The organism is Corynebacterium sp. LaCa_205 (assembly GCF_057458085.1).
Map to the genome: position 1 here is coordinate 1,246,057 of NZ_CP190931.1, position 115,343 is coordinate 1,361,399.

General features: G+C 57.8%; 105 protein-coding genes and 1 tRNA gene (2 of these 106 only partly in view). 32 read left to right on the forward strand and 74 right to left on the reverse strand.

Features of this window, described 5'->3' with window-relative positions:
• Together ACP8J1_RS06070 and ACP8J1_RS06075 are read left to right on the forward strand one after the other, a co-directional pair.
• A protein-coding gene (locus tag ACP8J1_RS06070; RefSeq protein ID WP_023021539.1) for an NHL repeat-containing protein crosses the window boundary here: on the forward strand, positions 1-179 show its 3' portion. 868 nt of this gene lie to the left of the window's left edge; 179 of the gene's 1,047 nt are visible here — the last part of the coding sequence; its start codon lies off the left edge, out of view; it ends in the stop codon at positions 177-179.
• A gap of 4 nt (positions 180-183) precedes the next feature.
• On the forward strand, positions 184-1,299 hold the full coding sequence (locus ACP8J1_RS06075; RefSeq protein WP_486696399.1) for a quinone-dependent dihydroorotate dehydrogenase: 1,116 nt from the start codon (positions 184-186) through the stop codon (positions 1,297-1,299).
• Between the two features lie 98 nt (positions 1,300-1,397).
• On the opposite strand, the gene ACP8J1_RS06080 is transcribed toward ACP8J1_RS06075, so the two are convergent.
• Positions 1,398-1,724 (reverse strand): hypothetical protein, encoded by a 327-nt coding sequence (locus tag ACP8J1_RS06080; RefSeq protein WP_302518275.1) that lies wholly within the window; start codon positions 1,722-1,724, stop codon positions 1,398-1,400.
• A 65-nt stretch (positions 1,725-1,789) separates the two neighbouring features.
• Positions 1,790-2,329, reverse strand: coding sequence for a YbhB/YbcL family Raf kinase inhibitor-like protein (locus tag ACP8J1_RS06085; RefSeq protein ID WP_023021536.1), 540 nt, complete (start codon positions 2,327-2,329; stop codon positions 1,790-1,792).
• A 227-nt stretch (positions 2,330-2,556) separates the two neighbouring features.
• On the opposite strand from ACP8J1_RS06085, the gene ACP8J1_RS06090 reads away from it, so the two are divergent.
• From ACP8J1_RS06090 to ACP8J1_RS06100, 3 genes are all read left to right on the forward strand, one after another.
• Positions 2,557-2,642 (forward strand) — tRNA-Leu (locus ACP8J1_RS06090).
• 76 nt (positions 2,643-2,718) lie between these two features.
• The gene (locus tag ACP8J1_RS06095) at positions 2,719-3,435 is read left to right on the forward strand and encodes a TVP38/TMEM64 family protein (protein WP_023021535.1); all 717 of its coding nucleotides are present in this window, start codon (positions 2,719-2,721) and stop codon (positions 3,433-3,435) included.
• 54 nt (positions 3,436-3,489) lie between these two features.
• Positions 3,490-4,068 carry a hypothetical protein gene (locus tag ACP8J1_RS06100; protein ID WP_023021534.1) on the forward strand — a complete coding sequence of 193 codons (579 nt, stop codon included), beginning with the start codon at positions 3,490-3,492 and terminating at the stop codon, positions 4,066-4,068.
• On the opposite strand, the gene ACP8J1_RS06105 is transcribed toward ACP8J1_RS06100, so the two are convergent.
• The gene (locus tag ACP8J1_RS06105) at positions 4,065-4,904 is read right to left on the reverse strand and encodes a DUF3097 domain-containing protein (RefSeq protein ID WP_034655356.1); all 840 of its coding nucleotides are present in this window, start codon (positions 4,902-4,904) and stop codon (positions 4,065-4,067) included. The two genes, ACP8J1_RS06100 and ACP8J1_RS06105, sit on opposite strands and share 4 nt — an antisense overlap.
• A 33-nt stretch (positions 4,905-4,937) precedes the next feature.
• Here ACP8J1_RS06105 and ACP8J1_RS06110 point away from each other — a divergent pair, with 33 nt between their 5' ends.
• Positions 4,938-5,711, forward strand: coding sequence for a hypothetical protein (locus ACP8J1_RS06110; RefSeq protein ID WP_023021532.1), 774 nt, complete (start codon positions 4,938-4,940; stop codon positions 5,709-5,711).
• On the opposite strand, the gene ACP8J1_RS06115 is transcribed toward ACP8J1_RS06110, so the two are convergent.
• The 3 genes from ACP8J1_RS06115 to ACP8J1_RS06125 all read right to left on the reverse strand — a co-directional run bounded on the left by ACP8J1_RS06115 (position 5,708) and on the right by ACP8J1_RS06125 (position 10,459).
• Entirely contained in the window at positions 5,708-6,781 is a 1,074-nt protein-coding gene (locus ACP8J1_RS06115; RefSeq protein ID WP_023021531.1) for a ferrochelatase, read from the reverse strand. The two genes, ACP8J1_RS06110 and ACP8J1_RS06115, sit on opposite strands and share 4 nt — an antisense overlap.
• Positions 6,782-6,812: 31 nt before the next feature.
• Positions 6,813-8,267 carry an NlpC/P60 family protein gene (locus ACP8J1_RS06120; protein ID WP_023021530.1) on the reverse strand — a complete coding sequence of 485 codons (1,455 nt, stop codon included), beginning with the start codon at positions 8,265-8,267 and terminating at the stop codon, positions 6,813-6,815.
• Positions 8,268-9,985: 1,718 nt separating this feature from the next.
• The gene (locus tag ACP8J1_RS06125; RefSeq protein WP_023021529.1) at positions 9,986-10,459 is read right to left on the reverse strand and encodes an Rv1476 family membrane protein; all 474 of its coding nucleotides are present in this window, start codon (positions 10,457-10,459) and stop codon (positions 9,986-9,988) included.
• A 327-nt stretch (positions 10,460-10,786) separates the two neighbouring features.
• Here ACP8J1_RS06125 and can point away from each other — a divergent pair, with 327 nt between their 5' ends.
• Positions 10,787-13,600, forward strand: a complete 2,814-nt coding sequence (gene can, locus ACP8J1_RS06130; protein WP_023021527.1) for an aconitate hydratase — start codon at positions 10,787-10,789, stop codon at positions 13,598-13,600.
• A gap of 190 nt (positions 13,601-13,790) precedes the next feature.
• Positions 13,791-14,366, forward strand: coding sequence for a TetR/AcrR family transcriptional regulator (locus tag ACP8J1_RS06135; protein WP_023021526.1), 576 nt, complete (start codon positions 13,791-13,793; stop codon positions 14,364-14,366).
• A gap of 74 nt (positions 14,367-14,440) precedes the next feature.
• On the opposite strand, the gene ACP8J1_RS06140 is transcribed toward ACP8J1_RS06135, so the two are convergent.
• The 5 genes from ACP8J1_RS06140 to ACP8J1_RS06160 all read right to left on the reverse strand — a co-directional run bounded on the left by ACP8J1_RS06140 (position 14,441) and on the right by ACP8J1_RS06160 (position 18,813).
• Positions 14,441-15,577 carry a hypothetical protein gene (locus ACP8J1_RS06140; RefSeq protein ID WP_023021525.1) on the reverse strand — a complete coding sequence of 379 codons (1,137 nt, stop codon included), beginning with the start codon at positions 15,575-15,577 and terminating at the stop codon, positions 14,441-14,443.
• On the reverse strand, positions 15,568-16,260 hold the full coding sequence (locus ACP8J1_RS06145) for an energy-coupling factor transporter transmembrane component T family protein (RefSeq protein ID WP_023021524.1): 693 nt from the start codon (positions 16,258-16,260) through the stop codon (positions 15,568-15,570). Before ACP8J1_RS06145 ends, ACP8J1_RS06140 begins: the two co-directional genes overlap by 10 nt.
• A complete protein-coding gene (locus ACP8J1_RS06150) occupies positions 16,260-16,970 on the reverse strand; it encodes an ECF transporter S component (RefSeq protein WP_198010473.1) in 711 nt (236 codons plus the stop codon). Before ACP8J1_RS06150 ends, ACP8J1_RS06145 begins: the two co-directional genes overlap by 1 nt.
• 181 nt (positions 16,971-17,151) lie before the next feature.
• On the reverse strand, positions 17,152-18,117 hold the full coding sequence (locus ACP8J1_RS06155; RefSeq protein WP_023021522.1) for a nucleoside hydrolase: 966 nt from the start codon (positions 18,115-18,117) through the stop codon (positions 17,152-17,154).
• Positions 18,118-18,138: 21 nt separating this feature from the next.
• Positions 18,139-18,813, reverse strand: coding sequence for an NAD(P)H-binding protein (locus ACP8J1_RS06160; protein WP_023021521.1), 675 nt, complete (start codon positions 18,811-18,813; stop codon positions 18,139-18,141).
• 103 nt (positions 18,814-18,916) lie between these two features.
• Here ACP8J1_RS06160 and ACP8J1_RS06165 point away from each other — a divergent pair, with 103 nt between their 5' ends.
• Positions 18,917-19,186, forward strand: coding sequence for an ACT domain-containing protein (locus ACP8J1_RS06165; RefSeq protein WP_023021520.1), 270 nt, complete (start codon positions 18,917-18,919; stop codon positions 19,184-19,186).
• Complete coding sequence (locus ACP8J1_RS06170) at positions 19,187-20,551, forward strand: PFL family protein (RefSeq protein WP_023021519.1); 1,365 nt, start codon at positions 19,187-19,189, stop codon at positions 20,549-20,551.
• A 24-nt stretch (positions 20,552-20,575) separates the two neighbouring features.
• Here the strand turns inward: ACP8J1_RS06170 and ACP8J1_RS06175 are convergent, their stop codons facing one another.
• The 9 genes from ACP8J1_RS06175 to ACP8J1_RS06215 form a co-directional block, all read right to left on the reverse strand.
• Positions 20,576-21,898 carry a DUF2254 domain-containing protein gene (locus ACP8J1_RS06175; RefSeq protein WP_486696407.1) on the reverse strand — a complete coding sequence of 441 codons (1,323 nt, stop codon included), beginning with the start codon at positions 21,896-21,898 and terminating at the stop codon, positions 20,576-20,578.
• Positions 21,899-21,904: 6 nt separating this feature from the next.
• Positions 21,905-23,536 carry an ABC-F family ATP-binding cassette domain-containing protein gene (locus ACP8J1_RS06180; RefSeq protein WP_023021517.1) on the reverse strand — a complete coding sequence of 544 codons (1,632 nt, stop codon included), beginning with the start codon at positions 23,534-23,536 and terminating at the stop codon, positions 21,905-21,907.
• A gap of 113 nt (positions 23,537-23,649) precedes the next feature.
• A complete protein-coding gene (locus ACP8J1_RS06185; protein WP_023021516.1) occupies positions 23,650-24,057 on the reverse strand; it encodes a metal-sulfur cluster assembly factor in 408 nt (135 codons plus the stop codon).
• Positions 24,058-24,510, reverse strand: a complete 453-nt coding sequence (gene sufU, locus ACP8J1_RS06190) for a Fe-S cluster assembly sulfur transfer protein SufU (RefSeq protein WP_023021515.1) — start codon at positions 24,508-24,510, stop codon at positions 24,058-24,060.
• The gene (locus ACP8J1_RS06195) at positions 24,507-25,754 is read right to left on the reverse strand and encodes a cysteine desulfurase (RefSeq protein WP_023021514.1); all 1,248 of its coding nucleotides are present in this window, start codon (positions 25,752-25,754) and stop codon (positions 24,507-24,509) included. Before ACP8J1_RS06195 ends, sufU begins: the two co-directional genes overlap by 4 nt.
• A gap of 45 nt (positions 25,755-25,799) precedes the next feature.
• Complete coding sequence (gene sufC, locus ACP8J1_RS06200; protein ID WP_023021513.1) at positions 25,800-26,558, reverse strand: Fe-S cluster assembly ATPase SufC; 759 nt, start codon at positions 26,556-26,558, stop codon at positions 25,800-25,802.
• Positions 26,559-26,587: 29 nt separating this feature from the next.
• Positions 26,588-27,742, reverse strand: coding sequence for a Fe-S cluster assembly protein SufD (gene sufD, locus ACP8J1_RS06205; protein WP_023021512.1), 1,155 nt, complete (start codon positions 27,740-27,742; stop codon positions 26,588-26,590).
• 5 nt (positions 27,743-27,747) lie between these two features.
• Positions 27,748-29,187 carry a Fe-S cluster assembly protein SufB gene (gene sufB / locus ACP8J1_RS06210; protein WP_023021511.1) on the reverse strand — a complete coding sequence of 480 codons (1,440 nt, stop codon included), beginning with the start codon at positions 29,185-29,187 and terminating at the stop codon, positions 27,748-27,750.
• A complete protein-coding gene (locus ACP8J1_RS06215) occupies positions 29,184-29,921 on the reverse strand; it encodes a helix-turn-helix transcriptional regulator (protein ID WP_023021510.1) in 738 nt (245 codons plus the stop codon). The genes sufB and ACP8J1_RS06215 overlap by 4 nt, the downstream gene beginning before the upstream one ends.
• Before the next feature lie 268 nt (positions 29,922-30,189).
• Between ACP8J1_RS06215 and mptB the strand changes: the two genes are divergently transcribed.
• From mptB to ACP8J1_RS06240, 5 genes are all read left to right on the forward strand, one after another.
• Positions 30,190-31,914: a polyprenol phosphomannose-dependent alpha 1,6 mannosyltransferase MptB gene (gene mptB, locus ACP8J1_RS06220; protein ID WP_034655360.1), complete on the forward strand. Its 1,725-nt coding sequence runs from the start codon at positions 30,190-30,192 to the stop codon at positions 31,912-31,914.
• A gap of 6 nt (positions 31,915-31,920) precedes the next feature.
• A complete protein-coding gene (locus ACP8J1_RS06225) occupies positions 31,921-32,850 on the forward strand; it encodes an ABC transporter ATP-binding protein (protein ID WP_023021508.1) in 930 nt (309 codons plus the stop codon).
• Positions 32,851-32,907: 57 nt separating this feature from the next.
• The gene (locus tag ACP8J1_RS06230) at positions 32,908-33,672 is read left to right on the forward strand and encodes an ABC transporter permease (RefSeq protein WP_023021507.1); all 765 of its coding nucleotides are present in this window, start codon (positions 32,908-32,910) and stop codon (positions 33,670-33,672) included.
• Between the two features lie 69 nt (positions 33,673-33,741).
• The gene (locus ACP8J1_RS06235) at positions 33,742-34,770 is read left to right on the forward strand and encodes a COX15/CtaA family protein (protein ID WP_034655361.1); all 1,029 of its coding nucleotides are present in this window, start codon (positions 33,742-33,744) and stop codon (positions 34,768-34,770) included.
• Between the two features lie 64 nt (positions 34,771-34,834).
• A complete protein-coding gene (locus ACP8J1_RS06240) occupies positions 34,835-35,818 on the forward strand; it encodes a quinone oxidoreductase family protein (RefSeq protein WP_023021505.1) in 984 nt (327 codons plus the stop codon).
• 83 nt (positions 35,819-35,901) lie between these two features.
• Here the strand turns inward: ACP8J1_RS06240 and ACP8J1_RS06245 are convergent, their stop codons facing one another.
• The gene (locus ACP8J1_RS06245; RefSeq protein ID WP_023021504.1) at positions 35,902-36,846 is read right to left on the reverse strand and encodes a heme o synthase; all 945 of its coding nucleotides are present in this window, start codon (positions 36,844-36,846) and stop codon (positions 35,902-35,904) included.
• Between the two features lie 347 nt (positions 36,847-37,193).
• Here ACP8J1_RS06245 and tkt point away from each other — a divergent pair, with 347 nt between their 5' ends.
• The 5 genes from tkt (at position 37,194) to pgl (ending at position 43,766) form a co-directional block, all read left to right on the forward strand.
• Positions 37,194-39,266, forward strand: a complete 2,073-nt coding sequence (tkt, locus tag ACP8J1_RS06250; RefSeq protein ID WP_198010472.1) for a transketolase — start codon at positions 37,194-37,196, stop codon at positions 39,264-39,266.
• A 29-nt stretch (positions 39,267-39,295) separates the two neighbouring features.
• On the forward strand, positions 39,296-40,381 hold the full coding sequence (gene tal, locus ACP8J1_RS06255; RefSeq protein WP_023021502.1) for a transaldolase: 1,086 nt from the start codon (positions 39,296-39,298) through the stop codon (positions 40,379-40,381).
• Positions 40,382-40,480: 99 nt separating this feature from the next.
• Entirely contained in the window at positions 40,481-42,013 is a 1,533-nt protein-coding gene (zwf, locus tag ACP8J1_RS06260) for a glucose-6-phosphate dehydrogenase (protein ID WP_023021501.1), read from the forward strand.
• 14 nt (positions 42,014-42,027) lie between these two features.
• Positions 42,028-42,963 carry a glucose-6-phosphate dehydrogenase assembly protein OpcA gene (locus tag ACP8J1_RS06265; RefSeq protein ID WP_023021500.1) on the forward strand — a complete coding sequence of 312 codons (936 nt, stop codon included), beginning with the start codon at positions 42,028-42,030 and terminating at the stop codon, positions 42,961-42,963.
• A 41-nt stretch (positions 42,964-43,004) separates the two neighbouring features.
• Positions 43,005-43,766, forward strand: a complete 762-nt coding sequence (gene pgl / locus ACP8J1_RS06270; RefSeq protein WP_023021499.1) for a 6-phosphogluconolactonase — start codon at positions 43,005-43,007, stop codon at positions 43,764-43,766.
• A gap of 151 nt (positions 43,767-43,917) precedes the next feature.
• Here the strand turns inward: pgl and secG are convergent, their stop codons facing one another.
• The 4 genes from secG to gap form a co-directional block, all read right to left on the reverse strand.
• Positions 43,918-44,151 (reverse strand): preprotein translocase subunit SecG, encoded by a 234-nt coding sequence (gene secG / locus ACP8J1_RS06275; protein ID WP_005324856.1) that lies wholly within the window; start codon positions 44,149-44,151, stop codon positions 43,918-43,920.
• A 183-nt stretch (positions 44,152-44,334) separates the two neighbouring features.
• Positions 44,335-45,117: a triose-phosphate isomerase gene (gene tpiA, locus ACP8J1_RS06280; protein ID WP_023021498.1), complete on the reverse strand. Its 783-nt coding sequence runs from the start codon at positions 45,115-45,117 to the stop codon at positions 44,335-44,337.
• 37 nt (positions 45,118-45,154) lie between these two features.
• Positions 45,155-46,372, reverse strand: coding sequence for a phosphoglycerate kinase (locus ACP8J1_RS06285; RefSeq protein WP_023021497.1), 1,218 nt, complete (start codon positions 46,370-46,372; stop codon positions 45,155-45,157).
• 130 nt (positions 46,373-46,502) lie between these two features.
• A complete protein-coding gene (gap, locus tag ACP8J1_RS06290) occupies positions 46,503-47,510 on the reverse strand; it encodes a type I glyceraldehyde-3-phosphate dehydrogenase (RefSeq protein ID WP_023021496.1) in 1,008 nt (335 codons plus the stop codon).
• A gap of 541 nt (positions 47,511-48,051) precedes the next feature.
• Here gap and ACP8J1_RS06295 point away from each other — a divergent pair.
• Entirely contained in the window at positions 48,052-49,698 is a 1,647-nt protein-coding gene (locus ACP8J1_RS06295; RefSeq protein WP_023027856.1) for an L-lactate permease, read from the forward strand.
• Positions 49,699-49,828: 130 nt separating this feature from the next.
• On the opposite strand, the gene whiA is transcribed toward ACP8J1_RS06295, so the two are convergent.
• The 25 genes from whiA to pyrR all read right to left on the reverse strand — a co-directional run bounded on the left by whiA (position 49,829) and on the right by pyrR (position 77,583).
• The gene (whiA, locus tag ACP8J1_RS06300) at positions 49,829-50,818 is read right to left on the reverse strand and encodes a DNA-binding protein WhiA (protein WP_023021494.1); all 990 of its coding nucleotides are present in this window, start codon (positions 50,816-50,818) and stop codon (positions 49,829-49,831) included.
• A gap of 171 nt (positions 50,819-50,989) precedes the next feature.
• Positions 50,990-51,985, reverse strand: coding sequence for a gluconeogenesis factor YvcK family protein (locus ACP8J1_RS06305; RefSeq protein ID WP_023021493.1), 996 nt, complete (start codon positions 51,983-51,985; stop codon positions 50,990-50,992).
• Positions 51,986-52,008: 23 nt separating this feature from the next.
• The gene (gene rapZ / locus ACP8J1_RS06310; RefSeq protein WP_198010471.1) at positions 52,009-52,890 is read right to left on the reverse strand and encodes an RNase adapter RapZ; all 882 of its coding nucleotides are present in this window, start codon (positions 52,888-52,890) and stop codon (positions 52,009-52,011) included.
• A gap of 40 nt (positions 52,891-52,930) precedes the next feature.
• Positions 52,931-55,006 (reverse strand): excinuclease ABC subunit UvrC, encoded by a 2,076-nt coding sequence (gene uvrC / locus ACP8J1_RS06315; RefSeq protein ID WP_023021491.1) that lies wholly within the window; start codon positions 55,004-55,006, stop codon positions 52,931-52,933.
• Positions 55,007-55,009: 3 nt separating this feature from the next.
• Positions 55,010-55,558: a PH domain-containing protein gene (locus ACP8J1_RS06320; RefSeq protein WP_023021490.1), complete on the reverse strand. Its 549-nt coding sequence runs from the start codon at positions 55,556-55,558 to the stop codon at positions 55,010-55,012.
• A 73-nt stretch (positions 55,559-55,631) separates the two neighbouring features.
• Entirely contained in the window at positions 55,632-56,111 is a 480-nt protein-coding gene (gene ribH / locus ACP8J1_RS06325; protein WP_023021489.1) for a 6,7-dimethyl-8-ribityllumazine synthase, read from the reverse strand.
• A 40-nt stretch (positions 56,112-56,151) separates the two neighbouring features.
• Complete coding sequence (locus ACP8J1_RS06330; protein WP_023021488.1) at positions 56,152-57,414, reverse strand: bifunctional 3,4-dihydroxy-2-butanone-4-phosphate synthase/GTP cyclohydrolase II; 1,263 nt, start codon at positions 57,412-57,414, stop codon at positions 56,152-56,154.
• Positions 57,415-57,425: 11 nt separating this feature from the next.
• A complete protein-coding gene (locus ACP8J1_RS06335) occupies positions 57,426-58,040 on the reverse strand; it encodes a riboflavin synthase (RefSeq protein WP_023021487.1) in 615 nt (204 codons plus the stop codon).
• A 35-nt stretch (positions 58,041-58,075) separates the two neighbouring features.
• On the reverse strand, positions 58,076-59,098 hold the full coding sequence (gene ribD / locus ACP8J1_RS06340) for a bifunctional diaminohydroxyphosphoribosylaminopyrimidine deaminase/5-amino-6-(5-phosphoribosylamino)uracil reductase RibD (RefSeq protein WP_023021486.1): 1,023 nt from the start codon (positions 59,096-59,098) through the stop codon (positions 58,076-58,078).
• On the reverse strand, positions 59,098-59,766 hold the full coding sequence (gene rpe / locus ACP8J1_RS06345; RefSeq protein WP_034655367.1) for a ribulose-phosphate 3-epimerase: 669 nt from the start codon (positions 59,764-59,766) through the stop codon (positions 59,098-59,100). Before rpe ends, ribD begins: the two co-directional genes overlap by 1 nt.
• A 19-nt stretch (positions 59,767-59,785) precedes the next feature.
• Positions 59,786-61,339 (reverse strand): RsmB/NOP family class I SAM-dependent RNA methyltransferase, encoded by a 1,554-nt coding sequence (locus ACP8J1_RS06350; protein WP_023021484.1) that lies wholly within the window; start codon positions 61,337-61,339, stop codon positions 59,786-59,788.
• Positions 61,336-62,286 carry a methionyl-tRNA formyltransferase gene (gene fmt / locus ACP8J1_RS06355; protein ID WP_023021483.1) on the reverse strand — a complete coding sequence of 317 codons (951 nt, stop codon included), beginning with the start codon at positions 62,284-62,286 and terminating at the stop codon, positions 61,336-61,338. Before fmt ends, ACP8J1_RS06350 begins: the two co-directional genes overlap by 4 nt.
• 76 nt (positions 62,287-62,362) lie before the next feature.
• Positions 62,363-62,875, reverse strand: coding sequence for a peptide deformylase (def, locus tag ACP8J1_RS06360; protein WP_023021482.1), 513 nt, complete (start codon positions 62,873-62,875; stop codon positions 62,363-62,365).
• 98 nt (positions 62,876-62,973) lie between these two features.
• Positions 62,974-65,016 (reverse strand): primosomal protein N', encoded by a 2,043-nt coding sequence (locus ACP8J1_RS06365; protein WP_023021481.1) that lies wholly within the window; start codon positions 65,014-65,016, stop codon positions 62,974-62,976.
• 11 nt (positions 65,017-65,027) lie between these two features.
• Positions 65,028-66,260 (reverse strand): methionine adenosyltransferase, encoded by a 1,233-nt coding sequence (gene metK / locus ACP8J1_RS06370; protein ID WP_023021480.1) that lies wholly within the window; start codon positions 66,258-66,260, stop codon positions 65,028-65,030.
• 109 nt (positions 66,261-66,369) lie between these two features.
• Positions 66,370-67,617 carry a bifunctional phosphopantothenoylcysteine decarboxylase/phosphopantothenate--cysteine ligase CoaBC gene (gene coaBC / locus ACP8J1_RS06375; RefSeq protein ID WP_023021479.1) on the reverse strand — a complete coding sequence of 416 codons (1,248 nt, stop codon included), beginning with the start codon at positions 67,615-67,617 and terminating at the stop codon, positions 66,370-66,372.
• Positions 67,618-67,747: 130 nt separating this feature from the next.
• A complete protein-coding gene (rpoZ, locus tag ACP8J1_RS06380) occupies positions 67,748-68,050 on the reverse strand; it encodes a DNA-directed RNA polymerase subunit omega (RefSeq protein ID WP_005324891.1) in 303 nt (100 codons plus the stop codon).
• Between the two features lie 40 nt (positions 68,051-68,090).
• Positions 68,091-68,660 carry a guanylate kinase gene (gene gmk / locus ACP8J1_RS06385; protein WP_411703342.1) on the reverse strand — a complete coding sequence of 190 codons (570 nt, stop codon included), beginning with the start codon at positions 68,658-68,660 and terminating at the stop codon, positions 68,091-68,093.
• An 8-nt stretch (positions 68,661-68,668) separates the two neighbouring features.
• Entirely contained in the window at positions 68,669-68,989 is a 321-nt protein-coding gene (mihF, locus tag ACP8J1_RS06390; RefSeq protein WP_005328460.1) for an integration host factor, actinobacterial type, read from the reverse strand.
• Between the two features lie 259 nt (positions 68,990-69,248).
• Positions 69,249-70,088, reverse strand: coding sequence for an orotidine-5'-phosphate decarboxylase (gene pyrF, locus ACP8J1_RS06395; RefSeq protein WP_023021477.1), 840 nt, complete (start codon positions 70,086-70,088; stop codon positions 69,249-69,251).
• Positions 70,072-73,413, reverse strand: a complete 3,342-nt coding sequence (gene carB, locus ACP8J1_RS06400; protein WP_023021476.1) for a carbamoyl-phosphate synthase large subunit — start codon at positions 73,411-73,413, stop codon at positions 70,072-70,074. The genes pyrF and carB overlap by 17 nt, the downstream gene beginning before the upstream one ends.
• 25 nt (positions 73,414-73,438) lie before the next feature.
• Complete coding sequence (gene carA / locus ACP8J1_RS06405; RefSeq protein WP_023021475.1) at positions 73,439-74,620, reverse strand: glutamine-hydrolyzing carbamoyl-phosphate synthase small subunit; 1,182 nt, start codon at positions 74,618-74,620, stop codon at positions 73,439-73,441.
• A gap of 23 nt (positions 74,621-74,643) precedes the next feature.
• Positions 74,644-75,981 carry a dihydroorotase gene (locus ACP8J1_RS06410; RefSeq protein WP_023021474.1) on the reverse strand — a complete coding sequence of 446 codons (1,338 nt, stop codon included), beginning with the start codon at positions 75,979-75,981 and terminating at the stop codon, positions 74,644-74,646.
• Positions 75,982-76,015: 34 nt separating this feature from the next.
• Positions 76,016-76,972: an aspartate carbamoyltransferase catalytic subunit gene (locus ACP8J1_RS06415; RefSeq protein WP_023021473.1), complete on the reverse strand. Its 957-nt coding sequence runs from the start codon at positions 76,970-76,972 to the stop codon at positions 76,016-76,018.
• A 2-nt stretch (positions 76,973-76,974) separates the two neighbouring features.
• Positions 76,975-77,583, reverse strand: a complete 609-nt coding sequence (gene pyrR, locus ACP8J1_RS06420; RefSeq protein ID WP_023021472.1) for a bifunctional pyr operon transcriptional regulator/uracil phosphoribosyltransferase PyrR — start codon at positions 77,581-77,583, stop codon at positions 76,975-76,977.
• Between the two features lie 142 nt (positions 77,584-77,725).
• Here pyrR and ACP8J1_RS06425 point away from each other — a divergent pair, with 142 nt between their 5' ends.
• The 3 genes from ACP8J1_RS06425 to ACP8J1_RS06435 all read left to right on the forward strand — a co-directional run bounded on the left by ACP8J1_RS06425 (position 77,726) and on the right by ACP8J1_RS06435 (position 80,331).
• Positions 77,726-79,069 carry a TIGR01777 family oxidoreductase gene (locus ACP8J1_RS06425; RefSeq protein WP_023021471.1) on the forward strand — a complete coding sequence of 448 codons (1,344 nt, stop codon included), beginning with the start codon at positions 77,726-77,728 and terminating at the stop codon, positions 79,067-79,069.
• Between the two features lie 265 nt (positions 79,070-79,334).
• On the forward strand, positions 79,335-79,826 hold the full coding sequence (locus ACP8J1_RS06430) for a YbjN domain-containing protein (RefSeq protein WP_023021470.1): 492 nt from the start codon (positions 79,335-79,337) through the stop codon (positions 79,824-79,826).
• On the forward strand, positions 79,819-80,331 hold the full coding sequence (locus tag ACP8J1_RS06435) for a YbjN domain-containing protein (RefSeq protein ID WP_023021469.1): 513 nt from the start codon (positions 79,819-79,821) through the stop codon (positions 80,329-80,331). Before ACP8J1_RS06430 ends, ACP8J1_RS06435 begins: the two co-directional genes overlap by 8 nt.
• A gap of 86 nt (positions 80,332-80,417) precedes the next feature.
• On the opposite strand, the gene ACP8J1_RS06440 is transcribed toward ACP8J1_RS06435, so the two are convergent.
• The 3 genes from ACP8J1_RS06440 to efp all read right to left on the reverse strand — a co-directional run bounded on the left by ACP8J1_RS06440 (position 80,418) and on the right by efp (position 82,586).
• Positions 80,418-81,272, reverse strand: a complete 855-nt coding sequence (locus ACP8J1_RS06440) for a PPK2 family polyphosphate kinase (RefSeq protein ID WP_486696434.1) — start codon at positions 81,270-81,272, stop codon at positions 80,418-80,420.
• Positions 81,273-81,381: 109 nt separating this feature from the next.
• On the reverse strand, positions 81,382-82,011 hold the full coding sequence (gene nusB / locus ACP8J1_RS06445; protein ID WP_023027857.1) for a transcription antitermination factor NusB: 630 nt from the start codon (positions 82,009-82,011) through the stop codon (positions 81,382-81,384).
• An 11-nt stretch (positions 82,012-82,022) separates the two neighbouring features.
• Positions 82,023-82,586, reverse strand: coding sequence for an elongation factor P (gene efp, locus ACP8J1_RS06450; protein ID WP_023021466.1), 564 nt, complete (start codon positions 82,584-82,586; stop codon positions 82,023-82,025).
• Between the two features lie 263 nt (positions 82,587-82,849).
• Between efp and ACP8J1_RS06455 the strand changes: the two genes are divergently transcribed.
• Positions 82,850-83,746 (forward strand): GDSL-type esterase/lipase family protein, encoded by an 897-nt coding sequence (locus ACP8J1_RS06455; protein ID WP_023021465.1) that lies wholly within the window; start codon positions 82,850-82,852, stop codon positions 83,744-83,746.
• Here ACP8J1_RS06455 and ACP8J1_RS06460 read toward each other — a convergent pair.
• The 13 genes from ACP8J1_RS06460 to aspS form a co-directional block, all read right to left on the reverse strand.
• Positions 83,743-84,849, reverse strand: a complete 1,107-nt coding sequence (locus ACP8J1_RS06460; RefSeq protein ID WP_023021464.1) for a M24 family metallopeptidase — start codon at positions 84,847-84,849, stop codon at positions 83,743-83,745. The genes ACP8J1_RS06455 and ACP8J1_RS06460 overlap by 4 nt on opposite strands.
• 119 nt (positions 84,850-84,968) lie before the next feature.
• Entirely contained in the window at positions 84,969-85,397 is a 429-nt protein-coding gene (gene aroQ, locus ACP8J1_RS06465) for a type II 3-dehydroquinate dehydratase (protein WP_023021463.1), read from the reverse strand.
• Between the two features lie 3 nt (positions 85,398-85,400).
• The gene (aroB, locus tag ACP8J1_RS06470; protein ID WP_023021462.1) at positions 85,401-86,471 is read right to left on the reverse strand and encodes a 3-dehydroquinate synthase; all 1,071 of its coding nucleotides are present in this window, start codon (positions 86,469-86,471) and stop codon (positions 85,401-85,403) included.
• A 64-nt stretch (positions 86,472-86,535) separates the two neighbouring features.
• Positions 86,536-87,072: a shikimate kinase gene (locus tag ACP8J1_RS06475; protein WP_023021461.1), complete on the reverse strand. Its 537-nt coding sequence runs from the start codon at positions 87,070-87,072 to the stop codon at positions 86,536-86,538.
• 3 nt (positions 87,073-87,075) lie between these two features.
• Positions 87,076-88,287 (reverse strand): chorismate synthase, encoded by a 1,212-nt coding sequence (gene aroC, locus ACP8J1_RS06480; protein ID WP_034655830.1) that lies wholly within the window; start codon positions 88,285-88,287, stop codon positions 87,076-87,078.
• 68 nt (positions 88,288-88,355) lie between these two features.
• A complete protein-coding gene (locus ACP8J1_RS06485) occupies positions 88,356-88,748 on the reverse strand; it encodes a prepilin peptidase (protein ID WP_051138333.1) in 393 nt (130 codons plus the stop codon).
• A gap of 113 nt (positions 88,749-88,861) precedes the next feature.
• Positions 88,862-89,689 carry a shikimate dehydrogenase gene (locus ACP8J1_RS06490; RefSeq protein ID WP_023021459.1) on the reverse strand — a complete coding sequence of 276 codons (828 nt, stop codon included), beginning with the start codon at positions 89,687-89,689 and terminating at the stop codon, positions 88,862-88,864.
• Between the two features lie 31 nt (positions 89,690-89,720).
• Positions 89,721-90,914, reverse strand: a complete 1,194-nt coding sequence (gene mltG / locus ACP8J1_RS06495) for an endolytic transglycosylase MltG (RefSeq protein ID WP_034655375.1) — start codon at positions 90,912-90,914, stop codon at positions 89,721-89,723.
• Positions 90,915-90,952: 38 nt separating this feature from the next.
• A complete protein-coding gene (ruvX, locus tag ACP8J1_RS06500; RefSeq protein WP_023021457.1) occupies positions 90,953-91,504 on the reverse strand; it encodes a Holliday junction resolvase RuvX in 552 nt (183 codons plus the stop codon).
• Positions 91,505-91,514: 10 nt separating this feature from the next.
• Complete coding sequence (gene alaS / locus ACP8J1_RS06505) at positions 91,515-94,199, reverse strand: alanine--tRNA ligase (RefSeq protein WP_023021456.1); 2,685 nt, start codon at positions 94,197-94,199, stop codon at positions 91,515-91,517.
• A 101-nt stretch (positions 94,200-94,300) separates the two neighbouring features.
• Positions 94,301-95,692 carry a replication-associated recombination protein A gene (locus ACP8J1_RS06510; protein WP_023021455.1) on the reverse strand — a complete coding sequence of 464 codons (1,392 nt, stop codon included), beginning with the start codon at positions 95,690-95,692 and terminating at the stop codon, positions 94,301-94,303.
• A 43-nt stretch (positions 95,693-95,735) separates the two neighbouring features.
• Positions 95,736-96,950: a protein kinase family protein gene (locus tag ACP8J1_RS06515; protein ID WP_023021454.1), complete on the reverse strand. Its 1,215-nt coding sequence runs from the start codon at positions 96,948-96,950 to the stop codon at positions 95,736-95,738.
• 124 nt (positions 96,951-97,074) lie between these two features.
• Positions 97,075-98,907, reverse strand: coding sequence for an aspartate--tRNA ligase (gene aspS, locus ACP8J1_RS06520; RefSeq protein WP_023021453.1), 1,833 nt, complete (start codon positions 98,905-98,907; stop codon positions 97,075-97,077).
• Positions 98,908-99,156: 249 nt separating this feature from the next.
• On the opposite strand from aspS, the gene ypfJ reads away from it, so the two are divergent.
• The 5 genes from ypfJ (at position 99,157) to ACP8J1_RS06545 (ending at position 104,699) form a co-directional block, all read left to right on the forward strand.
• The gene (gene ypfJ / locus ACP8J1_RS06525) at positions 99,157-100,035 is read left to right on the forward strand and encodes a KPN_02809 family neutral zinc metallopeptidase (protein WP_034655834.1); all 879 of its coding nucleotides are present in this window, start codon (positions 99,157-99,159) and stop codon (positions 100,033-100,035) included.
• A 716-nt stretch (positions 100,036-100,751) separates the two neighbouring features.
• A complete protein-coding gene (locus ACP8J1_RS06530; protein WP_023021450.1) occupies positions 100,752-101,864 on the forward strand; it encodes an LLM class flavin-dependent oxidoreductase in 1,113 nt (370 codons plus the stop codon).
• Positions 101,865-101,866: 2 nt separating this feature from the next.
• A complete protein-coding gene (locus tag ACP8J1_RS06535; protein WP_023021449.1) occupies positions 101,867-102,526 on the forward strand; it encodes an FMN reductase in 660 nt (219 codons plus the stop codon).
• A gap of 177 nt (positions 102,527-102,703) precedes the next feature.
• Positions 102,704-104,113 carry an L-serine ammonia-lyase gene (locus ACP8J1_RS06540; RefSeq protein ID WP_023027859.1) on the forward strand — a complete coding sequence of 470 codons (1,410 nt, stop codon included), beginning with the start codon at positions 102,704-102,706 and terminating at the stop codon, positions 104,111-104,113.
• A gap of 10 nt (positions 104,114-104,123) precedes the next feature.
• Complete coding sequence (locus ACP8J1_RS06545) at positions 104,124-104,699, forward strand: TetR/AcrR family transcriptional regulator (protein ID WP_023021447.1); 576 nt, start codon at positions 104,124-104,126, stop codon at positions 104,697-104,699.
• 26 nt (positions 104,700-104,725) lie between these two features.
• On the opposite strand, the gene hisS is transcribed toward ACP8J1_RS06545, so the two are convergent.
• The 3 genes from hisS to tpx all read right to left on the reverse strand — a co-directional run bounded on the left by hisS (position 104,726) and on the right by tpx (position 107,238).
• A complete protein-coding gene (gene hisS, locus ACP8J1_RS06550) occupies positions 104,726-106,015 on the reverse strand; it encodes a histidine--tRNA ligase (RefSeq protein WP_023021446.1) in 1,290 nt (429 codons plus the stop codon).
• Between the two features lie 5 nt (positions 106,016-106,020).
• Positions 106,021-106,656 (reverse strand): MBL fold metallo-hydrolase, encoded by a 636-nt coding sequence (locus tag ACP8J1_RS06555; protein ID WP_023021445.1) that lies wholly within the window; start codon positions 106,654-106,656, stop codon positions 106,021-106,023.
• Between the two features lie 84 nt (positions 106,657-106,740).
• The gene (tpx, locus tag ACP8J1_RS06560; RefSeq protein WP_034655835.1) at positions 106,741-107,238 is read right to left on the reverse strand and encodes a thiol peroxidase; all 498 of its coding nucleotides are present in this window, start codon (positions 107,236-107,238) and stop codon (positions 106,741-106,743) included.
• A gap of 142 nt (positions 107,239-107,380) precedes the next feature.
• On the opposite strand from tpx, the gene ACP8J1_RS06565 reads away from it, so the two are divergent.
• Positions 107,381-108,241, forward strand: a complete 861-nt coding sequence (locus ACP8J1_RS06565) for a peptidylprolyl isomerase (RefSeq protein ID WP_023021443.1) — start codon at positions 107,381-107,383, stop codon at positions 108,239-108,241.
• A 352-nt stretch (positions 108,242-108,593) separates the two neighbouring features.
• Positions 108,594-108,944 carry a hypothetical protein gene (locus tag ACP8J1_RS06570; protein ID WP_023021442.1) on the forward strand — a complete coding sequence of 117 codons (351 nt, stop codon included), beginning with the start codon at positions 108,594-108,596 and terminating at the stop codon, positions 108,942-108,944.
• Between the two features lie 126 nt (positions 108,945-109,070).
• Here ACP8J1_RS06570 and ACP8J1_RS06575 read toward each other — a convergent pair whose 3' ends face one another.
• The 5 genes from ACP8J1_RS06575 to ACP8J1_RS06595 all read right to left on the reverse strand — a co-directional run.
• A complete protein-coding gene (locus tag ACP8J1_RS06575) occupies positions 109,071-109,643 on the reverse strand; it encodes a DUF421 domain-containing protein (protein WP_023021441.1) in 573 nt (190 codons plus the stop codon).
• A gap of 97 nt (positions 109,644-109,740) precedes the next feature.
• Complete coding sequence (locus ACP8J1_RS06580) at positions 109,741-111,813, reverse strand: bifunctional metallophosphatase/5'-nucleotidase (protein WP_023021440.1); 2,073 nt, start codon at positions 111,811-111,813, stop codon at positions 109,741-109,743.
• Between the two features lie 188 nt (positions 111,814-112,001).
• Entirely contained in the window at positions 112,002-114,290 is a 2,289-nt protein-coding gene (locus ACP8J1_RS06585) for a RelA/SpoT family protein (protein WP_156900699.1), read from the reverse strand.
• 87 nt (positions 114,291-114,377) lie between these two features.
• Positions 114,378-114,923, reverse strand: a complete 546-nt coding sequence (locus tag ACP8J1_RS06590; protein ID WP_023021438.1) for an adenine phosphoribosyltransferase — start codon at positions 114,921-114,923, stop codon at positions 114,378-114,380.
• 54 nt (positions 114,924-114,977) lie between these two features.
• A protein-coding gene (locus ACP8J1_RS06595) for an ABC transporter substrate-binding protein (protein ID WP_023021437.1) crosses the window boundary here: on the reverse strand, positions 114,978-115,343 show its 3' end. 1,302 nt of this gene lie beyond the right edge of the window; only the last 366 of its 1,668 coding nucleotides appear in the window; the start codon falls outside the window, past its right edge; it ends in the stop codon at positions 114,978-114,980.

Here is a 115,343-nt window from a genome sequence, read left to right on the forward strand (position 1 = left end):
CGAACAAGGCTCATGCCTATGAGATAAATAAAGGCGTTCCGGAACTGCGCGGAGATATCTCTACCGTGCCAGATGCACAAAACATTGCCGTGCTTGCCGATGGCACCTTTGTCGCCGCCTCCACCACCGGCCACGGCCTCCAGTTCGTGGACACCCCGCACCTGAAGAAGGAGTCTTAACACCATGACCAGCACAATCGATCGACTGCGCGCGCAGGCCTACCAAGTGGCATTGCGAGGCATGTTTCAGCTCAGCCCGGAGCGAATCCACGGAATTATCAACACCGCACTGAGTGGACTCCAGGCGGCTGGTCCGGCCAACCGGGCCTTGGCAAAGGTGCTGCCGGTCAACGATCCGGTGCTCCGCCAAGAGGTCTTTGGCGTAGAGTTTCCCCGCCCACTGGGACTAGCTGCAGGGTTTGATAAAAATGCCGCCGCTGCTGATACCTGGTCCCCGATTGGTTTCGGCTTCGCGGAGTTGGGCACCGTCACCGCCCAAGCACAGCCGGGAAATCCTGCGCCGCGACTTTTTCGCCTAAAGGCCGATAAGGCCATCTTGAACCGCATGGGCTTTAACAATGAAGGCGCAGCGGCCGCTGCAGAAAACCTCCGCAAGCGCCGCTACCGCGATGTTATCGGCATCAATATTGGCAAGACTAAAGTCACCCCTGCCGAGCACGCTGTGGAAGATTACCGCCGCTCTGCTTCCGTATTGGGCGACTTGGCTGACTTCCTTGTAGTCAACGTTTCCTCGCCGAATACCCCGGGCCTGCGCGACCTACAAGCAGTGGAGTCGCTGCGACCCATTCTTTCTGCCGTGCAAGAGTGCACCGCCGTTCCAGTGTTGGTCAAAATCGCTCCCGATCTTTCGGATTCCGAGGTAGATGCAGTGGCAGACCTAGCCCTTGAACTCGGTCTCGACGGTATCGTAGCGACCAATACCACCATTTCCCGCGAGGGGCTCAAGACCCCTCCTGCCGAGGTAGCGGAAATGGGGGCCGGTGGCGTATCTGGTCCCCCGGTAGCCGAGCGCTCTCTGGAGGTGCTGCGCCGTCTCAATGAGCGTGTCGGCGGCCAGCTCACCCTCATCTCCGTCGGGGGCATCTCCACGCCGGAGCAGGCGTGGGAACGCATCACTTCCGGCGCTTCCTTGTTGCAGGGCTACACCGGCCTCATCTATGGCGGTCCAGATTGGATCCGCGATATCCACCGTGGCATTGCCGCCCAAATCCGCGCCCACGGCTTGCGCAATATTTCCCAAGCGGTTGGCTCTGGCCTGCCATGGAAACCCGTGGATTAATCCCTATAGAGACTCTTGGTTGAACAAGAAAGTCCGCCCCCACCTGCTCTACCCTAAGCAGCTGGGGGCGGACTTTCATTGATTAAACACGGTACTGGCTAGGCTTGCGCCATAGCGCTGCGCCTGAGAATAAGTGCGCACAGGACTGCGAAGCCGGCGTAGAACACCACCCAAAACTGCGCTTGGGTGAATAAAATCCCGCCGGATAAGAAGCGGCTCGCCGCAATGACTACGATCGCAACCACTAATGCCACAACCTGGGCGCGGCTTCCCGCCTGGCTTCTACTCATGGTACTAAAGGCCCCGACGAGGAACGCGGCGGCAACAATAGCCACCTTCGAATACGTCCATGCGAAGTCGGCTCCCCAGCCATCCGAAAAGACAGAGATTAGCGCGAAGAGAGCCAGCACGAATGCGACCACCATGAAGGTGCCGCCGACCCGCAGGGTCGCCGAAGGGCTAGCCTGCGATGCACTAGAGCTACTTGCCGTTACTTTGCCTCGTACCAGCCCCACAAAATGGAACGGCCGAGCGCGTGGAAATGCAGGTTGAAACCGAGCACAGTCGGGGTTGCATCTGGGTCGATATCGAGCTTCTCCACGTCTACTGCATGGACTGCGTACAGATAGCGGTGAGGTGCGTGACCGGCAGGCGGGTTGGCACCATAGTAGGTGCGCTCGCCCGAATCGTTGCGCAAGCTAATAACACCGTCAATGCCCAGGTCTTCTGCAGCACCAGCATTGGTAGGCAACTCGCTTACCTCAACGGGGATATTGAAGGCCGCCCAGTGCCAGAAACCAGAAGCGGTGGGTGCATCCGGGTCGAAACAGGTCACAGCCAGGGACTTAGTGCCTTCAGGCAAACCGGCCCACGCAAGCTGAGGGGAAACGCTTTCCGGAGCGCGAAGCTTTTCTTGCAGCTCATCGCCTTCGACCACGTCGGTGGAAGAAAGAACAAAGGAAGGAACATCACGCAGCGGTGCGTAGGGATCTGGTCCAGGGAAACGGGAGTCATCTGCATAAGAAGTCATAGACCCATTTGTACCCCACCTCACAAGTCGATGTCGATGTGGTGTAACCGCACGCCATGGTCACACTACAGTCGTACCCCAGTACGACGCCTAGGCCGGATTACACCCATGTATTTCACCACCCTTCACGCATGGACTTTTCGGCGCCCTACGCTGGCGATTTGTAAAGCACACCCCACGCAAGATACAGTATCGGAGTGCCCAGCCGAGAGGCTGACAAACACCCTGCCCGGGTGGCGGAATGGCAGACGCGCTAGCTTGAGGTGCTAGTGTCCTATTAACGGACGTGGGGGTTCAAGTCCCCCCTCGGGCACAGACTTCCGGCGGCTACCACGAGGTAGCCGCCGGATTTTTCTATCCTGCACTCCCTCAAGGACTACGATTTCCCCATGACCACATTTCTGAGTTGGGTGCGCAATTTCGGCCACTTCCTGCTTTCGCTCGCTCGGTCCGCTTGGCGCTCAATCCAGCGGTGGACCGTGCAGCGGTGGATAGCCGTTCTCGCTGCAGTAATCGCCCTCCTCGCCGTGCTTTATTTCTACGATCTGCCGGATGTGGCTCACCTGCGTGATGCCTCCACCCGATTTGGCGCATGGTCCCCTTTCATCTTCACCCTAGGTTATGTCATATTTACCCAGTTTCCCTTTCCTCGAACGTTCTGGACGGTAGCCGCAGGACTCTTATTTGGCCCGTGGAAGGGACTCGCGCTTTCCCTGTGCGCCTTGACGGTATCAGCGGCTTTGTCCTTTCTTATCGTCCGCAAGCTCCTCGGAGCCTGGATCCGCCCGCACCTGACCCATCCCGCAGTGTTCACAATCAACGCGCATCTCGAGCGGCGCGGGTGGCTGGCCATCGCTTCCCTCCGGATGGTAGCCTGCGTCCCGTTTAGCCTCCTGAACTACGTTGCTGCCCTTACTCCGGTAAAGCTCAGCCACTTCACCTTGGCCACCCTTGTCGGTTCTATTCCTACTACGGCTTTGGGCGTGTTCTTCGGCGATACCCTCACCGGACATACCTCTCCCGGCATCGTCCTCGCTATGGTGGTTTTCGCTGCGATTGGAGCGAGCGGGCTTTATATGGATTCGCGGCTTCCCACTCGCCCTTAAGTCAAGTTCGAGCGGTAGACTATTTCGCATTAGGTTCTTAGAGGGAGGTTTTCCATGCTTGCTGTCCACGCCCGCTACCGTGGCCGTTCCGTGCGTCGTGCAGAGTTGGTCCAGCGTTCTGCGTCGGCCCTATCAACTCTTTCTGGCGTTGGAGAGTTCCATGTGCTTGGCGTGGAAGATATTTGCGCCGTAGTTGATTCAGCAACGGCCGTCTGCGACGTCGTCATGGCCTTGCTTGCCGACGGCGACTGGGCCATCGGCATCGGTATAAGCCCCGGCAACCAAGAAGATGAGGAGGGGGCACGCCAAATAGCTACCGCCGCGTTGCGGAAGTCTGCCCGTATGGGCCAGGTCTACGCCAAGATCAACAAGCGTGGCCGCGCTTCCGAGGCAAGCGATATCGCGGCCACCTTTGCCCTGCTGGGATATGTTTTGCACAAGCGCACCATCGAGGGGCGCGAGGCTACCTCACTCGTGCGTGCTGGGCTGAACCAAAATGAGGCCGCCGAAGAGCTAGGGATTTCTAAACAAGCCATGTCGCAGCGCCTCCAGGCGGCCGGCTGGAGCGCGGAGTTGGCTGGATGGCAGTTGGCCGTCAACCTGATTGAACGCGCGAATCTTACCCAGCCTTAGAGCAAATCAGACTTGCTCAGTTCGGGCGTCGTAACGAAGTCCACGAGCCGCTCCACCGCGCCAATCAGACTGGAATCTAAGTCACGGAAAGAATGCACGGCGTTATACACATGACGCCAACCGTCCTTAGGGTCGCTCCACCCCACGCGCCTGCACATTCCGGTCTTCCAGTCCTCGCCATAAGGTACTTCTGGCCATGCACGCAATCCCACGCGCTGCGGCTTCACCGCTGCCCAAATATCGATGAATGGATGACCAGTGACTAGGACATGCTCTCCCACGGTTTCCGTTAACCGGGTTTCCTTGGAACCTTGAACGAGGTGGTCAGCCAACACACCTACCCTGCGGCCGGGTCCGGGCTGAAATTCCGCCAAGCGGTCTTCCAAATTGTCCAGGCCTTCAAGGTATTCCACCACTACGCCTTCCACGCGTAGGTCGTGGCCCCACACCTTTTCCACAATAGCGGCGTCGTGGACACCTTCCACCCAAATGCGCGAGGGCGCGGCGACCTTAGCCTCCACGTTTTCTACGCGGCGGGAACCGGAGTTGGACTTGCGGGGTGCCTGCTTTTCGACGTACCGGGTAAGCGTAACCGGCTTACCCTCCACTAGGAACCCGCCTTTGACCAAATTAAAAACGCGTTCCACACCGTGGCGATCCTCAAGGCGAACTACCTCACCGAAAACGGTCTTATCCACCCCCATGACAGCACCCACAAATTCGTCACCACGTACTTCCACTACCATTCCGGGCTCAGCTGGCACCTCAGGATATTGACGCGGCTTCGACCGCGAGTGGCCAGCAAATATGTCTCCGCCATAAGGATCAAAACTCATGGCCCGTTAGTCTATCTATTAGACTGGCTCGTCATGGATATGCGCGCCGAAGTATGGTCACCTTTACAAAACACCGCTGTCTGGCTGGGCTCGTGGCTGTGGGGACACGAAACCACCGATGATTTGCTAGATGCTCTTAAAGAACTGGGCGGGCGTCCGGAGAGTGTGGATGAAGCACCGTTCGTCGATGTGCTAGCGATGCTGCGCGCAGAGACCGCTGAACTTACCGCGAAGCGCGGTGAGCGCGCGGAACCCGTTGTACGCCTCGCGCTTTCCGGGCCGGGAGAGCCCCCTGCCCTACCCGCAGGATCGGAGTCCTATCACGCAGCTATCCAAAGTTCCGCCGGAGCAATCATAGTTCGCACCAATAATCCCACGCGCAACTTAGTCCTCATACCTCATATCCACCACAGCCACACCGCGTGGCAGGTGATCGTCGAAAAGCAACAGCTCCCCGCCCCCGCCTGGCTGAGCCCTGGGGAAGCCGACGCACTGCTTGCTCAAGCAACCAATGAATCCGCTGACCTTATCGCCGCAACTGGGTATAGCACTGAAGCGCTGCCCACCCCCCGCCTCACCGTGGGAACTTTAAGCGACTTTTATGACACCCCCGGCCTTCCCCAATCAACGCCGGCCCGAGCAGCCAAACTCTTCACCCGCGCCGACCGAGTGGCCGCGATCATCGAAACGGTTACCGACCGCATCAACGATCACAGCCTTGACCCGCAGTTACTCCGCTTGTGGCGCCACATCCGGCAGGCCCGCATGACGGGCGTTGCCTATGCACTCGGGGAGTTCGCGCGTTAAAGAGACCAAATATCGCAACATCCCGCGGCACACGGCGCACCATTGAGCGTGCACCCTTGCACGGTCACCTGCCCGCTGGTTTCCTTCTCGCGGCCATGCTCCAGCTCTTCTATAAGGTCAACCACCATTTCTGCAAACCGAGGGGTCGGGCCTGCAGTACGGGTACGCACGACCCTGACCCCCATATCCTCGGCCGCCTTCTGCAGCTCGGAATCGAGATCCCAAATAACCTCCATATGGTCGGAGATGAAACCAATTGGGCAAACCACAACCGTGTCGACGCCTTCGTTGTGGTGAATCTCAGTGGTGTGATCAACAATGTCGGGCTCTAGCCACGGAGTGCGTGGATTGCCTGAGCGTGACTGCCATACAAGGTCATAATCGGAAATACCGGCCTGCAACGCCACCAACCGCGCCGCCTCGGCCACCTGGCGGGAGTAGAGGTTTTTATCGCCTTCCGCGCCGCCAACGTTATCGTGCGCAACCGGGACAGAATGCGCGGTGAACAAAAGCCGGGTAGTCCGCTTCTTATCAGCTGAAACTTGTTCCCAGACCTCCGTTACGGCAGTGGCCATTTCGGCCACAAATTTCGGATGATCAAAGAATTGACGAATCTTCGTAAATTCAATCTCCGGCAGGCCTTGCTGCGCGAGATGTTCGCGCATGCGCTGAATATCTTCGTCATATTGCCGGCACGCGGAGTACCCACCCCATGCGGAGGTGGCAAACACAGCTACTTTACGGATACCGTCCCGAGACATCTGTTCTGCGGTCTCGTTGGCAAAGGGATGCCAATTCCGGTTGCCGAAATAAACCGGTAGATTATGTCCGCGTTTTTTCAGCTCACCTTGGACATGTTCGATAATTTCACGGTTGAGCGCATTGAGCGGACTTACGCCTCCGAAGTGATAATAGTGCTCACCCACTACTTCAAGCCGTTCGCGAGGAATGCCTCGACCACGGGTAACGTTCTCCAAAAACGGAACGACCTCCTCGTTTCCTTCCGGGCCACCGAAAGAAAGGACGAGGAGGGCGTCGAAGTTTTGGGCATTCTGTTGTGCGTCAGTCATGCCCTAAACAATACCAACCAAAAGTTGGAGATTAGAGAAGGCGCACGACGTCGGGAGTAGCGCCACCCCAGCGAACTGGAACTACTGAAACAGTCTGACCAGACTGTGGCGCCTCAATCATTTGGCCGTCACCTAGGTAGATAGCTACGTGCTGGTTGCCACCAGGACCGTAGAAGATAAGGTCACCGCGCTTCGCGTTGTCGCGAGGAACCTTCTTGCCCTGCTGGTACTGTGCGCCAGTGTAGTGAGGCAGGTCCAGGCCAGCTGCCGCGTAGGCGTACTTTACGAGGCCAGAGCAATCGAAGCCCGACTGGTTGAAATCACCGAAAGAGTCAGCCACTCCGCCATCTCGGAGCCCACCGGTAGGACCATTGTTATCGCCGCCGCCCCAAACATAAGGCACACCAACCTGAGATTCAGCACGGGAAATGACGGCCTCAATCTGAGCATCACGCCCAGCATCTGCGCCCGCAATAGCATCGTCAGACTCCGTCACCTCGTCCACCTCAGGCGCATCAGCGCTAGCAGCGGGTGCAGTGTTCGGGCTTCCCAATCCAAGCAAGTCAGATGAGCCCTGCATGAGGGTGCGCACATCGTCCTCATCAACTGCAGCAGCGATATCATTCGCAAGTCCGAGCGCATCATCTACAGAGGACCCAGTTGCGAAGTCGACGTTCTGAAACCTCGGGGTAGCACCCTGATTGAGGGCGTTTCCAAATTCAGCTTCCGGAGCGGTACCACCCTGGTTGATAGCGCCTCGCTCTTCCGAATTATTGGACGCGTTCGGGCCAGCAGAAACCTGCGGGACCCCCTCCCCAACAACCTCATCGGTAAAGTTTTCTGACTTGATTTCTTCTGTCAAGTTTTCAGGGTTGACCGTCGCGGCGTCGGAAGCCTTTTGATTGTCAAGCTCATTAACTGGATTTAGGCCGGTATCAAGCGTGTCCTGCTGAGAGAGCTGAAGACCGCTTTCGTTTGCCTCCTGGGATTCCGCTCCCTGCTGGCGAGCAAAAGTTGCCTCCGCAAACCGTTGGGTAGCGTTCAGTCGAGCCTCATCTTGTGCTAACTCTCGACGCTCTTGCACCACACGATTCTCGGCGTCTCGCTTGTCTTTGTCTGCCTGATCCAACTCGCCCTGCAGGCTAGCAAGGTACTCTTCATTCGCCCCTGGATCGTCGCTAACTTGTTCCATTTGGCTCTGGATCCGAGCGATACGATCCTCGGCTGCAGCGACATCAGCTTCCGCTCGACTTAGCTCTGCACGCGAAGCCTCAACAGCCCCCTGCAAAGAGTCTGCGTTGTTAACCGCGCGGTCAATTGCCGCACGCTCTGAGTCGTGTGCTTGGATTACACCAGCATTGTCCGCCGGTGAATCATCGGCGCCTGCTGGCGCTACGGTAGAAAGAGTTGATACGGCTGCGGTACCTACTACCGCAGCAAGGAAAGCGCGAACATGTCGAATGCGCGGAAGGCGAATGGTGGCCACTGAAATACTCCTAGATTGGACCCACACAGTTCCTTTAAGAAGTGCCCATCACCGCTTCCGGGCATAGGAATGCCCGGGCTCCCCGCCTGCCTATTTCGCACAAACGCAGGCGTTATCGCATGTCTAACCGGGGTAACTAGAAAATCGCCTCGAGACGATAAAGATAGGTACGCGAAGCTATTCTCAAGCGCCCGTAGACACTAGAGGGGTAAATGGTTATGGACTGCCTCAATTGGCTGAGACTTCACTCCGGGCGTGTTGTTTCTATGGACCACCCAACAGTCCAGGGACTTTTCGTGCTGTAACTGGAAAACCTGACCATTATCGCTTTCCAGCCGACTGCCTTAAATCGCTACTGTTTCCCCACAACAGCGAAAATCAGACACCTTTGGATCCGGCTGAATTGATTAAAAGCCTACTCGCCCAAAATCAACAGGCTGGCGCAAAAGGTCTACACATATCCTTTGTTCACATGTTCACAGCAGAAATTCCCATGACTGCGAAGTCCACATTCTCGTTCGCGATATTTGCGACATACGTTCCAGGATGCGTTTTACAACCCAAGATTCCGCATGCCCCGATCACGTTCTATTGCACTGAGCGCCGTGAGAACTGCTCTACGGGTTCTGGCATGACTCGCCGCGGCGCCGGCTGACTTTGTTAAAAGGTCTAGCCCCTTAACAATCCTGAGCCGTCGAGGGCAAGCAGCCACAAACCATGAACAGGCCACACGAAGCTGGCCCTGGCGGAGTGAACAGGAGTTCCTAGACCCAAAACCCTATGGACCTATCCGTGCACCCCTTTCGTGGCTCTGAGCTTCGCGCTCTGCCCTATCGAAAGATTCGCACCAAAAGTTCCACACGGTGGAGTTCTAATGAACCCGTCTCACCTCATAAACGGAAGGTGGGTTGATGTTTAATTTTTTCGAACATTGCAATCGCTCAAGTTTTTAACTTGCATCCCCAACCTCTTTCGATGGAGCCCGGTTCATTGACTTCCAAGAACGGCCACTCGATGTTCCATCATTCGCTCGAGGCGTGCTTCCCCACATACCCGTGCGAGTTCTCTCGTGACAGTCAAGGCTAAGCCCATGAACCCAGGAAGCAAGAAATGTCCCCTGAGTCGACATCCGAACCTTACGTCACGACACGCCCGCTTCGCACAATTTTCCCGCAATTCACGTGAGTCAAGTTAATTCACATGACTCAACATGAGCACCTAACCTGCAATGATTTTGTTACCATCCCGTTATTGTGATTTTAATCACACGGCACCTGGATGGACACACGCTTCAAACCGGCCCCTGTGGACAGCATGGAAGCAAACCGACCACTCCCCTACCCCGAGTCAACCCCTAAGGGTTTACTTTGCCCCTCCCCTGCCCTTCCCGTACCTTTCACCGACACCCCTAATCGTTTTGTCATCGGATACGGGCCCTGCTTCGGCACCCAATTTTAGACGCCTTCAGCACTCCTACGGATAAACGAGACAGCAACTTGTTCATCGCCGCCCGGCACCTCTACCCCACCCCCTGGTGGTCTTTACGTAAATTACTTTCCTCCTAAAACGGTTCGCAAAAGTTTCAGCTACTTATCTAAAACTTTTTCGAACAAACCTATTTTCCTACAGTCTCCACCTTGTTCAAGAGGCGTTACTTGGAATCTCGGATCCAGCGCTCAATGTCGAGGCGCCCTGCCTTTCATACCCCTGGGGTCCGCTTACAGCCCTTCAGACTTGCGTCGGCTTGCCACCATAAAAGAGCTAACCAAGACAAGCACAGCAATCACAGCAACCGCTCCCACGACTGTTGCCACCGGGAAGCTGATTTGGTCTAGTCCTCCGTAGTACTTAGTCAGAAGGTCCACCTGGTCAAGCCCGGGCGGCAGTTGCGCCTGTACTGACTCAATATCGGCTCGACTATAAGTATCACTAACCGAAGAGACATGTTGTGGGGTCTGGACAATGACCGTGTTCAACCCCGTGGCATCTTGAAGCTCTTGGGCAATGTCGCGGACGTCGGGGGTCCGAACATCGATTACATCAACTACGGCCACGCCGTCGCCGTCCCGCAACCCCTTGCTCACATCCGCATTGAGTGTGGCATTGTGACTAAGCGCCGCGGCCGTATAGGCCACCCCATCCTCTTTGAGCTGATTCGCCAAGTCAGATATATCTACCCCTGCGGGAACCATGCGAATCCCTTCCTTATATATAGGGCCCCTAAACTACTTCTCCCCCAAGATACGGGCAGCTAGAAGCGACCCAACTCCTCAACTCGCCGGTTTTCCCGAAAAGGTGAAACAGAACGCTTGTACTGTTACAATGGCAGCGACCGAAGGTTTTAGCCTCTACAATATCTAGGTGAACCATCGCGTTCTTTGTCGCCTTCAGCACTGCGGGCCCCATGGTCGCGTCCTGTCACATTAGTGACCGAAGACGCAGAGCACCGCCCCGCGGTAACGACAGACGACGAGTACCAAACAGAACACACTGTTTATCAACAAGGAATGGAGCTCCCTGTGACTGAAAGCTTGAACTCCTTCGAGGCCAAGAAGACCCTTGACGTCAACGGCAAGTCTTATGACTACTTTGACATCAACACCGTCTCCGGCTTGGAGAAGTTGCCTTACTCCCTCAAGGTGCTAGCAGAGAACCTGCTGCGCAATGAGGACGGCAAGAACGTAACCAAGGACCACATCAACGCCCTGGCAAACTGGGACCCGGAAGCGGAGCCAGACACCGAAATCCAGTTCACCCCAGCACGCGTGCTCATGCAGGACTTCACCGGCGTTCCTTGCGTTGTTGACCTTGCCACCATGCGTGAGGCGGTCTCTGCCTTGGGTGGTACCCCGGATCAGGTCAACCCGCTCAACCCAGCCGAGATGGTTATTGACCACTCCGTCATCGTTGAGGCCTTTGGCTCCACCGATGCACTGGAAAAGAACGTCGAAATTGAGTACCAGCGCAACGAAGAGCGCTACCAGTTCCTTCGCTGGGGTGCTGAGAACTTCTCCAACTTCCGCGTTGTACCTCCAGGAACCGGCATCGTCCACCAGGTAAATATCGAGTACCTGTCCCGCGTTGTATTCGACAACGAGGGCCTTGCTTACCCTGATACCTGTATCGGTACCGACTCCCACACCACCATGGAAAACGGCCTAGGTATTCTTGGCTGGGGCGTCGGCGGCATCGAGGCAGAGGCTGCGATGCTCGGCCAGCCGGTATCCATGCTCATCCCGAAGGTCGTTGGCTTCAAGCTGACCGGCGAGATTCCAACCGGTGTTACCGCAACCGACGTTGTACTTACCATCACTGAGATGCTGCGCGAGCACGGCGTTGTCCAGAAGTTCGTAGAGTTCTACGGCAACGGCGTCAAGTCCGTTCCGCTGGCTAACCGCGCCACCATCGGCAACATGTCCCCTGAGTTCGGTTCCACCGCGGCGATCTTCCCAATTGATGAGGAGACCACCAAGTACCTCGAGCTCACCGGCCGCCCACAGGAGCAGATCGACCGCGTTGAAGCATACGCCAAGGCGCAGGGAATGTGGCTGGAAGAGGATGCCCCGGAGGCAAAGTACTCCGAGTACCTCGAGCTGGACCTGTCCACCGTTGTTCCTTCCATTGCTGGTCCAAAGCGCCCGCAGGACCGTATCCTGCTGACCGAGGCCAAGGAGCAGTTCCGCAAGGATTTGGCTAACTACACCACCGACGAGGTTTGCGTCGATGAAACCTCTGTTGAGGCAAAGCGCATGTCCGCAGAAGGCGGCGCTCCGGAATTGGAGGACGTCACCGGCGGTTTGAATAAGGCCCGCGAGGGCCACGGCGAGTCCTCCGCTATTGGTGCAAAGGGCCGTCACTCCAACCCGATTACCGTTGAGTCCCAGAATGGTGGCGAGTTCACCTTGGACCACGGCATGGTCGCTATCGCCTCCATCACCTCCTGCACGAACACCTCCAACCCATCCGTGATGGTGGGCGCAGGTCTTATTGCCCGCAAGGCAGCAGAAAAGGGCCTCCAGTCCAAGCCGTGGGTTAAGACCATCTGTGCCCCTGGTTCCCAGGTTGTTGATGGTTACTTCCAGCGTGCAGACCTCTGGAAGGACCTCGAGGCAATGGGCTTCTACCTCTCCGGCTTCGGTTGCACCACCTGTATCGGTAACTCCGGCCCATTGCCGGATGAGGTATCTGCAGCCATCAATGAGAATGACCTAGCTGCCACCGCGGTTCTTTCCGGTAACCGCAACTTCGAGGGTCGTATCTCCCCAGACGTCAAGATGAACTACTTGGCCTCCCCAATCATGGTCATCGCCTACGCCATTGCCGGCACCATGGACTTTGACTTTGATGCACAGCCACTGGGTCAGGATATGGAAGGCAACGATGTCTACCTGAAGGACATCTGGCCATCCCCGCAGGAGATTGAGGACACCATTCAGTCCGCTATCTCCCGCGAGATGTACGAGGCTGACTACGCCGACGTCTTTAAGGGCGACGAGGCTTGGCGCAACTTGGACGTGCCGGAAGGTGAGACCTTCAAGTGGGATGAGGATTCCACCTACATCCGCAAGGCTCCTTACTTCGATGGCATGCCTACCGAGCCAAACCCGGTTGAGGACATCAAGGGCGCTCGCGTTCTTGCGAAGCTGGGTGACTCCGTCACCACCGACCACATCTCCCCTGCTTCCGCTATTAAGCCGGGCACCCCGGCTGCGCAGTACCTTGATGAAAACGGCGTTGCACGCAAGGACTACAACTCCCTGGGCTCTCGCCGTGGTAACCACGAGGTCATGATGCGCGGTACCTTTGCGAATATTCGCCTGGCTAACCAGCTGGTCGATGTCACTGGTGGCTACACCCGTGACTTTACCCAGGAAGGCGGCCCACAGGCCTTCATCTTCGATGCTTGCCAGAACTACAAGGAAGCCGGCATTCCACTGGTAGTCATCGCTGGTAAGGAGTACGGCACTGGTTCCTCCCGTGACTGGGCTGCAAAGGGCACCAACCTGCTTGGCGTAAAGGCTGTAATCACTGAGTCCTTCGAGCGCATCCACCGTTCCAACCTGATCGGCATGGGCGTTATCCCACTGCAGTTCCCACAGGGCGAGTCCCACGAGTCCTTGGGGCTGGATGGCACTGAAACCTTCGATATTGAGGGCATCACCGCCTTCAATGAAGGCTCCATCCCGAAGACCGTCCACGTCACCGCCACTAAGGAGTCCGGCGACACCGTCGAGTTTGACGCTGACGTCCGCATTGACACCCCGGGTGAGGCTGACTACTTCCGCCACGGCGGCATCCTGCAGTACGTCCTGCGCCAGATGGTCAAGAGCTAGGCGCTTTTCGCACAATCCTTAAGCCCCTGAAGGGGCTAAGGGCCTAGGTTCGGTCGATAACGCGGGGTTGCACCGCCCTCCCCAGTAGAGGGCGCTGCGGCCCCGCGTTTCGTCGCATAGATTTTATTCTTATTCAAAATTACTGATTTATTATTCTTTAGACGTTCCCCATTAAGGAGAGTTGCCTACTATGCCAATCGTCAGCGAATCTGAACTCAGCCGCCGTCGGCACGACATTCTCGTAGGCGCTCGCCGGTGTTTTGCAGAGCACGGGTACGAGGGAGCTACAGTTCGTCTACTAGAACAGGCAACGGGCAAGTCCCGCGGCGCAATCTTTCACCACTTCGGTGACAAAGAGTCTCTCTTTCTTGCATTGGCGCAAGAAGATGCCGCCCGTCAGGCCGAGGTCGTAGCCCACAATGGCTTGGTTGAGGTTATGCGTGAGATGCTCCAGCATCCTGAGCGTCACGATTGGCTAGCCACTCGCTTGGAAATCACATCCCTCCTCCGCACTGATCCTTCCTTCGCCGCTAGGTGGAAGGAAAACCAGTCGGTTCGTGGCGAGGCCGTGCGCGCACGCTTGGCGTCCAATGCGGACAAGGGCCGCCTGCGCGATGATGTTAATATCGACACCTTGGCTATCTATCTAGAGGTGTTTATGGATGGGTTCATCAACCGGCTCGCCTTGGGCGAAACCGCAGAGCTGGAAAAAGTCCTTGACTTAGTAGAGCAATCTATCCGTGGCGGTCAGGCGGATCTGTCTTAATCCCGTCTGAACAGTCCTGCTCCCGGCTGCTTGTTACTTGAAACGCGCAATAGCCGGGAGCTTTTCGCATGTGCTCAGCGGTGCGGTGACGGTAATTTCTTTTCCGTGACTTGGGCGTAGGTCGATATTTCCGCCACAAACTGCGGATCATGGCAAGTAACCACTAAGGCACTGCCGGACTGTAATCCGTAGTGGATTAGTTGGTGCATAAGCCATCGGTCCGCGGCGGAAAGCAAGGTATCTGGCTCGTCGAGCAGCACCTTCTGGCGGTGCTGCCCAATAACGTGGGCCACTTGCGCAAGCCGCAGGCGTGATGATGACAAATCTAAGGGATGATCAGCAGGATTTAATCCCAGCAGGTTGCGCAAAGCTTCATTGGGTACAAATTCCTCCACTGTGGAAAATGCCGCCTGGTCAAACGGCGACTGCATAGCAAGGGCGGGAAGATTTCGTACAACTCCCCCGCCATCAAGCCCGGCGGCGGCGCGCAAGAGCGACGTTTTACCGCTACCATTATTGCCGCGCAACCATGTCACCCCGGCTTCCACGGTGGGGATTTCTACGGGGCCGACGCTAAAAGTTGTTCCGGTGGGCTGGGAAAATTGCCACCACCTTTTCTTCTTTGGTCCTCGCTGGGCAATTAGCGGGCCTATGCTCCCCTGCCGCCCGCGCGCATATACCCGCGGCAGGTTGAGGGGTGCTACGAGTGGTTCTGTTCCTATGATTTCTCCGCCTAGCTCTGGCCAGGTAGTACTCGAGACGGCAATAACGCAGGTATGCGGCATTGCCTGCAGAAGGTTAATCACTTGTGCGCGCGACTCTGAATCGAGGCCAGCTGCGGGTTCACAAATGATCATGATCGCAGGCTCGCGGATGGCCACACAGGCTGCGGCTAATCTGCGAGTTTGGCCGCCAGACAGCTGCGCGGGGTCATGTTCACAGTAGGCCGAAAGGCCCACTGCGCTAAGCATATGGTCCCCGCGGACTTGCATCTCCTCCGCAGGCACACCCGCGTTTTCCAGGCCTAGTACTACTTCTTCAATGCAGGACTCGCGCAGGAAACTAATTTGTGCGGAAGCATCCGTGCCGATGATTGCTGCGGTGGACAGAGATTCCGCTAGCTGCGCCGCAACATCTTCCACTGCTTTATCAGGATCGACGAGAACCTGAACGATGGTCCCAGGGGTGGGGCGAAGGTGGGCTAGATCCATCTAGCAATCACCACCGCAAGGCACACTAGCGGGATAAGGAAGCGTAAGACTCGGGACAACCTGGAATCGGCAACGGGCCGCAATAAGCTGCGTTTCCCTTCCTGGTCGAACCCGATGGCGGCCAGGGCTTGGCCGCGTTGAGTTCCTTGGATGAGGAGGCGAGCGATGACAGGAATAATGACGCGAGAGATGGTATTGCGCCAGGTTATGGTGATTCCGGCTAATTGGTTGGCTTCACGGACGCATCGCCAGGCATGCGCACCTTGGGGCAAGGTCTGTAGGGAGGAACCAACCACATACGCCACCTTGTGTCCGACGCGGGAGACTTGCAGCCATTTGGCGATATCCGCGATGCGCAGCGCCGCCATTGCCGCGATGAAGCAGGCCATGAGCGCACAGAAGCGGAGGCTGAGGCTACCGGCGAGTATTAGGCCGTCGGCAGTAAGCAGAGGCGCAACTGGGGTGTCACCGTAGGGAGCATGAATGACCAGCATGGAAAGGGCCGCGGGCACGCTCAGTGCAATCGTAGTCAAAATCACGGAGGCGTTGCGGGTAGATACAGTACCGCAGGCAAGGGCAACGAGCATGACGCTTGCCGACGCCACTGGGGTGTTTAGCGCCAAGGTAAGAAGCCAGCCGCAGGCCGCAATGGTGACGACGGTGGCAGGATGGAGGCGGCTCATCAGCGTGGTTGCAGCGATTCACGGGTGCGTTGCGGCAAAGCTTTTACCGCTGCCCAGACGATGAGGAAAACCAGCGTTTTATCCAGGGGATCTGAGATGAAGGACTGCAGGGTAACCGAGGCGATAAGGGAATTGCCCAGCTCGCGAAAGAGCGAGACAACCGCGCCCGTACCAAGACCCGCAGTACCGCCATAAACAAAGGCAGCGACAGGGGCGGCGAGCATGCCGGAGACAATGCCAATGACGGCGCCACTGAGAATGACCCACCATACCTTGGTAAATGCGCCCTTCTTGATGACGAATCCGGATAGGAATCCCGTGGCGGCGGACACTGCAGCGAAAGGCAAAGCAGCGGGGTTGAGCAAGCCCCAGACGACAGAAGACAGCGTGCCGGTAGCCAAGCCAGCAATGGGACCGGCAAGCGCGGCTACCAGGATAGTTCCCACGGAATCGATATAGAGAGGTATGCCGATTGAACCAATGATTTCACCAACGACAATATTAAGGACGAGCGCCACCGGGATGATGGCGATGGTTCGCGCTGGTAAAGCCGGCACGGTGCCGGCAAGCAGGAGCGCGGCGCCGATAAGATAGCCGCTCAGGGTAACGAGCGCTTCAGTCGAACCAGCAACAGAATGCCAGTCCGTGGGGCGCAAAAGCACCAGGTAGATCCAAGTCGCGGCTACGACTAATGCACCCGCGATGACCATGGCCTTGCGGGCGGGGGTGAGAGAAAGCTGTGACACAATAAAAGTCCAAATCCATATACAGAAAAAAGGCATAGAAAACGCCGACCGCGGATAGTGCTGCTTTCCTATGTCACCTCGGAAAGCGATCCCGCACAGCACGTGCGCCGCGGATAATAGTAGAGGTTCTGCTCTTTAAAAGCCACTAGCGTGAAGCCAATAGTGTAAACCCCCGCAGACATTCTTGATGCGCGGCTTCCATATCTGCGCTCGTAACCAGTCGTGCGTTGCGGGCCCGGCCCCAGTGATTTCGCAAGTCCGCAACGCTCGTCCCCCGCAATAGCGGCGATTCCGCTTCGACATCAACAGTAGTCTCTACAACCTCAAAGTCGATCTGCCCCAAGGCGATCATGCACGTCAAAAGGTCGTGGATTTGGGCCTGATAGCCTTCCCCCTGCGCCTGGTGGAATTCAAAATAGTAGCGCAACACATCCGGCAGGATGTGCGCCATAGGGTGTCCGTGCAACAATTCCATGACCGCTTCTAGGCGCTGTGGGGTAATGAGAAACTGCTCTGTTAGCTCAAGCGAACATAGTGTGGTGGGAACGCGCGGGGCAGATGAATGAAAGTGCTGGGCGGCGGCGTGCGGATCAACCCAAAAGTTCCATTCCGCGGTCGGGGTGGTATTTCCCCGGTAGTTAACCGCGCCACCCATGATGGTAATGGCGCCAAACTGCGCGACGGCTTCACTATGGGCTTTTTCAAATGCTGCAAGATTGGTGACCGGCCCGGTAACAATCAACTGCAGATCGTGATGAGCGGCTAGTGCTTCTTTCCATAGACGCTGCCAATCGCTGTGGTGCAGCGTGGTAGTAGGTGCAGTGGCATAGCCCAATCCCGTCGGACCATGGGTCTCAGGGGTTGTCGTGAGACCCACCTTTAAGGGGTGCGGCAAGCCGGGGGCTACGGGGACATCGGCAAGCGAGCACAAATCCAGAATCCAGCGGGCATTGGCCGCAGTCTGATAGGCCTCGACGTTGCCGGCTGTGGTGGTAACTCCCACCAGCTCAATATCCCCGGCATGATGAAGGCCCGCCAAATACATCAGGGCGAGGCAATCATCTATGCCGGGGTCACAATCAATTAAAATAGCTGGAGGCGTGGCAATCATAGTGCCAGCCAGTCTAACGCCTTACTTGATGGAGCTCACTGGATTATCGCCATCTACAAAGGCGAGCGGGGATTCCGGCAGGGTTTCGCGGCCGAGGGCCTCGACGATGACATCGGCGACCAGCTCGCGCGAAGAAGTCATGGACTCCTGTAGCGCCTTATCCTCGATCTGCTCCAGCCCCTGTGCTGGTTCCTCGGTCAGCATTGCTGGCTTGAGGATAAGGTGCGGAAACTCTGCCTGAGCAAGGCGATTGTCCACTTCCTTCTTGGACTCAACGTAGGCATACCACTTCTCGTCGGCGGGATCCGTGGTGGCTTCCTGGGAACCGACATAGGAAATCATGAGGTAGGCAGGCAGGTTCTTTCCCTCCTGCTGCAGCGTCTCCATAGCATCGAGGGTGGCGAGGGCACCATCGCGGTCAACGGCCCACGTAAGGTCTGCCCCACCGCGGCCGCCGTTGCCAGCGCCCCACACTACGGCGTCATAAGCGGCGAAAAGCTCCGCCCACTGCGCAACGGTCTGCTCAGTAATATCGGCCAATACTGGGGTCGCGCCGAGCTTTTCAATCTCAGACTTCTGCTCAGGGTTGCGGATAAGGGAGTGGACCTCGTGTCCGGCCTCCACCAGCTTTGGGGCGGCCAACAGGCCGACCTTGCCATGTCCACCGATGTACAGAATCTTCTTTTTATCAGTCATACCTCCCCACCGTAACAACGACGCCTCTTGCCCGCAGCGACCCCGGCCAGTACCGGTGGCAAAATGGCGGCGGTGGCTGCAGCGAGCAGATAGAATTGCTTGCATGTATGCCATTATGACCGTCACCGGAGCCGATAGCACCGGCATTATCGCCGCGGTGACCACTACCCTTGCCCAACTCGATATCAACGTCATTGACGTGTCCCAAACACTCATGGGCGGTTACTTCACCATGATCCTCCGCGTCGAATTTGATGCGGATAAGGTCTCCATCCAGACCATCAAGGAGCATATGCGCCCCGTGGCGGAAGAAAAGCACCAGTCCATCCGCATTCAGTCCGAAGACCTCTTCACCGCCATGAATGAGATTTAAATGAGCACGCGTTTTAATACCACTAATATCTTGGACACCATCGAGATGATTGAGAACTATCGTCTCGATATCCGCACCGTAACCATGGGCATCTCCCTCCTTGGATGCACCCGATCCACCATGGACGCTACCTGCCAGGCCATCTATGACCGCGTCACGCAGCAGGCCGGGCGCCTAGTGGAGGTATGCGAAGGCATCGAAGGCGAGCTGGGTATCCCCATCGTAAATAAGCGTATCTCCGTGACCCCAATATCCTTGGTGGTAGCCGGTGTAGAAGGAAACCCCGTCGACGCCGCAAAGGCACTGGACAAGGCAGCCAAAGAGGTAGGAGTCAACTTCGTGGGCGGCTATTCCGCTCTGGTCGAAAAGGGCGCTACCACCGCGGAACAAAAGCTCATAAGTTCCATTCCAGAAGCGCTGGCTACGACTGACGTCGTGTGTTCCTCCGTCAATATCGCCAGTTCCCGCGCCGGTATCAACATGGATGCGGCAAGGAAGATGGGCGAGGTTATCAAGGAAGCTGCCGAGCTGACCAAGGACAATTCCGCCATTGCCTGCGCCAAGCTGGTGGTCTTTGCTAACTCTGTGGGTGACAACCCATTTATGGCCGGCGCGTTCCACGGCATCGAAGAACCCGATTGCGTAGTCTCCGTCGGCGTTTCTGGCCCAGGTGTTGTCGACCGCGCCTTGGGATCACTTGAAGGGGCAAGCCTGGACCAGGTAGCGGAAGAAGTGAAGAAGGCCGCTTTCAAGATCACCCGCGCCGGGCAACTGGTGGGCACCATGGCCTCCGAGCGCCTTGGCGTGCCCTTCGGAATCATCGACCTTTCGCTTGCCCCTACTGCCGAATTGGGAGATTCGGTGGCCCACATCCTTGAGCACATGGGCCTAGACCAGGTAGGCACGCACGGTACAACCGCTGCTTTGGCTCTGCTTAACGACGCCGTAAAGAAGGGCGGCATGATGGCCTGCTCCCGCGTCGGCGGTCTGTCTGGATCCTTCATCCCAGTCTCCGAGGATAAGGGCATGATCGATGCGGTTAAGTCCGGCTCTATCTCCATGGACAAGCTGGAGGCCATGACCGCCATTTGCTCGGTGGGTTTTGACATGATTGCGCTGCCGGGCGATACCTCGGCCGCGACCATTTCGGGCATGATTGCTGACGAGGCCGCCATCGGCGTGATGAATCATAAGACCACGGCGGTACGCGTGATCCCGGTTCCTGGCGCCCAGGTGGGCGACGAGGTGAGCTTCGGCGGCCTCCTGGGCTACGCACCGGTAATCCCGGTCAATAAAGTGGGTAATGCGCAGTTCATTAACCGCGGCGGCTTCATCCCCGCCCCAGTGCATGGATTCCGCAACTAAGGAGAGCGGCAACCGCGCCGCGGCCTAGTCCGCGGCGTGCTCTTCGCCAGGTTTTTCCGACTCCGCCCTTTCGGCGAGGTTGTCCTGGAAATGCTGGTAGGAAGATTCCAGCTGTTTTAATTCCACCTCGCCGCCAACTTGGCGGCGGGCATCAGAGTAGATGGCCCGGGCGGCGTCGGCAAGCACGCCCCGGCGCTCAGCAGTACGCAACAGGGCCACGACCTTGGCCAAGTTATCCAGCAGGCTGAGGTAGATTTCTGCATTATCTGCCGCATCGCGCCGAATCTGCGCGAACATCGCCTCAACAATTTCCTCGTAGCTAAAGGTTTGATAATCGAGCCGGAATTGCCCAGCCACGTGCACAATGCCCTGCGGCAACCGCTTATCCCCAATCACGGTAAGAATCTGGGTAAAGCGGTCAATGATGTCTATGACCGTATAGGGGTCATTGACGCCGGTGCTCAAAGCGCGGGCGGCGATCTCCGCGAGGTGCCGGGCGGTAAAACGAGGGTCGTGAGCTGAGGCATGCTCCCTGTACTGGGTGAGCACGATATGGCGCTCAACATTTTCCGGCAGGCGCGACACACCGTGCGCGATAACCTCGCCTTCCAGTATCAAGTCACCCGGCGCCACGCCGAGGTGCACCGCGCAATTCTCCCGTGCCGCTGCCTGCGCAATGGCGTCATAGTCGACGAACTTGAGGTAGCCAGTTCCACTGCTGCGCCGCTTTTCCGCATCCACGTAAAATTCTGGCCCAGGAGCCTTGGCCACTTTTTCCTCTTCGCCCCGCCGGATGAGCCGGCGCATGTGGTCCTCTACGTCTTCGGCCACCACGTGAACTACGTGGGACATACTGATCGATTGGGCAATATGGACGATGAAATAAATGAGGAAGATTACGCAGGCGATGGCCAACAGCACCGTTACTGCTACGTTCAAGGAAGGAACATATTCTTCTTTCCCATTACCGCCCGTTTGCACCGCACGTAAAGAAAGAAGGGCAAAAATGAAGGTTGCAAGATAGATCGCCAGGGTCGATTGTATAGAGCGATCTTTTAGAAACTCATGCAGCAGGCGCGGCCCCATTACTGTGACAACACCAGAAAGTGCGGTCAGCGTGATGAAGAAAAGGGTGCCAGCAAGGGACAGCGACGAGGTAGCTACGGCGCTCAAAATGCCCTGCGCGCTATCAGCGCTGCCATCATAGAAAGGCGTGGCTGCCACATCGAAAGTGCTACCAATCGCAATAAGCAGCTCCGCACCCACTGCGGCGATCGCCACCGCCACAGCCGGGATAAGCCAAAATTTCTCCCGCCAGGCGGGCATCCTCTCCAGCAGCGTCTTCATATGCTCCTACGCTAGCTCCACAATTTCCATATAGTCATCGGACCACAAATCTTCGTCACCATCGGGCATGATGATGACGCGTTCTGGGTCCAAGGCCTTAACCGCACCCGGGTCGTGTGTTACCAGCACCACAGCACCGGTGTAGGTCTTGAGCGCATCAAGCACCTGCTCGCGCGAGATTGGATCCAGGTTATTGGTCGGCTCATCCAGCAACAGCACATTCGCGCGGCTGGAGACTAGGGCGGCGAGTGCCAGGCGCGTTTTCTCACCGCCGGATAGAGTGCCCGCGGGTTGTTCCAATTTCTCGCCGGAGAACATGAAGGCGCCAAGCAGACTACGCAGTTCCTGCTGATCCGCGTCTGGGCAGGCGTCAATGGTGTTCTGCCATACAGACTTATCCGGATCGATGGTGTCGTGTTCCTGCGCAAAATAGCCGATCCGCAAGCCGTGGCCGCTGACGATGCCACCTTCACCGTCGGTGCGCTCCACTCCGGCTAGCAATTTCAACAGCGTGGTCTTACCCGCGCCGTTATAGCCCAGCACCACTACTCTTGACCCTTTATCGATGGCCAAATCCACCCCGGCGAAGACCTCTAGGGAGCCGTACATCTTGGTCAGCCCCTTGGCATTCATGGGTGTCTTACCGCACGGTGCCGGCTCGGGGAACTTAATATTGGCCACCTTATCGGCCACCCGAACCTCATCGAGCTGGCTCATCATGCGCTCAGCGCGGTGGAGCATTTGCTTGGCCGCAGCGGCCTTCGTTGCCTTAGCACCCAACTTAGCAGCCTGCTTTTGCAGGGCGGATGCCTTCTTTTCCGCATTGGCCCGCTCTCGGCGACGGCGCGCTTCATCGGTAGCACGAGCATCGAGGTACTTCTTATACCCCATGTTGTACACATCGGCCTCGCCGCGAACCGCATCGAGGAACCACACCTTATTACACACGGCCTCAAGCAGCTCGACGTCGTGAGAAATCATAATGAGCCCGCCCTCATGCTTGGACAGGAATTGGCGGAGCCACGTAATAGAATCCGCGTCCAAGTGGTTCGTCGGCTCATCGAGGAGCAGGGTGGTCTGGGATTTTCCGGACCCCTCGGTAGCGGCAAAGAGAATTTGCGCTAGCTCCACGCGGCGGCGCTGACCACCCGAGAGAGTTTTGAGTTGCTGGTCTAGGACGCGCTGCGGCAGACCCAAATTATCGCATATTTGCGCGCACTCGGAGTCGGCTTCATAGCCGCCAAGCGACTCGAATTGCTCCTCCAAGCGGGAGTATTTCCGGATGGCCTTATCCCGGAACTTATCGTCAGTGGCCGATTCCATAAGCTCTTGTTGCTTGGCCATGCGGCGCTTGAGATCATCCAAACCGCGGGCGGAGAGAACGCGCTCTCGCGCGGTCTGTTCAATATTTCCTTCGCGGGAATCCTGGGGCAAATAACCAATGGGGCCCGAACGAGTAACTGAGCCGCCATAGGGCTCGGTCTCCCCTGCCAAAATGCGCATAGTCGTCGTCTTGCCCGCGCCGTTGCGGCCGATAAGCCCGATGCGGTCACCGGGTTGCACACGCAAGTGCTGCCCTGGGGCTTCGAGAAGCGTGCGCGCTCCTACCCTGACTTCGAAATCATTGGTTACAATCACGAAGAAACAGTCTAGCAATTGACGCTGCCGACGCTAAGACGCGCTAACGCCCCCAACAACTGTCTCCCTAGACCGGGAAATGCGCTGCTGGAGGCGTGTGCGTAGGACGCGATTTAAACCGCGAAGCCGAGGGCCTGAAGTTGCTCGCGGCCCTCTTCCGTAATCATCTGCGGACCCCATGGTGGCATCCATACCCAGTTGATACGGACGGCATCGGCCAATTTATTGGCCTTGACGATGTCTTCCACCTGCTCAGCAATGACATCGGTCAGTGGGCAGGCCGGCGAGGTCAACGTCATATTGATCATGACGATTTCCTTGCCATTGTCCTCTTCGAACCACAGATCATAGACAAGGCCCAAGTCAACAACGTTGATCCCGAGCTCAGGGTCAATGACGTCTCGCATAAATTCGGTGACGTCAAATGCCTTGGAAATCTGCTCTTCGGTTTGCTCCGGTCGCTCGCCGCTGCCGGAGAAAGAGGAATTCTCGTTCTGATAAGGATCTACGGGATCGGTCATCTAGCTCTCCACTTCTGTTAGTGCATCGGCGGAAGCAGCCTGGAAGGCCTTCCATCCGAGGAGCGCACACTTTACGCGCGCTGGGTACTGGGACACTCCGGCGAAGGCTACGCCATCACCGATGAGGTCTTCATCGCCCTCGTCCTGGCCGCGAGAGGTGATCATCTTTTCAAACTCGGCCAGCTTCTCATTGGCTTGCGCGAGCGGTAGCCCAACGATTTCTTCAGCCATAACCGAGGTAGAAGCCTGCGAGATGGAACAGCCTTCCGCGTCATAGGAGACGTCCTCAACGGTCTTGCCGTCATCGGAAAGGCGCACGCGCAGGGTCAGCTCATCTCCGCAGGACGGGTTCACATGGTGAACCTCAGCCTGATAAGGCTCCCTCAGTCCGGCGTGCTGCGGGTTCTTGTAGTGGTCCAGGATGACGTCCTGGTACATGGAATCTAGGTTCATGAGGCAACTCCAAAGAATTCGCGGGCGGCCTTGATTGCTTCCACCAGCTTATCTACTTCTTCCTCGGTGTTATAGAGGTAGAAGCTGGCGCGAGCAGTGGATTGTGCCCCGCAGGCACGGTGCAGTGGCCACGCGCAGTGGTGGCCAACGCGAATGGACACGCCGTGGTCATCGAGGACCTGGCCCAAGTCATGCGGGTGAACGCCGTCCACGGTGAAAGAAATGGCACCGCCGCGGCTTTCAGTGGTTTCCGGGCCGATGATGCGCAGGCCCGGGATTTCTTTCAGCTGGCGTAGTGCGCACTCGGTAAGGTTTTTTTCGTGCGCGTGGATATTATCCATGCCCACTTCTTCCAAAAACTTCACCGCGGCGCCGAGGCCTACTACCTGGCTGGTCATCTGCGTGCCTGCCTCAAAGCGCGTCGGCGGCTCGGCAAAGGTTGTCTCTTCCATCTTGACAATCTCAATCATGGAGCCACCGGTCAAGAAAGGCGGCAGCTTCTTGAGCAGCTCCTCCTTGCCGTAGAGCACACCAACGCCGCTGGGGCCACACATCTTATGACCGGAAAACGCCGCGAAGTCCACATCCAAGGCGTGGAAATCTACCGCCATGTGCGGTACGGATTGGCAAGCGTCGAGTACAACCATGGCGTCAACCGCGCGGGCGCGGCGTACCAGCTCATCCACATCCGCCACAGCACCGGTCACATTGGACTGATGGGTAAACGCAACGACCTTGACGGATTCATCGAGTTCGAGCGAATCGAGATCGATGCGGCCGTCTTCGGTCATGGAGTACCACTTCAACGTAGCGCCGGTACGAGCGCAAAGCTCCTGCCACGGCACCAAGTTAGCGTGGTGCTCCAGTTCGGTGATCACAACGGTATCGCCCTCGCCTACGTAGAGGTCCCCCGCGCGTTCGTCGCTAAGCACATAAGCAACCTCGTTCAGGGCCTCGGTGGCGTTTTTGCTAAAGGCGATTTCATCGCGGTCCGCGCCTACGAACGCGGCGATAGCCTGTCGCGCGGACTCATAGGCATCATCGGCTTCTTCCGCCAACTGGTAGGAACCGCGGTGAACAGGGGCGTTCGTGTGCAACACAAACTCCTCTTCCGCCTTCCATACCGGCAGCGGGCGCTGGGAGGTAGCACCTGAATCCAGGTACACCAGTGGCTTATCGCCACGCACCGTGCGCTGGAGAATCGGGAACTGCTCCCTAATTGCGTTTACATCAAATCCAGACATGAATCTTCTTTGGATAGTCGCGGTTGACCGGCCCGTGGTCGGTCCTTACTTGAGGAACTGGTCGTAGCCGTCAGACTCGAGTTGATCCGCCAATTCAGCGCCACCGGTCTTGATGACGTGGCCATCAGCGAAGACGTGGACAAAGTCCGGCTTCACGTAGTTCAGGATGCGCTTATAGTGGGTAATCATCAAAATGCCACCATTGGTTTCCTTCTGGTAGCTGTTGATGCCCTCAGAAACGATGCGCAAGGCGTCAACGTCCAAGCCGGAGTCCGTCTCATCCATCACCGCGAACTTTGGCTTGAGGATATCCAGCTGCATAACCTCATGGCGCTTCTTCTCGCCACCGGAAAATCCCTCGTTAACGGAGCGGGAGATGAAGGACTTATCGATCTTCAGGTTCTCGCGGGCCTGGGTAAGCTCCTTATTCCATTCACGCAGCTTCGGTGCCTCACCACGGATGGAGGTGACGGCGGAACGCATGAACTGGGAGACCTTTACGCCTGGGACCTCAGTGGGGTACTGCATGGCCAGGAAAAGGCCGGCACGAGCGCGCTCATCGACGGGCATGTCCAGTAGGTTTTCGCCGTCAAGCAGCACCTCGCCCTCGGTAACCTCATACTTTGGGTGGCCGGCGATGGTGTAGGACAAGGTGGACTTGCCGGAGCCGTTCGGGCCCATGATGGCGTGGATCTCGCCAGAGTTGATGGTCAGGTTGACGCCCTTGAGAATTTCCTTCGGCTCGCCGCCTTCTTCCGTCGGCAGCACCTGGGCGTGGAGGTTCTTAATTTCCAGAGTAGACATAATGTGTGTGGTTTCCTTCTATGAAAGCTTTAGGCGGAGATCTTTTCCAGTTCTTCGGAAATGCGGTCTTCCAATTCCTCAGACAGGGACTGCACCGGGATGCGGTGGATGACCTCATTGAAGAAGCCACGGATGATGAGGCGGCGGGCTTCAGCCTCTGGAATGCCGCGAGACATCAGGTAGAACAACTCGATGTCATCGAAGCGACCAACGGTGGCTGCGTGGCCAGCGCCGGTAATTTCACCAGTCTCAATCTCCAGGTTAGGGATTGCATCCGCGCGAGCGCCCTCGGTCAGGATCAGATTGTTATTGGTCTCGTAGGTATCGGTGCCCTGTGCATTGGAACGAATGAGAACATCGCCCACCCAGCAGGTGCGGGCCTCATTTTGCTTAGTACCCTGCAGCGCGCCCTTATAAAGAACGTGGGAGCGGCAGTTAGGAACGGAGTGATCCACGAGCATGCGGTTTTCAAAGTACTGGCCTTCGTCCGCGAAGTACACGCCCAATAGCTCTGCGTCGCCACCTTGCTCGGTGAAGTTCACGCGCGGCACGATGCGTACCACTTCGCCGCCAAAAATGGCAGAGTTATGGCGTAGCACGGAATCGCGGCCGAGCTGGGCAACGTGGTTGGACAGGTGAACCGCATCGTCTTCCCAGTCAACGTCAACGACAACGGTCAAGTGAGCACCATCGCCCACGATGAACTCGACGTTATCCGCGTGGGTGCCGGAGCCGACATACTTCAAAATGACGGTAGCTTCAGCGTGGTGGCCTACCTCGATGGAGGTGGCGCCAAAGGACGTTACGCCCTCGCCCTTGCCGGTATAGGTAATGACGACGGGTTCTTCGACCTGAGCCTCTGCATCGATGGTGACAACCTGGCCTTCTGGCATGGAGGTCCATGCCTGTGCCGCGACACGATCAGACGGGGTACCTACACGGCCCAATCGTTCATCATCACGAGCGACGGTCTCGGAGCTTACGCCCGGGTGCTCACTCACGGTGACATCCTGGGCTACAGCCTCAGCAAACTCGCCATTATGCAGGCCACGGAGCTTGCGCAGGGAAACAAAGCGCCAGACCTCGTCACGGCCGTGAGGCACCGGGAAGTCCTCCACGTTGGTGGAGGTAAAGACATCACCCTTGGTGATCTTATCCGGATTGAATTCGTTCGAAGCGACCATTTTCTTTAGCCGACCGATCCTTCCATTTGCAGTTCGATGAGGCGGTTGAGCTCGAGGGCGTACTCCATCGGCAGCTCCTTAGCAATCGGCTCAACGAAGCCACGCACGATCATCGCCATTGCTTCTTCTTCCGCAATGCCACGGGACATCAAGTAGAACAACTGCTCCTCAGAAACCTGGGAAACGGTTGCCTCATGGCCCAGCGTGACGTGGTCATTGCGGATGTCGTTATACGGGTATGTATCCGAACGCGAGATATTGTCGACCAACAGTGCATCGCATTCGACATTCGACGTGGAATGGTGCGCGTTCTGATTGACCTGCACCAAGCCGCGGTAAGCGGCGCGACCGCCGGCACGAGCCACCGACTTGGAAACGATATTGGAAGAGGTGTGCGGGGCCATGTGGGTCATCTTGGCACCGGTGTCTTGGAACTGGTCCTCACCAGCAAAGGCAACGGAGAGGACCTCGCCCTTTGCATATGGTCCGGTCATCCACACTGCCGGGTACTTCATCGTGACCTTGGAACCAATATTGCCGTCGACCCATTCCATGGTGCCACCCTCTTCTACCTTGGTGCGCTTGGTCACCAAGTTGTAGACGTTGCTGGACCAGTTCTGAATGGTGGTGTAGCGGCAACGGCCGCCCTTCTTCACGATGATCTCTACTACTGCAGAGTGCAAAGAGTCGGATTTATAGATAGGTGCGGTACAGCCCTCGACGTAGTGCACATAGGCGTCCTCGTCAACGATGATGAGGGTGCGCTCAAACTGACCCATGTTTTCCGTGTTGATGCGGAAATAAGCCTGCAGCGGAATATCCACGTGCACTCCCTTTGGCACGTAAATGAAGGAGCCACCCGACCACACGGCGGAGTTCAGCGCGGAGAACTTATTATCGCCCGCGGGAATGACGGTACCGAAATACTCCTTGAAGAGCTCTGGGTAATCACGCAGCGCGGTGTCGGTATCGACGAAGATAACGCCCTGGCTTTCTAGGTCCTCACGAATCTGGTGGTAGACAACCTCAGACTCGTACTGGGCTGCCACACCTGCAACGAGGCGCTGCTTTTCGGCCTCTGGAATGCCCAACTTATCGTAGGTGGCCTTAATGTCATCCGGGAGGTCTTCCCACGTCTGGGCCTGCTCCTCGGTGGACTTCACGTAGTACTTGATCTGGTCAAAGTCGATGCCAGATAGGTCCGCACCCCACGTGGGGATGGGCTTTTTATCAAAGATATTGAGAGCCTTTAGGCGCTGGTTAAGCATCCATTCTGGCTCGCCCTTCTTGGCGGAAATATCGCGTACTACATCTTCGTTTAAGCCGCGGCGAGCAGAAGCACCAGCCGCGTCCGAGTCGTGCCAGCCGTACTCATATGCACCAATGGAATCAATGATTTCATCATCGGTCATCTTGTTATCGGGTGCCGATTGTGCCTGGGTCATGACTCGCTCCTTTCAGTATTTGTATTAACGGGTGTCAAGGGGATGTTAGTGGTACAGATTCCGTGACCTCCAGCAATGGAAGCCAAAGGCTGTACGTGTTTGCCTAATAAAGCAGAAAAGACTTCCTGTTCCGCCTCACACAGCTCTGGATGCTCGGCCGCCACGTGGGAGACCGGACAATGGTGCTGACAGATCTGCACTCCCTGGCCGGCGCGGTCCACCGTGGCGGCATACCCGTGCTCATCCAGCACCTCGGCCAGCTTGCGAGCCACGTCTTCAACAGACTCGCCCTCTTCTATCAGAGGCCGAACATCTGCCACGAGGCGCTCAAAGCGGACTTTGGCAAAGTGTTTGACGGCCTCAGACCCGCCGACCGCGCGTAAAGCTGTCAGGGCCTCTGAGGCCAGATCATCATAAGCGTGACCGAATTGTGCGCGGCCACGATCGGTGAGGCGGAAGTATTTGGCTGGTCGCCCGCGACCAGACCCGCTGCCCGCAGAGCCGCGGGTAGCGGGTCGGCGGCGCACGACCTCCGTCAGTTCCTCTTCCACCAAGTTGTCTAAGTGCCGGCGAATTCCGGCAGCAGAAAGGCCAAGGCGTTCACCCAAGTGGGAAGCGGTAACGGGCCCGTCTTTCAACAGCAACAGCATAACTTGACGGCGGGTATCACCATCCGTGGTGCGGGATTCCTTCGCCGGCTTCGGCGTAGCCACACTACGTTGCGGACTGCTCATGCTGGGACCTCCCTTCGCGCTTCAGACACTTACTGCCGCCCCGCAACGTCCTCCCGTAGCTCCGGGATGCTCGCCGCAGTTCAACAGCGCCTTCAATATTAGACAACACTAGTGTTCCTTAATTCATTCCGGAATGCCACCATTGGCCAAACTTCGGCGTGGCACGGGGGTGGCAACACTCCCCTAACGGCCCGACTCGACCGTGCTGCCCACGATGTGGGCGGGCCCGCTGGGGTTTAAGCAATTGATTCGCGTAAAGTCATATGCCATGACAGGCAAAATCCGCGGCTTATTTTCTGGCGTGAAGGCAGAGCTGCCGCAGCTGGGTACCGCTGGTTCCCGGTCGGCACGGTTACACGCCGAAGACACGGGGGCCGCCGAACCCGATTCTCGGTTTGATTTTGTCCCCGCCAATGCGGATGGCCTCAAGCGCACCACCACAGCACAGTGGCGGACATTTTTCGTTCTGCGCTGGGTAGGCACGGTAGGCTCCCTGCTCATTGCGTTCGGCGCCCTAGGCGCCGGCGCACTCCCCGTGGTGGGCAATCCCTACGACAACGTGCCCTTCGGCTCCTTGATGTCCCGCATGCTGCAAACTTCCTCCGCCATAGTAATGGTGGGAGTAGGCCTATTGGTCTCCGCTTGGGTGTTCCTCGCCCCCTTTGTCGGAACCCCCTTGCGCCAACCTCAGGACAAGGCCACCGCCCCAGCGGGTGCTCGCCGTCTGGTGACCACGCATCAACTGTGGCAAACCTGGGCGGGGTGGGTCATCCCGTTGATTTTTACCGCCCCGCTATTCACCCAAGATATCTACTCCTACTTGGCTAATGGTTCCATCGTGGCACAGGGCATGGATCCATATTCTGCCGGGCCCGTTCAATTGCTAGGGGCAGGTAATAAGCTCGCCCGCTCCGTGCCGTTTATCTGGGCTAATTCCCCTTCCCCTTATGGCCCGGTAGCACTCGGCCTCGCAGCTGTGGTCAGCGCGGTTACTTCTAACTCCATCCTCTTGGGCGTTATCACCCATCGCCTATTGTCCATCGCCGGGATTATTGTTGCTGGTTGGGCCATAAGCTGTCTCGCGCAGCGCTGCCGGGTATCTCCAGAATCTGCACTGTGGCTCGGCATCCTCAACCCGCTGACCATCTTGCATCTAGTGGGCGGAATCCATAATGAGTCCATCATGTTGGGTTTGCTATTGGTGGGCATGGAACTGGGTCTCCGCGGCGTCGACAAGCTGGATGCCTCCCGACGCAGTGCCTACCTAGCCCTGGTAGCTTCCGGTTTTTGCCTTTCCTGTGCCGGAATGGTCAAGGTTACTGGCTTTATTGGGCTGGGCTTTGTGGGCATGGCCTACGCTCGCCGCCTCATCAACGCACACGGTACGGCACGCTGGAAGGCCCTGGCCTACGCCATCGCTTTGCAAATAATCGTTTTAGTAGCAACCGTTGCTCTTATTAGCGTCTGCACCGGCATTAGCTTGGGGTGGATTACCGGGCAAGGCGGGGCGGCGTCCATTCGCTCGTGGCTTTCTACGTCCACCGCCGTAGGCGTAGGTACCGGTTTTATCGGAATGCTCCTAGGCCTTGGCGACCACACCGAAGCCATTCTCACAGTCACCCGCACCTTTGGTGTTCTCGTGGCGGTAGCCTTCATGGCCCGCATGCTCTTTGCCACCTTGCGCGGCCACATCCACCCCGTGGGAGGACTCGGCATCGCCTCTTTAGTACTGGTTATCTTTTTCCCCGTCGTCCATCCGTGGTACATCCTATGGGCCGTACTACCTTTGGCCGCGTGGGCTAATAGGCTCATTTTCCGCTTCAGCGTCGTAGCCTATTCCGCAGCGATGAGCTTCTTTGTGCTGCCGCGCGGTCTCGGCCTTCCCCCCAGCACCATCATTGTGGTCTACGTGTCAGCCGCCTGTGCCTTCACTGCTATCGCCACCCTGTGGTGGGTTGCAGTGCGGCGCAGCGGAATCCGTGTCCTAAACTAATGCCACGTGAATTCCATTTCAGCCGACCGCCCAGCCCTAACCTTGGACAACGTGGTGAAGAAGTTTGGCTCCACCACTGCCGTAAATGGCCTTAGCCTCAGCGTTGCCCAGGGCGAGGTCTTTTGTCTCCTTGGCCCCAATGGTGCCGGAAAGTCCACGACGATTGAAATGTCAGAGGGCTTTCTCCATCCCACCAGCGGCACCATCGACGTCCTAGGGCTAAACCCAAGTACCGAACCAGATAGGGTGCGAGAAAAGGTCGGTATCATGCTCCAAGGCGGCGGTTCCTATTCCGGCATCCGCGTGCTAGAAATGCTGGAGCTTTCTGCCCGATACAGCGCCCGGCCTCTCTCCCCGCAGTGGCTACTAGAAACGTTGGGGCTTGAGGGGGTGGCTCGCACCCCTTATCGCAGGCTATCTGGAGGACAACAGCAACGCCTGTCCCTCGCCTTGGCTATCATCGGACGACCCGAGTTGGTTTTTCTGGATGAACCTACGGCAGGCATGGATGCACAATCCCGGTTGGCGGTCTGGGACCTAGTCCGAGCCCTGCAGCGGGATGGCGTAACCATCGTTCTAACCACCCACCTGATGGATGAGGCGGAGTCGCTGGCAGACCGCTTGGCCATCATGGATCATGGTCAGCTGGTAGCTCACGGCACCCCCGCAGAACTTACCGCCCAGACGGAATCGGCAGGGCTTAATTTCAGCACCGACATCGACGTAGATATGGAGGCCCTAGCTGCGGCGGGGATTAATGCCACCAAATCCCGTCCCCTGCATTACCGCTTGAGCCAAGCCGGCACTCCCGAGACCATCGCCACGCTCAGCGCTGAGCTCGCCCGCCAAGGAGTCTTACTGCGGTACTTAGATGCGGCCCACCGCAATCTGGAAGAGGTATTCCTTGACCTCACGGGCCGCCACTTGCGCAGCTAGCTGCAATCCCATCTTGGGAAAATATTCAATTTATTGTGTCGAGGAAAGAAGCCATTTATGAGCACCACCTTTAAACCCGGGACCTTTACTCCCGCCCCCAAGCGGACCAGCGCCGGCGCTATGCTGCTCGCGCAAGGCACGATGGAAGCTAAGCTCATGCTGCGCCACGGCGAGCAGCAACTGCTCAGCGTCATCATTCCACTGGCCATCCTCATTGGTGCGGCCCACTTGGAGTCCGTTACCAAGCACGGCCTGCACGAGGTTTTCCCCATGGTGCTTGCAGTTGCGGCCACCTCTGCGGGCTTTACCGGTCAAGCTATTTCACTTGCCTTTGACCGACGATACGGGGCCCTCAAGCGCACCGGGGCATCCGGGGTGCCGGCGTGGGCCATTATCGGCGGCAAAATCCTCGGCGTGCTCACGATGGTGGTATTCCAAATCCTTGTCTTGGGTATAGCCGCCTTCATTTTGGGTCTGCGTATCAGCGCGGGTGGGGTGTTGCTCATGCTCCTCTCCCTTTTCTTTGGCGTCGCGGCTTTTACCGCCATGGGGCTACTGCTTGGCGGCACGCTTAGTTCAGAGATGGTGCTCGCGCTGGCCAACCTCATCTGGTTCCTGCTCCTCGGCGTGGTCGGGTGGACCCTATACTCCCAGGGATTGGGCGATAATGGCATCCTCAACGTGGTCCCCACCGTCGCTCTGGCAGGCGCACTTACCGACGCCTCCAATTCCGCCTTCCCCGGCCTCGAACTTATTTCCTTGGTAGCTTGGCTCGCCGTGGCGTCGTTCGCAGCGGTCCGTTGGTTCCGCTTCGAGGGCTAAATGTGACTTTTGTCCGGTTCCGCCCGAAACAAGAGGAATTTTTATGCCCAAAATCTCCCGACTAGTAGGATGCTATGCGTGAATTACTGGACAAAAATCAAGCGCTTCTTTAAAGAAGCCGCCCCTACGCTGCAGCAACAGCGCCTCATCGCGCTCATCCTTCTCTTATGCCAGGGTGGCATTACCGTGTCTGGGTCCATTGTCCGCGTGACCGGCTCGGGACTCGGCTGCCCTACCTGGCCCGAGTGCCAGCCTGGCTCCCTTGTCCCCATGGAAGGCGCCGCTCCTGCACTGCACCAGGCCATCGAGTTTGGTAACCGCCTGCTCACGTTCGTCGTCACCGCTGCGGCGGTAGCCGCCGTCATCGCCATGCGCATGGCACGTCGGCGCACAGAGCTTAAGGTGTATGCATGGCTCAATGTCGCTGGCATTGTGCTGCAGGCGGTCATTGGCGGAATTTCTGTCCATCTCGACCTGCGCTGGTGGTCTGTAGCACTGCACTTCCTGCCATCAATGCTCTTGGTATGGCTGGCGGCAATGCTCTATTCCCGCATCTTGGAACCCGATGACGGAACGCCACGAGCACGATTCCCCCAGGCGATTCGCTTGCTCGCTGCAGTCGCAACAATTGCCCTCAGCATTGTTCTTATCACCGGCACTATGGTTACCGGTTCGGGCGTCCACTCTGGCGATTCCGGGGTCGGAATGGAAGGCCGCTTGCAGGTGGATACCGAAGCCATGGCCGTCACCCACGCCATGTGCATGTACGTCTACCTGACGCTTACCGTTATTACCATCTTCCTGCTCTATAAGAACCGTGCCCCACAGGACGCGAAGAAGGCGGGCTGGGTCCTCATCGCCTGCATCCTTATCCAGTGGGCCGTAGGCGTCTACCAGTTCTATATGAGCATTCCGCGCTGGACTGTTCCTTTCCACATTGGGCTATCCTCCTTTGTCACGGCCTATACCGCACTACTGTGGGCACACGGCGTACGCCGTACCGATGGCACCGCGGATCTCATCACCGGCTCCCCTAGCGGCGATGAAAAGTACGCCGCACGCCAAGCCTCGCTAGAAGCAGCACGCGCGACGGCTTAACACGCAGCGCAACCAGCCGGCCGAAGTCCTGCACTCGGCCGGCTTTTTGCGCTAGCCTGGCTATATGCACGCAATTCAGGTCACAGAAACCGGCGGACCAGAAGTACTTCGCTATACCGAAGTTCCCGCCCCCACCCCGAATGACGATGAGGTCTTGGTAGACGTCATCATGGCCGGCGTCAACTACATCGATACCTATTACCGTGAGGGTATCTATAATGCGACCGCCCCTTTCATTCCCGGATTCGAAGGTACTGGGCGAGTCGTCCACGACCCAAAGGGAGAAATTGCGGAAGGCACAATGGTGGCGTGGAACCAGGCCTTCGGCTCCTACGCCGAGAAGGTCTGCGTCCCGCGCGAGGGACTGGTGGCAGTCCCAGACGATTTCCAACCTGAGGTTGCAGCATCCATGTTGCTCCAAGGCATTACCGCGCACTATCTGGCGCACGGGGTCTATCAATTGGGCGAAGGTGCTTCTTGCCTGATTACCGCCGGTGCCGGCGGCGTGGGGCAAATCCTCACCCAGATGGCATCGTCGCTAGGCGCTACCGTTTATACCGTCGTGTCCACGGACGAAAAGGAAGAACTATCCTACGCGGCCGGGGCGGATAAGGTTTTTCGCTACGGCGAGGGACTCGCCGAGCAAGTTCGCCGCTACAACAGTGACAAGGGCGTCGACGTAGTTTATGACGGCGTCGGCAAAGCTACCTTCCAGGAATCGCTAGAGGCAGTACGTCCACGCGGCACCGTCGCGCTTTTTGGTGCCGCCTCTGGTCCGGTTGAGCCTATCGACCCACAGCTGCTGAACAAGCATGGGTCCATCTTCCTGACGCGGCCTTCCATCGGCGCATGGACGGCACAAGAGGGCGAGTTTCAAATGCGCGCCCAAGCAGTCGTCCAAGCTGTCATGGACGGCGACCTACGCTTTAACGTCACGGCCTCCTATCCTTTGGCAGAAGCCGCTGCGGCTCACCGCGACTTGCAGGATCGCAAGACTACCGGCTCCATCGTTCTGCGCGTCCAAGACGCCGACGGAGACGAGGACTAGCCCCACCTACACCTAGAGCGCGGGAGAAAAGCAGCATTGCTTCTCCCGCGCTCTTTTTGCCCTGCTCTTGGAATGGGGCGCAGTTAGAATAACGTGGCCGACCAACCCAGCATCCGGCCTAAGGGCTCCCAGCCTAAGACTGCGTCGATGGACAAACCGATAAAGAGCACCGAAAGGTAGTTATTGGAGTAGATGAACAAGCGCATCGGCTTAACCTTGGCGCCGTTTTTCACTCCCTTATGCAAACGGATAGCCATCCACAGAAATACCGCGCCCGAAGCAACCGCTGCGACCAAGTAGATCCACGAAGCTGCGGGGACGATGAGTAGGGTCACGATAACCGTTCCAACGGTGTACCACACGATCTGGCGAGTGACTTCTGCTTCGCCCGCCACCACAGGCAGCATCGGCACGCCGGCTTTTCGGTAGTCTTCTTTGTACTTCATGGCCAGCGCCCACGTGTGCGGCGGGGTCCAGAAGAAGATGATGAGGAAGAGCACCACTGCCTGCCACCAGCGGTCAGGCTCTCCGGCTGGGGCATTATCCCGAATTACGGCCCAGCCAACCATGGCCGGCATACAGCCTGCGAGGCCGCCCCAGACGATGTTTTGCGCATTGCGCATCTTCAAAAACTTGGTGTAGACGAAGACATAGAAGAAGTTCGTCAACACGACGAAGAAAGCTGCGAGCCAAGAATGGGCAAGGAGGCCCAGCCACAGCACGGAAATAATAAGCATTACCCAGGCAAAAATGGCTGCGTTCCGCTTCGAAATCTTCGCTCTTACGAGCGGACGAGCCCTCGTGCGCTGCATCTTTTGATCCAACTCGTAGTCCACGACGTTATTGAACGTGTGGGCGGCGCCAGCGCCCAACCAGCCGCCGAAAATGGTCGACACGATGAGCCAAATATTGTCTGACACAGCCTCCACGCCGCGCTGCGCTTGGAGCATCGCCGGGATTGCGGCCACGAGGAGGAGCTCAATGATCCTCGGTTTCGTTAGCGCAAAATAGGCCTTGATGGTCTCCAAGGAATTCCTCCACTATCTGAACGTTGGTGAACTGTCCCTCGCGCATCTCCTGCGCGCGGTCACCCCTAGCGGTCGCACATGCCCGTGAAAAAGTTCCAGTTCTCTCACTCACATTTTTCGGCGCAGGCGCGAGAGGTTACAGACCCATGTCCGCTAGATTTGGCACACGCTTTTGCGTGCTCGCGTGCACCGCTTAGCCATGCCAGCATACCGGTTATGCCTGGCTTTCTATAATTGCGCACCGCCGGCTAAAAAATTACTAGACTTAATAAAGTTAAGTACTTTTTGCCTAGACGTAAGCGAGGCTTTTCGTGTCGAAAGATAAGTTGTCCCCAGAGCTCCAAACTATGGTTGAGCGCCGTTATCCGGAGGATTGGTCGGAGCTTGACACCCGCGCTATCGACACCGTGCGAGTACTAGCCGCCGACGCGGTACAAAAGTGCGGTTCCGGTCACCCCGGCACGGCAATGTCACTCGCTCCCCTCGCCTACACGCTCTACCAGCGGGTCATTAATCACGATCCCGCTGACGTGCACTGGGCCGGCCGTGACCGCTTCGTACTTTCGGTTGGCCACTCTTCCCTTACCCAGTACATCCAGCTCTACTTGGGCGGCTTTGGCTTGGAAATGGAAGACCTCGAGCAGCTGCGCACGTGGGGGTCACGCACCCCAGGCCACCCCGAGGTCCACCACACCGACGGTGTTGAAATCACCACTGGCCCCCTCGGCCAAGGTCTAGCGTCCTCCGTTGGAATGGCCATGGCGGCGCGTAAGGAGCGCGGCCTTTTCGATCCAGAAGCCCCTGCTGGTGAATCCCCCTTCGATCACTACATCTACACCATCGCCTCCGATGGCGACCTACAAGAAGGCGTTACCGCGGAGGCTTCTTCTCTGGCTGGCACGCAAAAGCTGGGCAACTTGATCGTCTTCTGGGACGATAACCGAATCTCTATTGAAGACGATACAAATATTGCCTTCAATGAAGATGTGGTGGCCCGATATGAGGCCTACGGCTGGCACGTCCAAACGGTGCAATCTGGAGAAGATGTCGTAGCCATTGAGGCTGCTGTCAAGGCTGCTCAAGCAGAAACCGATCGTCCGTCCTTCATCCGCGTAAAGACGGTTATCGGCTACCCTGCCCCGAATAAGATGAATACCGGCGGTGTCCACGGTGCTGCGTTGGGCGATGACGAGGTAGCTGCCACCAAGGAAGTCTTGGGCTTTGATCCGGAGCGCAGCTTCCACATCGATGATGAGGTCATTGCGCACACCCGCATGTTGCGCGAGCGCGGCGCAGAAAAACACTCTGCGTGGCAAGAAAAGTTCGACGCATGGGCTGCAGCTAATCCGGAGAATAAGGCACTTTTTGACCGCATGAATGCGCGCGAATTGCCGCAAGACTTCAGTGCTGATCTACCGGAATGGGAACCAGGCGAAACTTTGGCCACCCGCAAGGCTTCTGAAGCCGCCATCCAGGCCTTGGCTGCTTCTCTGCCGGAGATGTGGGGCGGTTCTGCCGACCTTGCCGGTTCTAATAACACCGTGATCAAGGGCGCGGATTCCTTCGGCCCCGCGGCCATTACTACCGATATGTGGTCGGCTCAACCCTATGGCCGCAACCTGCACTTCGGTATTCGCGAGCACGCAATGTCTGCGATTATGAACGGTATTGCTCTGCACGGTAATACCCGCGTCTACGGCGGCACCTTCCTTATCTTCTCCGAGTACCAGTACCCGGCTGTGCGCTTGGGTTCCCTGATGTCGACCGATACCTACTACGTGTGGACCCATGACTCCATCGGTTTGGGCGAAGATGGCCCTACCCACCAGCCAGTAGAGACTCTTTCTGCCCTGCGTGCCATTCCCAACCTGTCCGTTATCCGCCCTGCGGATGCCAACGAGACTGCACAGGCATGGGCGGCAGCCCTTGAGTACAAGGCCGCGCCTAAGGGCCTGGCGCTGAGCCGCCAGGGACTACCAGTGCTGGAAGGCACCAAGGAAAAGGCGCATGACGGCGTCCGCCGCGGTGCCTATGTTCTGGTGGAAAAGTCCAAGGAGACACCAGAGGTCATCCTTCTTGCTACAGGCTCTGAGGTGCAGCTCGCTGTCGCTGCCGCGAAGGAGCTAGAGGCAGCTGGAACGGCGACCCGCGTTGTGTCCGCACCCTGCCTCGAGTGGTTTGATGAGCAGGATGACGCTTACCGCGAATCTGTGCTCCCCAGCAAGGTGCAGGCGCGCGTTTCTATTGAGGCCGGTATTGCAATGCCATGGCATAAGTACACCGGTTCCTTTGGCCGCAGCATCTCCATTGAGCACTACGGCGCATCTGCTCCTGCAGGCGAGCTCTTTGAAAAGTTTGGATTCACCACTGCAGCGGTAGTTGAGGCGGCACAGGAGTCCCTAGCCGCCGCGAATAAGTAACCCCTAACAGGACTGGATAAGGATAAAGCATGAACCATATCTCGGAACTTGCCCAGCTGGGAACCTCGACCTGGCTTGATGATCTTTCTCGCGAGCGTCTCGTTTCCGGCAACCTCAAGGAAATCATTTCGACCAAGTCCATTGTGGGCGTGACCACCAACCCAGCGATTTTCGCTGCGGCGATGACCAATGGCACCGCTTACGACGCCGAGCTGGCAACGCTAAAGGAGTCAAAGGCCAGCGCCGATGAAGCGGTATACGCCCTTGCCATTGAAGACGTTCAAAATGCGTGTGACCTCTTTGCGGATATTTACTCCTCCACTGATGGGGCAGATGGCCGTGTATCCATTGAGGTCGATCCGCGAATTTCGGATGACCCTACCGCCACACTCGAACAGGCCCGTGAGCTGTGGTCGAAGGTCGATCGCCCTAATGTCATGATCAAGATTCCAGCCACCACCGGCTCCCTCCCAGCAATTGAGGATGCCTTGGCGGAAGGTATCAGTGTCAATGTCACCCTCATTTTCTCTGTGGAACGCTACCGCGCTGTCATCGAGTCCTTCCGTACCGGTCTCAAGCGTGCCGCCGAGTCCGGAAAGGACGTCGCAACTATCCACTCCGTAGCGTCCTTCTTCGTTTCCCGTTTGGATACCGAAGTAGACAAGCGCTTGGAGGCCATTGGCAGCGAGCAAGCTCTAGCACTGCGGGGCAAGGCGGGCGTCGCCAATGCACAGCGCGCCTATGCCCTCTTCCAGGACACTTTGCTTGACGACGCCGACTTGCCAGAAGGCTCCCACCTTCAGCGTCCATTGTGGGCTTCGACCGGTGTGAAAAATCCCGATTACCCAGCCACCTTGTACGTATCTGAGCTAGCCGGTCCGCATACGGTCAACACCATGCCGGAAAAGACCATCGATTCGGTTCTCGACCAAGGCAATCTTCACGGAGATGCCCTATCGGACAGCCGCGAGACGGCAGAAGGCGTCTTTGCCCAGCTAAACGAGGTTGGCATTGATTTCGACGATGTCTTTGCCGTGCTAGAGCGCGAGGGAGTAGAAAAGTTTGTTGCCGCTTGGAATGAACTACTTGCTTCCATCGAGGAACGACTCGCGTAAACTAGCCGTGTGACTTGTGCCCCGCCGAAGATTCGGCGGGGCATTCTGCCGCTAGAATATTAGCGAGCTAAAGGCCCATAAACTCAGGAAGGATTCTTCGTGACCGACTCAGCCGCTTGGGTCAACCCCTTGCGCAATGCCAGCGACAAGCGATTGCCGCGAATCGCAGGACCCGCGGGCATGGTCATCTTCGGCGTTACCGGTGACCTAGCATATAAAAAGCTTCTGCCCGCAATCTACGACCTAGCGAGCCGAGGTCTCTTGCCCGCTGGTTTTACCCTGGTGGGTTATGGTCGCCGTGACTGGGACAAGGTCGCATTTTGTGACTACGTTCGGTCAGCTGTAGTGGCGGGCTCGCGCACCGAATTTAATGAAGATGTCTGGCAGCACCTGTCGCAGGGCATCGAATTTGTCCAAGGTTCCTTCGATGATGCCGGCTTCGATCGCCTCTCCGCCCGCTTGGGCGAGCTAGACCGAGAGCGAGGAACCGGCAGCAACTGGGCATATTACCTTTCCGTTCCACCGGAGTTTTTCTCCAATATCTGCCACCAGCTGGAGCGGGTGGGCATGGCCAACTCCGTTGCAGACTCATGGCGCCGCGTCATCATTGAAAAGCCTTTCGGCCATGACCAGGAATCTGCACGCAAGCTCAATGAGATTGTCAACGCTGTCTTTCCTGAGTCCGCGGTGTTCCGCATCGACCACTATCTGGGCAAAGAAACGGTACAAAATATCTTGGCTTTGCGCTTTGCAAATCAGATTTTTGAGCCTATGTGGAATGCCCACTATATCGATCACGTCCAAATCACCATGGCTGAAGACATCGGCCTAGGCGGTCGCGCTGGCTACTATGATGGCATCGGCGCAGCTCGAGACGTCATCCAAAACCATCTTTTGCAGCTCTTGGCCCTCGTCGCGATGGAAGAACCGTCGTCCTTCGAGCCGGAAGAATTGCGGGCTGAAAAGGTAAAGGTCTTGCGCGCTACCCATGCCGTTCACCCTCTGAATAAGACCACTGCTCGCGGCCAATATTCCGCGGGGTGGCAAGGCTCCGAGTTTGTCAAGGGGTTGCGCGAGGAAGAAGGCTTCGATCCGGAATCCACAACGGAGACCTACGCTGCCTGTACCTTGGAAGTCAACTCCCGCCGCTGGGGAGGAGTACCTTTCTACCTGCGGACGGGCAAGCGCTTGGGCCGCAGAGTGACCGAGATTGCGCTAGTTTTCAAGGCGGCTCCTAACCAGCCATTCGTCGATGGTCAAACCGATGCGCTGGGCAGAAACGCGGTCGTTATCCGCGTGCAGCCGGATGAGGGTGTCACCATGCGCTTTGGTTCCAAGGTGCCCGGCTCCACTATGGAGGTGCGCGACGTCAATATGGACTTTGCCTACGCTGAGGCCTTTACCGAGGAATCCCCGGAGGCCTATGAGCGATTGATCTTGGATGCCCTCTTGGACGAGTCTTCGCTATTCCCCACCAATGAAGAGGTAGAACTTTCCTGGTCGATTTTGGACCCCATCATCGACTACTGGGCCGAAGCAGGACAGCCCGAGGAGTACCGCGCTGGCACCTGGGGACCAGAATCCGCCGATAAAATACTGCGTCGCCGGGGTCACTCCTGGCGCCGCCCATAGGAGGGACGCAGACAATGATTATTCCATTGCCCAATACCACTACGCGTGAAATCTCCAAGAAGTTAGTAGAGGCGCAAGAACATTACACCCTGACTACCGGCCGAGTGCTCACTCTAATCGTGGCGGCCCGTGAGGATGATGACCTTGAAAGCATTCTCGCTTCCGTGCGCGATGCCTCCCACGAGCACCCGTCACGTGTGTTGGTCGTAGTAACGGGAGACCCGCAGGTCGAAACCCACCTTGATGCGCAGCTACGCGTGGGCGGCGAAGCAGGTGCCTCCGAGATGGTCATCATGAAGTTGCACGGTGCTTTGGCAAACCAAGACGAAGCAGTAGTCACGCCGCTGCTACTACCTGATACCCCGCTGGTCGCTTGGTGGCCTACTCTGTGCCCACCGGACCCTGCCTCCAGCTCGGTGGGAAAGTTGGCGCAGCGCCGCATAACTAACGTTGCCTTTGACGGACGCGTGACCGGCGAAGATCTTCGCACCCTATCTGCCGGGTACACGCCGGGTGATTCCGATATGTCTTGGGCTGCCATCACCTTGTGGCGCGGTGTCGTTGCCTCCGCCTTGGACCGTCATCCCCACGAGCCGGTGAAGTCGGTAGAGGTAGCAGGTCCGGCCGGCCACCCAGCCCCGGATTTCGCCGCTGGATGGTTGCTCGACCGCCTGGCAGTTCCCGTACATCGCACAGTGGCCGACTCCGAGGAGGACCACTTCCCAGTGACTCATTTGCGGTTCAATCGGGAGACAACCCACGTAGACGTCGATGTCATTGACGAGCGCACGGTGCGTGTGTGTGTTCCGGGTTCGCCGGAATCCTTGGTGAGCCTCAATAAGCGCTCACAAGCTGAGGTGCTTTCTGAAGAACTGCGCCATTTGGATGCCGATAAAACCTATGCACAAGCGCTCCGTGCACTAGCCCAGGTAGACTACAGTAATCAGTAAACGGCTTTAATCTGAATCTTTGTAAAGGATAGCGATACGTAATGGTAACTCTTCACCGCGTGAGCGATGTGGATGACCTTATCTCCCAGGCCGCACTGAAATTCGTGGATACCGTAGCGCGTATCCAAGCATCGGGTGGCGGCCTCCACGACGATGGTGTCGCGCGTGTTGTCCTCACTGGCGGCGGAGCCGGAATTGGCGTTCTCCACGAGTTGGCCCGTTTGGATTTCGCCGCACAGCAGCAAGGTGAAAATTTTCCTGCTCAGCGCATCGATTGGTCGCGTGTTCACGTTTTCTTCGGCGACGAACGCAATGTACCCGTTTCCGACGCAGATTCTAATGAGGGCCAGGCGCGCAATGCGTTGCTCAACCACGTAGATATCCCAAACCAAAATATTCACGGTTTTGATCTGGGCGCGGTGTCTATGGAAGCAGCGGCAAGCGCATACGAACCAGAGTTGAAGGAATTTGCCCCTCATGGTTTCGACCTACACCTACTAGGCATGGGTGAGGAGGGCCATATTAATTCCTTGTTCCCGCATTCCTCCGCTATTCGGGAGCAAGAAGAACTAGCTGTTCCCGTCCACGATTCCCCAAAGCCGCCCAGCGAGCGCATTACCCTCACCCTTCCGGCGGTCAATAAATCCGATCGCATTTGGCTCCTTGTGGCCGGCGAAGCCAAGTCGGAAGCGGCCAAGCACGTGGTAGAGGGCGCTGCGGCCGAGGAATGGCCGGCAGCCGGCGTACACGGTAGGAAGGAAACCGTTCTCTTCCTTGCCGATGACGCTGCTTCCGAGATATAAGCAGGCAATCCGCAGTGTGCGTTCGGGCACATTGCTTTTAGCGCCTGACGCCAATCGAAAAGCGCCGGCACCGCTTCCCCACTTTCAGATCCCCTAGGAAAATTAGTGGTAGGAAGCTAGTGCCGGCGCTTTCGCTATCCTGGCTTTTCGCTTAAGCGAAGGCTTGGATCAGGTTTAGGCCCACAATGCAGGCCAGCCAGATGATAACCATCACCACGGTGTAGCGATCCAAGTTCTTTTCCACGACGGTCGAGCCGGAAAGGTTCGACTGCACGCCACCGCCGAAGAGGCTGGACAGGCCGCCGCCTTTACCTTTGTGCAGCAGCACGAAGATGGACATCAAAATAGCTGCGATGACCAAGATGATTTCCAGTGCCAAGACCATGAGGATAATCCTTATTTCTAACATGCGCCTTGTGGTTGACTCTTGCCACCCACTAGCGCGGAATCGTACTTTTAGGCTTTGCGTCCAGCAAAGCAGTCACACCGGCCCACTGTACACGATGGCGCGGGCCGGAACCATTCCAACCCGCGCCGAACGCGAACCTGTGACAGGTGATATCTCCTGTTAGTTCAGGGCATTAGCTGCGTTGGCAGCCAACTTGGCAAACTCTTCGCCCACCAGGGAGGCGCCACCGATGAGGCCGCCGTCTACGTCTGGCTTGCTGACGATCTCCGCAACGGAATCAACCTTGACGGAACCGCCGTAGAGAATACGAATGCCTTCCGCTACCTCGTCACCGGCGAGCTCTTTCACGAGCTCGCGGATGGCGGCACAAACCTCTTGTGCGTCGTCTGCGGAGGCTACCTTGCCGGTACCAATGGCCCAGACCGGCTCATAAGCAATGACGGTCTTGGCAAGCTGCTCAGCGCTAAGGCCAGCCAAAGAATTACGGGTCTGGTTAACCACGTAGTCCACGTGAGTACCGGCCTCGCGAACGGCCAGTGGCTCGCCTACGCACACGATGGGGCTAATGTCATTATCCAAGGCTGCGGCGGCCTTTTCTGCGACGAGCTTATCGGTCTCGCCATGATACTGACGGCGCTCCGAGTGTCCCACGACTACCCAGCTGCAGCCGAGCTTGGCTAGCATTTGACCAGATACCTCGCCGGTGAAGGCGCCAGACTCATGCTTAGAGATGTCCTGCGCGCCGTAGGTGATCTGCAACTTGTCGCCTTCTACCAGCGTCTGGATGGTGCGAATATCGGTAAACGGGACCATATAGGCCACGTCGACCTTTTCGTAGTAGTCCTTAGGCAGGGAGAACGCAAACTTTTGAACGGAACCGATAGCCTCGACGTGGTCGAGGTTCATCTTCCAGTTACCTGCGATAAGTGGCGTACGTGCCATGATTTTTCCTCTCTTTTAGCAAGTGACTCAGCAGATTTTAGGCTTCAAGGACGGAGACGCCCGGAAGCTCCTTGCCCTCTAGGTACTCAAGGGAGGCGCCGCCACCGGTGGAGATGTGGCTAAAGCCATCCTCGTCCAGGCCGAGCATGCGCACGGAGGCCGCGGAATCGCCGCCACCGACAACCGAGAAGGAGCCGTTGTTTTCGGTGGCGTCGATAATAGCCTGCGCGACGCCCGCAGTACCCTTGGAGAAGGCCTCCATTTCGAAGACACCCATCGGACCGTTCCAGAAGACGGTCTTGGAAGAAGCAAGCACCTCTGCGAAGTGCTCCACAGACTTTGGCCCGATGTCTAGGGACATCCAGCCCTCTGGGATGCCGTCGAGCTCGACAACCTGGTGTTCCGCATCCGCTGCGAACTTGCTTGCGGCAATGAGATCCACAGGAAGGACCAGCTTGTCACCGAAGCGTTCGAGCAGCTCCTTGCAGTTATCAATCTGGTCTTCTTGCAGGAGGGACTCCTGGACGTTGTAGCCCTTGGCGGCCAGAAGGGTGTAGCACATGCCGCCACCGATAATGACCTTGTCTGCCTTATCTGCTAACGCCTCAATTACGCCGAGCTTATCCGAGACCTTGGCGCCGCCAAGTACTACTACGTATGGGTGCTCCGGCTTCTGGGCCACGGTGGAAAGGACGGAGAGTTCCTTTTCTACGAGCTTGCCTGCGTAAGCCGGCAGGCGCTTTGCGACGTCATACACAGATGCCTGGGCACGGTGGACAACGCCAAAGCCATCGGAGACGAAAGCGCCATTATCGGCTGCCAAAGCAACGAGCTCATCAGCAAATGCGCCGCGCTCCGCTTCATCCTTGGAGGTCTCGCGAGAGTCGAAGCGGACATTTTCCACCAACATGACATCGCCATCGTTGAGCCCGTTCGCACGCTCATGAGCGTCCTCGCCGGTGACATCGCCGGCCAAGGCAACGTACTGGCCAAGAGCCTCGGACAGAGCTTCAGCGACTGGGGCCAAGGAGTACTTAGCGTTTACCTCTCCCTTGGGGCGGCCAAGGTGCGCGGACAGAATGACCTTAGCGCCGCCTTCCACCAAAGCCTTGATGGTGGGAAGAGAAGCGTTAATGCGACCCGGGTCAGTAATGTTTCCTTCTTCATCAAGGGGAACATTGAAATCAGAACGAACAAGGACGTGACGAGATTCGACGCCTTCCTTGAGAAGATCATCCAGAGTCTGGAAAGCCATTATTTTCTCCTTCTTAAATTCGGATTGTTCACAAGGCTGTAGATATAAGAATACCGACCGCGACACAATGCCGTTTAGGCTTGCATCGGGGCCGGACTCTCATTATTAAAGCTCTATTAAAGCTCTAAGTTTAGAGCTTGTCTGCCACCAGGCAAGTCATACGTACAAGCTGGGAGGTGTATCCCCACTCATTGTCGTACCAGCCCAGAACCTTAACGAGGTTGCCGTTGGAGACCTTGGTCATGCCGGAGTCAAAAATGCAGCCGTGCGGGGAGGTTACGATATCGGTGGAAACCAGCGGGTCCTCGGTATAAGCGAGGGTGTCCTTGAGCTCGCCTTCAGCAGCTTCCTTCAGGGCGGCGTTAATCTCTTCAACGGTTACGTCGCGGGAAGCGGTAAACGTCAGGTCGGTAGCAGAGCCGGTGATAACTGGAACACGCATGGCGTAGCCATCCAGCTTGCCTTCCAGCTCAGGCAGTACCAGGGAGACAGCCTTAGCTGCGCCGGTGGAGGTAGGCACCATATTTACAGCAGCGGCGCGGGCGCGGCGCGGATCCTTGTGCGGTGCGTCTTGGATGCGCTGGTCGCCGGTGTAGGCGTGGACGGTGGTCATCAAGCCCTTTTCGATGCCGAACTTGTCATTGAGGACCTTTGCCATCGGCGCCAGGCAGTTGGTGGTGCAGGATGCTGCGGAAATAACATTGTGGTTTGCCGGATCGTAGGTGTCAGAGTTAACGCCATAGACGAAGGTTGCGTCTACTTCCTTGCCCGGAGCAGAGATGATGACCTTCTTAGCACCAGCCTCGAGGTGAGCCTTGGCGTCATTGCCATTGGTGAAACGGCCGGTGGACTCGATCACGAGGTCTACGTCGTATTCGCCCCACTTGAGCTGCTTCGGGTCCTTCTCCGCGGTGACCACGATGCGGTGACCATTAACCGTAATGGATTCATCATCATGGGTAATCTCGCCATCGAAGCGGCCCAGTACGGAGTCGTACTTGAGCAGGTTAGCCAACGTACCGTTATCGGTCAGGTCGTTTACTGCAACAACTTCGAGGTTGTTGTCGCCCTGAGCGACTGCACGGAAAAAGTTGCGGCCGATACGGCCAAAGCCATTGATACCTACGCGGATAGTCACTGTATTTCTCCTCAAAGAGTCGAGTAAATGTGCGTATGGGTATGTGCGCGGGCCCTTCGATATATTCGGTGCTTGAGAAGCGCCCGAGCGTTTTCCCTTACAGTGCCGATACTACCGAGCGTTTTTTAACAGTGCAGTGCCCTAGCAGCCTTGAGAACTATCGGATGACAGATTATCCAAAAGAGCGTACACTTTGCCGATCCTTTTTATTTCTCCGCCATAAACCCGCTGGATACGCCCGAACGCGTGGGTTTATGTGGCCTTGACGCTGTTAACGTGAAATATATCACTGTATAGCTTCCAGGGTTACGCCCGCCTCTGTCCGGTCGGACATTTCCGAGCCTCAGTCCTGATGGCAATCAAGTCGACCGAATTGTTTTCGCCTCGACCATCACACGATATGCTTTCAATACTCACTGGCTCACATTCGCGTTTCAGTCCACTACATCTGTTCCAGCGCAATCGTTGGTCACCGTGAGAATGCTTCAGGTGCTCGTTATTCTTCAACGGGCAGGACCACCGTAGAACCCAAGGACGTCTCTTGTTCGAAATTAATACCTCTGCTGTGGGTGACAGCCTCGGGCTTACCGCCCTGGTGGCGATTCTCCCTCTCATCGCATTCTTTATCATGCTGCTCGGCGTCAAAGCGCGCGCACACACTTCTGGCGCCGTCGCCCTCGCAGTATCCCTTCTTATCGCCATCGTCGGCTTTTCTATGCCGGTAGATATGGCCTTTTCCTCCGCCGTGCGCGGCGGCCTTTTCGGACTACTTCCCATTGTCTGGGTAATCATTACCGCAATCTGGTTTTATGAAATCACCGTCGCTTCAGAACGCTTCGAGGACCTTCGTAAAACCTTCGACCTTCTAGGCGATGGCGATATTCGCATCCAAGCAATTCTTATCGCCTTTTGCTTTGGCGGCTTGCTAGAGGCCCTCGCCGGCTTCGGCGCACCCGTAGCCATTACCGCGACCATGATTATGGCACTCGGTGTAAAGCCCCTACGCGCAGCAATCGTAGTGCTCATTGCTAATACGGCCCCGGTTGCTTTCGGCGCGGTGGGCATCCCAGTGACCACCGCTGGCGAGGTCGCTGGACGCAGCGCTGAACAAACCCATGATATTGCCGCACTTATCTCTTTGCAGGTGCTCATCATCGCCGCCGTCGTGCCTTTCTTGATCGCCTTTATTTTGGACGGTGTCCGCGGCGTCAAGGAAACTGCGCCGGCAGCCGCAGTGATTGGCGTTTCCTTTGCCTTGGCACAGTGGCTGGCCGCAACGTTCTTTGCTTACCAGCTCACCAATGTTATCGCCTGCATCGTTTCCCTGGGCTGTGCCTTTGCCTTCCTCCGAGTGTGGAAGCCTAAGGGTGTTAAGGAGCTGCGCGAGCGCCTCGAGCTGCCCGCCGCTGAGTCGACCACTGACCTGAATGGTCGCCGCATTTGGATGGCGCTACTTCCCTACGCTGTAGTAACTATTGTTTTTGCTGTTGCTACTGCGGCCCCAGCCATCTTTGGTTTCCTCAAGCTCCACTTTGCTTGGCCTTTGCTGGATGACGCGATTATCGACGCCGACGGCAACCTTATGGACACTAGCTTCAGCTTCAATGTCTTTGGTAACCCAGGTACGCTCCTGCTGCTCTCGGGCATTATCGTTGCGGTTGTCTACCACTTCTTTAATGAAAATGGCCGCTACAGTCTCAGCTTCGGGCAGCCGGTCAGCGCTTTTGGGGACGTCGCCAGCCGCATGAAGTTCTCGGCCCTCACCATCATTCTGGTGCTGGCATTGGCTTATACGATGAACTACTCCGGCCAAACGATTGCTATTGGTGAGTTCGTCTCTTCTGCGGGCGGCATCTTCGCACTCTTCGCTCCGGTACTGGGCTGGATTGGTACAGCGGTCACCGGCTCCGATACCTCCGCCAATGCCCTCTTCGCCAACCTGCAGGTAGCAGCGGCCGAGCGTATCAGCGTGAACCCGGACCTCATGCTGGCCGCTAATACCGCAGGCGGCGTTGTGGGCAAGATGATCTCCCCGCAGTCCCTCGCTATTGCGGCCACCGCTGTAAAGATGGAAGGCAAGGAGTCTGTCATCCTGAAAAACGTAGTGGGCTACTCCGTGGTCTTCTTGGCCGTTGTGTGCATCATCGTATTCTTGATGACCAACGCCCTAGGATTCCTCGTTCCCTAGGCATCTAGCTCTCCCTGGCTAGCTGGTTTCCCCACCAGCTAGCTATCACAGAGAAAACTCCCCACAGTGACGGCTACCGCTCAGGTATCCGCGCTGCGGGGAGTTGTGTATGTGCCGGTGATTGCGGCGTTTAGGACTCTTTGAAGAGGTCGTCGGTGATCGCTTGGTTAGTATCGGGGATATCAAGCTCTTCCGCTCGCTTATCGGCCATAGAAAGCAAGCGGCGAATACGCCCGGCTACCGCATCTTTAGTCATGGGAGGCTCAGCCAAGCGGCCCAATTCTTCCAGCGAGGCCTCACGGTGCTGCACGCGCAGGCGTCCTGCATCAGCAAGGTGCTCGGGGACGTCATCACCAAGGATCTCCATCGCTCGGTCAACGCGGGCCGCCGCGGTGACTGCAGCACGAGCCGAGCGACGGAGATTTGCATCATCGAAATTGTCCAAGCGCCGGGACGTATCGTGCGCCTCTCGCTTGACGCGCTTCTTTTCCCAGCTTAATCGCGTTTCTTGCGCGCCCATACGGGTCAACAGTGCCCCAATGGCATCGCCATCGCGGACAACGACGCGGTCTTCCCCGCGGGTCTCCTTAGTTTTGGCAGAAATGCCCAAGCGGCGGGCGCAACCCACTAGGGCCAATGCCGCCTCCTGGCACGGGCACGTAACTTCAAGCGCAGAAGAACGACCCGGCTCCGTGAGGCTGCCATGGGCTAGGAAGGCTCCGCGCCACGCTGCTTCGCTATCAGCGACGGTGCCGGAAATAACCTGCGGAGGAAGCCCCACTACCGCATGGCCGGAGCGGGTAATAAGGCCGAGACGGCGCGTAAGTTCCTTCGCCCCGGTGGAAATGCGCACCGTAACTCGGGATTTCTTCGTGGTTCCTGCTGGGCCCGCTACGTGACTATCAGCGGAAATCCCATAAAGCTCATCGAGTGCAGCGATCACGCGCCGCGCAATAGCGTGGCTTTCTAATTCCAACTCATAGGCCATGTTGTCGCCGGAAATATCTAGCTCGCCGGCGAATCGCAGCATCGCGGCTAGTTCGGCAGCGCGAGCGGACTGGCGTGGCACAACGACAGCCGTCAATTCTTCTTTGACCTGGTCGGTCAATGGTGTGGTCACCTAGTTCGCCCCATTTCTTTTCTCACAGTCACAAGATATACACACAGGCCAGAGCCGTTAAGCAAGGCCCGGTGCGGTGAAAGGATTTCTGCCATCATACCGCGCGCGCTCAGGCACCGCGCAGTCGGCCGAACCCGAACGACCCGAGCGATAGGACTTTGCCGAGATGTATCAGCTCCGGTTGGGATCGCCAGTGTTGCGATAGTCCGAATATAGGTCGAGGAGTGCCGCAGACAGCTTCTCCGGATCGTGTTTATTGATGCTCCGGCCATTGTCATCAACTTCGCTCACATCCGCGAACGTGGCACGGGCACCAAGGGACTGGGCGGCGCGCTGGATATACACGCGCTCACTATCAGTAGGCAAAGCCGCCCCGTCCACCAGAATGCGATCAATGCGCAAATCCGGAGCGTGCTGAGAAAGCACATGCAAATGGCGCTCTGCGGAAAAACCATGCGTTTCGCCCGGCTCGGCGGAAAGGTTTAAAACAACTACGCGCAGCGCATCAGACGCAGAAATGGCTTCCACGACCTCAGGCACGAGAGTATGTGGCAATACCGAACTAAACCAAGAACCCGGGCCAATAGTAATTAGGTCCGCGCGCTCAATGGCATCGAGGACATCCGGATTTGCTTTGGGGTTTTCCGGCACGATGCGCACACGCCGGACTTGCCCCGGTGTGGAGGCAACCGCGACCTGCCCCCGGACTTGGCGCATGAAACGGGGGTCGTCGTCAAGCCCGGCTACTTCCGCCTCAATCTCTAAGGCTTGGTTGACCACAGGGAATACCCGGCCCTGGGAATTAGTAAGCTCTGCGATGGTATCTAACGCGGCCTGGTAATCACCGAGCACCTCGGTCAACCCTGCAATCATTAGATTGCCCACCGCATGCCCCGCCATTGCACCGGTGCCTCTAAAACGGTGCTGCAAGGTACGCGCCCAGAGGTCACCCACCGGATCACTATTAGCCAACGCAGCTAGCGCCATGCGCAGATCTCCAGGCGGGATTATTTCTAGCTCGCGGCGCAATCGGCCGGAGGAGCCACCATCATCTGCAACAGTAACAATGGCGGAAATGTCGCCTGCTCCGCTCAATCGGGCGGACAAAAGAGTCTGATAAAGTCCATGGCCGCCTCCTAGGCAGACCATGTGTGAAGGATTGGTCATAAAAGCGTTAAAACTCCTGCGCTCTAGCCTCGAGCAATATCCCTGTGCAAGGTGCTGACGTCCAAAATGTCATTGTCCCGCAACCGTGCCGCAATAGCCTCTGCTACGGCAACGGAGCGGTGATGGCCACCCGTACAGCCCACGCCTAAAGTTATGAAATTCTTCCCTTCGTGCCGGTAACCATCCAGCATGGTGGAAAACATCCTTATGAAATTATCCACGAATTCCTGTGCCGCTGGCTGTGAGAGCACATACTGAGCAACCGGCTCATCCGTGCCACGGTATCTACGCAGCTCTGGTACCCAATAGGGATTGGGTAGGAAACGCACATCAACCACCAAGTCTGCATCGCGGGGTGAACCATTTTTAAAACCAAAGGATTCAACGGTCACATGCTGCTTTTCATTTTGCATCTCACCAAACGCCGCCTCAATAGCACGCCGGAGATCATGAATGGATAGGTTGGTGGTGTCAATAATGATGTCTGCATGAGCTCGCACGTCTGCTACTGCTTGACGCTCGCGTTGAATGCCTACCTTGAGGGTGTCGCCCTCCTGCAATGGGTGGGTGCGCCGTACTGAATCAAAACGACGAATGAGCACATCATCACGCGCATCCAAAAAGAGCACAGTGGGCTTCATATGCAATTCTGTGAGCTCTTCCATAATCTCTAGCAGAGACCCTGGAAACATGCGCGAGCGCACATCCGTTACGGCAGCAACCTTGCCCACCGGAGTTTCTTCCTGGTTGCACAGCTTAAGCAGATCCACAATGGCGCGAGGCGGAATATTATGGGCCACATAGTAGCCCTTATCCTCAAATACTTTGGCAGCGGAACTCAACCCGCCGCCGGACATGCCGGTTATCAAAATGGGTGGAGTTTCGAAATGCGTCATGCCCCTCAGTCTAGCGCTTTAAGATTCGCCGCTCCTAGGAGAATGCCCCTTATTTACCCGTAGAATCGTGCAAATTCTCGTACACGGTCTGGGCTAGCTTTGGCCCAAAGCCATCTACCTCACAGATCTCTTCCACCGTGGCGGCCTTGAGCTTTTTCACCGAGCCAAAATACTTCACCAGATCGGTGCGCCGCTGCGGACCTAGGCCCGGAACGGAGTCGAGTACTGAAGAGCGCATTCGCTTAGAGCGCTGTTGCCGATGATAAGTGATGGCAAAGCGGTGCGCTTCATCGCGAATTTGCTGCAGGAGAAAAAGAGCTTGCGAGTTTCGCGGCAAAATGACCGGCTCATCATCACCGGGAACCCAAATTTCCTCGAGGCGCTTGGCCAGGCCCACCAAGGTCACATCCACAATGCCCAACTCATCGAATACCTCTTGAGCTGCGGCAACCTGGGGTGCGCCGCCATCCACAATGAAAAGCTGCGGTGGATACGCAAAGCGTCGGCCTGCCTCGGCAGATTCTTCCGCCACTTTTTCTTCCGCGAAAGAAGACTCTTCTACTTCCTCATCCGGTTGGGCCAGCTTGTCTTCCTTATAACGCTTAAACCGACGGCGAGTGACTTCTGCGATAGATCCGACGTCATCAGAGCGGCCATCGCCCGCTGCCTCTTTAATGCGGTAGCGCCTATAGTCCGACTTTTTGGGCAAGCCATCTTCAAAAACCACCAAAGAAGCAACCACATCTGTGCCCTGAATATGGGAGATATCGGTACATTCGATGCGCAATGGGGCTTGCTCCATGCCCAAAGCCTCTTGAATATCTTGCAAAGCCGCCGACCGGGCGGTGAGGTCTCCCACCCGCTTGAGCTTGTGCTGGCGCAACTGCTCCTTGGCGTTTTTCTCCACCGTGGCCATGAGCTGTTTTTTATCGCCGCGCTGGGGAACGCGCAGGTCCACCTGGGCACCGCGCAGTTCCTCTAAGAGGGCGACGACCTGATCGGGTTCATCCGGCAGGGCCTGCACCAAAATTTGGCGTGGGATGACTTGGACACGGCGGGACTTCATGTGCGATTCCTGGTCCACCCCGCGCCGTTTTACGTCCGCAGCAAGCGCGGCGTCCTCGCGCGCCTCCTGCTTCTCGCGCTCCACTGCATCCGAATAAAACTGGATGAGGAAATTTTGTACCAATGCCGGCAGCGCGGGATCAGGCTGGCCTTCTTCCAAGGGCTCAGAGCTAGCTTGGTCACCGGCGCGTTCTACTACCCACCCGCGCTGCCCGCGAATGCGTCCGTCACGCACATGGAAAATCTGTACCGCTGCTTCGAGTTCATCCGAGTTAAAAGCAATGAGATCGGCATCTGTACCGTCGGTGAAGACCACGGCCTGTTGCTCCATGAGCTTGTCAATAGCGCCCAAGTCATCGCGCAGGCGTGCGGCGCGTTCGAACTCTAGATTCTCGGCGGCCTGCTCCATGTCATGGGTGAGTTTGCGGCGGACTGCACCGGTGTTTCCATTCATGAATGAAACGAGTTCATTGACGGTATCCCGGTGTTCTTCCTTGCTTACCCGGCCGATGCAGGGCGCATCGCATTTGCCGATATAGCCCAATAGACACGGTCGCCCAAGGCGCTCGTGCCTGTTATAAACGCCCTTGGAACAGGTGCGCATGGGAAAGACGCGGGTGAGCAGGTCTAGGCTTTCACGCACGGCCCAAGCATGGGAATACGGGCCGAAGTAGCGCACGCCTTTGCGGCGAGGGCCGCGGTAGAAAAAGGCGCGAGGAACTGTTTCTCCGACCGAAACCGCGAGCATAGGATAGGTTTTATCGTCGCGGTACATGACGTTGAAGTGGGGATCAAAGCGCTTGATCCACGTGTACTCCAACTGCAAGGCTTCTACCTCGCTGGCCACTACCGTCCATTCCACGGAATTGGCCGTGAGCACCATTTGGCGTGTGCGCGGGTGCAGCTGAGTAATGTCCTGAAAATAGTTCGATAGTCTCGCGCGCAGATTCTTGGCTTTGCCCACGTAGATTACGCGGCGGTTTTCATCGCGGAACTTATAGACGCCCGGGTCAGTGGGAATGGTTCCCGGAGCCGGGCGGTAGGTAGTGGGGTCAGCCAATTGTTAATCCTGTGGCATGTACTTAGCTTCCACGTCGCGGAAGCGGCGAACGTTGTCGATGACGGTGTCTTTGTCACCAGACTGCAAAGCCCAGACGGGAACGAACTCGAACTCGGGAAGCTCAAGACGCGCCATACGTTGGCCCACGGGGAAGGACAGCCCATAGACCACCTGCCAGGGATAAAAGCGGGTACCCACAATATTGCGGACCTCTACCCCATCCTCATTGGCGCGCAGGCGCGGCCGGTTAAGGGCAACCCAAGACAAAATGGAAATAAGGAGGCCCACGCCGGGAAAGGCGAATTTATCAATGGTGGTGACATGCGCGCCGGTAAAAGACACATCCAAGGTGATTCCCATGAAGATATGGATAGCCATAACGAGGATCACCCAGCCGATTGCCACCTTACGCAAAAAGGGCGAGGTCGCCTTAAACTCCCACGGCTTAGACGTTGTCTGGGCAAAGGGATCGGCACTGGTATAGGCCAATACTTCGGCGTCGCTAAGCTGCCGGCTTCGCTGCGGATTCTTTGGGGCCTGCGCCTCGTTCATGTGCATACTCCTCTGGAACACCCCACAGTCCATCGTGGTGATCTAGCGTGGGGCGCTGACGCATTGCTAAAAGTTACTTATCTGCTGCGTTTAGTCTACGCAACTGCAGGGCGGTATCTAAAGCCGCCATCATTGCCTCGGCGCCCTTGTTTTCTGCCGAGTCTGCAAAGCCGGCGCGATCAATGGCCTGCTGCTGGTCATTGACGGTAAGGACGCCGTTCGCTACCGGGGTGGATTCATCGAGCGCGATGCGGGTAAGCGCCTGGGTAACCGAGTCACAGACGTAGTCAAAATGCGGCGTTCCCCCACGGATAACGCAGCCCAATGCCACCACCGCATCGTATGCGCGGGCGGCCGCCTGGACAACAACGCCAAGTTCCAAGGCGCCAACTACGCGGTACTCGGCAACCTCGGCGCCATTTTCCGTAGCGGTCTCTACCGCTTGGGCGTGGAGCTGATCGCAGATCTCCGCGTTCCATGTCGCAGTCACCACGGCAACGCGCAGTCCACTGCCATCTACCTGGGCAATTTCGGGTAGGCCTTCTTTACTCATTTCTTTCCTTTCGCGTGATCTCCACAGAGCTACTAAAGATCTACTTATGCGCCTCATCCCACTGGGCAACCTGCGGAAGATCGTGGCCCATGCGGTCGCGCTTCGTACGCAGATATTCAATATTATCCGCATGCGCCGGGGTTGCTAGCGGGGTGTGATGACCTGCATCCACACCAAAACCGCTCAGGCCTTCGCCCTTATGTGGGTTATTAGTCAGCAGGTTCGCGGACTCTATGCCAAGATCACGCAGGATCTGGCCGGCTACGGAATACTCGCGTGCGTCTTCGGGCAGGCCCTGTTCTAGGTTGGCATCGACGGTGTCCATGCCAGAATCCTGCAGCCGGTATGCCTCCAACTTATGCAACAGACCAATGCCACGGCCTTCCTGACCGCGCAAGTAGATAACCACGCCGTTGCCTTCCTGACTGATACGGCGCATGGACTCATGTAGTTGCGGACCGCAATCGCAGCGCCGCGAGCCGAAGGCATCACCGGTCAGGCATTCCGAATGGACTCGCACCATGACCTCACGCGCGCCGCGCAGTTCGGCGGGATCGCCTGCCACCAACGCGACATGCTCCTGTCCATCTATTTCATGGCGATAGCCAATGGCGGTGAAATGACCATACTCGGTGGGAAGCTGGGTGCTTACCTGGCGAATGACCTGGTTCTCATTATGGCGGCGCCACTCGATGAGCTGTGCAATAGAGATCATGGACAGGCCGTGCTTATCTGCGAAGCGGCGCAGCTCTGGCGACCGTGCCATGTCCGTGGGGTCATCCTCAGAAACGATCTCACACAGCACACCGGCTGGGCGCAGGCCCGCCAATCGGGCAAGGTCAATGGAAGCCTCCGTATGGCCATCACGCTCTAGAACACCACCAGGGCGCGCGCACAACGGCACCACGTGACCCGGGCGGGTGAATTCGCCCGGCGTGGTATCAGGGTTTGCTAGCCGGCGAATAGTTGCTGCCCGCGAGGTCGCAGAAATACCGGTACTACCCGTAGCTGCGTCCACCGTCACCGTATAAGCGGTGCCGCGCACATCCTCGTTGACCGCCAACATCGGCGGTAGATTCAGGCGGTTACAATCTTCTGGCAACAATGGTGCGCAGATATATCCAGAAGAGTAGCGCACCATAAAGGCCACCAGTTCCGGGGTGGCTAGCTCAGCGGCGAAAATCAGGTCGCCTTCATTTTCGCGATCCTCGTCATCGATAACAACTACCGGCTTACCAGCGGCGATATCCGCTATGGCCTGCTCAATGGAATCAAGACGGATACAATTATCACTCGCGCTCATAAGGTAGCAGTCTAGTCCTTGCCCTCAGGGGTTAGCGCTTCGGGGTGAAGCATCTTTTCTACGTACTTGGCCAGCACATCCACCTCGAGGTTGACTTCTCCTCCAACTGGCAATGCACCGTGAATAGTGTCCCGCAAAGTGGTGGGGATAAGGGATACTTCGAACCAGTCCGGCCCCACGGCGCTAACAGTCAGCGAGGTGCCGCTAACGGCAATTGAGCCTTTTTCTACGACGTACCGGGCAAGCTCGGTGGGCAAGCTAAACCGGAGGATATCCCAGTTCTCGGAGGTAGTCCGGCTCTGCAGCGTCGCGGTGCCATCCACGTGTCCTTGCATGATGTGACCGCCTAGCCGGGTGGTAGGCAGCAATGCCGGTTCCACATTGACCGAATCGCCCTCAGCTAGGCGGCCCAGAGCTGTCCGGTCGAGGGACTCCTGCATCACATCTGCGCAAAATATATCTCCAGATAAATCCGCCACGGTGAGGCATACGCCGTTGATAGCAATGGAATCCCCCAGTGCAGCCTCCGCGACGGTGCGCGGGGCGCGAATGCTCAAGCGCAAGGCGTCCGCGTGCGGTTCCATACCGGCTACGGTGCCCAACTCTTGTACTAGCCCAGTAAACACATCCAGCCTTTCTCGTTATCTGCTAATCCGCGCGTCTAGCGCACGTATTCAATTAGAACGTCATCACCCAGCGCCTTCATTCCCACGCGCTGGAATCGGGTGGCCCCCGCCAGAGTCTGGGACATGGGATGGGCGAGCACGCCACGGCCTTCCCCCAGCAACAGGGGCGCAATATAGGCAGAGATAGCATCGACCAAGTCGGCCTTGAGGAAGCTACTGGCGAGTCCGGCGCCGCCTTCTACAAGGACGTCGCGTGCCCCGCTGGCGTAGAGCTCGTATAACGCTTCCTCGATGCTGTCGTAGTGCTCGTACCCCAACTCGCGCAGGTTGCTGGCCGCATCACCGGCCGATTCCAAATCACGCTTGCCAATAATCACGCGGCGCGGCTGGTGTTCCCGCAAACTGCCGTCGCTAAACCGCGCGGTAAGTGACGGGTTATCAGCAAGCGCAGTGCCGGTGCCGACGATGATGGCGTCGCGGTGAGCCCTATCTGCATGCACCCAATCGCGCGCCGCTTCGCCCGTAATCCACTGGCTTGACCCATCCGCTGCGGCAGTAAAGCCATCCAGCGTCTGGGCGAACTTTAAGGTTACGTGCGGCCTGCGTGCTTTCATGGCAAAGAGCCAAGGCACGAGCGCATCATCGGCGTGCGGGGGCTTTTCCAGCTTGGCGACGTCCACCCCAGCCTCCGCCAACACGCGCGCTCCACCGGCGGCCTGCGGAGTGGGGTCTGCATGAAGGTAGTACACGCGAGCCACGCCGGCATCGATAAACGCCTGTGCGCACGGACCCGTGCGACCGGTATGCGCACACGGCTCCAAGGTGACCACGGCGGTGGCTCCTCGCGCCCTATCGCCAGCCTCGCGCAACGCCATGACCTCGGCATGCGCGCCTCCCACGGGCTGCGTAGCACCGACGCCCACGATGTCACCGGCAGTGGACACGATGACCGCGCCCACTGGCGGGTTGGGGCTCGTGGTTCCACGCACCTCAGCTCCCGCGGCCATTGCCCGAGACAGCGCTGCGGAAAGGGTACTCTCCTCTAGCTCCGCGCCCACTAGGCACCAGCCGCCAATTCACGCAGCTGATGTACGATCCCGGCGGGATCTTCTGCCTTGAATACGGCCGAGCCAGCTACAAAAGCATCGCACCCAGCCGCGGCGGCTTGGGCGATGGTGTCTGGCGAAATTCCGCCATCAATCTCGATGACGGTGTCGAGCCCCTGCTCATCAATGCTTTGGCGCAGCACCCGGACCTTTTCCAGCATCTCTGGCATGAATTTCTGCCCGCCAAAACCAGGCTCCACGGACATCACGAGCACCTCATCAAAGTGATGCAATTTATCCAGCCACGGTTCGATAGCCGTACCCGGCTTAATGGAAAAGGCAGCACGCACCCCTAGTTCTCGAATGCTCTGCGCCACATCCACCGCCGCCTGCTCATCGGCGACAGCCTCCACGTGGAAGATAATGGTATGCGCACCCGCCTTGGCATAGGTCTCCACCCATTGCTCGGGTTCCTCGATCATGAGGTGGACATCCAATGGTTTATTGGTAAGCCGATGGACCGTTGCCGTGATATCCGGGCCGAAGGACAGGTTGGGCACGAAGTGCCCGTCCATAATGTCCACATGGACCCAGTCTGCGGTTTCAATCGCCGCTAATTCCTCGCCCAAGCGAGAAAAATCAGCGGCCAAGATGGAAGGGGAAATAATCGGTGCGGACATGCCCACTAGTCTATCGCGATTAGTCAGCAGCGCGGCGCAGAGCCGCAAAGAACATAGCATCGGTACCGTGCCGATGTGGCCACATTTGCACGGATTTTTCGTGCCCCACATCGCCCATATCAGGAATGAGCCCATGTGCGTCTAGCTCTGTGGCACCGAGCTCGCGTACGGCGCGGTCGACGATGCCACGAGTCTCGCGCAAGTCTGGCGAACACGTGGAATAAATGACCACACCGCCTGGGCGCACCAGGTTTAAGGCCGAGGATAAAAGCTCAAATTGCAGCTGAGTAAGCTCGGCAATGTCGGACTCAGACTTGCGCCACCGCGCCTCGGGGCGGCGACGGAGTGCGCCGAGTCCGGAACACGGGGCATCGACAAGCACTCGGTCAAACCCCTGACCCACGCCCGGATTGCGTCCATCTGCCACATGAACGTCCACAGGTAAATCACTTACCGTTTTTTCAATCAGAGCCGCACGGTGCGGGGATACCTCCACCGCGTCCACGTGCGCGGAGTCGATGCGGGCAAGCGCACCCATTAAGGCCGCTTTACCGCCGGGACCGGCGCAGAGATCCAGCCACCGACCAGTGTCTTCGCCCTCCACCGGCGCTTCACATACCGCGCGGGCGATAAGCTGCGAGCCTTCATCTTGGACTGCAGCCAAACCCTGACGTACCGGCTCCAATTGGCCGGGATCGCCGGACTCCATATACACGGCGTAGGGGGAAAAGCGCCCTTCCTCATTGCCGGTCACAAGTGCTAATTCTTCGGCCGAGATTTCCCCGGGACGGGCCACCAGATGCACCGCAGGCCTATCGGAGTCCGCAGCCAGGGCGGCCTCTAGCTCGCCCAGCCCCAGCACACGACTAAACGATTCCGCGATCCAGGTGGGATGGGCATGTTTGAAGGCAATGCCGGCGATTTCTCCCTCCGGGGCAAGCTTGTCCAGCCACGCCTTGGCCGACGTGCGGGTAATGGTGCGCATAATGCCATTGGCAAAACCCTTGGCCTTGACCTCACCGCTGGCTTCCACCAAGCGCACGGTGGTATCAACCGCCGCATGGGCCTCCACGCGGGTATAGAGAACCTGATACGCGCCCAAGCGCAAGGCATCAACCACAGCTGGAGAAATGGCTTCGAGGCTGCGCGAGGAGCATTCTGCGATGACGGCATCTACTACGCCGAGGGTGCGGAGGGTGCCGTAGGTGATCTCGGTGGCAAAGGCGGCGTCTCGCCCGGTGAGCTTTTGCTTACGCAGTGCTGTGGGCAAGATGAGGTTGGCAAAGGCATCGTCATCGCTCACCCGACGCACGACGTCGAAAGCCACCGCACGCGGCGCGTCCACACCAGCGGTCAGTGCAGCCTGAATCAGACTGCCTTCCTGGCGCTTGCCGGAACGCTGACCAGAAGCATGAGCCTGTCGACCTCTGCGGTGGCCGTTACGTCCACCATGTTGCTGCTGGTGCGGGCGGCCACCACGGCCTTTCGCTCCACCGGATTTCCGGGGGTCCTGCGGCTTGCCTTCCGGCGACTTATCACCAGATTTACTACGGGAACGGAAACCACCACTCATTGGAACTTCACCTCGGCATCCTTGCCTAGTCCGCGGGCCCAGTCGGCCGCATTCATCATTTTCTTGCCTGGTGGCTGGATTTTACCCAGCTGGACCGGCTGCGTTGCGGTACCAACAAAAACGGCGTTCTTTGCAATGTAGAGCTGCCCAGGCTCTAAGTGCTCCGGTACCGCGGCTGCTGCCTCCACGGGGCTTACTGGTCCCACTTTTACCCGGGCCTCGTCCCACATGGTCCATGCGCCAGGACCTGGGGTGTGCGCACGAATATGCCGGTCGATGGCAAAGGCAGGCTGGGACCACTCCACGCGAGCTTGTGCGGTAGAGATTTTCGGGGCATAGGTGGCCTCGCCCTGCTGCGGTTGTGCCTCCAACTGACCCGCCGCTAGGCCATCCATGGTGGCGACGAGCAGATCGCCGCCGGAATAGGCAAGGCGAGTGAGCAGGTCATCGGCAGTATCGGTGGTGCGGATTTCCTCCGTCACGGTGCCCAGCACCGGACCGGTATCTAGGCCTTCTTCAATGCGGAACGTAGATGCGCCGGTAATCTCATCACCGGCAGCTATGGCAGCTTGTACCGGTGCCGCGCCACGCCATGCCGGGAGCAGGGAAAAATGCAGGTTCACCCAACCATGCTGCGGCAGCTCCAGCAGGTCCTTGGTGACCAGATTGCCATAAGCCACCACCGGAATTGCCTCGGGTTCGAGCTCCCGCAGGCGGGCACGCAGGGCCTGCCCGTCCTCCGTGTCTGGACGCAAGCTGCTAGGAGTTAGCACTTCGATGCCATGTTCTTGGGCTACTGCTTTCACCGGGCTGGGGTGAAGGCTACGGCCGCGGCCCTTCCTAGCATCTGGGCGGGTAATTACCGCCACCACCTCATGCGAGGAGGCAATTAGCTTTTCCAAGGCCACAACAGCGGGCTCAGGGGTACCGGCAAAAATAATCCGCATGCGGGGAAACTCTCCTATTAATCTCGTTCAAACTACTAGGCTACAACGCCGTAGCGCTGCCGCCACAGTAAGCGGGCTATGAGGCGTTAAACCACTCGGATTCACGGATGGCGCGCATAACGTCTTTTCGGTCCACGGCATCGAGGCGCTGCAGGAAAAGCACTCCATCGAGATGGTCTGTTTCATGCTGGATGCACCGAGCCATCAGCCCCGCGGCCACCATGGATAAGGGGCGGCCCTCTATATCCTGACCGCTGACAAAGACGCGGTTGAAGCGGGTGGTTTGCGCGCTAATGCCGGGAATAGAAAGACATCCTTCCGGGCCTATTTGCTGCTGCGCGCCCAACGGCGTCCAGACGGGATTAACAATCGCGCCACGCAAGCCAGATTGGGTATGCGAGCAGTCATAGACAAAAATCCGTTTGAGTATGCCCACTTGATTGGCCGCCAGCCCTACTCCCCCAGCTTCGTCCATGGTCTCGAGCATACCGTTGGCCAAAATGCGCAGTCCGCGATCGAACGTGCTTACTTCTTCTGCGCGACTGCCCAGGACAGGGTCGCCGTAGATACGGATTCCGCGAAGAGACATGGCAATCACACCTTTCTGATGCGCCGAAATAAAGCCGGCCTGACAATGGAGGGTTTCCCCGTCGAGACTAGCGCATAAGCCCTAGCCACCCGATACGGCTAACCCACGTGGATAGGATCAACCACGATACGCAGTGGCAAGTCATCCTTGCGCGCGCTACGCGCCGCGTTTGCACTGCGCAAGGCGCGCCCTAATTGGGAACGAGGCCCCAGTGGGGTGCGGATCACCAGCCGCTGCGCGGGACCAAAGCGCTGGCTATCGTAGTCGCCGGGCAGGCTATGGCCCGGGGGAAGAGGAACTGGGCCCAAAACCTCCGCATGCTCAGGAAGATCCACAAGCTCAGCAAAGCCATCCAGGGACGCATCCGCACCATCAATGGCGGCAAAGTGCACCGCAGGTGGGAATCTTACTTCTCGTCGGGCAGCAAGCTCGGCTGCGGCCGCGCCAACCATATCCCAGCGCAAGAAATGCTGAACCACGCTAAGAGACTCATCGGCAGCCACAATTACCCGGCCGCCCTTGAAATGCGGCTGCACTAGCGTGGCCGCCTGCGCCCACTTCGATAACGTGTCTTCAGTAGCACGCAGATCTTGGCGGTTGAGCAATGCACCAGCGTCCAAGAGCAGCGCCGCACCGTAGGCGCCATCTCGTACATTCGGTTCGGCGCCAGGGGTGGCGATGACAAGGGCCGGCGCATTATCCACTGCCTCGAGGATCTTATTTCCGCCAGAGACCACTACCCGGGTATTAGGAAAGGCACGGCCCAATTCCTCCGCGGTGCGCTCTGAGCCTAAAACGATGGCGCGCAGGCGCGGGGATCCGCATTCACTGCAGCGATGGCGCGCCTCGATGCGACCGCACCAGCGGCAGGTGGGCATTCCTGTCTCCTCCGCGCCGCCCTTGCTTGGCGACGCCCCCGTCGGCGGCAGCCCCAATGGCCCGTTGCAGTGCCGGCAGCGCGCCGGCGCGCGGCATCGGCCGCAGGCCAAAATTGGTGCGTATCCCTTGCGCGGTACTTGCACCAATACCGGCTCTCCCCTATCCAGCGCCTGATGGGCGGCTTGGAAGGCCTGTGCCTGAACTGAAGTGGTGCCGCCTTCTAAATCGCGAGCAATCGATAGACCGAATGGGCCTACCGCCTCAATGGCTGGGCAACGCGCCCCGATCGTTTGTTCTTTGGCGACCACATCGTGCGCCCAGCCTGACTCCACGAGGAGCTGCGTTTCCGCAGTCCGCGAATGGTTTGCCAAGACCATGCTGCAACCTTCAAAAGCAGAACGGGTGGTTAGCACTTCCCTGGCATGGACATAAGGTTTGAGGTTATCTACCAAATTATCGTTGCCATCATCGAGGATAACCGCCAGCTGTAGATGTTTTACTGGGGCGAAGGCGGCGGACCTAGTACCAATTACGACGCGCGCCTGGCCTACCAGGGCTGATAGGTAGCGGCGGTAGCGGGCCTGCGGGCCCATACTATTAGTCAGCACTGTAATCTGCTTCGCCCCTAATACCTGGCGAAGGGCGGCTTCTACCGCATCAACGCTCTTCTGGTCCGGGGCAACTAAGAGCACCCCGCCTCCGTCTAACGCCACCTTGGCCGCGAGCGCAGCTAAGGCATGCGCCCAATCATCGCCCGGGGCGATTTGCCATGCGGCACGGGCGAGCTTGCCAGACAGGATTGAATCAACGAAAGCCTCACCATGCTCATAAGCAGACCACCCCGAAAGGTCAGGCTCGCTCGTGGTACCGAGCTCCTCCCACGGGGTTTCCAAATCGGATTCCTCCGCCTTGGCGTGCCTAGGTGGAATAGCAGAGCGGATAATATCTGAGCGCACTCCGCCATAGCGGTCCGCTAGGGCGTCGATAAGCCGGGCAAGCTGCGGCGGATACACCTGGAACGGTGAGATGATGCGCTCGATAAAGCGCAGGTTACCGCCAAATTCAGAATCATGCAGGCGCTCTAGCACTATCGCATCAACCAAGCGTCCATTAAAGCGGATGCGGACCTTTATCCCCGGTTGAACTTCCTGCGAATCTGCCTCTTCTATAAGGTAATCAAAGCCCCGATCGAGGTGCGCGACCCCTAAAAGAGGCAACACCCGCGCAACCGGTTTCCGGATGGCGGGTGTTTTCTTAGGCATAAGCCCCGATTCTACAGACCGGCGGCAGCGCGCAGTGCCTCTACTCGGTTCAACTGCTCCCACGGCAGCTCAACGTCGGTGCGTCCGAAGTGACCGTAGGCCGCAGTCTGGGCATAAATGGGCCGTAGCAGGTCGAGTTCGCGGATAATCGCGGCTGGACGCAGGTCGAATACCTGATTTACCGCAGCCTGAATATTCGCATCGCTCAGGCCTTCCTTGGCAGTGCCGAAAGTCTCCACGTACAAGCCCACCGGCTTAGCACGACCAATTGCGTAGGCAACCTGAACCTCGGCGCGATCCGCCAAACCAGCGGCGACGATATTCTTAGCCACCCAGCGCATTGCATAAGCAGCGGAGCGGTCTACCTTGCTGGGGTCCTTACCGGAGAAGGCGCCACCGCCGTGACGAGCCATACCACCGTAGGTATCGACGATGATCTTCCGGCCGGTAAGACCGGCATCACCCATGGGTCCACCGAGAATGAAAGACCCTGAAGGGTTGACCAACAACGTCGTGTCTTCGGTGTAGTACTTCTCCAAGCCCGCGTCCTTAATGACCCATTCAAGGACCTCGCTGCGCAATGGGCCCTCCAGCCAAGCGCTATCAACCTCAGTATCGTGCTGAGTAGAAATCACCACGGTATCTAGGTGGGAAGGCTCATTGTCATCGGTATAGGCGAAGGTCACCTGGGTCTTGCCATCCGGACGCAGGTGATCCACGATGCCCTCCTTGCGCACCTGCGTCAGGCGGCGAGAAAGCCGGTGTGCCAAGGCGATAGGCAGGGGCATATACTCGGCGGTCTCATTGGAGGCATAGCCGAACATCAAGCCCTGATCACCTGCACCAGCGGTGTCATTTTCCTCGTCATAGTCCTCGTCATGGGCGCGGGCTTCGGTGGAGTTATCTACGCCGGCGCCGATCTCCTGGGACTGCTCACCGATGGCAATATTGACACCGCAGGTATTGCCATCAAATCCCACCTCAGAGGAGGTAAAGCCAATGGACTTTAGGGTATCGCGCACGAGCGCCGGGATTTCTACATATGCCTCGGTGCGTACCTCTCCCACCACGTGAACCTGACCGGTGGTAACCAACGTCTCAACGGCGACGCGGGATACGGGATCCTTTTCCAGCAGGGCATCGAGGATGGCGTCCGAGATGGCGTCACAAATCTTATCGGGATGGCCTTCCGTAACGGACTCGCTGGTAAAAAGACGAGTTGCCACTGCAGCGTTATCAGTCACAAAAACTTCCTTCGTTCTCACTGTTGATTCGATGCTGTGGGTTTTCTACGCCCAAGCCTAATACCTCGCAATCCTAGACCAAGCGGTCTATAAATGCAATTTTAGCTGTCTACACCCGAAACATTTCATTCACAGCCGCCAAAATCTGTGCGGCGACTACTTGTTTCGAGCCATGTTCCACCCGTTGCGGCGCGGACTCTGGCCGCAAAATCCATCCCTCATTCGACTTTTGGCCAAAGGTCTTGGCCCTACCGACCTCATTGGCCATAAGCACATCGCAGCCTTTGCGAACAAACTTTTCTTGGGCATATTCCAAGGCAGACTTGTGGGCGTCACCCGTTTCGGCGGCAAACCCCACAATCACACACTCCGCCGGAATCTCCGAGCGCTCTCGTGCGGCCACAAGCCCTTTGAGGACATCCGGGTTTTCTACCAAATGTAGGGCCGAGAGTGCGTCGTCTGCTTGCCCCTTCTTCATCTTTGACTCAGCTGCCTCCGCGGGGCGGAAATCAGAAACTGCGGCAGCCATAATGATCACGTCCGCATCACGGGCCTCTTCGTGCATCGCTTCCTCCAGTTCCCGGGTGGAAACAATGTGGCGCACCTTCGCACCGCTGGGGACAGGCAGCTGCGCAGTATTCCCAGCCACAAGGGTGACCTGAGCCCCCTTCTGGGCGGCCCATTCCGCGAGCGCGAATCCCTGCCTACCAGAAGATCGATTACCCAAGTACCGCACTGGGTCCAGTTCTTCCTGGGTGCCTCCCGCTGATATGACTACCCTTTTGTCTTGCCAGGTATGTTCAACCCGGTAACCAGCCAATTCGGTGCGCACTACCTCAGCAATCTGCTCCGGCTCCGGAAGGCGACCAGGACCTGAGTCCTTGCCGGTCAAACGGCCATGGGCGGGCTCAATAACCGTAATACCGCGCCGCCGCAAAGTAGCGACGTTGTCTTGCGTGGCGGGATTGTGCCACATCTCTGTATGCATGGCCGGAGCAATGATGACCGGGCACGTCGCCACCAACACGGTCGCCGTAAGTAGATCATCAGCCCGACCGGCGGCCAGTCGCGCGATTAGATCCGCAGTTGCGGGCGCAATTACCACAGCATCCGCCCGCTGCCCGATGTTAACGTGCTGCACCTCATCCACAGCCTCAAAAACGCTGGTGGAAACCGGGTGGCCGGACAGGGCTTCAAACGTTGCAGCGCCAACAAAGTTTAGTGCGCTTTCCGTAGGGACAACGCGCACATCATCGCCCGCCTCCTTGAGATTGCGCACAAGGTGGCACGCTTTGTAGGCGGCGATGCCGCCAGCAACGCCTACAACAATATTGCGAGAGCTATCTTTTTCAATCACACCGCACGATGGTACCTGGCGGCACAAAGAAAGGCCCCACTCGCCGCCCCGGGAAGGTGCACCCCTAGCCGGGGATACACGTCCGTGGCGACGCGTGGAGCCTACAAGCTATTGCACGCTTGTGCGCTAGCTACTTGCCTTCCTCGTGGTCCAGCAAGCCAGCGTCAATTTCGCGCAATGCGATGGACAAAGGCTTTTCGCCTGGCTCTGGAGTAACCAGTGGGCCTACGAATTCGAAGACACCTTCATCCTGCTCTTGGTAGTAGCTATTGATCTGGCGGGCGCGCTTAGCAGCGAAGATGACCAAAGCGTACTTAGAGGAAACCTTGTCCAAAAGCTCATCGATCGGGGGATCAGTAATGCCGATCGGATCATCAAATACTGGCTCCGCCTTTGCGGCTTCAGTGTTAGAAGGGGTGGTCACGTTAGTCACATGCACCTTTACATTGATTGAAGATGGTCAAAAAGGAGGTCTATGCCTGCAGGATATCACTGATGGCAGCCACTGCCTGGTCCAAATCCTCGTTAACAACGACGTGGTCGAACTCATCCTGTGCGGCTAGTTCCTCATGCGCAGTTTGCAACCTACGGTCAATGACGTCTTGCGGCTCGGTACCGCGGCCGGTGAGCCGCTCCACAAGCACGTCCCATGATGGGGGTGCCAAAAAGACCAAGTCTGCCTCCGGCAGTGCTTTCTTAACACTCCTAGCGCCCGCAAGATCAACCTCAACGAGCACTGGGCGTCCTGCGGCCAAAGCTTCCTCTACCGGCTGAGCAGGGGTTCCAGAGCGCTGCAATCCACCGTGAATATCAGCCCATTCGAGCATTTCCCCGGCGTCGATTCGCTGCTGGAAGGCTTCTGGGGTGACGAAGAAGTAGTCGACACCATCCTGCTCCCCGGGACGGGGCTGGCGCGTAGTCATCGACACGCTAAAGTACAGCCCCTCGACGTCACTGCGCAGACGCGAAACCACGGTGGATTTTCCCACTGCGGATGGCCCCGCCAGAACGACGAGGCGACCGCGTGCAGTTGCGTTAGCCATGGTTGTAACTATTCGCCGTAACCGAAACGCTCGAGGAGAGCACGACGCTGACGCTCACCCAAGCCGCGCAGACGACGGGTCTGAGCGATCTCCAGGTCCTCCATGATTTCCTTAGCCTTGACCTTGCCAACCTTCGGCAGAGCCTCGAGGAGTGCAGAAACCTTGGTCTTGCCGATGATCTCATCGGTCTCAGCCTTTTCGAGCACGTCCTTCAGGTCGGTCTCGCCGCGCTTGAGCGCAGCCTTGAGCTCAGCGCGAGCCTTACGGGCCTCAGCGGCCTTTGCGAGAGCTTCCTTGCGCTGCTCATCAGTCAACTTTGGAAGGGCCACGGGTTTCCTCCGATTCATTAGATTGATTCTGTTACGTCTAGTACTTGGTACCAGATTACGGTTGCCTAACGCAGTTTATACACCGCGGAAAGTTATCAATAACCTTCGGGCAAACCGACTTCTGGTAATCCTAGCACTGCTCATTGAACGGTGACGATTAGCGGGTCCAAAAGCACGCCTATTTTAGCACGTCACCGCACATACCTTAAACAAAGTACCAGGTAAGCAGCGCGGCCAGTAATCTGCCACGCCGCCCCTTTTAGTCCCGGAACTCCTGAGCCACGCGATTCACCGCTTTGCGCAGGTCAGCGAGAGCAGGTCCTTGTTCCAATACTGCTCGGGACACGTTCGCGAATCCCAGCGATGGCCGAGCAGAGACAATGCTGTGCACTTGCTCTGGGCCAGCACCTTGGGCGCCAACGCCTGGCAGAAGAACCGGGCCATTGAGCGCATCCAGGCGAGGTGGATTGTCCAAAGTAGCCCCAACGACTACCCCGATGTCTCCCGGCTTGTCGGCCTTGTGCGCCGCTACATTGAGCGCGGCACATTCATCGACCACTCCTTGTGCGATGGTGCTCTCCTCGCCTACTGGGACGGCTTGGATGGCACGTGCCTCCGGGTTGGAGGTAGCCGCCAAGACGAATACGCCGCGTCCGGTTTCTTCGGCCTTGCTAAACACCGGGCCTAACGCACCAACGCCTAGATAGGGAGACACGGTCACCGAATCTGCGCGCAGGGGTGAGCTATCACCTAGCCAAGCATCTGCGTAGCCGGCCATGGTCGAGCCAATATCGCCACGCTTGGCATCGGCCACGGTCAGGCATCCCACCTCGCGTAGGGACGCCAAGACGTCCTCGAGGACCGCAAACCCCTGGGAACCGAAGCGCTCGAAGAAGGCAACCTGCGGCTTTACCAAGGCAGCGGTATCGCTGAAGGCTTCTACGCAGCGCATGCTGAAGGTCCGAAGACCATCAGCGGTGGGCTCCAGTCCCCACTTTTCCAGCAGATACGGATGCGGGTCTATACCCACACAGAGGCGACCACGCGCCTGGCCCGCTGCCTCAAGCAGCTCACCAAATCCCTTAGTTTTGTGGGCCATGCTCAAGCTCCTGAAGCGCGCGTACCTGCAGGTTGCCAATGCGCATCGCTTCGATACCTTGGACGGCTGCGGTTACGCCCTGCACGGTGGTTACCAGCGGGATTTCCATGTGGACCGCGGCAGCGCGGATATCGTAACCGTCGTGGCGCGCGCCTGCAGAGCCCGCAGGGGTGTTGAGAATCCAGTCGATTTCACCGTTGAAGATCTTATCCACGATGGACTCTTCGCCTTCCTTAGCCTCAGAGACCTTGGCGGCAACCTCACATTCGATGCCATTGCGGCGCAGCATCTGCGCCGTACCGGCGGTAGCGACGATGTTGTAACCCATGTTCGCCAAGCGCTGGATCGGGAAAATCAAGGTGCGCTTGTCCCGGTTGGCGACGGATACGAAGATAGTGCCCTCCGTAGGCGGCACGGCGAAGGCAGCGATTTCGCCTTTGGCGTAGGCCGCACCGAAGTTGGTAGCCAAGCCCATAACCTCACCGGTGGACTTCATTTCCGGCGACAGCAGCGTATCGAGCAGGCTGCCATCGGTCCGGCGGAAGCGGTTAAACGGCAAGACCGCTTCTTTGACTGCGATCGGGTGCTCCAGCGGCAAGGAACCACCGTCATATTCAGAAGGAATCATGCCTTCGGCGCGCAGGTCCGCGATGGTAGAGCCCATCATGACGCGAGAAGCTGCCTTAGCTAGTGGAACGCCGGTCGCCTTGGAGACAAATGGCACGGTACGGGAAGCACGTGGGTTGGCCTCGATGACGTAGAGGATGTCGTCCTTCAGGGCGAACTGAACGTTCATCAGGCCCTTGACGCCAATACCCTCCGCTAGAAGTCGGGTGGAGGTGCGGACCTTTTCGATATCCTCTGGCCCCAGCGTCATAGGCGGCAGAGCACAGGAAGAGTCACCCGAGTGGATGCCGGCTTCCTCGATGTGCTCCATCACACCGCCCAAGTAGACCTCGTTGCCGTCGCAGAGTGCGTCAACGTCGATCTCTATGGCGGAGTCCAAGAAGCGGTCCACCAAGACCGGGTGGTCCGGGGAAAGCTCGGTAGCACGCTCGATATAGTCTTCCAGCGCCTTTTCGTCGTAGACGATCTCCATACCACGGCCGCCCAGGACATAGGACGGGCGGACCAATACTGGGTAGCCGATAGAGGAGGCAACCTCGCGCGCCTCAGCAAAGGAGGTGGCGGTGCCATACTCTGGTGCTGCCAATTCGGCTTCGTCGAGGACCTTGCCAAACTCGCCGCGGTCCTCAGCGGAGTCAATAGCTGCTGGGCTGGTGCCAACAACTGGTACTCCTGCCTCCTCCAATCGGGCTGCAAGGCCCAGTGGAGTCTGGCCGCCGAGCTGAACAATGACGCCGGCAACATCACCGGAAGCGGCCTCCGCGTGGTAGACCTCCATAACGTCCTCGAAGGTCAACGGCTCAAAGTAGAGGCGGTCCGCGGTGTCATAGTCAGTGGACACGGTCTCTGGGTTGCAGTTGACCATGACGGTCTCATAGCCCTGCTCCGAGAGCTCGAGAGCTGCGTGCACGCAGGAGTAGTCAAATTCGATACCCTGACCGATGCGGTTCGGTCCGGAGCCCAGAATAATGACCTTACCCTTGGAGCCCTCCGGTGCGGGGCGAACCTCGGTCTCGGCTTCCGGATCAAGCTCATAGGAGCTGTAGTGGTATGGGGTCTGTGCCTCGAACTCGCCGGCACAGGTGTCAACGGTCTTGTAGACAGGGCGGATACCCATGCGCCAGCGCAGGCTGCGTACGCCATCTTCGCCGTTGAATTCGGGGCGGAGGGCGGCAATCTGGGCGTCGGAAAGCCCAAAGACCTTGGCCTCGCGCAGCAGCTCCTCGGTGAGCACTGGGGCATCGATAAGCTCCTGGCGGAAGGCGACCAACGTGGCCAGCTCAGCAATGAACCACGGGTCTACGCCGGAAGCCTCATGGACCTCGTCCACCGAGGCGCCGAGGCGCAGGGCCAATTCAATGTCGTACATGCGGCCCTCGGTCGGGCGCTCTAGATCCTTGAGTACCGCCTTGAGGTCACCAGCGCGCTCGCCGGCGAAGTACTCATCTGGCTTGGTCCAGAAGCCATTGGGCTTGTTTTCCAAAGAACGCATGACCTTATTGAGGCCCGCGATGTAGTTGCGGCCAATTCCCATGGCCTCACCCACGGACTTCATGGTGGTCGTCAAGGTATCGTCTGCGCCTGGGAACTTCTCAAAGGCAAAGCGCGGGGCCTTGACAATGACGTAGTCCAAGGTGGGCTCGAATGCGGCCTTGGTCTCGCCGGTGATGTCGTTTTGTACCTCATCCAAGGTGTAGCCGATGGCGAGCTTGGCAGCCAGCTTGGCAATGGGGAAGCCGGTGGCCTTGGACGCCAGCGCGGAGGAACGGGACACGCGCGGGTTCATCTCGATGACGATAATGCGGCCATCATCCGGGTTGACGGCGAACTGGATATTGCAGCCACCGGTATCGACGCCGACCTCGCGGATAATCGCGATACCAAGGTCGCGCATCTTCTGGAACTCACGGTCGGTCAGGGTCAGCGCTGGGGCAACCGTAACGGAATCGCCGGTGTGCACGCCGAGGGCGTCAACGTTTTCGATGGAGGCCACGACCACGACGTTGTCGTCGCCATCGCGCATGAGCTCGAGCTCGTATTCCTTCCAGCCGAGAATAGACTCCTCAATAAGCACGTTGGCCTCAGGGGACGCGGCCAGGCCGCCGCCGGCAATGCGGTCTAGGTCCTCACTATTGAAGGCCAGACCTGAGCCCAAACCACCCATGGTAAAGGAGGGGCGGACCACTACGGGCAGGCCGAGCTTGTCGACGGTCTCGTGTACCTCATCCATGTTGTGGCATACCGCGGAGCGAGCGGACTCGCCGCCAATGGAGGCGACAATATCCTTGAATTTCTGGCGGTCTTCGCCGCGCTCAATGGCGTCAATATCGGCGCCGATGAGCTCAATGCCGTACTTGTCCAGAATCCCCTTGCGGTCCAACTGAACCGCCGCATTCAGCGCGGTCTGACCGCCCAGGGTGGCCAGCACGGCGTCAATGGGGTGGCCCTCTTCTTGCTCTTTGACCAGAATCTTTTCGATGTAGTCCGGCTCGATGGGCTCAACGTAAGTGTGGTCCGCGAACTCGGGGTCCGTCATGATGGTGGCCGGGTTGGAATTGACCAGGGTCACCCTCAAGCCTTCCTCCTTGAGCACGCGGCAGGCCTGCGTGCCGGAATAGTCGAACTCGCAGGCCTGGCCGATGACGATAGGGCCGGAGCCGATGACCAGGACGTGGTTGATGTCGTTGCGCTTTGGCATAGTTTTTCTTCCTTTTCCTGGTTGTTTACTTATTCGGGGTGTGGTTAGCCATCAGTTCTTCGAACTGATCAAAAAGTGGATTAGCATCGTGCGGTCCAGCTGCGGACTCGGGGTGATACTGCACGGAATAGGCCATGCCATTCTTCAAAGCAACGCCCTCTACGGTGTCGTCATTGAGGCAGATGTGGGTGACCTGCGCGGGGCCAAAGTCCGTGGCGAACTCTGCGTCCTTGCTGTCTAGGTCATAGCCTTCCGGTGCCTTGAGCGCGAAGCCGTGATTCTGCGAGGTGATGTCGATCTTGCCGGTTAAGTTATTGCGCACCGGAACGTTGATGCCGCGGTGACCGAACTTCATCTTGTAGGTATCCAGGCCCAGCGCGCGCCCGAGGAGCTGGTTGCCAAAGCAGATGCCGAAGAACGGAATCTTTGCTTCAAGTACTTGCTTGATGATGCCTACCATCTCATCGGCCGTAGCCGGGTCGCCCGGGCCATTGGAGACGAAGACGCCATCCGGGTTATAGGACTTCACCTTGTCAAAGGAGGCATTTGCAGGCACAACGATGGTCTCAATCCCGCGCTGGGAGAAGTGGCGCGGAGTCGCGGTCTTCACACCCATATCAAAGGCAACGACGGTGTACTTCTTCTCCCCCACGGCCTCAACCGTGTAGGGCTCGTCCGTAGATACCTCCGCGGCGAGATCAGCGCCCTCCATGGAGTCCTGGGCTTTTACTTCCTTTAGCAGCTCCTCTACTGGACGCTGCGCATCCTCGCCGGAAAAGAGCCCGGCGGCGATAGAGCCGTAGTTGCGCAGATGGCGTACCAAGGTGCGGGTATCAATACCGCGAATACCGATGACGCCCTGCTTCTCCATCTCTTCACTCAGGCTGCGCTCTGCGCGCCAGTTGGATACGCGCTGGGCGAGGTCGCGGATAACGAGGCCAGCAACCCAAATACGGTTGCCATGGGACTCATTGTCCTCATCATTCCACCCGGTATTGCCAATATGCGGTGCTGCGGAAACCACAATCTGGCGGTGGTAGGACGGGTCCGTCATGGTTTCCTGGTAGCCGGTCATCGCCGTGGTAAATACGGCCTCACCCAAGGTGGTGCCGGTGGCACCAAAGCCATAACCGCGGAAGGTGCGCCCGTCCGCGAGAACGAGGATTGCTGGGGTTCTATCAGTCACGTCGTGGCCTTTCTCTGCCATATAGGTGGTCTCAGTGTGCAAGGTTAGTCTTCTTCGGAGGCTGCCAAGTCAAAAGTGACGGCTCCTCGCAAAATGGTGTGGGTAACGCGGGCGCCGAACTCTTCACCTGCATACGGGTTGTTTTCGGACTTGGATGCCAGCTTGGAGGAATCAGACACCCAGTGGTGGGCTGGGTCCACAATGGTCAAGTTCGCGGGCTCGCCTTCTGCGATGGGACGGCCGTGACCCGGCAGGCGGGTGATTTCCGCCGGGCGCTCGGACATGACGCGGGCGACAAAACGCCAATCGGCCAGCCCGGTCTCAACGAAGATTTTGGCGATAACGGCCAGGGAAGATTCCAGGCCCAGCATGCCTGGGCGGGCATTTTCAAACTCCACGCACTTGTCCTCGGAGCCGTGCGGGGCATGGTCAGTGGCCACGCAGTCGATGGTGCCGTCGAGCAGCGCCTGGCGCAGGGCTTCGGTATCGCGCTCCTCGCGCAACGGCGGGTTAACGCGGAAGAGGCCATCGTAGGTGCGCAGCTTATCGTCAGTCATCAACAGGTGGTGCGGGGTGACCTCAGCGGTCAGCGGGATGTCCTGCTCCTTGGCCCACTTGAGCAGCTCCACGGTTCCCTGAGTGGACGCGTGACAAATGTGTACGCGATTGCCATAGTCGCGCGCCAAGAGGGCATCGCGGGCGACGATAGATTCTTCCGCCACGCGCGGCCAGCCGCGCAGGCCTAGTTTGGCTGCGGTCTCGCCTTCGTGCGCCGAAGCACCCCCGGTCATGCGGTCATCCTCGGCGTGCTGAGCCAGCAGTACATCCATACCCTTGGCGTATTCCAAGGCGCGACGCATCAGCTGCGGGTCCTGGACGCACTTGCCATCATCGGAGAACATGCGGACCTTGGCATCCGAGCGGGCCATCATGCCAAACTCGGTAAGGGTCTTGCCCTCCAGGCCCTTGGTAATAGAGCCCACTGGGTGGACGTCGCAAAGCGCCAAGGCCTGGGATTTAGCCCACACGGATTCCGCGATGATCGGCTGATCGGTCACCGGGTTTGTATTGGCCATAGTAAACACGGCGGTGAAACCACCCTTAGCGGCAGCCTTGGAACCGGTCTCGATGGTTTCGGTGTCCTCACGGCCGGGCTCGCGCAGGTGCACGTGCATATCCACGAGCCCCGGTAGCAGAACGTTGCCCTCGCCATCAATGACCTTAGCGTCTTGTGCCGCAACGTCACCGCCAATGGCTGAAATAACGCCATCTTTAACCAGCACACTGGTGGGCTCGCCTTCGCCATACAAGCGCACATTCTTAATCACAAGTGGGGATTCCGCCGGCGCGGAAAGGCGACCGGTTTCTGGGTAAGTAGTCATTTTCTCTCCCTAAGGTTGATTGCGGGTCGCGATATTAAATGCCGGCGTTTTCGCCATTGGTCAGCAGGGTAAACAGCACGGCCATGCGGGCGTGCACGCCGTTGTGTACCTGCTGCAGGACGGCGGTTTTATCCAGATCGGCCACGCCATAATTGATCTCCATGCCGCGCAGCATAGGACCAGGGTGCATGACAATGGCGTCTTTGTGCATGGCCGCCGCGCGGTCCTTGGACAGGCCGAAGAGGTTGGCGTATTCGCGGTGGGACGGGAAGAAACCGCCATTCATGCGCTCTTGCTGCACGCGCAGCATCATGACCACATCGGCCTCGGCGATCTCTGCATCAAAGTCATAGGACACGCGCACCGGCCAATTCTCCACCCCGAAGGGCATGAGCGTAGCTGGCCCCACGAGGGTTACCTCTGCCCCCAGCGTGTTAAGCAAATCCACGTTAGAGCGCACCACGCGCGAGTGCAGGCAATCGCCCACAATTTTCACTTTGAGACCGGCAAAGCCTTGCTCGCCCTGCAAGCCGAGTCGTTGCCGCATGGTTACCGCGTCAAGCAGCGCCTGCGTTGGGTGCTGGTGGGCGCCATCACCGGCGTTGATAACGGAGGGGCCCCTGCCCTCAGGGGCTACCCACTGGGCCAGCTGCTGCGGTGCACCAGAGGAAGGGTGACGCATGATGATCGCATCGGCGCCGATGGCGGCCAAGGTAAGGCCCGTATCCTTCAGGGACTCGCCCTTCTTTACCGAGGAGGTAGAGGCGGATAGGTTGATGACGTCCGCCGACATCCACTTGCCGGCCGTTTCAAAGGAGGAACGGGTGCGAGTGGAGTTTTCATAAAAAAGCGTATAGATGGTGCGCCCGCGCAAGGTAGGAAGCTTTTTAACTTCGCGGCCTTCGAGGGCCTCGCGGAAGCGATCCGCTTCATCCATCAGGCCGATAATTTCAGACTTATCGAGCTCCGCCATATCGATGAGGTGCTTCATGGTTATGCCTCCCCCTTCTCAGTGCCTGCGGCATCGAGGTTGACGGCAGCTCGGGTCAGCACGACCGCGTCTCGACCGTCAATCTCATTGTTATATACGGTGACGTCTTCATCTCGCGCGGTAGGCAGGTTTTTGCCCACATAATCTGCGCGGATGGGAACTTCGCGGTGGCCGCGGTCTACCAGAACTGCGAGCTGGATAATATCGGGCCGGCCAACGTCGCTTAGCGCATCAAGGGCGGCGCGAATCGTGCGGCCGGAATACAAAACATCATCAACCAGGATGACAATCGCGTTATCGATACCGCCGGTAGGAATGGTGGTGGGTTGCAATGCGCGATGCGGCTTATTGAGCAAATCATCGCGGTAGAGGGTGATATCGAGGGAGCCCCATGGGACTTCTACCCCGGAAAATTCTGCGATCTTAAGTGCAAGACGCTGTGCTAGCGGCACGCCACCAGAGGGAATGCCAAGCAGAATGACCCGCGGAGCCTCCGCGGAATCGAGCGCCGTTTTTTCAATAATCTGGTGCGCGATGCGTGCAACGGTACGCGAGACATCATCGGAGCTTAAAAGCTCCAATTGTTTCGCGGTAGCGTTAGTTTCACTCATCGTGACCTCCTTCCCCGCCTCACGGTGCGGTCTTTAAAGGATGCCGATAGATGGTCTCAAAAGTGTCTATGGTGTTAGACACAAGATACTTTAGCACCCCACCCGCCATTCGGGTGAGGCAACCCAGAAAGGTACTTCGACGGTGAGCTTTTCCGCACAGCACGTAGTCCCTGCTCCCCGCACAGATGTCTGGGCCTGGCATACCCGCCCAGGTGCTCTCACCCGGCTCAACGCCCCGTTCGCCTTTATGACCCCAGTGCAACAAGCACAGAGCCTGGGTGATGGCACTTCGATTCTGCGCTTGCCTGGTGGCCTGCAGTGGAAGGCACAACATGTGTTGTCCCGTTACCAGGAGGGTTATTCCTTTAGTGATGAGTGCGTCAATTCCCCGCTGCGCCAGCTGACTCAGTGGCGCCACACCCACACCTTCGCCGAGGACCCAGCCGGTACCCGGGTGACGGATGAGGTGGACACGCGCGTTCCTTCCGCCGCATTGAAATCAGTCTTTGCCTATCGTCAGCATCAGCTGATTGAAGACTTTGCCTTCTTCAAGCGGCTGCGCGATGCAGGACTTAATACCCAACCATTGACCATTGCGATGACAGGTTCGCGCGGCAGTGTCGGCACGGCGCTTACCGCGCAGCTACGTACCGCCGGCCATACAGTGATCCAGCTCGTGCGTGGTAAGGCGGGCAGTGGCCAGCGCCACTGGAATACCAACCTCCCCGATCCGCACTTGCTAGACGGCGTGGACGTCCTTGTCCACCTTGCGGGCGAGCCCATCTTCGGCCGTTTTAATGAGGAACACAAGGCTGCCATTCGGGATTCTCGCGTGGGCCCTACCCGGAGCTTGGCTCGCATCGCCGGCGAAACGCCATCCGTAAAAGCCATGGTGTGCGCCTCTGCTATCGGCTTTTATGGCGCAAACCGGGGCGAGGAAGTCTTAACTGAGGACTCCGAACCGGGAGAGGGATTCTTAGCCGATGTCGTGCGCCAGTGGGAGGACGCCTGCGAACCCGCCCGCGCAGCGGGCACCCGCGTAGTCAATATCCGCACCGGCATTGCCATGTCAGGCGGCTCCGGCCTACTGCCGCTGCTGCGAGCCCTCTTCTCCACCGGACTGGGTGGCCCCTTTGGCGATGGCAAATTCTGGTTTAGCTGGGTTGCTATCGATGACCTTACGGATGCCTATTTCCGCGCCATCGTGGATGATTCGCTTTCCGGCCCGGTCAATGCGGCCTCCCCCAACCCGGTCCTAAATAAGGAGTTCGTTGCTGCATTGGGCAAAGAGCTCCACCGGCCGGCTATTGTGCCCGTGCCCTCCTTTGGTCCTGCGCTCTTGCTCGGGCGCGAGGGCGCCCAGGAGTTAGCCTTGGCAGAACAGCGCGTAGCCCCCACCGTGCTCACCGAGCTCGGTCATAGCTTCCGCTACTCCACTATCGACGCCGCCTTGGCGCATGAACTGGGTGGCGAAAGCCTCTGCTAGTTGCGGGCCACTCCCCGTGGACGCCCCAGACACGTTTGGCGCAGCGCCACCGGAGTGCGACGCAATTTGTCGGTCAGCCAAAGGTTGTGGGCAGTGATTCACCATCGCAGCTCGTTGCGGCAACGCGCACGTACTGCACCACCCCGATATAACTTCCGAGCAAGACCTGCGGTGTTCTTCTCCTGCCGGAAAGCACGGGTGTAGTTAGGTAGGCTAGGAAGGGCTGACCTTAACCCCGATTAGTACATGGATTGAGACTGTTTAAGTGTCTGAAGAACCAACCCTGTATCCCGATACGCCGGTAGAGCCCGTTACTCTCGAGCGTATTGGTGAGATCTTTGAGTCCGAAAACCTCGAGTACCGCCTAGAAGAGCAGCCTGTAGGCGAGGACGAGACCGTACGTATCCTGCGTACCGGCTTTTCCAATGTTGCCATTGCTATGCAGGTTCGCGATGACGTCCTCGTCGCCGATTCTGTTTGGCGCGGCAACGTCCCTTCTTCTGAGGGACCTAGCCTGCTGATGGTTCTCAACCAGTGGAACCAGCAGCACTTTGCACCGACCCTGCGCTTTTTCGAGTCCGCAGAAAACAACCTCGCGGTCTCCGGTGTACGCGAAATTAATGTGGCACACGGCCTATCCCGGAACCAGATTGGTTCCTTTGTGATGTCCACCCTGGACTCTATGCTGCAGTCCTTCGCCTTCGTCGAGGAACATTACCCACAGCTCGTGACCTGGGAGGAGCACAACCATGACTAATGCATCTACGGAAAATAACCTGCCAGAAATCAGCCTGGACCGCGTTATCGAGGCAATGCGTACCTTCGATATTGAGCTGACCACAATGGACGCTGATATCGACGCAGCCACCGCTAACCTCAATGGCCTGCCCACCATGTTCGCGGTACTAGACTCCGTCGTTATCGTTCGTTGCGACGTGCCTACCGACGCCGCCTATTCCAAGGCCGACGCTGGCCTATTCTTGGCTGCAAACCAGATCAACTCGGTAGCTTTCGGTGCGCGCGCGGTTATCTCAGAGCACGATGACATGCTCGTCGTGCGCACCGAGCGCGATATCCCCGCTGCCGCTGGTATGAATGACGAGCAGTTGCAGGCGGCCTTAAAATCTGCAGTAGACGGCGTAATCCGCGGACAGGACGCCATGGTCTCTGCAGCGGAAGAAATGGCCAAGCTTGGCTCCGAAACTGCTGGCAAGGCCGGCGAGGAAGGCAATACCTCGGGTGCAAGAGACGCCACGAGTTAACTAAGCCCGCCCTTAGAATCAAGCTCCCTTTGCCCTCCATTCCTCGTGCGAATGGCCGGCAGAAAGGGAGCTTTTCTTGTGCACAATTACTCGGCGTCGAGAATGCGCTGGCGTTCTTCTTCCGGATCAAAATTCGGTGCGGGCCAAGAAAGCTCTAGGTGGCGCAACGCGTCCACGATGAGGAATTTCAGCGCCATGCGGGCATATTTCTTATTGTCTGTGGGGATTACGTACCACGGTGCCCAGATTTCATCCGTTCGGCGAATGGCATCTTCATAAGCAGCCATGTACTCGTCCCAGTATCCGCGCTCCTCAATATCGGATGGGTCGTATTTCCAATATTTGTCCTCGCGTTCGGTGCGCTCCAGCAAGTTTTCTTTTTGGAACTGCGGAGAGATATGCAGGAATATCTTTAAAATCTTGACGTTTTTGCCGGCAAGTTCCTGCTCATAGTCCCGGATGGCTGCAAAACTGCGGTCCACTTCGTCTTCGTCTACCCATTTATGCACCCGCTGGATGAGCACATCTTCATAATGGGAGCGGTCGAAGGCCACAATCTGGCCCGGCACGGGGTCATGTTTGCGAATGCGCCACAAAAAGTCGTGCTCCAGCTCCTCCTCTGTCGGCTTACCAAAGCCGACAGTTTTGGTGCCCTGCGGGTCAAAGACCGAAAAGACATTACGGATGACGCCGCCTTTGCCGGAGGTGTCCATTCCTTGCAAAACTACGAGCAAGGAAGGAGCGCCTTCTTCGTGGGCGCGGCCATTGGCAAAGAGACGCTCCTGAAGGTCGTAAAGCTCTTCATCGTAATGCCCGAAACGATCAGCTAGGTCGGATTTGGAGCCACTGAAGCCTGATGTAGAGGTGGGGTCCACATCAGCGAGGCGGAAATTCTTCCCTGCCCTCAGGCCCAGTGCATCATGAATCTTGAATTTGCCCATGCCTGCCATGGTACAAAAATACCGCCCGCGGCCAGCCTGGTATTTCAACCAAGCCGGCCGCGGACGGAAAATGGCTCACGCTAAAGGGCGCGGCTACTACTCGCCGGTATTACTGGGCCGAGTCTTCCGCTGGTGCGGAGGCCTCATCAGTAGCGGCTGTGTTGCTCGCAGTCTCTGCTGATTCGGCCGGGGACACGGCATCCGTCGTGTCTTCAGCCGCAGCAGTATCGTGCCCGTCTTCTTCTAGGCCCTGGTGTTCTGCAGACATTGGGCTTTCGGCGGAGCGGGACTGGGCCACATCGTCCAATACCGCGTGGATATACGGTGCCGCCTGCTCATTGGAGTACTGAGAGGCGATTTCGACGCCTTCTACTACAGCGGTAGCAGTAGGAATATCGGGATTGAAGAGCAGTTCCCAGACCGAAACGCGCAGGATAGCACGATCTACTGCAGGAATGCGGTGTAGCTCCCAGTCCTCGGAAAGGTAGCGAGAGATAGTCTCATCGATGACGTCAAGCTCTTCCGCTGCTCCCTTGATAATGACCTTGGTGTACTCGGCAATCGGCGCTACCGCATTGCGATCTTCGCGCGCCAAAGCGATGCGGTCTTCCACGATGGCTACGGGATCGATGTCTCGATTCTCAGCCTCGTATAGGATGTCCGCGGCGCGGCGACGTGCGCGATAGCGCGCGGTGTGCCGCTTGTAGTTAATGTCGCGCTTAGGGGTGTTATCAGACACAGCCAGATGCCCTAGTTGTTGACGCGGGAGAGGTACTCACCGGTGCGGGTATCGATCTTGAGAACATTGCCGATCTCGATAAACAGCGGAACCTGGATCTCCGCGCCGGTCTCCAAGGTGGCAGGCTTAGTGCCGCCGGAGGAACGGTCACCCTGCAGGCCAGGCTCGGTGTGCTCGACCTTGAGGTCTACGGAAATAGGCAGCTCTGCGAACAGCGCCTCATCCTCGTAGAAGGAAACCTGTACGCGCATGTTCTCCAGCAGGAAGCGAGCGGCATCGCCAAACTTCTCCGGCGGGAGCTCGAACTGCTCAAAGGTCTTCTCATCCATGACGACGTAGCTGGTGCCATCGTTGTAGAGGTAGGTCATATCGCGGCGGTCCACGGTAGCGGTCTCTACCTTCACGCCTGCGTTCCAGGTCTTATCCACGGTCTTGCCGGAGACAACATCCTTAAGCTTGGTACGCACGAAGGCTGGGCCCTTGCCCGGCTTTACGTGCTGGAACTCAACGATCTGCATCAGTTTGTTGTCGATCTTCAGAACGAGGCCGTTCTTGAAATCAGTAGTATCAGCCATTGCGGTTAAACTCCCGAAATTGTGGACTAAAGGTTGAAAACAATGATCAAGCCTACCGGACAACTGCCTTTCGGGGTATTACTGGTCCCCCATTTCCGCCCCACACTTCTGCCCTATCTTGGCTAAAAGAGAAACTTCCGCAGCTTGTGACCATACGCAGCAGGTGGAGAACAGACACGTAATGGTTTTTATCCAACGATAACTGGCTGTACGGTACAGTCTTGCCGAATTAATTTTTCACATTTCTACCAAGGATTTTTGCGATGCCTTTCAAAAAGCTTTCTGCTGTGGCTACCGTGACTGGCGCAGCTTTAGCAGCACTTAGCGCTCCCCAAGCACTGGCGGCGGATGCCCAAACCGTGATGTTCGGCGATTCTATCTTCGCTAACCCTACCTATGGCCAGATCGGGACAACCTCCAGCCTGTCCCCCGCAGCAGACACTGCTCTCTCGTCTGCTACCCATGGCATTGAAGACACCCCGGGTGCACCTTCCCCGCAGGGCTGCCCGCAGGGTCACAGCAATGTAGGCCGCGAACTGGAGCGGGTTTCTGGCCAGCACGTAGCCAACTACGCCTGTTCTGCCGCGAAAGCCGCCGGCCAGTCGCACCGCAAGGACTTCGAGGAGCAGATAAACGGGGCCATTGCCAATAACGATCTCAATGGTGCAACCAAGAATGTTTTGATTCAGTTCGGCGCCAACGACTTCCAGGAAATTTTGCGGCCATCGCTATCTTCCGCTAATCCTTATTTTGACGGCATGAAGCGTTCCATCCACCGCGTCCGTCAGGCCGCGCCTCATGCGCACATCACCGTCGTAGGGTATCCCGCCATCTCCGCCCGTAACGGCGCCGTATGCCCGGTACGCACGTCCGCGCCGGGCTCCACCGACGCCGGTTTCAATCTGGACTACGCGGGCCTGGTACGCACCGGCGAGGACCAAGTCAATAGCGCGATGTACAAGGCAGCACGTGCCAACGGTGTCCAGTACTACGACCTACGCGCCGACTCCATTGATCACGGCATGTGCGCGCCGGACAGCACTCGCTGGATTTCCGGTAAGTGGGAGTACTCCGTACCGCACAACCTCTTTAATCACCTCACGCACCTGGGCAACCGCAATGTCGCCCAGCTGCTTAACTCCAAGGTGCTGGCTCACTAGGCGGGTAGCTCAGTAAATTCCTTCGTCGCGGCAGTTATGATCTTCGGTGCGCCATCGGTAATGATGAGGGTATCTTCGATGCGCACACCGCCCTTGCCAGGCACGTAAATGCCCGGCTCGATGGTCAAGGTCATGCCCGAGGCGAGTTCGCCTTTGCCGGTCTGGGCGGCGAAGGGCGCCTCATGTACGTCGAGGCCTACTCCGTGGCCAGTCGAGTGCACAAAGTAATCGCCATAGCCGGCGGCGGAAATAATGTCGCGGCAAGCTGCGTCGACGTCGGCAAGCTTAGCGCCTGGCACCGACGCTGCCACGCCCGCTTTCTGGGCGCGTAGCACCACATCATAAATTTCCTTAGCAAAGTCATTCGCCGCGCCCACGACGTAGGTGCGCGTGCAATCGGAATTGAACCCGCGCAGATGCGCACCGAAGTCGATGGTCACCAAATCTCCGTCCTCGATGACCCGGTCATCCGCACCATGGTGTGGCATGGCCGAATTGGGACCGGAAGCGACGATCGTATCGAAGCTCACCCGCTCCGAGCCGAGCATGCGCATCCGGTACTCCAAATCGGCAGCCACCTGGCGCTCCGTGCGGCCGGCACGCAGCTCGCCTGCGGCCAGGAGATCCTCCAGCGCCTGATTAGCCAGCGCGGCAATTTCTTCCAGTTTTTCCAGCTCGAGTGGGTCTTTGAACAGCCGAATATCTTCAATCACGCCAGTAACAGGGACCAAGGTGACTGACTCTGGGGCCGAATCTTCGAGTTCCTTCAATTCAGATACCGTCAGGTAGTCTGCCTCAAAGCCCACGCGGACCGGTCCTTGCACATCGGCGAATTGCTGCAGGAGCACCTTGCCTACAGCGCGCCCCTGAATAGCTTCCAGATCAGGGACCTCGCGGGAAATCTGCGTGGTGTAGCGGCCGTCGGTAGCAACCTGCGCGGAAAGATCCTTGCGCAAGAGCAGACCACCATTGGAGCCGGAAAACCCTGAAAGATAACGCACATGCGTGAGGTGGGTTACTAAAACGGCATCGATGCGCTGGCTGGCTAGCGTCGCGGCAAGCTTGCGGCGACGGTCACTAAAGCGGGTATCTGCCAAAGCCATGATTTAATCCTCCTGGGTTGACTGCGGTATTAAAAGTATTCACCCAGTATATCGACCTTGCCACCGCGGTCGGGCCGTTTTCTTTCTGTCCGGACGCCACGAAGCCCAGTGGGACGCTTCTATTGGCAGAGGTAGTCCACTGCCGCAACGTAACCAAAGACCCCCAAGCCAGCAATCACACCGCGGGCAATCGGACTGAGATAGGAGTGATGACGGAAGGGCTCGCGCGCATGCACATTGGAGATATGTACTTCGACGAATCCGGCTCCCTCCGCCACTTCAGCCAGGGCATCGCGCAAAGCCACCGAGGTATGGGTAAACCCGCCAGGGTTGATAATCACGGGATGGCCCGCATCCGCGGCGGCATGTACCTTCTCAATGAGCTCGCCCTCATGGTTGGATTGAAAACATTCCACCTCTACCCCGTGTTCGGCGGCACGCGAGGCAATCATGCGCTCCACATCGGCCAAGGTGGTTGAGCCGTAGACATCCGGTTGTCGCTTTCCCAAGCGGTTTAAGTTCGGGCCGTTGAGAACAATAATCTTCATCTTCTACTCCGAAATCGCGGCGTAGGCCGCCTCGAGCTCGTCCAAGTCAGGGCCTTCCAGGCGGGTGGCCTCCCCCACCCCGGTCAAGGCCACAAACCGGATTTTTCCGTCCCTATTCTTCTTATCATGGGTCATGGCCTCATACAGGTCGGCGAAATGGCCTGCCTTATACCGCGTGGGAAGCCCAATGCTGTGCAGGATCCGGCGGTGCTTTTCCACCAGTTGAGCGTCAATGAGGCCGCGGGAATGCGACAGGTGGGCAATAAACATCATGCCCACTGCCACCGCGTTGCCATGGCGCCATTCGTAGTTCTCATGGCGCTCCACAGCATGGCCAAAGGTGTGACCGTAGTTCAGCGTTTCGCGCATACCTGACTCTTTCAAGTCTTGGCTTACCACGGCGGCTTTTACTGCGATGGAGCGCTCTATTAATTCTGGCAAGAAGCCCTGCGGGTCCACGCAGGCCCCAGGGTTGTCCTCATAGCGTTCCAGAATTACCGGGTCATGGATGAAACCGGTTTTGATTATCTCTGCCGAACCGGCAACGATTTCCGTCTCGGGCAGAGTGTCAAGGCGCTCTAGATCCACAAAGACGGAATCCGGCTCGTGAAAGGCGCCGACAAGATTCTTCCCAGCCGCCGTATTGATGCCGGTTTTGCCGCCCACGGCGGCATCAACCATGGCCAATAGCGTGGTAGGCACCTGGATAACCTTGATGCCACGCATCCACCCAGCCGCCACGAACCCCGCCATATCGGTGGTGGCACCACCGCCTAGGCCGATGATGACGTCACGCCGGTTAAAGCCGTTCTCCCCCAGCTTGTCCCATACACCGCCAACGACGCTGAGCTGCTTGGCCGCCTCAGCATCGGGAACCTCAATGAGCACGGGCACGACCCCCTGGGTCCCAACGAGTTCCGCTAGGTGCTCGGCGGCGGCGCGCAGCGGCGGTTGGAAGACAATGCCTGCCTGGCTAGCGCCAATCTCCGCGCAGCGCTGCGCGATGTCTTCATTGAGACCGGCACCAATGCGAACTTTATAAGGCTGCGGTCCATTAACGGCAATGGTGGGCATGGTGGTCCTTTCCGTTCGCCGCCGAGGCAGTATGGCGAGGAACAAGTACGAGCGCAGCGGGCAGCTAAAGGGTATCGAGGAAACCGAGAATATCGCCTACTACCTGCTGCGGGGTTCGGGTATCTGTGCGCACTCGATAATCGGCAACCTCCTGGTAATACGGGCGCCGCACGTCCACTAGGTTTCGGTAATGTTCGAGGGGGTCAGCGGCTGCAAGAACCGGCCGATTGCTATCACCGGAGGTGCGCCTTGCTCCTTCTTCAGGGGAAATATCCAAAAAAATTACCGTGTGCCGCTCCAGGAGGTCACGAGTGGACTCCGTGAGCACTGCCCCGCCGCCGAGACTTACGACCCCATCGGTACGCAACGCGGCCGCAACGTGTTGCGCTTCAAGCGCACGGAAGTCCTGCTCACCGAGCTCGCTAAAGACTTCCCCGCAAGGCTTTGCTTGTGCCTGTTCAATAAGGTGGTCAGAGTCTGTAAATTCACAGCTCAGGGCATGGGATAGGCGGCGGCCAAGTGTGGATTTACCCGCGCCTGGCGGGCCAACCAAAACAACGCGTGGGCGGGGTTGGCCCGTAACTGCGGTTGGGGTGGTCATAACTTACTCCTGGTCAAAAGCAAGGCGGTCCGAAACGTATCTATCATACGCGGCAATAGCCTGAGAGGTTTCTTCGAGGCTATCTCCACCGAATTTCTCAAGCACAGCGCGCGCAAGAACAAGGGCAACCATGGCTTCTGCTACGACGCCGGCCGCCGGAACCGCGCATACATCGGAACGCTGGTGAATGGCAGTTGCCTCAGCGCCGGATTCCATATCAATGGTGCGCAATGCGCGCGGGACGGTAGAGATAGGTTTCATCGCCGCCCGCACACGAAGCTGCTGCCCATTAGTCATGCCGCCTTCGAGGCCGCCTGCGCGATTGGTGAGGCGGGAAACGCCCTCTGCGGTACGCACCATTTCATCGTGAGCAGCGGAGCCGCGCCGCCGAGCCTCTGCGAAGCCATCACCGATTTCCACTCCTTTGATAGCCTGAATGCCCATCAAAGCGCTGGCTAATTGCGCATCCAAACGGTCATCGCCGGAAATGTGCGAGCCCAGTCCAATAGGCAGGCCATCTACCACGACTTCGACGATGCCGCCCAAGGTATCGCCTTGTTTCTTGGCGGTTTCGATTTCTGCAATCATGGAGGCCTCTGCCTCCTTATCACAGGCGCGCACGGGTGAATCATCGATAGCCTCGATGTCCGCGAACGCCGGCGCAGGGCCCTCATAAGGCTCAGAAGCCCCAATAGAAATGACGTGGGAGAGTACCTCGATGCCGAGGGTCTCGCGCAGGAAGTTGCGCGCGACGGTAGCGGCAGCCACACGCGCTGCAGTCTCACGCGCGGAGGAACGCTCCAAAATGGGGCGCGCTTCACTATGGCGGTATTTCACCATTCCGGCAAAATCCGCGTGGCCTGGACGCGGCCTAGTCAGGGCTGCACCCCGTCCAGAATTCATGGCCTTTATATTTTCTTCATCGTCCATATCCAGTGGATCGGCCGACATGATGGTGGTCCACTTCGGCCACTCCGTATTGCCAATCATGATGGCAATAGGGCTACCCAGAGTCAGCCCGTGGCGGACTCCGCCGAGCACGGTAACCCCATCAGCCTCAAACTTCATGCGGGCGCCACGGCCGTAGCCAAGGCGGCGCCGGGAAAGCTGATGCGAAATATCGGCGCGGGTAATTGGGACCCCGGCGGGCATGTGCTCCAGCAGAGAAATAAGAGCTTGGCCGTGGGATTCACCTGCAGTAGTCCAACGAAGCATGCGGGTATTATCGCACGATGAGGCCAATCCGGTATGAACTTGGCCCCGCAATATATTCTTCCACCCCCTCAAAAAGGGTAAACACAAGCCACGACGAGTGCCGCCGCCAATAACATCGCGGGGCCATGCGCGCTTTCTTTCTGCCCAGCACACACAGACCAGCCGAGCGTTAACAGGGACGCGCAGCCGCTCGCCGCCACCACCCCTATAAACCCAGCAAAATGCCCTACCAGCATCCCTAAGGGCACGGCCAGCTTAATATCGCCGCCACCCACCCCTGCATGGGACAGCCCAAGCACGAGGTATATCCCCGGCCACCACAGCCCGCCCCAGTTGGCAAGTACAAGTGACAACGCAGCGGCTGGCAGCGTCAACCAGTCGGGCAAGCGGCGATGCCGCAAGTCCCACCAAGACAGCGCCGCGGCCCAAAGGCAATAAACAATTCCCCCAAAGATCAACACGGGACTTAGAGTAAAGCGAGGTACCGCCTAGCGCTCGAGGCTTTCACTCAGAGGGCGAATTGTGCAGCGTGAGCCAGACGCGAAGGATAGCCCGCACTTGTCCAGGCCTCGTTTTATTTGACAGTTTGCGACCGCCGCTGCAATTCCTCATTCAATGCATTTAGCATCTCTTCCCGCGGTGCGGCCACGCCGGTAAATTGCTCGAACTGGCTAAATGCTTGATATGCGAGCATGACATGTCCGCCGACGGACTTGTACCCGTTGGCCGCCGCGCACGTGGTCAGCGGCGTGGGCCAGGGATCATAAATGACGTCGAGCACCGGTGCGTGGGCGATGTCGAAGACATAGTCCTCCACCGCAGCGGCGGGAACGGTGGATACAATGACATCGGCTGCGCGAGACAGTGCAGATAGGTCCCCATCGAAACCGGTGAAAGAAAGCTCCAGTCCCAGCTCTTGGGCAAGTGGCCGTAGCTCGGCGCTACGGTCCGAGCGATTGAGCACGGTGACGGTAGACACTCCGCGCTCAGCCAGCGCCCACAAAGCTGGACGCGCTGTGCCTCCAGCTCCAATGAGCATCGCGTGCCGTGCGGGGGAATCCCCCAAAAGTTCTATGAGCGCGCCACGCACGCCTTCGGTGTCGGTATTGTCTGCAAACCACCCTTCTTCTTTACGCACCAGGGTGTTTGCGGAACCTATCAGCCGAGCGCGCTCGCTTACGGTATCCGCAAAGCGGAGGGCGGCGAACTTACCCGGCATGGTGACGGAGAACCCTACGAACTCAGGGGTACTCCCCTTCACCAGATCCGGCAAGCCCTCCGCAGCCGTTTCAAAGCGGGTGTAGTCCCAACCTTCGAGCCCGGCAGCCTCGTAGCCAGCATTATGGAGCACCGGAGACAGTGAGTGCTCAATGGGACTACCAAGGACTGCCGCTCGTGGCATCGGGTTCTACCTCTTCGTGGTTTTCGCGACTTTATTGGGCGGGCTGCTCGGCAGCGGCGTCCCCGTTTCCGGAACCAGCACCCTCCCCTTCGCGCTTGGAGTCAAGCACGCCGGAACGGATGGCGTCATCAACGCGGCCCAAGTGCTCATCGTAGGTATCGGAGAAGACGGTGGTGCCTTCCTCGTCCACGGTGACAAAGAACTTCCAATTGCCCTCAGCAGGCTGCTCCATGGCCTTGATTGCATCATCCGAAGGAGAAGCAATCGGGGTATCCGGCAGGCCCTCCTTTGCGTAGGTATTCCACGGAGTCTTCTCCTCACGGGCCTTATCGGTGGTGGCCAGCTCAACGTCTTCCAAGCCATAGTTCACGGTGGAGTCAAACTCCAAGCGCATCGGCTCGTCCAGACGGTTGAGGATGACGCGGGCGACCTTGTCGAACTCACCTGCTGGCGCCTCGCGCTCCACTAGGGATGCGGAAGTAAGCAGCTCATAAGGGCTCAGACCGATAGCCTGGGCGCGTTCTTCGATCTTGGTCTCGTTGTAGCGCTTGGTAGAGCGGGTAATGAGGTCCTTCAGAATATCCTTGGCCTCCATATTGGGGTCCAGGACGTACTGGCCTGGAGCGATAAGGCCCTCAATGCGCTTAGGATCGTTGCCGCGCTTGTTGATGGCCTCGAGTGCCCACTGTGGCGCACCCAGCTCAGCAGGATCAGTTTCCGCAGCGACCTTTTCTAGGTCTTCCTTCTTCAGGCAGTTGCCATCGTTGCAGCTGACCTCAGAAATCAAGGAGTAGATGCCATAACGAACGTCTCCACCAACAACCTTGACGTCCTCCAAGGTTGCGCCGCCTTGGACTTCGAGCATGTCGACGCGGTTATTCTTATCCAATAGCGCCTCTACCGCGGCGTTGGCACTCATCTCTTCCTGCAGGCGGTAGAAGCCAGGTTGGATTTGGCTTGCGCTATGGTTCATAGACGCAGCAGAGTCAAAGGCGTCTTGGGTCTTGACCACATTCTTTTCCACCAGTGCAGGACCGAGCTCGGACATCGACGAGCCTTCCGGCACCTCCACCAGCTGGGTGGTACCGTTGCCGGTTCCCTCATAATCGGCAGAGGTATTGCCGAGACGGAATCCGATGTAGATAAGGGCGCCAAGGATAACGATGATCGACGCAATGATAACGGCAATGCCGCGCTGGCGGCGCTTGACGTGTTTCGGCTCCATCGATCGACCGAGACGTTCTTGATTACGGCTCACTTGTTTTAGTCTCCTGAGTTTGAAGGCTGATCTATTGCATCCCTTGGTCGGAGAGCGTTTGCACGCCCGTCCAACCATGTCTGCAATATCTCCACCGCTGCTGCTTGGTCGATGACTTTACGGCCCTTCTTCTCGGACACGCCTGACGCGCGCAGCGCGGTGGTCGCTGCCACGGTAGTCAAACGCTCATCAGCCAAACGTACTGGTGGTGGAACTTTATCCATATTTGCATTTCGATTCAACCGACGGCGGATCCGAAACGCAATTTCTTTAGCATGTTTTACGCTTTTTGAGCCATTTCCCTGCAAATCTCGTGGCAGCCCCACGATGACCTCGACCGCCTCATAAAAATCAATCAATTCTAGGATCCGGTCGATATCACCCTTATCGCGGTCCTTAAACCCGGTTTCGCGGTGAACGGTCTCCACTGGGGTGGCAAGCGTTGCTTCCCTATTGGACACTGCTACGCCGATGCGCACAGTACCGACGTCAAGCGCGAGCCGGCGGCCCTGCCCCGGATCATCAACCCCGGGGATATCTGGTTCCACTTGTGCCACGTTCGAACTCCTACAGGGACTCGAGCATATCCTCGACGGCGGCAAAGCCGCGCTCTGCACCTGCAGCTGAAGAACCGGAGCCCTGGGCCATGTCCGGCTTACCGCCGCCGCGGCCATCAACGTACTGGCCAAATTGCTTGACGACGTCCCCGGACTTCACACCGCGTTCGACGGCCTTGTCGGTGGCTGCCACGATGAACGGGAACTTGCCCTTGTCCTGGGCGCCCAAGACGATGACGGCTTCTTCCTCGCGCAGGCGGTTACGCAGGTCCGTAGCCACGGTGCGCAGGTCCCCACCGGTGGTTCCATCCGGCAACGTCAGCGCAATAACCTTGAAACCATTGATGTCCTTGGCGGCGCCGACAAACTCGGAGGCACGCGCAGCCAGCTGCTGCTTGCGCAGGGTTTCGATTTCCTTTTCTGCTGCCTTGAGCTTCTCAGATAGCTGAGCAATGCGCTCAGGCAGGTCCTCGGTCTGTACCTTAAGCTCGCGGGAGACTCCTTCCACCAAGGCGGTTTCCTTGGAGTAGTAACGGAAGGCATCCATACCGGAGTAAGCCTCAATGCGGCGAGCGCCAGAGCCTACGGAAGATTCACCCAGCACGGAAACCGGGCCGATTTCAGCGGAGGATCCCACGTGGGTACCGCCGCATAGCTCGATGGAGAACGGTCCGCCGATTTCTACCACGCGGACTTCCTTGCCGTAGTTCTCACCAAAGAGCGCCATGGCGCCCATGGCCTTAGCCTCTTCCAAGGAGGTCTCGATGGTGTTGACGGCAAAATTGGAGTCAATTGCCTGGTTGGTAATCAAGGAAATTTCTTCCAGCTGGGCCTGGCTGAGCTGTTCGGTGTAGTTGAAGTCAAACCGTAGGTAACCCGGGCGGTTCATAGAACCAGCCTGGACCGCGGTGGGGCCAAGCACCTGACGCAGTGCGGCGTGAATGAGGTGCGTCGCAGAGTGAGCCTGGGTAGCGCCGTGGCGCCACTGCTCGTCGACGCCCGCCTCAACCGACATGCCCAGGTCTAGGCCGCCAGCCGTAACCGTGGCTTTGTGGACCCACAGCTTCTTGCCAATCTTTTGGACGTCATTGACCTCCAGCAAGGACTCGCCGGCCACAATGCGCCCGCGATCAGCCATCTGGCCGCCCGCCTCGGCATAAAGTGGGGTGTGGTCCAAAATGACCTCGACCTCTTCACCCTCGTGGACTTCATCGACCTTTTCTCCGCCGCGGACAAGGCCGATCACGCGGGCGTCGGAAGTAAGCTCCTCGTAGCCGGTGAAGACGGTGGGGTTATTGTCTACCCAGTCGCGGTAGAGGGAAAGGTCAGTGTGCCCGTGCTTCTTGGCCTGGTTATCGGCCTTGGCGCGGCGGCGCTGCTCACCCATGGCATCGTTGAAGCCATCCATGTCCACCTCAAGGCCCGCTTCCTGGGCCATTTCCAGCGTCAAGTCGATGGGGAAACCATAGGTATCGTGCAGCTCAAAGGCCTTCTCACCAGGCAGGACCTTCGCGGTCTTCGCGCGAGAGGTGGACTTGAGCTCCTGCACGGCATCGTCGAAGAGGCGGGTTCCGGACTCCAGAGTCTTGAGGAAGGCCTTTTCTTCGTTGACGGCCACGCGCAGAATGCGCTCACGGTTGTCCGCAATCTCCGGATAAGACGGAGTCATGGTATCCATGACCGTGTTCATGAAGCGCTCCATGGTGGCACCGGTAGCGCCCAGCAGCTTGGCGGAACGGATAATGCGGCGCAGCAGGCGACGCAGGATATATCCGCGGCCCTCATTGCCCGGGGTTACGCCATCCAAGATGAGCATCATGCCGGTGCGGGAGTGGTCCGCTACCACTCGGAAGCGGATATTGTCTTCCTGAGAGGCTTTATCGCCGTAGGTGGCACCGGTAAGTTCCTCAGCTACATCAATGACTGGACGCAGCAGGTCTGTTTCGTAGACGTTGTCTACGCCCTGCAAAATGCAGGCCACGCGCTCGATGCCAAGGCCAGTATCGATGTTCTTCTTGGGCAGCTCGCCAACGATTTCAAAATTGCCCTTGCCAATGCCCTCGCCGCGTTCGTTTTGCATGAAGACCAAGTTCCAGATCTCCATGTAGCGGTTATCATCGGCAATGGGTCCGCCGTCCTTGCCGTACTCAGGACCGCGATCGAAATAAATCTCGGAGCACGGGCCACATGGTCCAGGGATACCCATGGACCAGTAGTTATCCTCCATGCCGAGGCGCTGAATGCGCTCTTCAGGAACGCCAATCTTATCGCGCCAGATTTCGGCGGCCTCATCATCATCCAGGTACACCGTCACCCACAAGCGTTCTGGGTCTAGACCAAAACCGCCCTCCTCAACGGAGCGGGTAAGCAAGGTCCAGGCATTGGTGATGGCGCCTTCCTTGAAGTACTGGCCAAAGGAGAAGTTTCCGGCCATCTGGAAGAAGGTGTTGTGGCGGGTGGTAATGCCCACCTCTTCAATATCAAGGGTGCGCACGCACTTCTGAATAGAGGTGGCTAGCCCCTTGGCAAAGGGCGGATTCTGCTGGCCCAGGAAGTAGGGCTTGAATGGAACCATGCCCGCGTTTACGAAAAGCAGGTTAGGGTCATCCAGGATCAGCGAGGCACTTGGTACCGCCTCGTGACCAGAATTGACGAAGTGCTGGGTAAACCGTTCCCGGATCTCATGAGTCTTCACGAGCAACAATCCTAACTGTATGAGCTTTCATCTTCTATCGAGAAGTTTCTAACCCGCCCAACTTTACCCTTCGCCGCACCGCAATTTCCCTTGGGTAGGTATCAGCGCGGCCGGCGAGCGTTTTTACCGGGAGAACGCTTGCCGCGAATAATGCTGCGCAAGCGGCCTATATAGTCATAAACGCGCTTTTCAGCTCCATGATCGGTGGGTTCATAATATACGGAGCCTTCCAACTCATCGGGCAGGTATTGCTGTTCTACTACGCCGCGGGGATCATCGTGGGGGTAAACATAGCCCACGGCATTTCCCATCCGCTTTGCGCCCTCGTAGTGTCCATCGCGCAGATGCGCCGGCACGTGGCCCACCTTGCCGGCGGCCACATCTGCCTGGGCCTGCGTGATGGCGGAGATTACCGATGGAGACTTCGGCGCGGTGGCCAGATGGATGGTGGCCTGCGCCAAGGGAATTCTCGCCTCCGGCATTCCGATGAGCTGTGCGGCCTCGGCCGCCGCCACTGCTACCTGGAGCGCAGTGGGATCGGCCATACCGATGTCTTCGGAGGCATGCACTATGAGCCTGCGCGCTATAAAGCGCGGATCCTCTCCTGCTTCCACCATGCGGGCTAGATAATGCAGCGCAGCATCAACATCGGAACCACGAATGGATTTAATAAACGCAGAGACCACATCGTAGTGTTGGTCGCCGTCACGGTCATAGCGCACCACCGCCTTATTGACGTTATCCGTGACCGTCTGTGCGGTAATTTCCCCGCCGTCGTCGACCGCCTCGGCCGCCGCCTCCAGGTAGGTCAATGTGCGCCGCGCATCGCCGCCGGCCAGAAGAACTAACTGTTCCAAGGCCTCATCGGTGATCCGAATCTTGCGCTCGCCCAAGCCTCGATCGCTTTCTAGCGCGCGCTTGGCGACGCCCCTTAGGTCGTCGTCGCTTAGCGAATGCAGCTGCAAAAGCAGCGAGCGCGACAGGAGCGGCGCCACAACGGAAAATGAGGGATTTTCCGTCGTCGCCGCCACGAGCAGTACCGTGCGGTTTTCCACGGCCGCGAGCAGCGCATCCTGTTGGGTTTTAGAAAATCGATGTACCTCATCGATAAAAAGCACCGTCCGGCGCCCGTGAATGAGCTCTTGCCGGGCGTGGGTGATGACCTCGCGGACCTGCTTCACGCCCGAATCGAGCGCGGATAGACCCACAAAATTCTGCCCCATCTGGCTCGCAATAAGAGAGGCAATCGTGGTCTTGCCAGTACCTGGCGGGCCATACAAAATGACAGAGGCCTCCCCTGAGCCTTCCACTAGGCGGCGCAATGGCTTGCCAGGAGCCAAGAGGTGGTCTTGTCCGACCACATCATCCAAGCTCTGCGGGCGCATGCGCGCCGCCAGCGGCGATCCTGCGTGGGTGGCAAAGAGGTTCTTCCCAGGCAAAGACGCGGCATTGTCCCCGGGGGTGGGCCCGCCAAAGAGAGAGTCTTGAGACACTAAAAACCTACCTTCTAGCAGTGTGCGGGCACATCGAAGTTATCTATTCATCATCCAAGCGGCGCGCAATTGCGCTGCCAAATTCTGCGATGGGTGCGCAGGAGGGGCCATCGCAGCGCGCGGCATAGCGCGACAGCGCCTCAAAGGTTTCGTACAGATCGCGGCGTACCAGCAATTCATCTTCCGTAAACGGCCCGTGATCGGCCGGGCGCAAGATCGAATGCTGCGGATCGTGGAAGACCTCGGCTTCTCCCCTGACCAAGGCCACCAGCCCTTCAATGCCGCCTGCTTGCATGGTGGTCACGCTCGACAGCGCCCAGCCGATAAGTGAAGCCACGATGAGTCCATGGATCTCTTCCGGATCAGAAAACAACGGCCACACGTCTGCTACCGCACGAGACCAGGCGGAGATAAAAATATCTGCCTCCTCGTCCGTAATCGGCTTAGAGAAGAGGAATTGTGGGAAACCGGCAATAACGCAGGCCACGTCGAAGCCTACATTGCGGAACCCCGCCCATTCATAATCCAAGAAGTGCAGGTGCTGCGAGACGATAATATTATCTGGAGAAAGGTCAAAGGGGGTAAAGGCCCGGTCCTTGCCGGAGGCCAAAGACCTGGCTGCTTGACTAGCTAGCTCACGGAAGCTTTCGGGGGCTTCGAGCCCCGCCGTATCCAGCAAATCAAGGCCGATTCCGATGGAGCCTTCCAATGCCTCATCACGCACGGATTGGTGCGGGGCCAATTCCGGGTTCTTGCGCAACATGCGGCTAAGCAAGGTTTCATAATCCTGCTCATGCCCGGCGGTCCCCGCATGCATGTGGCCCAGTGCGCTGCCCAGCGAGCGCAGCACTCGGACGCGGTCGGCATCGGTGGACTGAACCAGGACATCGGCAAGCGTTTCGCCCTCTCCCAAGTCCGTCAAAACGATAATGCGCTTATCTAAATCATGGGCGAGGAGCACCGGGCCGGGGCGCACATCTTCAGATAGCGCGGTAGTAAATTGATAAGCCACAACCTCACGCAGCATTGCGGCATCATCAACGCCATAGCCTGTAACCGGGTTGTATTTAATGACTACCGAACGGTGAGGCAGGAAGGCGCCGGGGGCAATCCTTGCGCGCAAGACCATTGCATTGCCGGAGCCATCCAAGCGCTCTACGCTCGACATCTCCGGGGTGCCACCAAAACGGCGCGACAACATCTCCGAGGCGGCCTTGATGACGTCCTCGGGCGATAGCACAGTATCGTTTTCATCCATAGTTCTATCCAGTATGCCCCCTCACACCAAAGCGGGGCCACAAGTTCGCCCGCAGCGAAAATGGCCACGGCCTACGATGTGCCCCGCACGGTGTGCCTCAGCGGCTGAGGTTCAAGCTATCTGCTTATTTCTCCTCAGCAGTCTCTCCCGCAGTGGAACCGGCCTTGTCCTGTTCCTTCTTCTTTTCCGGCTTGTAGTCTACGCCGGTTTCCTTGCGCTGTGCGGCAGGGATTGGCGCAGGGGCGTCGGTAAGCGGGTCTACGCCGCCGCCGGACTTCGGGAACGCAATGACGTCGCGGATGGAGTCGAAGCCGCCCAGCAGGGAGACAATTCGGTCCCAGCCAAAGGCGATGCCGCCGTGCGGTGGGGCGCCATAAGAGAAGGCATCGAGCAGGAAGCCAAACTTCTCCTGAGCTTCCTCGTCCCCAATTCCCATGACATCAAAGACGCGCTTTTGCACGTCTTCCTGGTGGATACGGATGGAACCGCCGCCAATCTCATTGCCGTTGCAGACAATGTCATAAGCGTAGGCGGTAGCCTCGCCCGGGTTCTGGTCAAAGGAATCAATCCACTCCGGCTTCGGGGAGGTGAAGGCGTGGTGGACCGCGGTCCACTTGGAGTGACCCAAAGCGACGTCGCCGGAAGCGGTTGCATCGGCAGAAGGCTCGAAGAGCGGGGCATCAACAACCCACGTAAAGGCCCAGTCGCCTTCCTTGATAAGGTCCAGCTTCTTTGCAATCTCGCCGCGCGCAGCACCCAGCAGGGCACGTGAAGACTTGGTGTCGCCAGCGGCAAAGAAAATGGCATCGCCTGGCTTAGCGCCAACGTGCTCTGCGATGCCCTCGCGCTCGGCGTCGGTAATGTTCTTAGCTACCGGGCCACCCAATGTGCCGTCCTCACCCACGGTGATATAAGCCAAGCCCTTCGCACCGCGCTGCTTAGCCCAGTCCTGCCAAGCATCAAACTGACGGCGTGGCTGGGAGGCGCCGCCCTCCATAACCACAGCGCCCACGTATTCATTCTGGAAGACGCGGAAGGTGGTGTCCTTAAAGAACTCGGTGCACTCTACAATCTTGATGTCGAAGCGCAGGTCTGGCTTATCAGAGCCGTAGTACTTCATCGCATCAGCGTAGGTCATGCGCGGGATTGGAGTCTTAATCTCGTAGCCAATGAGCTTCCACAGCTCGGTAACGATCTCTTCTGCCAAGGCGATGACATCGTCCTGGTCTACAAAGGACATCTCCACGTCCAGCTGCGTAAACTCCGGCTGGCGGTCGGCGCGGAAATCCTCATCGCGGTAGCAACGAGCAATCTGGTAGTAGCGCTCCATGCCAGCGACCATGAGCAGCTGCTTGAACAGCTGCGGGGACTGTGGCAGTGCGTACCACGTGCCTGGCTTCAAGCGCGCCGGCACCAGGAAGTCACGCGCACCCTCCGGGGTGGAACGAGTCAAGGTCGGAGTCTCAATTTCTGCAAAGTCATGAGAATCCAGCACCTTGCGGGCTGCACGGTTAGCAGCAGAACGCAGGCGCAGGGCCTTCGCCTGGCGCTCACGGCGCAGGTCCAAGTAGCGGTACTTCAAGCGAGTCTCCTCGCCTACCTCACCCGAGGTCGAAGGATCATCAACCTGGAACGGCAGCGCTGCAGATTTATTGAGCACCTCGAGATCCGCGACATTGACCTCAATCTCGCCGGACGGCAGGTTGGGGTTCTCAGAGCCTTCCGGGCGGGGTTCTACGGTACCGGTAACCTTCACGCAGTATTCGGAGCGCAGGTCGTGGGCGCGTTCTGCCACGTCAGATTCACGGAAGACAACCTGGGCGATGCCAGAGCGATCGCGCAGGTCAATGAATATCACACCACCGTGATCGCGGCGGCGGGAAACCCAACCGGTTAGGGTGACGGTCTCTCCTGCGAGTTCTTTGCGGAGCTCACCAGCTAAGTGGGTACGCAGCACTGTTGTTCAATCCCTTCTGAAAATTGTGTCACTTGCGGGTCCCGCCACGCGTAAACAGCGCGCGCCAAACCAAGCACAAGACTAGGAACGTGCACAATCCTACATCCCTACCGGTACATGCAGCGTAGTAAGGTAGACGCAGCACCGCCCCGAAAGCGGAAAAGGTAGCTTCCTCCCCCTGTTTCCTTGCCCCCTTGTGTACCCATCTTCATCCTGTGTTTTAAGGGGGCCATGTGGCACTATTTAGACATGACTTTTAGATCTGGTGCCGATTTCGGCGGCAAGGAAGCTCGTTCCGGTGGCGGCGGCGGTGGCATCGCCATCGGCGGTGGCGTCGGCTCGATTGTTTTGCTTGGCCTTTTCCTCCTACTTGGCGGTAACCCCTCAGACTTGGGCGCGATTTTAGGCAATGAACAGTCTCAGTCCGATGGCGCCGCGCAGGGCGATAGCCCAGAATGCAAAACTGCAGAAGATGGCAATACCAAAGATGAATGCCTGGTAGAGTTCACCGGCCGCAGCGTGGACAACGTTTGGTCCAAGGTGCTGCCAGAACAGGCAAATATCCAATACACCGAACCGGAGCGCGTGGTCTTCCACGGTGGCGTTAATACCGGATGCGGCGCGGCATCCTCTTCTACCGGCCCCTTCTATTGCCCACGCGATGAGTCCGCCTACTTCGATACCGAGTTCTTTGATTCCCTGCGCAATTTCGGCGCGGAAAATGCCCCTTTGGCCCGCATGTACATCGTGGCCCACGAGTTTGGCCACCACATTCAAAACCTGGAGGGCACCCTCGGCTTGTCGGACTATAACAACCCCGGCGCCGATTCCAACGCCGTAAAGATCGAGCTGCAGGCTGACTGCTACGCCGGGCTGTGGGCCTCCTACGCCGACAAGGGTGACAACCCCTTGCTAGAGCCCATTACCAAAGAACAGGTCTCGGATGCTGTCGCCGCTGCCCAAGCGGTGGGCGATGACAATATTCAACGCCGTTCCGGCGGCCAGGTCCAGCCTGACTCCTGGACCCATGGCTCTTCTGAACAACGCGAGAAGGCATTCCTCGCTGGCTATAACTCCGGCAAGATGTCCCAGTGCGACACCTTGGAGCGCGGGGCCTACCGCGGCTAAAACTACTTTTGGCCGCCGCCTATCCTCTAAGAGCCTAGACGAACTCGCCACCTCCGCTAGCCATACCGACTGTGCCGGGGCTAGCGGGTTTTCTTATCCCTATCCCAGGGCGCTGCAAGCACTCCGCGCTTGGCGACGCCCTCCCTTTCCACCCTTCTCCACACTGGCACCTATCACTATTCACCTAGCTAGTGCATTCTTGGCCGCTTTCATGACCTTAAAACCCTGCGCTCCATTGTGAACGCAAAGAACTCCTTTCCCACGCCCGCTATTACAAATCAGAGCTCATCGCTCAGCCGCACGCAGCAGTGGTACAGCAGATTTCCACCCTCCGGGACATAGTGGTGTCCCCTCCCGAGACCCTTCGCGTCCTGCAGCCGCATCGATGGGTCGCCGCGGATTTCAGCGATAAGCACAAACTCGATGCCGCCGACAGTGCGGATAGAGCGAGGTATCAAGAGCCCAGCGATCGCGCCATCTTTCTGGCCCGCACGGTAAGTGTGCAGGAACCGATGGATTGCCCATCAGAAACCGATAGCCTGGGGAACCGCCCGTGCGCAGCCGTCATCACAGAACACGGCAAAGTAAATGAGACTCCGCTGTGGTTGGTTGCACCGGCGGACCTACCGGTACTAATGGATGCCCTAGAATGGGAATGATTCGCCAGCCGTTCACACTGCGTCTTTTACCCCTGGGCACCGCAGAGAAAGGTAACCATGCAATTCGGCATCTTCAGTATCGGGGATTTAACCACTGACCCCAACTCAGGAAAAACTCCCTCTGAGGCCGAGCGCATCCGCAACTTAACGGAGATTGCACTCAAGGCCGAGGAGGTAGGCCTTGATGTCTTTGCCACCGGCGAGCACCACAACCCGCCCTTCGTGCCGTCCTCACCTACCACGCACTTGGCCTATATCGCCGCGCAGACTAAGCGCTTGCAGCTCTCGACTGCAACGACTCTTATTACTACAAATGACCCGGTCAAGATCGCAGAGGACTATGCCTTCCTGCAGCACCTTGCACAAGGACGAGTAGACCTCATGCTGGGCCGCGGAAATACGGGCCCGGTCTATCCGTGGTTTGGCAAGGATATCCAGCAGGGCATTTCCTTGGCTATTGAAAATTATCACCTGCTGCGCAGGCTCTGGCGCGAGCCAGTTGTTAATTGGCAAGGAAAGTTCCGCACAGGCTTGGAAGGGTTTACCGCCACCCCGGCGCCGCTGGATGGAATTCCACCCTTTGTCTGGCACGGCTCAATTCGTTCGCCGCAAATTGCCGAGCAAGCTGCTTATTACGGCGATGGTTTCTTCCATAACAATATCTTTTGGAATAAGGAACACACGGCTCAGATGGTAGATCTCTACCGCCGTCGTTTTGCAAGCTACGGCCACGGCCAAGCGGACCAAGCGATTGTAGGCCTTGGTGGCCAGGTCTTTATCGGCGATACCGAGCAAGAGGCTAAAGATTTCTTCCGCCCCTACTTCGACAATGCCCCGGTCTATGGACACGGCCCCAGCCTCGAAGAATTCACGGCCCAGACCCCATTGACCGTTGGCACCGTGGAGCAAGTAATTGAAAAGACCCTCAGTTTTGCTGACTGGGCCGGGGACTACCAGCGTCAGCTTTTCCTCATCGATCATGCCGGGCTACCGCAAGAAGTAGTCCTCGAGCAGATAGAAATCCTTGGCACCCAAGTAGTCCCCGAGCTGCGACGACGCTTTGAACAACGCCGTCCCAGCCACGTTCCTTCTCACCCGCCGACGCACGCTAGCTTGCTCGCTGAGCCCAATTCTTCTCACCTGCAGGTCAGCCCTGGAAAGGAACACTAGTTATGCGCTCCCTACTCGTTATTTCAGCTGGCTTATCGCAACCGTCTTCCTCTCGCCGGCTGGCAGACATGCTTGCAGAGGCTACCCGCGCCAAAATCTCCGCGCGCGGTGAAGGGACCCAGATCGACGTCATTGAGATTCGCGATCTGGCTTTCGAACTAGCTACTGCCATGACAGATCGGACTGCGTCGACGCCGGAGTTGGCCCGGGCCCAGGAGTGCATTGCTCAGGCCGATGGACTTATTGCCGTCACCCCTGTATTTCAGGGAAGCTACTCAGGCCTCTTCAAGATGTTCTTTGATACCTTGAAGCCCCATGCACTAGACGATCTTCCCACCATTATCGCAGCTACAGCTGGTTCTTCGCGCCACTCCCTAATTTTGGATTACGCGCTTCGCCCACTGTTTAATCAACTCCACGCAAATATCGTGCCAACGGGAGTTTTTCAGGCTGCGGAAGACTTGGGCACTCCAGAAGGAGAACGCATTGTCACCCGCATTGAACGCTCTGCCATTCAGCTAGCTGACCAAATGGTTGCCCCCAGGGACAGGGTGTCTGGAATCGCTGGCGAGCTGGAGGGGTTGGGTGGCCGTTCTACTGTGCGGCTAGCCAAGGAGAACTTCATCCCCTTGGGAAAGCTCCTGAATGGATACGGCGACTAGGCCACAGGCCGCGGTCTGTACTTCGCATAGGCGGCGATTGATAGAAGGTGTGACTTTCGCTACGCTGGGCACAGAAAATTTGCCTCTCCCCTCGCTTCCGGCTTTGCCCCTTGATACGAGAAAAGCCCCTAGGAGCCAAACACATATCCACCCAGAAAGGTTCGGCACAGCTTAACTATGACAATTAGCGTCACGGACATCTTCTCCATCGGCATCGGCCCGTCCTCTTCGCACACCGTTGGGCCTATGCGCGCGGCTAAGCAATTCCTCGATTCCCTCGAGAAGCACCCGGCGAAGGTGTATACCGAGTTGCGTGGTTCTCTTTCCGCCACTGGCCGCGGGCATGCCTCTGACCGCGCGGTCATCCTCGGTCTCGCTGGCTGGGATCCACTGAGCGTGCCTATCGACGCCGAGCCGCACGCAGGTGGATTTATCCCCAGTGAAGGATCCATTTCTGGCCCCCGCGGCACGGTGGACTATGAGATCGTCTTTGATAACGAGCCACTTCCTCAACACCCCAATGGCATGATTTTTAGTGCTTGGGACGAAAGTGGCAACCTCATCGCAGAAAAAGAAGAGTACTTTTCTGTCGGCGGCGGCTTTATTCTCTCTCGCTCCGAGCTTGATGCAGAAGTCGCCGAAAGCAATGAGGTGCCCGCTGGCGTAGCCGCAGCGCAGGTTGATGACACCGTTCCTTATCATTTCACCACGGGCGAAGAATTGCTCAATCTGTGCGAGGCTCATGACAAGGCAATCTGGGAGATTGTGCTAGCCAACGAAGAAGCCTTGCACCGTGACGAGGGCGGCGCCGAATTCGTTTTGCGGCACCTTGATCTGGTCTGGGACATCATGCGGGAGTGTGTGACCGAAGGTATTTCCACCAAGGGCCTACTACCGGGAGGGTTGCGTGTGCCGCGTCGCGCCCCAAAGATGTACGCCCAGTTGCTGGAAAATCAGGATGACACCAGCTGCGGTTTCTCCGCCATGGAGTGGGTTAACCTCTATGCCCTCGCAGTCAATGAGCAAAACGCGGCCGGTGGCCGCGTCATTACCGCACCGACCAATGGTGCGTGCGGCATCATTCCAGCGGTACTGCATTACGCGCGCGATTTCCGCGCAGACTTCACCCGTTCTACCGCCCGGCGCTACCTATTGACCGCCGGTGCTATCGGCATGATCATCAAAGAAAATGCGTCCATCTCGGGAGCTGAGGTGGGCTGCCAAGGCGAGGTAGGTTCCGCCTCCGCTATGGCCGCTGCGGGTATGGCAGAGCTGCTCGGCGCTACTCCGGCGCAGGTAGAAAATGCCGCGGAGATCGCATTGGAGCATAACTTGGGCCTGACCTGCGACCCAGTTGGCGGATTGGTGCAGATTCCGTGCATCGAACGCAATGCGATCGGTGCGGTTAAATCCATCAATGCCGCACGCATGGCCAAGATGGGCGAAGGCACTCATCATGTGACCTTGGATAATGCAGTGCAAACTATGGCAGAGACCGGCCGCGATATGCTCTCCAAATACAAGGAAACCTCCCTGGGCGGATTGGCTAAGACCATGGGCTTTAGTGTGTCCCAGGTGGAGTGCTAAAACAGACTCCATGCGCGCAGATGCCCTTCACCGCCGCACAGCTATTATTGCCGCGGCGTGTCAGTTATTCCGATCCCACGGCGATAATGTCGCTTTGGATAAGGTAGCCGCACAGGCCGGGGTGAGTGTAGCCACCGTCTATCGCAACTTCCCTAACCGCGCGAGCCTTATCCGCGCTTGCGCAGAATATATGGGCGATGCCTTTGCGAGGTTCCAACAGCGTCTCATCGCTGACTTTGAGGATCCTAAGCATTCCGGCAATGATTATGTCCGCGCCTATGCCACCCATATCCTTACCATGGAGCTTAATACCCTTATCCCTGCCTTCATCCCCCAGGATTTGGATTCTCTGAGCCCCGAGCTAACCGCTCAGCGTGATCTCTTGGAGAGCAATGGGCGCAGGTTTATTGAGCTTGGGCAACAGCACGGCGAGATCGGACCCGGAGTCACCCACCTCGAATTCATTGTGGGACTCCTGAGTCTGGCGCGGCCCCGCGAGGTCGATGTTGAGGCCTACCAACCCGACCTGCAAGAAAAGATTATTGATCTTTACCTGGCGGGCATTAAAAGAGGGCACCGCGCCTAAGCGCGATGCCCACCAGCTACAGAAACTTAAGCCTCGCCGTGCATTTCGCGTGTAAGGACGGAAACTAGGTCAGAGACATTGACGTCGTGCTGCTCGTGTGCGGCTAGGTCCTTAAGCGCAACGGTGCCGTTTTCTAGCTCCTGCTCGCCCAGTACCAGAGCAAAGCGCGCACCTGCGCGGTCCGCACCCTTCATCGCGCCCTTGAGGCCACGGTCTCCAAAAGACATATCCGCGGAAATGCCGGCCTTGCGGAGATCGTTGATAAGAGTGGTCATGGTGCGCTTTGCGGAGGCACCCAGCGCCACGCCAAAGACGTCCACGCGAGAATATACGCCTTCTAGGGTGATGCCCTCGGCTTCAAGAGCCAGCAGGGCGCGGTCGACGCCCAAGCCATAGCCGATGCCAGATAGGTCTTGGCCTCCTAGCTGGGCCATCAGGCCGTCGTAGCGTCCACCGCCACCGATACCGGACTGCGCACCAAGGCCGTCGTGGACGAACTCGAAGCAGGTCTTAGTGTAGTAATCCAGTCCGCGCACCATGCGCGGATTAATCTCATAAGCTACGCCCATATCATCCAACATGCCGGTGACGGTCTCGAAATGCTCGCGGCATTCCGCATTAAGGTGGTCGAGCATCAAGGGGGCATCGACAAGCTGCTCTTGGATCTCCGGACGCCTATCATCCAGCACACGCAGAGGATTGATCTCAGCACGGTGGCAGGTCTCTTCATCCAAATCGAGCTTAAAGAGGAACTCCTGCAGCTTCTCCCGGTAAGCCGGGCGGCAATTGCGATCTCCTAAGCTGGTCAGCTCGAGGCGGAAGCCGCTGAGCCCCAGCGCGCGGAAGGAACGGTCTGCCAAAGCAATGACCTCGGCGTCTAGCGCGGGATCGTCGACACCAATTGCCTCCACGCCCACCTGCTGGAGCTGGCGGTAGCGACCGGCCTGCGGGCGTTCGTAGCGGAAGAACGGACCAAAATAGTTAAGCTTCACGGGCAGTTGGCCACGGTCCAAGTTGTGCTCAATGACAGAGCGCATCACGCCGGCAGTACCCTCTGGGCGCAAAGTAACGGAGCGGTCACCGCGATCGGCGAAGGTGTACATCTCTTTAGATACCACGTCGGTGGACTCGCCTACGCCACGAGCAAAGAGCGCGGTGTCTTCAAAAATGGGCAGCTCAATGTGCTGGAAGCCGGAGAGATGTGCCTGCTCCACCATGGTCTGGCGCACCTTATAGAATGCGGCCGACTGCGGTGGGAAATAGTCTGGGACACCTTTAGGAGCGGACAGGGCTTGAAACTGCTTTTTATTACTCACGGGTATTACAGTACCTCCCTCAATGTAGCGAAGAAGGGATTGGTCGCCCTCTCCTTACGCATGGTGGTGGTGGGGCCATGGCCGGGCAGAATGTCGAGGTTATCCGCCAAACTCCATACTGGTCCCGCGAGGGACTTCTGCATGGCTTTGGGATCCGAGTGAGGTAGGTCGGTGCGACCAATGGCACCGGCAAAGAGCACATCACCAGTTAAGGCAAAGTCCTCAGCAATGATCATGGTGCATCCCGGAGAATGCCCGGGTGCGTGCTTCAAGCTGAAGGTGTGGCCGAGGAGTTCTAGGATTTCCCCGTCTTGTAGCTCGCGCACATCGTTGATGGGGACCATATGGGCGGCGTCGAAAAGCTCCTGCGTCTGGGGCGAAACACCTTCGCCGCTGGCGAGCATAAACTTGTCAGCGGGGTGAATATAAACAGGGATATCGAGCTTTTCGGCAAGGGATCCGGCGTCCCGGGTGTGGTCAATGTGGCCGTGGGTAAGCACGATAGCCTCATAGTCCAGGTCATGCTCTAGGACTTTTTCCATCGCATCCATGCCGGGATCGACGATGAAGGCGCGGCGGCCCTCCGCAATCACATAGGTATTGGTCTGAAAGGGACCGGCAGTAAAACCGAAGATTTCCATACCCACCACCCTAGCTGCCCAGAGAATAAAGAGCCGCCCGGCCCCGCCTTCGTAGATGAACCGCGACCAGCAACGCTGTGCGGCCTAGCTCAAAATATCCCACACCTTCTCATAGTCAAGCTGGGTGACAACACCTGGAACCATTTGTGTGTGCATCACCCGGTGATTTTCATCGGCCACGACCGCGGAGCGAGCAAGGAGGCCTTCCAATACGGAATCGCGTACGGTCACGCCGAATTTCTCTCCAAAGTCAGATCGAAATGCGGAGGCGGCAATGACATCAGCAATGCCTTCCGCAGCGCAAAATCGCTTGAGGGTAAAAGGCAAGTCACGAGAAACGCAAAGAAGCTTAGTGTTATCTAGCTGCGCAACCTGCTCATGGAAACGGCGCAGTTGCTCCTGGCAGGCAGGGGTTTCGATAGACGGAAAGATGGAGATAATAAGGCGCGTGCCCGCGAAAGTCTCATTGTTAATCTGACTCAGGTCCGTACCGATGAGTTCGAATTCGGGCAGCGGTTCTCCCACTGCGGGAAGTTCACCAACGGTGGGTGTTGGCGGGTCGATAAAATCTGGTTCAACCATAGAAACCAGAGTACCCATGACTTGGCCCAATAGCCATTGACTAGCCCGATTTACTTGCCCACGCTTTATTCGAAGTATGGAACCGCTAAACTCGGTCAGGTTGAATCATGCCACCGAAAATCGCTAGAAAGGTTGACTCCCGGTGCCAAATAATAAAAAGCGCGGCGAAGAGGCGCTGAGCAAGCTCGAGCGCGAGCTAAAATCCCGCGAACGCAAGCAAAAGACACGCCCGCTGGGCGTTGTCTTCGCGTCCCTCGTAGTAATCCTCGCCCTGGTAGGCGGTATTTACTACTTGTCCACCCGCGAAGGCGACGATGAGAAGGTACAGGCTGAGGAGTCCTCCGCAGCTGAGACCTCGCAGCAAACCCCACAGGCACAGCCCATCGCAGATAAGCGTGCAAAGGCTCTGCCAGATACCGTGACCTGTAAGTACGAGGACACCGGTCAAGATTCCAACGGTGCGACCAAGCCGAATGGAAAGGATATTTCCACCAAGGGCACCGTTACCGTTTCCTTTGAGACTTCTCAGGGCACCATTGAGATGGAGATGGATCGTGCCAAGGCGCCGTGTGCCACCAACGCAATTTCTGAGTTGGCAAAGTCTGGCTACTACGACAACACCGTTTGCCACCGTATGACCTCGGGTGGTCTCAACGTCTTGCAGTGTGGCGATCCGACCGGTTCCGGTTCCGGCGGCCCTGGCTTCAGCTTCGCTGATGAGTACCCCACCGACGAGGTGGATGAGAAGGATGCCCAGAACCCCGTTATCTACCCGCGCGGCTCCGTTGCCATGGCAAATAGCGGTCCAGACACCAATGGTTCTCAGTTCTTCCTCAACTATGACGATTCTGAGTTGACCCCGAACTACACCTACTTCGCCACCATTACCGATGAAGGTATGAAGACGATGGACAAGATTGCCAAGAACGGTGTCGAAGGCGGCCAGCCAGACGGCAAGCCAGCAAAGGAAGTCAAGATCAAGAAGGCAACCGTCAAGGCCTAGGCGCTTTAAAAGCCCTGCTTGGCGACGCCTCCCCTGCCACCACCGCACACCCCCTAACGGGGGCAAGGGTTAAGCCCCGCGCATTCGTCACTTTCACAACGTACGGACGCGCCGGGGCTTATACTTTCCTTAATTTAACCTGAGCCTGAATATGAGCCCTTAGCTGCAGAAACACTAAGCCTCTAAAATTCCCCTAGTTCACACTAGCCACAAGAGCAAACTTGCAGCACACAGCAGACTTTCAGATATTTCAGCGAGTAAACAGAGACCTGCCAATACTGTTGCGGAAGCCTGTCAGCCTGTCTAGTATTTGAAACGTCTTTGAACGCACCAAGCTTGTTAGGAATCAAACATGAAGCTTTTCTCCCGCAAGGCACTCGTTGCCGGCGCAACCGCTCTGTCCGTCGCTTTCGCAGGCACCACCGTTGCAAACGCTGAGGACACCACCAACGAACTGTCCTCCCGCATCACCAACACTTTCGAAGGTATGTCCTCCGACGGCAACAACTACGCTTCTGAAAAGGACGGCGAGTCCAACTCCAACGCTGACGACTCCAAGAAGAAGGAAGACACCCGCACTTCCAAGGAGAAGGCAGAAGACATCAAGGCTTGGATCGGCGTTGTTACCGCCGTCATCGGCGCTCTGGGCACCCTGTTCGCCTTCGCAAATAAGTACCTCGACCTGCCTTTCGGCAACAAGTAAGGTCACCGCTTCATAGCGATTCTTAAGCCGCTGCATTCCAAATGGGAATGCAGCGGCTTTTTTGTAGGCTTTTGAGCAATTGGAAGAACTGCTCGACGCTAGTGCTTTCGAGTCTTAGGAATGCTTCTAGGACTCTTTGGCGTCTTCAATGTACTCGGACCCTACGAGGTCTTTGAAAAGCTCTGGATCGATTGTTTGACCGACCCTGATGACAGAGATATGACCCGTGGGCTCCAGGATCATAATCTGTACGTCCTGCATGCGGCTAATGCCTGCCTTGCGGGCAGCAGAATAGATATCTGACTTAGTAATATGTGCCAGGGTCAAGTTATCCTCAACCATTTTCCCGCGAAATACTAGGAGAACTGGGCGCCGGTCAAGAAAGCGAGTCCACTTCACCACTTTGCGGATAGTACCGAACGCGGCCTCTAGAGCCATCAGAGTAGTCAAACCGATTACGCCGGCGGCCAGGGTCGGTGGATTACCCACAATGACACGGCCTGCAACCGCGCCAAACATAATGATGATGATGGCATCTGAGGCCGTCATGGAAGTAAGGACCCGGGAGCCAAAAATCTTCACTAAGACCATGAAGGATAGGTAGATGCCCAAAGTGGCCAATACGACAACTGGGATACGGTGCCATTCAATGCCTAGTTGATAGGTAATTTCGCGCAGGAAGAGGTCTAGAGTATCCACGGTTGATTAGGTTACCTGGCTGCTGCACGGCATACAGAAAAGGCGGAGCGATACTCCCCCGTTCAGGAAGAACCGCTCCGCCTAGCGCCGTGATGGCTTAGAGGTGGAATTGCTTGCGCAGGTCCTCAATCATCTTGCGCGCTGGGGCAGGAAGAATCTGCGGGTTCATACCCACAACCGCAACACCAGCTACCAGCGCCGCAACAATGGCAAATACTGCGCTGCCCATGGAAGAACCGTTAGAGGACAAGGAGGAACCCTTCGGCTCGGGCTTAGCACCCGGCTCCTGGGAGCCCTCGCCGCTTACCTCGATAGGCAGAGTTGCCTTTGTGCCGGCGTCAGTGGTGATTTCGAGGTTTTGCTTGCCGCTGAGGTTTTCTGGAACGGTGAGCTTTACCGTTGCACGTCCGCGCTCGCCAAATTGCGCATCGCCTTCCTGGGCAGCGTTGTCGATGTCGACGGTCTGCTCAGCGTCACCCAACTTCACGGTTGCCTTCTTGGCAATCGGCTCACCCTCGGTGGAGTAATTAAGGCTAGACAGATTGACGGTAATTTCCTTACCCGGCTTCACCTCACCTTCAACGTGGGCACCGATTTGACCTTGTCCGGTGCGGACCTCAGATTCACCCGACTTGATGTAGTCAATCATGGCCTGAGTGTCCATGTAGCCCACATCGTTTTTGTCCTTGATGGAACCAGCGTTGAAATAGCCATCGCCGCCGGCTTCTTCGTCACTAGAAGCAAGGAAGGACGACAACGCGATGGAATAATCCTTCTTCGGGTCAATCTGTTCGCCGTTGATGGTCACGGACTTTACCCGCTCACCCTTATTGGCCTTCTGGTCGTAGACCACCTGCACATTATTGGAAAGCCCCATGGCCAAGCGCGGACGGCTGCCTTCCTGCCACTGGTTTTCCAAAGCATTGATGAACTCCTCGCCGGAAATCTTTGCGGTAATCACGGAGTTACCAAACGGCTGCACCTCAAAGATGTCCTTGTAGGTAACGTCGCCACCCTTCAGGTCAGCACGCACACCACCGGCGTTCATGACACCGATCTCGATATCCTTACCTACCTGCTTGCTCATGGCATAGCGTTGGCCATCTGCGATGAAGTTATTGAGGGTGGATTCTACGCCACGGTTGGAGCCTGCCTCTGCGCCTTTGTCAGAGCCACGGAACAGGTCCTGCTTGACGTTTCCTGCAGTCTTGGAGCCTTCTACCTCGGCTTCCTTTTGTGCCTTTTCCACCACAGCTGCAATGCCAGCGTCCGGCTCGACAGCGGTAGCGTCGGTAGCATCGTACTGGCTGAGTTTGATGTCGGTTACCTTCTTGGCGGACTTGTCAAAGGTAATGTCGACGTCGTTAAGCAACTTGCCATACTCATGCCCCTGCGCCCATTGCAACGGGAGTGCACCTTCGCGCGGGACTTCGCCCTTGGTGCGCTGGTGAGTATCGCCGCCGAAAAGCACGTCTACGTCTTTACTGAAGCCCTCGGCATATTCTTGGGCATCCTCGTGGAAAAGGGCGACAACAACGTCCGCTTCGCCGGACTCCTTTAGCCGGGCGGCCTCTTCATTGGTTGCCTTTACTGGATCCGTGAAGGTAACGCCCGGGATCTTGGCCGCAGATACCTTGTACTTGGTATTTTCCGTCACGGTTCCGACATAGCCCACCTTGACGCCGTCCACGTCTTCAACGTGAGAAGGCTTAAGCAAGGGCTTGCCGTCTTTCAGCACGTTGGCACCCAAGATGGGATACGTGGAGTTCGGCTGAATGCGCTCGGTTAGATCCTCGGTGCCCTTATCAAACTCGTGGTTGCCCACTGCGGATACCTTCATGCCCATCTGATTGAGAGCCTCAAGGGTGTACTTGTCATCAGAAATTGCAGATACAAAGGCAGAGCCGCCTACGTTATCGCCCGAAGAAGTCAGGTTGAATTCCTGACCTTCATTCACCTGCTTGATTAGGGACTGCAAACGAGCCACGCCAATTTCATCGCCGGCCTTTGCTGGGTCGCCGATCTTGTCCTCCAAGTGACCGTGAATATCGGTGATATTGGTGACAGAGATGGTGGTCTTGTTTTCTTGTGCGACCGCCTGCGCGCCGGAGAGAGCTACAGCGGATACGGTAGTGGCGGCCACAAGTTGGCCGATGCGGCGAAACTGCATTGAAATACTCCTAGATTGTAGAAAGCAACAGGATAATTTATATCGCTTTACTAACAACTTGGCAGGAGAAACTAAGCTCGCTTGCTGGGGATTTACCTGGCAGAAGCCGAAAATTCATACACTGGTAACCAGCCCGAAGCCTTCGCGTTGCTTGCCCCGCCCCTCCTTGAGGGTAAGGAGAAAGCGCGCTAAGCAGTTACTCGGTAAACGTCGAAGACGCCTTCCGTATTGCGCAAGGTCGTCATTAACGTGCCCAGCTGCTTGGTGTCTGACACCGAGAACGTAAACCTAACCGTCGCAATGTGGTCATCTCCCCGGTTGGAGTTCATAGTCAAAACGTTGATGTTCTCATCACTCATAACGCGGGTGAGCTCTGAAAGAAGGCCTTGCCGGTCAAGGGCTTCCAATTGCAACGTCGCAGAGAAAGCACCGGTAGCGGAGGTCCCAGAAGACCAGGCCACCTCTAGCATGCGCTCGGGTTCTGCTTTGAGCTTTTCCGCGTTGGTGCAGTCGGCTCGGTGCACTGATACTCCGCCGCCTCGGGTTACGAAACCAAAGATGGTATCGCCTGGTACAGGCTGGCAGCATTTGGCGAGCTTGGCCATTACATCAGGGCTGCCCTCCACCAAGATGCCGGTGCCCGATGCGGAGTCCTCGGTGTGCTGGGCACGGGAATTTTCAATCTCAGACAGCGGCGTGCGCGAGGCCAAAGTGTCAATTGCATCGTCCTGGTCCCCAAACATGGCAACCAATTGATTGGCAACATGTTGCGCAGATACTTGGCCCGCGCCGATGGCGGTATACAGCGAATCGACATCAGCGTGGTGCAGCTGCTCCGCCACCTGCTTCATAGATCTGGCGGTAAACAGGCGGTGCATCGGCAGGCCGCCTCGCTGGACCTCAGTGGCTAGGGCATCTCGCCCTGCCTCCAAATGTTCTTCGCGGCGCTCTTTGGCAAACCACTGCCGTACCTTGGTCTTAGCGCGTGCAGATACCAGAAAGTCCTGCCAATCACGGGACGGGCCTGCGTTAGGGTCTTTAGAAGTAAAGATCTCAACCTTGTCACCGGATTTTAGCTTCGATTCCAGTGCTACCAGCTTGCCATTGACCTTGGCACCGATACACCTATGCCCCACTTCGGTATGTACTGCATAGGCAAAGTCCACCGGAGTAGAACCTGCGGGCAGATTTACTACGTCACCCTTAGGGGTAAAGGCAAAGATTTGCTTAGCGGTAAGGTCATAGCGCAAGGAGTCTAGGAACTCATTAGGGTCAGCTGCTTCCTTCTGCCAGTCCAGAAGTTGGCGCATCCACGCCATCTGGTCCACTTCTTCTTGGTGGCCCGAGTTTTTGCCCTTGGTTTCCTTGTAGCGCCAGTGAGCGGCCACGCCGAATTCGGCATTGTAGTGCATCTCGTGGGTGCGTACCTGGACCTCCAGCGTGGCACCACCATCGCCTAGCACTGTGGTGTGCAGCGATTGATAGACACCAAATCGCGGCGAAGAAATATAGTCCTTAAAGCGCCCGGGCAGAGCTTGGTAGATCGAGTGAACCACGCCAATTGCGGCATAACAGCTATTGACATCCTCTACTAGGATGCGGATACCCACTAGGTCAAAAATCTCTGCAAAGTCGCGGCCACGTACGATCATCTTTTGGTAGATGGACCAGTAGTGCTTTGGCCGGCCCATAACCTCAGCTTCAATGCCGTTTTCCTTCAATGCCGCACTAACTTGGCTAATGATCTCTTTGAGCGCGCGGTCACGCGAGGGGGCGCGGTCTGCCACCATGCGCACAATCTCGTCGTACTTTTTGGGGTACAGGATGGCAAAGGATAGGTCCTCCAGCTCCCACTTCACACTGGCCATGCCTAAGCGGTGAGCTAATGGAGCGATAACCTCGAGGGTTTGGCGCGCCTTTTTGGCCTGCTTTTCGGGCGGGAGGAACCGCATCGTACGCATATTGTGCAGGCGGTCGCTGACCTTAATGACCAAGACGCGCGGGTCAGTGGCCATGGCTACGATCATCTTGCGGATGGTTTCCGCCTCTGCGGCCGAGCCCAGCGCCACCTTATCCAACTTCGTCACGCCGTCAACCAGCCGGGCCACCTCGGGGCCGAAATCCCTGGTGAGGTCGTCTAAGGAGTAGTCCGTATCCTCCACCGTATCGTGCAAGAGCGCTGCCACGATGGTGGTGGTGTCCATACCAATTTCCGCAGCGATCGTAGCAACGGCAAGTGGGTGGGTGATATAAGGTTCTCCAGATTTGCGGAAAACCCCTTCATGCAGACGCTCGGCGGTGTTATAAGCACGATTGAGCAGGTCTGAGTCGGCCTTAGGGTGAAACTTGCGGTGGATGGACATCAGCGGGTCCAGCACCGGATTCACCCTGACTCGGCCGCCTGTGAGCGAACGGGCAAGGCGAGCCGACATGCTACGCATACCGCCGCCGGTCTGGCGCTTTACGGGTTTATCCATGGCCATTTCTACCGCCCTTCACAGTGCCACGGGCCATATTGGCCTCATATTCGTCTAGATCGTGGGATCTAGCTTAGACACTTCATCTTAGTCTGTGGCATTTAGCACAATGAGCGGCGGGCCGGATAAACGCTCACGCCCATTGAGGCCTTTGACTTCCAGCACAACGACGTTGCCGGCAACCTCGGCACCCGCGGACTCGAGCAGAAGTTTCGCACCATGGAGGGTGCCACCGGTGGCTAGGACGTCGTCGACAAGCACTACGCGCTTGCCCTTGATGTCGACGCCGCTGGCCGGAATCTCCAGCGCCGCCGAGCCGTATTCCAGCTCGTATTCCTCGGTGTATACCGGAGGAGGAAGCTTGCCCTTCTTGCGGATGGCTAGGATACCCAGGCCCATCTTGTAGGCCACGGCCGAGCCGAGGAGGAAGCCACGGGCATCTAGGCCACCGATCATCTCCGCGCCCAGTTCCTCGCAGGCGGCCGCTAAGCCGTCTACGACGGTGCGAAAAGCCTCTGGGTCTGCCAAAACTGGGGTGAGATCTTCGAAGAGGATACCCTCCTCTGGGAAGTCTTGAACGAGGCGAACCTTATCCTTGAGAGCCTGTGCTGCTGATTCGTAGTGCGAACTCATAATCTTCCTTGAGAAATAATTGCGAGAGGTCGTTAACGGCCGCTGTTGCGGGTCCTACTTCTTTTCGGTTGGAGCGGTGCTACGCCAGCGATCCATATTCCAACCGATGCCCGAGACGCCAGTGTACGGCAGGACACCTTCCACGTCGCGGCGGACGAGGAAGACACGCGGCTGCGCGGAGAGCGGAATGGACGGAATATCCTTCCACAAAGCTTCTTCTGTCTTCTTAAGCTCCGCAGAGTTTTTCATACTAGCTTCGACCGCGGAGTACTCCGTCTGAGGAGCTACCGGTCCAAGGAAAGCGTCGACGGTAGGTGCCCAGGTTTCTGGATCCATTTCCAGGTAGTGCTGAGACATAAACTCCGCAGACGCATCCTCGATGGTGATTCCGGCCGGCTCACAGGATGCACGGAGCTGTTC

Coding starts and splice junctions, on each gene's coding strand:
- ACP8J1_RS06075 (WP_486696399.1), top strand. CDS start 184: ATGACCAGCACAATCGATCGACTGCGCGCGCAGGCCTACCAAGTGGCA.
- ACP8J1_RS06080 (WP_302518275.1), bottom strand. CDS start 1,724: ATGGTGGTCGCATTCGTGCTGGCTCTCTTCGCGCTAATCTCTGTCTTT.
- ACP8J1_RS06085 (WP_023021536.1), bottom strand. CDS start 2,329: ATGACTTCTTATGCAGATGACTCCCGTTTCCCTGGACCAGATCCCTAC.
- ACP8J1_RS06095 (WP_023021535.1), top strand. CDS start 2,719: ATGACCACATTTCTGAGTTGGGTGCGCAATTTCGGCCACTTCCTGCTT.
- ACP8J1_RS06100 (WP_023021534.1), top strand. CDS start 3,490: ATGCTTGCTGTCCACGCCCGCTACCGTGGCCGTTCCGTGCGTCGTGCA.
- ACP8J1_RS06105 (WP_034655356.1), bottom strand. CDS start 4,904: ATGAGTTTTGATCCTTATGGCGGAGACATATTTGCTGGCCACTCGCGG.
- ACP8J1_RS06110 (WP_023021532.1), top strand. CDS start 4,938: ATGGATATGCGCGCCGAAGTATGGTCACCTTTACAAAACACCGCTGTC.
- ACP8J1_RS06115 (WP_023021531.1), bottom strand. CDS start 6,781: ATGACTGACGCACAACAGAATGCCCAAAACTTCGACGCCCTCCTCGTC.
- ACP8J1_RS06125 (WP_023021529.1), bottom strand. CDS start 10,459: ATGGTTCCCGCAGGGGTAGATATATCTGACTTGGCGAATCAGCTCAAA.
- ACP8J1_RS06135 (WP_023021526.1), top strand. CDS start 13,791: ATGCCAATCGTCAGCGAATCTGAACTCAGCCGCCGTCGGCACGACATT.
- ACP8J1_RS06140 (WP_023021525.1), bottom strand. CDS start 15,577: ATGGATCTAGCCCACCTTCGCCCCACCCCTGGGACCATCGTTCAGGTT.
- ACP8J1_RS06145 (WP_023021524.1), bottom strand. CDS start 16,260: ATGAGCCGCCTCCATCCTGCCACCGTCGTCACCATTGCGGCCTGCGGC.
- ACP8J1_RS06150 (WP_198010473.1), bottom strand. CDS start 16,970: ATGGTCATCGCGGGTGCATTAGTCGTAGCCGCGACTTGGATCTACCTG.
- ACP8J1_RS06155 (WP_023021522.1), bottom strand. CDS start 18,117: ATGATTGCCACGCCTCCAGCTATTTTAATTGATTGTGACCCCGGCATA.
- ACP8J1_RS06160 (WP_023021521.1), bottom strand. CDS start 18,813: ATGACTGATAAAAAGAAGATTCTGTACATCGGTGGACATGGCAAGGTC.
- ACP8J1_RS06165 (WP_023021520.1), top strand. CDS start 18,917: ATGTATGCCATTATGACCGTCACCGGAGCCGATAGCACCGGCATTATC.
- ACP8J1_RS06170 (WP_023021519.1), top strand. CDS start 19,187: ATGAGCACGCGTTTTAATACCACTAATATCTTGGACACCATCGAGATG.
- ACP8J1_RS06175 (WP_486696407.1), bottom strand. CDS start 21,898: ATGAAGACGCTGCTGGAGAGGATGCCCGCCTGGCGGGAGAAATTTTGG.
- ACP8J1_RS06185 (WP_023021516.1), bottom strand. CDS start 24,057: ATGACCGATCCCGTAGATCCTTATCAGAACGAGAATTCCTCTTTCTCC.
- sufU (WP_023021515.1), bottom strand. CDS start 24,510: ATGAACCTAGATTCCATGTACCAGGACGTCATCCTGGACCACTACAAG.
- ACP8J1_RS06195 (WP_023021514.1), bottom strand. CDS start 25,754: ATGTCTGGATTTGATGTAAACGCAATTAGGGAGCAGTTCCCGATTCTC.
- sufC (WP_023021513.1), bottom strand. CDS start 26,558: ATGTCTACTCTGGAAATTAAGAACCTCCACGCCCAGGTGCTGCCGACG.
- sufD (WP_023021512.1), bottom strand. CDS start 27,742: ATGGTCGCTTCGAACGAATTCAATCCGGATAAGATCACCAAGGGTGAT.
- sufB (WP_023021511.1), bottom strand. CDS start 29,187: ATGACCCAGGCACAATCGGCACCCGATAACAAGATGACCGATGATGAA.
- ACP8J1_RS06215 (WP_023021510.1), bottom strand. CDS start 29,921: ATGAGCAGTCCGCAACGTAGTGTGGCTACGCCGAAGCCGGCGAAGGAA.
- mptB (WP_034655360.1), top strand. CDS start 30,190: ATGACAGGCAAAATCCGCGGCTTATTTTCTGGCGTGAAGGCAGAGCTG.
- ACP8J1_RS06230 (WP_023021507.1), top strand. CDS start 32,908: ATGAGCACCACCTTTAAACCCGGGACCTTTACTCCCGCCCCCAAGCGG.
- ACP8J1_RS06235 (WP_034655361.1), top strand. CDS start 33,742: ATGCTATGCGTGAATTACTGGACAAAAATCAAGCGCTTCTTTAAAGAA.
- ACP8J1_RS06240 (WP_023021505.1), top strand. CDS start 34,835: ATGCACGCAATTCAGGTCACAGAAACCGGCGGACCAGAAGTACTTCGC.
- tkt (WP_198010472.1), top strand. CDS start 37,194: ATGGTTGAGCGCCGTTATCCGGAGGATTGGTCGGAGCTTGACACCCGC.
- tal (WP_023021502.1), top strand. CDS start 39,296: ATGAACCATATCTCGGAACTTGCCCAGCTGGGAACCTCGACCTGGCTT.
- ACP8J1_RS06265 (WP_023021500.1), top strand. CDS start 42,028: ATGATTATTCCATTGCCCAATACCACTACGCGTGAAATCTCCAAGAAG.
- pgl (WP_023021499.1), top strand. CDS start 43,005: ATGGTAACTCTTCACCGCGTGAGCGATGTGGATGACCTTATCTCCCAG.
- secG (WP_005324856.1), bottom strand. CDS start 44,151: ATGGTCTTGGCACTGGAAATCATCTTGGTCATCGCAGCTATTTTGATG.
- tpiA (WP_023021498.1), bottom strand. CDS start 45,117: ATGGCACGTACGCCACTTATCGCAGGTAACTGGAAGATGAACCTCGAC.
- ACP8J1_RS06285 (WP_023021497.1), bottom strand. CDS start 46,372: ATGGCTTTCCAGACTCTGGATGATCTTCTCAAGGAAGGCGTCGAATCT.
- ACP8J1_RS06305 (WP_023021493.1), bottom strand. CDS start 51,985: ATGACCAATCCTTCACACATGGTCTGCCTAGGAGGCGGCCATGGACTT.
- ACP8J1_RS06320 (WP_023021490.1), bottom strand. CDS start 55,558: ATGAACGAGGCGCAGGCCCCAAAGAATCCGCAGCGAAGCCGGCAGCTT.
- ribH (WP_023021489.1), bottom strand. CDS start 56,111: ATGAGTAAAGAAGGCCTACCCGAAATTGCCCAGGTAGATGGCAGTGGA.
- ACP8J1_RS06330 (WP_023021488.1), bottom strand. CDS start 57,414: ATGAGCGCGAGTGATAATTGTATCCGTCTTGATTCCATTGAGCAGGCC.
- rpe (WP_034655367.1), bottom strand. CDS start 59,766: ATGTCCGCACCGATTATTTCCCCTTCCATCTTGGCCGCTGATTTTTCT.
- ACP8J1_RS06350 (WP_023021484.1), bottom strand. CDS start 61,339: ATGAGTGGTGGTTTCCGTTCCCGTAGTAAATCTGGTGATAAGTCGCCG.
- fmt (WP_023021483.1), bottom strand. CDS start 62,286: ATGCGGATTATTTTTGCCGGTACCCCTGAGCCCGCTGTTGTGGCCTTG.
- def (WP_023021482.1), bottom strand. CDS start 62,875: ATGTCTCTTCGCGGAATCCGTATCTACGGCGACCCTGTCCTGGGCAGT.
- ACP8J1_RS06365 (WP_023021481.1), bottom strand. CDS start 65,016: ATGCCTAAGAAAACACCCGCCATCCGGAAACCGGTTGCGCGGGTGTTG.
- gmk (WP_411703342.1), bottom strand. CDS start 68,660: ATGGCTAACGCAACTGCACGCGGTCGCCTCGTCGTTCTGGCGGGGCCA.
- pyrF (WP_023021477.1), bottom strand. CDS start 70,088: ATGGCCCACAAAACTAAGGGATTTGGTGAGCTGCTTGAGGCAGCGGGC.
- carB (WP_023021476.1), bottom strand. CDS start 73,413: ATGCCAAAGCGCAACGACATCAACCACGTCCTGGTCATCGGCTCCGGC.
- carA (WP_023021475.1), bottom strand. CDS start 74,620: ATGGCAGAGAAAGGCCACGACGTGACTGATAGAACCCCAGCAATCCTC.
- ACP8J1_RS06410 (WP_023021474.1), bottom strand. CDS start 75,981: ATGACTACTTACCCAGAAACCGGTCGCCTTTCCGCGCCGGCGGAATCC.
- ACP8J1_RS06415 (WP_023021473.1), bottom strand. CDS start 76,972: ATGAAGCACCTCATCGATATGGCGGAGCTCGATAAGTCTGAAATTATC.
- pyrR (WP_023021472.1), bottom strand. CDS start 77,583: ATGAGTGAAACTAACGCTACCGCGAAACAATTGGAGCTTTTAAGCTCC.
- ACP8J1_RS06435 (WP_023021469.1), top strand. CDS start 79,819: ATGACTAATGCATCTACGGAAAATAACCTGCCAGAAATCAGCCTGGAC.
- ACP8J1_RS06440 (WP_486696434.1), bottom strand. CDS start 81,272: ATGGGCAAATTCAAGATTCATGATGCACTGGGCCTGAGGGCAGGGAAG.
- efp (WP_023021466.1), bottom strand. CDS start 82,586: ATGGCTGATACTACTGATTTCAAGAACGGCCTCGTTCTGAAGATCGAC.
- ACP8J1_RS06455 (WP_023021465.1), top strand. CDS start 82,850: ATGCCTTTCAAAAAGCTTTCTGCTGTGGCTACCGTGACTGGCGCAGCT.
- ACP8J1_RS06460 (WP_023021464.1), bottom strand. CDS start 84,849: ATGGCTTTGGCAGATACCCGCTTTAGTGACCGTCGCCGCAAGCTTGCC.
- aroQ (WP_023021463.1), bottom strand. CDS start 85,397: ATGAAGATTATTGTTCTCAACGGCCCGAACTTAAACCGCTTGGGAAAG.
- aroB (WP_023021462.1), bottom strand. CDS start 86,471: ATGCCCACCATTGCCGTTAATGGACCGCAGCCTTATAAAGTTCGCATT.
- ACP8J1_RS06475 (WP_023021461.1), bottom strand. CDS start 87,072: ATGACCACCCCAACCGCAGTTACGGGCCAACCCCGCCCACGCGTTGTT.
- aroC (WP_034655830.1), bottom strand. CDS start 88,287: ATGCTTCGTTGGACTACTGCAGGTGAATCCCACGGCCAAGCTCTTATT.
- ACP8J1_RS06490 (WP_023021459.1), bottom strand. CDS start 89,689: ATGCCACGAGCGGCAGTCCTTGGTAGTCCCATTGAGCACTCACTGTCT.
- mltG (WP_034655375.1), bottom strand. CDS start 90,914: ATGGAGCCGAAACACGTCAAGCGCCGCCAGCGCGGCATTGCCGTTATC.
- ACP8J1_RS06515 (WP_023021454.1), bottom strand. CDS start 96,950: ATGGATGAAAACGATACTGTGCTATCGCCCGAGGACGTCATCAAGGCC.
- ypfJ (WP_034655834.1), top strand. CDS start 99,157: ATGACTTTTAGATCTGGTGCCGATTTCGGCGGCAAGGAAGCTCGTTCC.
- ACP8J1_RS06530 (WP_023021450.1), top strand. CDS start 100,752: ATGCAATTCGGCATCTTCAGTATCGGGGATTTAACCACTGACCCCAAC.
- ACP8J1_RS06535 (WP_023021449.1), top strand. CDS start 101,867: ATGCGCTCCCTACTCGTTATTTCAGCTGGCTTATCGCAACCGTCTTCC.
- ACP8J1_RS06540 (WP_023027859.1), top strand. CDS start 102,704: ATGACAATTAGCGTCACGGACATCTTCTCCATCGGCATCGGCCCGTCC.
- ACP8J1_RS06545 (WP_023021447.1), top strand. CDS start 104,124: ATGCGCGCAGATGCCCTTCACCGCCGCACAGCTATTATTGCCGCGGCG.
- ACP8J1_RS06555 (WP_023021445.1), bottom strand. CDS start 106,656: ATGGAAATCTTCGGTTTTACTGCCGGTCCCTTTCAGACCAATACCTAT.
- tpx (WP_034655835.1), bottom strand. CDS start 107,238: ATGGTTGAACCAGATTTTATCGACCCGCCAACACCCACCGTTGGTGAA.
- ACP8J1_RS06570 (WP_023021442.1), top strand. CDS start 108,594: ATGAAGCTTTTCTCCCGCAAGGCACTCGTTGCCGGCGCAACCGCTCTG.
- ACP8J1_RS06580 (WP_023021440.1), bottom strand. CDS start 111,813: ATGCAGTTTCGCCGCATCGGCCAACTTGTGGCCGCCACTACCGTATCC.
- ACP8J1_RS06585 (WP_156900699.1), bottom strand. CDS start 114,290: ATGGATAAACCCGTAAAGCGCCAGACCGGCGGCGGTATGCGTAGCATG.
- ACP8J1_RS06590 (WP_023021438.1), bottom strand. CDS start 114,923: ATGAGTTCGCACTACGAATCAGCAGCACAGGCTCTCAAGGATAAGGTT.